The organism is Clostridium sp. UBA7339, assembly GCF_002470865.1.
Lineage (GTDB): Bacteria > Bacillota > Clostridia > Clostridiales > Clostridiaceae > Clostridium_J > Clostridium_J sulfidigenes.
Window position 1 is genome coordinate 321,650 of sequence record NZ_DKPI01000006.1, and the last position, 115,343, is coordinate 436,992.

At 30.7% G+C, this 115,343-nt stretch carries 110 protein-coding genes, 2 pseudogenes, 1 riboswitch and 1 other annotated feature (1 of these 114 cut by a window edge); of the genes and pseudogenes, 6 read left to right on the plus strand and 106 right to left on the minus strand.

Annotation, left to right across the window (positions count from 1 at the left end):
- From infB to B2S02_RS05020, 20 genes are all read right to left on the minus strand, one after another.
- A protein-coding gene (gene infB / locus B2S02_RS04925; protein ID WP_346848369.1) for a translation initiation factor IF-2 crosses the window boundary here: on the minus strand, nt 1-569 show its 5' end (the start). It extends 1,516 nt beyond the left edge of the window; only the first 569 of its 2,085 coding nucleotides appear in the window; it begins with the start codon at nt 567-569; its stop codon lies off the left edge, out of view.
- Between the two features lie 17 nt (nt 570-586).
- Entirely contained in the window at nt 587-901 is a 315-nt protein-coding gene (locus tag B2S02_RS04930; protein WP_346848368.1) for a ribosomal L7Ae/L30e/S12e/Gadd45 family protein, read from the minus strand.
- Nucleotides 891-1,160, minus strand: coding sequence for an RNase P modulator RnpM (gene rnpM, locus B2S02_RS04935; protein ID WP_035132803.1), 270 nt, complete (start codon nt 1,158-1,160; stop codon nt 891-893). Before rnpM ends, B2S02_RS04930 begins: the two co-directional genes overlap by 11 nt.
- Nucleotides 1,161-1,176: 16 nt before the next feature.
- Nucleotides 1,177-2,262: a transcription termination factor NusA gene (gene nusA / locus B2S02_RS04940; RefSeq protein WP_035132801.1), complete on the minus strand. Its 1,086-nt coding sequence runs from the start codon at nt 2,260-2,262 to the stop codon at nt 1,177-1,179.
- Nucleotides 2,263-2,278: 16 nt separating this feature from the next.
- On the minus strand, nt 2,279-2,740 hold the full coding sequence (gene rimP, locus B2S02_RS04945) for a ribosome maturation factor RimP (protein ID WP_150843841.1): 462 nt from the start codon (nt 2,738-2,740) through the stop codon (nt 2,279-2,281).
- A 271-nt stretch (nt 2,741-3,011) separates the two neighbouring features.
- Nucleotides 3,012-3,143: a hypothetical protein gene (locus tag B2S02_RS04950; protein WP_346848367.1), complete on the minus strand. Its 132-nt coding sequence runs from the start codon at nt 3,141-3,143 to the stop codon at nt 3,012-3,014.
- Nucleotides 3,144-3,264: 121 nt separating this feature from the next.
- A complete protein-coding gene (locus tag B2S02_RS04955; RefSeq protein WP_346920382.1) occupies nt 3,265-7,596 on the minus strand; it encodes a PolC-type DNA polymerase III in 4,332 nt (1,443 codons plus the stop codon).
- Between the two features lie 15 nt (nt 7,597-7,611).
- On the minus strand, nt 7,612-8,661 hold the full coding sequence (gene ispG / locus B2S02_RS04960; protein ID WP_346848365.1) for a flavodoxin-dependent (E)-4-hydroxy-3-methylbut-2-enyl-diphosphate synthase: 1,050 nt from the start codon (nt 8,659-8,661) through the stop codon (nt 7,612-7,614).
- Between the two features lie 9 nt (nt 8,662-8,670).
- Entirely contained in the window at nt 8,671-9,672 is a 1,002-nt protein-coding gene (rseP, locus tag B2S02_RS04965) for an RIP metalloprotease RseP (RefSeq protein WP_346848508.1), read from the minus strand.
- A gap of 64 nt (nt 9,673-9,736) precedes the next feature.
- On the minus strand, nt 9,737-10,891 hold the full coding sequence (locus B2S02_RS04970) for a 1-deoxy-D-xylulose-5-phosphate reductoisomerase (protein ID WP_346878625.1): 1,155 nt from the start codon (nt 10,889-10,891) through the stop codon (nt 9,737-9,739).
- Between the two features lie 260 nt (nt 10,892-11,151).
- Complete coding sequence (locus B2S02_RS04975) at nt 11,152-11,946, minus strand: phosphatidate cytidylyltransferase (RefSeq protein WP_346878624.1); 795 nt, start codon at nt 11,944-11,946, stop codon at nt 11,152-11,154.
- A gap of 15 nt (nt 11,947-11,961) precedes the next feature.
- A complete protein-coding gene (locus B2S02_RS04980; RefSeq protein ID WP_414632285.1) occupies nt 11,962-12,720 on the minus strand; it encodes an isoprenyl transferase in 759 nt (252 codons plus the stop codon).
- 90 nt (nt 12,721-12,810) lie between these two features.
- A complete protein-coding gene (frr, locus tag B2S02_RS04985) occupies nt 12,811-13,368 on the minus strand; it encodes a ribosome recycling factor (RefSeq protein ID WP_035132788.1) in 558 nt (185 codons plus the stop codon).
- 17 nt (nt 13,369-13,385) lie between these two features.
- Entirely contained in the window at nt 13,386-14,108 is a 723-nt protein-coding gene (gene pyrH / locus B2S02_RS04990) for a UMP kinase (RefSeq protein WP_035132786.1), read from the minus strand.
- A 192-nt stretch (nt 14,109-14,300) separates the two neighbouring features.
- Nucleotides 14,301-15,221: a translation elongation factor Ts gene (tsf, locus tag B2S02_RS04995; protein ID WP_035132784.1), complete on the minus strand. Its 921-nt coding sequence runs from the start codon at nt 15,219-15,221 to the stop codon at nt 14,301-14,303.
- A gap of 128 nt (nt 15,222-15,349) precedes the next feature.
- Complete coding sequence (gene rpsB / locus B2S02_RS05000) at nt 15,350-16,051, minus strand: 30S ribosomal protein S2 (RefSeq protein ID WP_035132782.1); 702 nt, start codon at nt 16,049-16,051, stop codon at nt 15,350-15,352.
- A gap of 433 nt (nt 16,052-16,484) precedes the next feature.
- Nucleotides 16,485-17,261 carry a GTP-sensing pleiotropic transcriptional regulator CodY gene (codY, locus tag B2S02_RS05005; RefSeq protein WP_346876516.1) on the minus strand — a complete coding sequence of 259 codons (777 nt, stop codon included), beginning with the start codon at nt 17,259-17,261 and terminating at the stop codon, nt 16,485-16,487.
- Nucleotides 17,262-17,493: 232 nt separating this feature from the next.
- Nucleotides 17,494-19,578, minus strand: coding sequence for a type I DNA topoisomerase (topA, locus tag B2S02_RS05010; RefSeq protein WP_346878623.1), 2,085 nt, complete (start codon nt 19,576-19,578; stop codon nt 17,494-17,496).
- Between the two features lie 181 nt (nt 19,579-19,759).
- Complete coding sequence (gene dprA, locus B2S02_RS05015) at nt 19,760-20,839, minus strand: DNA-processing protein DprA (RefSeq protein ID WP_346878622.1); 1,080 nt, start codon at nt 20,837-20,839, stop codon at nt 19,760-19,762.
- A gap of 18 nt (nt 20,840-20,857) precedes the next feature.
- Nucleotides 20,858-22,381, minus strand: coding sequence for a YifB family Mg chelatase-like AAA ATPase (locus B2S02_RS05020; protein ID WP_346876463.1), 1,524 nt, complete (start codon nt 22,379-22,381; stop codon nt 20,858-20,860).
- A gap of 164 nt (nt 22,382-22,545) precedes the next feature.
- Between B2S02_RS05020 and B2S02_RS05025 the strand changes: the two genes are divergently transcribed.
- Nucleotides 22,546-22,908 (plus strand): YraN family protein, encoded by a 363-nt coding sequence (locus B2S02_RS05025; RefSeq protein ID WP_346848358.1) that lies wholly within the window; start codon nt 22,546-22,548, stop codon nt 22,906-22,908.
- Nucleotides 22,909-22,975: 67 nt separating this feature from the next.
- On the opposite strand, the gene B2S02_RS05030 is transcribed toward B2S02_RS05025, so the two are convergent.
- The 19 genes from B2S02_RS05030 to pta all read right to left on the minus strand — a co-directional run bounded on the left by B2S02_RS05030 (nt 22,976) and on the right by pta (nt 40,457).
- The gene (locus B2S02_RS05030; RefSeq protein ID WP_414632764.1) at nt 22,976-23,722 is read right to left on the minus strand and encodes a ribonuclease HII; all 747 of its coding nucleotides are present in this window, start codon (nt 23,720-23,722) and stop codon (nt 22,976-22,978) included.
- Between the two features lie 67 nt (nt 23,723-23,789).
- Nucleotides 23,790-24,653, minus strand: coding sequence for a ribosome biogenesis GTPase YlqF (gene ylqF, locus B2S02_RS05035; RefSeq protein ID WP_035132769.1), 864 nt, complete (start codon nt 24,651-24,653; stop codon nt 23,790-23,792).
- A gap of 122 nt (nt 24,654-24,775) precedes the next feature.
- Nucleotides 24,776-25,120 carry a 50S ribosomal protein L19 gene (rplS, locus tag B2S02_RS05040; RefSeq protein WP_035132767.1) on the minus strand — a complete coding sequence of 115 codons (345 nt, stop codon included), beginning with the start codon at nt 25,118-25,120 and terminating at the stop codon, nt 24,776-24,778.
- A gap of 112 nt (nt 25,121-25,232) precedes the next feature.
- Nucleotides 25,233-25,958, minus strand: a complete 726-nt coding sequence (trmD, locus tag B2S02_RS05045; protein WP_035132765.1) for a tRNA (guanosine(37)-N1)-methyltransferase TrmD — start codon at nt 25,956-25,958, stop codon at nt 25,233-25,235.
- Nucleotides 25,958-26,455: a ribosome maturation factor RimM gene (gene rimM / locus B2S02_RS05050; protein WP_346920383.1), complete on the minus strand. Its 498-nt coding sequence runs from the start codon at nt 26,453-26,455 to the stop codon at nt 25,958-25,960. Before rimM ends, trmD begins: the two co-directional genes overlap by 1 nt.
- Nucleotides 26,456-26,826: 371 nt before the next feature.
- The gene (locus tag B2S02_RS05055; protein ID WP_035132761.1) at nt 26,827-27,054 is read right to left on the minus strand and encodes a KH domain-containing protein; all 228 of its coding nucleotides are present in this window, start codon (nt 27,052-27,054) and stop codon (nt 26,827-26,829) included.
- 29 nt (nt 27,055-27,083) lie between these two features.
- Nucleotides 27,084-27,326, minus strand: a complete 243-nt coding sequence (gene rpsP, locus B2S02_RS05060) for a 30S ribosomal protein S16 (protein ID WP_035132758.1) — start codon at nt 27,324-27,326, stop codon at nt 27,084-27,086.
- Between the two features lie 39 nt (nt 27,327-27,365).
- Entirely contained in the window at nt 27,366-28,727 is a 1,362-nt protein-coding gene (gene ffh / locus B2S02_RS05065; protein ID WP_346876461.1) for a signal recognition particle protein, read from the minus strand.
- An 11-nt stretch (nt 28,728-28,738) separates the two neighbouring features.
- Nucleotides 28,739-29,086, minus strand: a complete 348-nt coding sequence (locus B2S02_RS05070; RefSeq protein ID WP_346848355.1) for a putative DNA-binding protein — start codon at nt 29,084-29,086, stop codon at nt 28,739-28,741.
- 70 nt (nt 29,087-29,156) lie between these two features.
- Nucleotides 29,157-30,068: a signal recognition particle-docking protein FtsY gene (gene ftsY / locus B2S02_RS05075; RefSeq protein WP_346848354.1), complete on the minus strand. Its 912-nt coding sequence runs from the start codon at nt 30,066-30,068 to the stop codon at nt 29,157-29,159.
- Nucleotides 30,069-30,079: 11 nt separating this feature from the next.
- Nucleotides 30,080-33,637: a chromosome segregation protein SMC gene (gene smc / locus B2S02_RS05080; protein ID WP_346920384.1), complete on the minus strand. Its 3,558-nt coding sequence runs from the start codon at nt 33,635-33,637 to the stop codon at nt 30,080-30,082.
- Nucleotides 33,638-33,854: 217 nt separating this feature from the next.
- Nucleotides 33,855-34,940, minus strand: a complete 1,086-nt coding sequence (locus B2S02_RS05085) for an elongator complex protein 3 (RefSeq protein ID WP_346878619.1) — start codon at nt 34,938-34,940, stop codon at nt 33,855-33,857.
- Nucleotides 34,933-35,631: a ribonuclease III gene (gene rnc / locus B2S02_RS05090; protein WP_346848351.1), complete on the minus strand. Its 699-nt coding sequence runs from the start codon at nt 35,629-35,631 to the stop codon at nt 34,933-34,935. Before rnc ends, B2S02_RS05085 begins: the two co-directional genes overlap by 8 nt.
- A 149-nt stretch (nt 35,632-35,780) precedes the next feature.
- Entirely contained in the window at nt 35,781-36,011 is a 231-nt protein-coding gene (gene acpP, locus B2S02_RS05095; protein WP_035132743.1) for an acyl carrier protein, read from the minus strand.
- Nucleotides 36,012-36,150: 139 nt separating this feature from the next.
- Nucleotides 36,151-37,143, minus strand: a complete 993-nt coding sequence (gene plsX / locus B2S02_RS05100; RefSeq protein WP_346848506.1) for a phosphate acyltransferase PlsX — start codon at nt 37,141-37,143, stop codon at nt 36,151-36,153.
- A gap of 100 nt (nt 37,144-37,243) precedes the next feature.
- A complete protein-coding gene (rpmF, locus tag B2S02_RS05105; protein ID WP_035132741.1) occupies nt 37,244-37,426 on the minus strand; it encodes a 50S ribosomal protein L32 in 183 nt (60 codons plus the stop codon).
- Between the two features lie 2 nt (nt 37,427-37,428).
- Complete coding sequence (locus B2S02_RS05110; protein ID WP_346848350.1) at nt 37,429-37,929, minus strand: DUF177 domain-containing protein; 501 nt, start codon at nt 37,927-37,929, stop codon at nt 37,429-37,431.
- Between the two features lie 243 nt (nt 37,930-38,172).
- Complete coding sequence (locus tag B2S02_RS05115) at nt 38,173-39,369, minus strand: acetate/propionate family kinase (RefSeq protein ID WP_150843569.1); 1,197 nt, start codon at nt 39,367-39,369, stop codon at nt 38,173-38,175.
- Between the two features lie 86 nt (nt 39,370-39,455).
- Nucleotides 39,456-40,457 (minus strand): phosphate acetyltransferase, encoded by a 1,002-nt coding sequence (gene pta / locus B2S02_RS05120; RefSeq protein WP_346848349.1) that lies wholly within the window; start codon nt 40,455-40,457, stop codon nt 39,456-39,458.
- A gap of 177 nt (nt 40,458-40,634) precedes the next feature.
- On the opposite strand from pta, the gene B2S02_RS05125 reads away from it, so the two are divergent.
- Together B2S02_RS05125 and ylbJ are read left to right on the plus strand one after the other, a co-directional pair.
- The gene (locus B2S02_RS05125; protein ID WP_346848348.1) at nt 40,635-41,855 is read left to right on the plus strand and encodes a nucleotidyltransferase; all 1,221 of its coding nucleotides are present in this window, start codon (nt 40,635-40,637) and stop codon (nt 41,853-41,855) included.
- A 167-nt stretch (nt 41,856-42,022) separates the two neighbouring features.
- Nucleotides 42,023-43,201, plus strand: coding sequence for a sporulation integral membrane protein YlbJ (gene ylbJ, locus B2S02_RS05130; protein ID WP_346878618.1), 1,179 nt, complete (start codon nt 42,023-42,025; stop codon nt 43,199-43,201).
- On the opposite strand, the gene B2S02_RS05135 is transcribed toward ylbJ, so the two are convergent.
- Genes B2S02_RS05135 through B2S02_RS05160 form a run of 6 tightly spaced genes read right to left on the minus strand, consistent with a single transcriptional unit; the run spans nt 43,198 to nt 48,909 of the window.
- Nucleotides 43,198-43,749, minus strand: coding sequence for an ATP synthase F0 subunit B (locus B2S02_RS05135; RefSeq protein WP_346878617.1), 552 nt, complete (start codon nt 43,747-43,749; stop codon nt 43,198-43,200). The genes ylbJ and B2S02_RS05135 overlap by 4 nt on opposite strands.
- Nucleotides 43,749-44,243 carry a pantetheine-phosphate adenylyltransferase gene (coaD, locus tag B2S02_RS05140; RefSeq protein ID WP_035132727.1) on the minus strand — a complete coding sequence of 165 codons (495 nt, stop codon included), beginning with the start codon at nt 44,241-44,243 and terminating at the stop codon, nt 43,749-43,751. Before coaD ends, B2S02_RS05135 begins: the two co-directional genes overlap by 1 nt.
- Before the next feature lie 3 nt (nt 44,244-44,246).
- Entirely contained in the window at nt 44,247-44,801 is a 555-nt protein-coding gene (gene rsmD, locus B2S02_RS05145) for a 16S rRNA (guanine(966)-N(2))-methyltransferase RsmD (protein WP_035132725.1), read from the minus strand.
- Between the two features lie 17 nt (nt 44,802-44,818).
- A complete protein-coding gene (recG, locus tag B2S02_RS05150; protein ID WP_346848346.1) occupies nt 44,819-46,852 on the minus strand; it encodes an ATP-dependent DNA helicase RecG in 2,034 nt (677 codons plus the stop codon).
- Between the two features lie 46 nt (nt 46,853-46,898).
- Entirely contained in the window at nt 46,899-48,545 is a 1,647-nt protein-coding gene (locus tag B2S02_RS05155) for a DAK2 domain-containing protein (protein ID WP_346848345.1), read from the minus strand.
- A gap of 13 nt (nt 48,546-48,558) precedes the next feature.
- A complete protein-coding gene (locus tag B2S02_RS05160) occupies nt 48,559-48,909 on the minus strand; it encodes an Asp23/Gls24 family envelope stress response protein (protein ID WP_147519512.1) in 351 nt (116 codons plus the stop codon).
- Nucleotides 48,910-49,132: 223 nt separating this feature from the next.
- On the opposite strand from B2S02_RS05160, the gene rpmB reads away from it, so the two are divergent.
- On the plus strand, nt 49,133-49,324 hold the full coding sequence (gene rpmB / locus B2S02_RS05165) for a 50S ribosomal protein L28 (RefSeq protein WP_035132719.1): 192 nt from the start codon (nt 49,133-49,135) through the stop codon (nt 49,322-49,324).
- Nucleotides 49,325-49,480: 156 nt separating this feature from the next.
- On the opposite strand, the gene B2S02_RS05170 is transcribed toward rpmB, so the two are convergent.
- The 29 genes and pseudogenes from B2S02_RS05170 to B2S02_RS05310 form a co-directional block, all read right to left on the minus strand.
- Nucleotides 49,481-49,636, minus strand: a complete 156-nt coding sequence (locus B2S02_RS05170) for a hypothetical protein (protein WP_198028577.1) — start codon at nt 49,634-49,636, stop codon at nt 49,481-49,483.
- Between the two features lie 119 nt (nt 49,637-49,755).
- Entirely contained in the window at nt 49,756-50,391 is a 636-nt protein-coding gene (locus B2S02_RS05175) for a thiamine diphosphokinase (RefSeq protein WP_346878615.1), read from the minus strand.
- A 1-nt stretch (nt 50,392) separates the two neighbouring features.
- Nucleotides 50,393-51,043, minus strand: a complete 651-nt coding sequence (rpe, locus tag B2S02_RS05180; protein ID WP_346848343.1) for a ribulose-phosphate 3-epimerase — start codon at nt 51,041-51,043, stop codon at nt 50,393-50,395.
- Nucleotides 51,040-51,903 (minus strand): ribosome small subunit-dependent GTPase A, encoded by an 864-nt coding sequence (rsgA, locus tag B2S02_RS05185; protein WP_346878614.1) that lies wholly within the window; start codon nt 51,901-51,903, stop codon nt 51,040-51,042. The genes rpe and rsgA overlap by 4 nt, the downstream gene beginning before the upstream one ends.
- Nucleotides 51,904-51,973: 70 nt before the next feature.
- Nucleotides 51,974-53,947 (minus strand): Stk1 family PASTA domain-containing Ser/Thr kinase, encoded by a 1,974-nt coding sequence (gene pknB, locus B2S02_RS05190; RefSeq protein WP_346878962.1) that lies wholly within the window; start codon nt 53,945-53,947, stop codon nt 51,974-51,976.
- A complete protein-coding gene (locus B2S02_RS05195) occupies nt 53,944-54,675 on the minus strand; it encodes a Stp1/IreP family PP2C-type Ser/Thr phosphatase (RefSeq protein WP_207656761.1) in 732 nt (243 codons plus the stop codon). The genes pknB and B2S02_RS05195 overlap by 4 nt, the downstream gene beginning before the upstream one ends.
- 6 nt (nt 54,676-54,681) lie before the next feature.
- Nucleotides 54,682-55,716, minus strand: a complete 1,035-nt coding sequence (gene rlmN / locus B2S02_RS05200) for a 23S rRNA (adenine(2503)-C(2))-methyltransferase RlmN (protein WP_346878613.1) — start codon at nt 55,714-55,716, stop codon at nt 54,682-54,684.
- 8 nt (nt 55,717-55,724) lie between these two features.
- Entirely contained in the window at nt 55,725-57,056 is a 1,332-nt protein-coding gene (rsmB, locus tag B2S02_RS05205; protein ID WP_346920385.1) for a 16S rRNA (cytosine(967)-C(5))-methyltransferase RsmB, read from the minus strand.
- Between the two features lie 45 nt (nt 57,057-57,101).
- The gene (locus tag B2S02_RS05210) at nt 57,102-57,797 is read right to left on the minus strand and encodes a zinc metallopeptidase (RefSeq protein ID WP_346848339.1); all 696 of its coding nucleotides are present in this window, start codon (nt 57,795-57,797) and stop codon (nt 57,102-57,104) included.
- A 32-nt stretch (nt 57,798-57,829) separates the two neighbouring features.
- Nucleotides 57,830-58,774 (minus strand): methionyl-tRNA formyltransferase, encoded by a 945-nt coding sequence (fmt, locus tag B2S02_RS05215; protein WP_346878612.1) that lies wholly within the window; start codon nt 58,772-58,774, stop codon nt 57,830-57,832.
- Between the two features lie 11 nt (nt 58,775-58,785).
- The gene (gene def / locus B2S02_RS05220; RefSeq protein ID WP_346848337.1) at nt 58,786-59,226 is read right to left on the minus strand and encodes a peptide deformylase; all 441 of its coding nucleotides are present in this window, start codon (nt 59,224-59,226) and stop codon (nt 58,786-58,788) included.
- 12 nt (nt 59,227-59,238) lie between these two features.
- Nucleotides 59,239-61,461, minus strand: a complete 2,223-nt coding sequence (priA, locus tag B2S02_RS05225; RefSeq protein ID WP_346848336.1) for a primosomal protein N' — start codon at nt 61,459-61,461, stop codon at nt 59,239-59,241.
- 91 nt (nt 61,462-61,552) lie between these two features.
- Nucleotides 61,553-62,740, minus strand: a complete 1,188-nt coding sequence (coaBC, locus tag B2S02_RS05230) for a bifunctional phosphopantothenoylcysteine decarboxylase/phosphopantothenate--cysteine ligase CoaBC (protein WP_346848335.1) — start codon at nt 62,738-62,740, stop codon at nt 61,553-61,555.
- Nucleotides 62,741-62,801: 61 nt separating this feature from the next.
- Nucleotides 62,802-63,023, minus strand: a pseudogene (gene rpoZ, locus B2S02_RS05235) (DNA-directed RNA polymerase subunit omega); the annotation flags it as partial.
- Nucleotides 63,024-63,028: 5 nt separating this feature from the next.
- Nucleotides 63,029-63,628 (minus strand): guanylate kinase, encoded by a 600-nt coding sequence (gene gmk, locus B2S02_RS05240; protein ID WP_035132704.1) that lies wholly within the window; start codon nt 63,626-63,628, stop codon nt 63,029-63,031.
- A gap of 1 nt (nt 63,629) precedes the next feature.
- On the minus strand, nt 63,630-63,902 hold the full coding sequence (gene remA / locus B2S02_RS05245) for an extracellular matrix/biofilm regulator RemA (RefSeq protein WP_035132703.1): 273 nt from the start codon (nt 63,900-63,902) through the stop codon (nt 63,630-63,632).
- A 16-nt stretch (nt 63,903-63,918) separates the two neighbouring features.
- Nucleotides 63,919-64,797, minus strand: a complete 879-nt coding sequence (locus tag B2S02_RS05250; RefSeq protein WP_346848333.1) for a YicC/YloC family endoribonuclease — start codon at nt 64,795-64,797, stop codon at nt 63,919-63,921.
- Between the two features lie 257 nt (nt 64,798-65,054).
- A complete protein-coding gene (locus B2S02_RS05255; protein ID WP_346848332.1) occupies nt 65,055-66,410 on the minus strand; it encodes an NCS2 family permease in 1,356 nt (451 codons plus the stop codon).
- A gap of 72 nt (nt 66,411-66,482) precedes the next feature.
- Nucleotides 66,483-66,582: riboswitch (purine riboswitch) on the minus strand.
- Between the two features lie 86 nt (nt 66,583-66,668).
- Nucleotides 66,669-67,652 (minus strand): asparaginase, encoded by a 984-nt coding sequence (locus B2S02_RS05260; RefSeq protein WP_035132697.1) that lies wholly within the window; start codon nt 67,650-67,652, stop codon nt 66,669-66,671.
- Between the two features lie 266 nt (nt 67,653-67,918).
- Nucleotides 67,919-69,397, minus strand: coding sequence for a stage IV sporulation protein A (spoIVA, locus tag B2S02_RS05265; RefSeq protein ID WP_346848331.1), 1,479 nt, complete (start codon nt 69,395-69,397; stop codon nt 67,919-67,921).
- A 138-nt stretch (nt 69,398-69,535) separates the two neighbouring features.
- Entirely contained in the window at nt 69,536-70,486 is a 951-nt protein-coding gene (locus B2S02_RS05270; protein ID WP_346878610.1) for a M15 family metallopeptidase, read from the minus strand.
- A 135-nt stretch (nt 70,487-70,621) separates the two neighbouring features.
- The gene (locus tag B2S02_RS05275; RefSeq protein ID WP_346848329.1) at nt 70,622-71,623 is read right to left on the minus strand and encodes an NAD(P)H-dependent glycerol-3-phosphate dehydrogenase; all 1,002 of its coding nucleotides are present in this window, start codon (nt 71,621-71,623) and stop codon (nt 70,622-70,624) included.
- 128 nt (nt 71,624-71,751) lie between these two features.
- Nucleotides 71,752-73,071, minus strand: coding sequence for a ribosome biogenesis GTPase Der (der, locus tag B2S02_RS05280; protein WP_035132691.1), 1,320 nt, complete (start codon nt 73,069-73,071; stop codon nt 71,752-71,754).
- Nucleotide 73,072: 1 nt separating this feature from the next.
- Nucleotides 73,073-74,407, minus strand: coding sequence for a DUF512 domain-containing protein (locus tag B2S02_RS05285; RefSeq protein WP_346920386.1), 1,335 nt, complete (start codon nt 74,405-74,407; stop codon nt 73,073-73,075).
- Nucleotides 74,408-74,605: 198 nt separating this feature from the next.
- The gene (phoU, locus tag B2S02_RS05290; protein ID WP_346848327.1) at nt 74,606-75,259 is read right to left on the minus strand and encodes a phosphate signaling complex protein PhoU; all 654 of its coding nucleotides are present in this window, start codon (nt 75,257-75,259) and stop codon (nt 74,606-74,608) included.
- Between the two features lie 60 nt (nt 75,260-75,319).
- Nucleotides 75,320-76,069 carry a phosphate ABC transporter ATP-binding protein PstB gene (gene pstB / locus B2S02_RS05295; protein WP_346848326.1) on the minus strand — a complete coding sequence of 250 codons (750 nt, stop codon included), beginning with the start codon at nt 76,067-76,069 and terminating at the stop codon, nt 75,320-75,322.
- Nucleotides 76,070-76,098: 29 nt separating this feature from the next.
- The gene (pstA, locus tag B2S02_RS05300) at nt 76,099-76,923 is read right to left on the minus strand and encodes a phosphate ABC transporter permease PstA (protein WP_346848325.1); all 825 of its coding nucleotides are present in this window, start codon (nt 76,921-76,923) and stop codon (nt 76,099-76,101) included.
- 1 nt (nt 76,924) lies between these two features.
- Complete coding sequence (gene pstC / locus B2S02_RS05305) at nt 76,925-77,833, minus strand: phosphate ABC transporter permease subunit PstC (RefSeq protein ID WP_346920387.1); 909 nt, start codon at nt 77,831-77,833, stop codon at nt 76,925-76,927.
- A gap of 85 nt (nt 77,834-77,918) precedes the next feature.
- A complete protein-coding gene (locus tag B2S02_RS05310; RefSeq protein WP_346848323.1) occupies nt 77,919-78,788 on the minus strand; it encodes a phosphate ABC transporter substrate-binding protein in 870 nt (289 codons plus the stop codon).
- Between the two features lie 290 nt (nt 78,789-79,078).
- On the opposite strand from B2S02_RS05310, the pseudogene B2S02_RS05315 reads away from it, so the two are divergent.
- Nucleotides 79,079-80,385, plus strand: a pseudogene (locus tag B2S02_RS05315) (IS3 family transposase).
- A 79-nt stretch (nt 80,386-80,464) separates the two neighbouring features.
- Here B2S02_RS05315 and B2S02_RS05320 read toward each other — a convergent pair.
- The 32 genes from B2S02_RS05320 to B2S02_RS05475 form a co-directional block, all read right to left on the minus strand.
- Complete coding sequence (locus B2S02_RS05320; protein ID WP_051824030.1) at nt 80,465-82,198, minus strand: HAMP domain-containing sensor histidine kinase; 1,734 nt, start codon at nt 82,196-82,198, stop codon at nt 80,465-80,467.
- Entirely contained in the window at nt 82,188-82,898 is a 711-nt protein-coding gene (locus B2S02_RS05325) for a response regulator (RefSeq protein ID WP_278245238.1), read from the minus strand. Before B2S02_RS05325 ends, B2S02_RS05320 begins: the two co-directional genes overlap by 11 nt.
- Entirely contained in the window at nt 82,898-83,632 is a 735-nt protein-coding gene (pgeF, locus tag B2S02_RS05330) for a peptidoglycan editing factor PgeF (protein WP_346848321.1), read from the minus strand. Before pgeF ends, B2S02_RS05325 begins: the two co-directional genes overlap by 1 nt.
- 1 nt (nt 83,633) lies before the next feature.
- On the minus strand, nt 83,634-84,089 hold the full coding sequence (gene nrdR, locus B2S02_RS05335; RefSeq protein WP_035132824.1) for a transcriptional regulator NrdR: 456 nt from the start codon (nt 84,087-84,089) through the stop codon (nt 83,634-83,636).
- A gap of 86 nt (nt 84,090-84,175) precedes the next feature.
- Nucleotides 84,176-84,433, minus strand: coding sequence for a YlmC/YmxH family sporulation protein (locus tag B2S02_RS05340; RefSeq protein WP_346848320.1), 258 nt, complete (start codon nt 84,431-84,433; stop codon nt 84,176-84,178).
- A 91-nt stretch (nt 84,434-84,524) separates the two neighbouring features.
- Nucleotides 84,525-86,087, minus strand: a complete 1,563-nt coding sequence (locus tag B2S02_RS05345; protein ID WP_414632445.1) for a ClC family H(+)/Cl(-) exchange transporter — start codon at nt 86,085-86,087, stop codon at nt 84,525-84,527.
- Between the two features lie 507 nt (nt 86,088-86,594).
- Complete coding sequence (sigG, locus tag B2S02_RS05350; RefSeq protein ID WP_035132671.1) at nt 86,595-87,368, minus strand: RNA polymerase sporulation sigma factor SigG; 774 nt, start codon at nt 87,366-87,368, stop codon at nt 86,595-86,597.
- A gap of 73 nt (nt 87,369-87,441) precedes the next feature.
- Nucleotides 87,442-88,182, minus strand: a complete 741-nt coding sequence (gene sigE, locus B2S02_RS05355) for an RNA polymerase sporulation sigma factor SigE (RefSeq protein ID WP_346848319.1) — start codon at nt 88,180-88,182, stop codon at nt 87,442-87,444.
- Nucleotides 88,183-88,193: 11 nt separating this feature from the next.
- Nucleotides 88,194-88,997 (minus strand): sigma-E processing peptidase SpoIIGA, encoded by an 804-nt coding sequence (spoIIGA, locus tag B2S02_RS05360; protein WP_346878609.1) that lies wholly within the window; start codon nt 88,995-88,997, stop codon nt 88,194-88,196.
- Nucleotides 88,998-89,312: 315 nt separating this feature from the next.
- Nucleotides 89,313-90,425 (minus strand): cell division protein FtsZ, encoded by a 1,113-nt coding sequence (gene ftsZ / locus B2S02_RS05365; protein ID WP_343824218.1) that lies wholly within the window; start codon nt 90,423-90,425, stop codon nt 89,313-89,315.
- Entirely contained in the window at nt 90,422-91,681 is a 1,260-nt protein-coding gene (gene ftsA, locus B2S02_RS05370) for a cell division protein FtsA (protein WP_346848316.1), read from the minus strand. Before ftsA ends, ftsZ begins: the two co-directional genes overlap by 4 nt.
- 306 nt (nt 91,682-91,987) lie before the next feature.
- Nucleotides 91,988-92,986, minus strand: coding sequence for a type IV pilus twitching motility protein PilT (locus tag B2S02_RS05375; protein ID WP_346876448.1), 999 nt, complete (start codon nt 92,984-92,986; stop codon nt 91,988-91,990).
- 276 nt (nt 92,987-93,262) lie between these two features.
- A complete protein-coding gene (gene sigK / locus B2S02_RS05380; RefSeq protein ID WP_035133266.1) occupies nt 93,263-93,964 on the minus strand; it encodes an RNA polymerase sporulation sigma factor SigK in 702 nt (233 codons plus the stop codon).
- A 133-nt stretch (nt 93,965-94,097) separates the two neighbouring features.
- A complete protein-coding gene (locus B2S02_RS05385; protein ID WP_346848314.1) occupies nt 94,098-95,762 on the minus strand; it encodes a penicillin-binding transpeptidase domain-containing protein in 1,665 nt (554 codons plus the stop codon).
- A 90-nt stretch (nt 95,763-95,852) separates the two neighbouring features.
- A complete protein-coding gene (udk, locus tag B2S02_RS05390) occupies nt 95,853-96,479 on the minus strand; it encodes a uridine kinase (protein WP_346848313.1) in 627 nt (208 codons plus the stop codon).
- Nucleotides 96,479-97,705: a U32 family peptidase gene (locus B2S02_RS05395; RefSeq protein WP_346848312.1), complete on the minus strand. Its 1,227-nt coding sequence runs from the start codon at nt 97,703-97,705 to the stop codon at nt 96,479-96,481. Before B2S02_RS05395 ends, udk begins: the two co-directional genes overlap by 1 nt.
- On the minus strand, nt 97,656-98,354 hold the full coding sequence (locus B2S02_RS05400; protein WP_346876446.1) for an O-methyltransferase: 699 nt from the start codon (nt 98,352-98,354) through the stop codon (nt 97,656-97,658). The genes B2S02_RS05395 and B2S02_RS05400 overlap by 50 nt, the downstream gene beginning before the upstream one ends.
- 168 nt (nt 98,355-98,522) lie before the next feature.
- Nucleotides 98,523-99,506 carry an endolytic transglycosylase MltG gene (gene mltG, locus B2S02_RS05405; RefSeq protein WP_346920388.1) on the minus strand — a complete coding sequence of 328 codons (984 nt, stop codon included), beginning with the start codon at nt 99,504-99,506 and terminating at the stop codon, nt 98,523-98,525.
- 24 nt (nt 99,507-99,530) lie between these two features.
- A complete protein-coding gene (gene typA, locus B2S02_RS05410) occupies nt 99,531-101,354 on the minus strand; it encodes a translational GTPase TypA (RefSeq protein WP_346848309.1) in 1,824 nt (607 codons plus the stop codon).
- Between the two features lie 213 nt (nt 101,355-101,567).
- Nucleotides 101,568-103,235, minus strand: a complete 1,668-nt coding sequence (locus B2S02_RS05415; protein ID WP_346848308.1) for a ribonuclease J — start codon at nt 103,233-103,235, stop codon at nt 101,568-101,570.
- Nucleotides 103,236-103,412: 177 nt separating this feature from the next.
- The gene (locus B2S02_RS05420; protein ID WP_346920389.1) at nt 103,413-103,856 is read right to left on the minus strand and encodes a Fur family transcriptional regulator; all 444 of its coding nucleotides are present in this window, start codon (nt 103,854-103,856) and stop codon (nt 103,413-103,415) included.
- 39 nt (nt 103,857-103,895) lie between these two features.
- The gene (locus B2S02_RS05425; protein WP_035133255.1) at nt 103,896-104,159 is read right to left on the minus strand and encodes a DUF1292 domain-containing protein; all 264 of its coding nucleotides are present in this window, start codon (nt 104,157-104,159) and stop codon (nt 103,896-103,898) included.
- 128 nt (nt 104,160-104,287) lie between these two features.
- Nucleotides 104,288-104,701, minus strand: a complete 414-nt coding sequence (gene ruvX / locus B2S02_RS05430; protein WP_346920390.1) for a Holliday junction resolvase RuvX — start codon at nt 104,699-104,701, stop codon at nt 104,288-104,290.
- Between the two features lie 377 nt (nt 104,702-105,078).
- On the minus strand, nt 105,079-105,330 hold the full coding sequence (locus B2S02_RS05435; RefSeq protein ID WP_035133250.1) for an IreB family regulatory phosphoprotein: 252 nt from the start codon (nt 105,328-105,330) through the stop codon (nt 105,079-105,081).
- Nucleotides 105,331-105,392: 62 nt separating this feature from the next.
- Nucleotides 105,393-108,038: an alanine--tRNA ligase gene (gene alaS / locus B2S02_RS05440; protein WP_346920391.1), complete on the minus strand. Its 2,646-nt coding sequence runs from the start codon at nt 108,036-108,038 to the stop codon at nt 105,393-105,395.
- An 83-nt stretch (nt 108,039-108,121) separates the two neighbouring features.
- Nucleotides 108,122-108,291 (minus strand) — a binding site (T-box leader).
- 123 nt (nt 108,292-108,414) lie between these two features.
- Nucleotides 108,415-109,449: an AI-2E family transporter gene (locus B2S02_RS05445; RefSeq protein ID WP_346848305.1), complete on the minus strand. Its 1,035-nt coding sequence runs from the start codon at nt 109,447-109,449 to the stop codon at nt 108,415-108,417.
- Nucleotides 109,436-109,954 (minus strand): PRC-barrel domain-containing protein, encoded by a 519-nt coding sequence (locus tag B2S02_RS05450; protein WP_035133245.1) that lies wholly within the window; start codon nt 109,952-109,954, stop codon nt 109,436-109,438. The genes B2S02_RS05445 and B2S02_RS05450 overlap by 14 nt, the downstream gene beginning before the upstream one ends.
- 104 nt (nt 109,955-110,058) lie before the next feature.
- Nucleotides 110,059-110,463: a Fe-S cluster assembly scaffold protein NifU gene (nifU, locus tag B2S02_RS05455; protein WP_346848304.1), complete on the minus strand. Its 405-nt coding sequence runs from the start codon at nt 110,461-110,463 to the stop codon at nt 110,059-110,061.
- Between the two features lie 140 nt (nt 110,464-110,603).
- Nucleotides 110,604-111,683: a tRNA 2-thiouridine(34) synthase MnmA gene (gene mnmA / locus B2S02_RS05460; protein WP_346876443.1), complete on the minus strand. Its 1,080-nt coding sequence runs from the start codon at nt 111,681-111,683 to the stop codon at nt 110,604-110,606.
- 13 nt (nt 111,684-111,696) lie between these two features.
- Nucleotides 111,697-112,125 carry a Fe-S cluster assembly scaffold protein NifU gene (nifU, locus tag B2S02_RS05465; RefSeq protein WP_035133240.1) on the minus strand — a complete coding sequence of 143 codons (429 nt, stop codon included), beginning with the start codon at nt 112,123-112,125 and terminating at the stop codon, nt 111,697-111,699.
- Between the two features lie 2 nt (nt 112,126-112,127).
- Entirely contained in the window at nt 112,128-113,336 is a 1,209-nt protein-coding gene (nifS, locus tag B2S02_RS05470; protein WP_346876442.1) for a cysteine desulfurase NifS, read from the minus strand.
- Entirely contained in the window at nt 113,329-113,769 is a 441-nt protein-coding gene (locus B2S02_RS05475) for an Rrf2 family transcriptional regulator (protein WP_346876441.1), read from the minus strand. The genes nifS and B2S02_RS05475 overlap by 8 nt, the downstream gene beginning before the upstream one ends.
- Nucleotides 113,770-113,917: 148 nt before the next feature.
- Between B2S02_RS05475 and B2S02_RS05480 the strand changes: the two genes are divergently transcribed.
- Nucleotides 113,918-115,261 (plus strand): aminotransferase class V-fold PLP-dependent enzyme, encoded by a 1,344-nt coding sequence (locus tag B2S02_RS05480; RefSeq protein ID WP_346920392.1) that lies wholly within the window; start codon nt 113,918-113,920, stop codon nt 115,259-115,261.
- The last annotated feature ends 82 nt before the right edge of the window (nt 115,262-115,343 follow it).

Consider the following 115,343-nt stretch of genomic DNA (forward strand, 5'->3'; position numbering starts at 1 on the left):
TTTGCTTCTGATGATTCGTCTTCTATCTCATCAATCTCATCCTCTTGTTCTTTAGCAATGTCACCAACATTTTGCTCTTTTAATACTGCAATAGATCCAAAGCTATCTACAAGCTTTTCAGCTGTGTTAAAGTCAATCTCTTGGTTTACACTTGCCATAACTCCTTGGAATATTAAAGCTCTTATAACTTCTACCACTGGTTTTTTTAGCTTATCAGCTAAGTCTTTTACAACGATAGTTTCTTCCATTTCGATTACTTCATCTGGAGTTTCATCAACCTTTTCTTCGTTTCTCTTATTTCCGCCTTTTCTCATTTTGCTATTTTTTCTTTGCTGCTTACTTATATCTTCATTGATTTTTGATTCATATTCCTCAATGATTTCTTTCTTTTCAGCTGCTTCTTTTTTTTGTTCTTCATATAGCTCTTTTATAAGATCAGCATCCTCTTCATCGATGACACTCATGTGATTCTTAGCTTCCACACCGAACTCTTCCATTAATACACTTATAAGTTCCTTGTTTGTAACTTCTAATTCTTTAGCTAACTCATATATTCTTATTTTCGACAAAACTTTCACCCCCGAATTTACATTCCGTAATTCTCTTTCCATAACTTTATTAAATTTTCACAAATTTTTTTATCTCTTACTGCTAATACATTGATTTCTTCTCTACCTATGGCCATACCCAATTCATTTTTAGGTATATTTCCTATTACAGGCACTCTTCTGTCATCACAGTATTTTTCAAATTTTTTCTTAGTGTTTTCTGAACACTCTAAGGATAAAATACATAGATGAATTTTATTTCTTTTTATCTCTTCTTCACATCCATTATATCCTTCTACTAAGTTTCTAGATTTTTTTGCAATCCCTAGAAAACTTAAAAATTTATTCTGCATTAACTATCTCTTCCTTTAGTTTATCATATATTTCATCATTTATCTTAGTTTCTAGATTTCTTTCTAGTCTTTTAGTCTTTACGGCTTTTTCTAAACATTGAATATTTCTGCAGATATAGGCTCCACGACCAGGTTTTTTACCATGTAAATCTATAGATATCTCATTTTCCTTATTTTTAACAACTCTTATAAGTTCCTTCTTAGGTTTCATTTCCATGCATCCTGTGCACATTCTTTGAGGTATCTTTTTTACCTTCATAAAATATCACCTACCTTTAAAGGTTACTTTCTTCGTTTTGTAAGCTTTCAGCTTGACTCTTACTCTTAATATCTATTTTCCATCCAGTAAGTCTTGCTGCTAATCTAACATTTTGACCTTCCTTACCTATGGCTAATGATAATTGATTATCATCTACTACAACCTTAGCACTCTTTCCATCCTCATCTACATCAACTGATAGAACTTTAGCTGGACTTAGCGCATGAGCAATATACTCTTCTGGTAACTTACTCCACTTTATTATATCAATCTTTTCATTTCTAAGTTCATTTACTATGTTTTGAACTCTAATTCCTTTAGGTCCAACACAAGCTCCCATAGGATCTACCTCTTCATCATTAGACCATACAGCTATTTTAGTTCTTGAGCCTGCTTCTCTCGCTATACTTTTTATTTCTACAATTCCACTGTATATTTCCGGAACTTCTAACTCAAATAATCTTTTTACAAGGCCTGGGTGTGTTCTTGAAACTACAATTTGTGGTCCCTTAGAACTTTTCTTTACTTCTACTATATATAGCTTTAATTTCTCATTAAATATATAAGATTCTCCTGGCATTTGCTCATTTGGGCCTAATACAGCTTCTAGTTTACCTAGATCTATAAATACATTTCCTCTATCTTTTCTTAGAACTATACCTGTTATTATGTCAAATTCCTTAGTTATAAATTCATTATATATAAGAGTTCTTTCAGCTTCCTTAATTCTTTGAATAACAACTTGCTTCGCAGCTTGAGCCGCAACTCTTCCAAAATCTCTTGGAGTAACCTCAATTTCCGCAATATCTTCTAAGTTATATTTGGCACTGATTTCTCTAGCATCCTCTAAGGATATTTCTATTACATCATCATATACTTCTTCTACAACTTCTTTTAATGAGTATACATGAGTTTCTCCTGTATCTCTATTAACCCATACTCTTACATTTTGCTCCTTGGCATGAGACTTTGCAAAATTTTTCTTATATGCTGCTACTAAAGCATCCTCTATAGTAGTAAAAAGCATTTCCTCACTAATTCCTTTTTCAACAACTAGTTGTTTTACAGCATCTATAAATTCTTCCTTAAATCCGGTGCTCATTATATTTATATCCTCCTTATAAAGTTGGGTTTAACGTAACTAAAGAAACCTTTGACATTGGTATTGCAACTTCATTGTCATTGATTTCTAACATTAAATTTTCGCTATCAAACCCCTTCAATATCCCTTCATATTTTTTCTTTCCTTCAAATAATGCTGAAAGTTTTACAGCTACATCATGATTTATATACTTATTAAAATGTTCTTTTGTATATAAGGTTCTAAATATACCTGGAGATGATACTTCTAAATTATATTCTTCTGTTATAGGATCTTCTTTATCTAGCATTTCTCCAACAGCCTTACTTACTTCTACACAGTTATCCAAAGCAACGCCTTTTTCATTATCTATAAAAACTCTTAAAATATTTTGTCCGCCTTCACGTACATATTCTAAGTGATAAAGTTCAAATCCGAGTTTTTCTACTATATTAGTAATTTTACTATGGAGTTTTTCCACAACACCGCTACTGTTCATAATACATTTCCTCCTTTTTATTATATTTACTTTAAATCTTTAGTAATAAACTTAATATTTTTTATTGCTACACAACTTCCATCTTTTTATGAAGTTGAAAGTATTTGGTCAAATAGTCATGGGATAATATTTACATTACCACAGTACCCTTTAAGGTATGAGTTCAACTAGCTTTAGTGAGATGTAAAACCTTAGTTCAAACTAAGGTTCACTTTATAATTAAAACGCAACTTGGGGTTGCGTTTTAATAAATAGAGAGTAGGCATAAATCCTACTCTCCCTCAAAGATTATCATAATAACTAGCTCATTAAGTACAATTATATCATAGCTATTTTCAATATGCAATGATTTTAGCTCCTTTGAGGTATTTATGCCGATGACTACCATCTCTAATACTCCCATTTTATTTGAAATTGGAGTAAAGAGCTGCTACGTCCCTGGATAACGCTTTCTAAGCTTCAAAGAAGCTAAGAACTCTGTTAATGAAATGGCACCTAACTTAAATTATTTAAATAAACAGTTGTTAAAAAAGACTTAATTGATTTGTTTCTGGTAAATCCCCTATGGCTCCGTGATTTGCCAAAGCTTCTACTACAGTCTTTGTAGCTTTACTTCTTATACGAAGATCTTCCTTAGATATAAATTCTCCATGATTTCTAGCTTCTGCTATAGCCTTTGCTGCATTTTCCCCTACTCCAGTAAGTCCACTTAAAGGAATTCTTATATTATCTCCTTCTATTGTAAATTTTACTGCCTCTGATTTATATACATCTACAGGTAGAAATTTTATACCTCTTTTGTACATTTCATAACAAAGTTCTAAGGTGGTAAGAAGACCTTTTTCTTTCGTACCTATATTGTTCCCCAAAGCATTTAATTCATCCATAGTATCTTTCATTGCTTCTTCACCCTTTATAACTAAATCACCATCAAAATCGTCTGCTCTAACAGTAAAATAAGTTGCATAATAAGCCTTTGGGTGATGAACCTTAAAATAAGCTATTCTCATAGCCATCATTACATAGGCAACAGCATGACCTTTAGGAAACATGTATTTAATTTTTTTACAGGACTCTATATACCAATCTGGAACATTATGTTCTCTCATTATGGCTTCAAACTCTTCTGATACACCCTTTCCTTTCCTAACCTTCTCCATGATGGTAAACGCAGTCTTGGGCGGAAGTCCTTTATATATAAGATAAACCATAATATCATCTCTGGTAGATATACAATCTTTAAGGGTAGTATATCCTTCTTTTATATAATATTGAGCATTATTAAGCCATACGTCAGTACCATGAGAAAGACCAGAAATTCTAACTAGGTCAGAAAATGTTTGTGGTTTTGTATCTAATAGCATCTGTCTAACAAATTTAGTTCCAAACTCTGGAACACCATAACATCCAACTTCACAACCCAGTTCTTCGGGAGTTATGCCAAGAGCTTCTGTCCCTGTGAAAAGACTCAAAACCTTTGGGTCTGATAAAGGTACACTTTGAGGACTTATTCCAGTTAAATCTTGAAGCATCCTAAGCATAGTAGGATCGTCATGGCCTAGTATATCAAGTTTTAAAAGCCTACCACTAATAGAGTGATAATCAAAGTGAGTTGTTATTATATCTGATTTTGGATCATCTGCAGGATGTTGTATTGGACAAAAATTAAATATTTCATTGTCACTAGGTACAACCATAATTCCTCCTGGGTGTTGCCCTGAAGTTCTCTTTACCCCAGTACATCCAATAGTTAATCTTTCTATTTCTGCATTAGTAGTATTTATATCTCTTTCATCTAAATACTTTCTAACATATCCATAGGCAGTCTTATCTGCAATAGTTCCTATGGTTCCTGCTTTAAAGGTATGACCTTTTCCAAAAAGAACTTCTGTATATCTATGAATATCACCTTGGTTATCCCCTGAGAAATTTAAGTCTATATCTGGTTCCTTATCTCCCTCAAAACCTAAGAAAGTTTCAAAAGGAATATCGTGACCATCTTTTATATAAGGAGTTCCACATTTTTCGCAGTTTTTATCTGGTAAGTCAACTCCCGAACCTATGGATCCATCTAAAATGAATTCACTATTTTTACAATTAGGACATACATAATGAGGTGGAAGCCCATTAACTTCTGTTATATCTGACATGGTAGCTACAAATGAAGATCCAACAGATCCCCTAGATCCAACTAGATATCCATCACTGATAGACTTTGCCACTAATTTTTGTGCTATAAGATAAAGCACCGCATATCCGTTATTTATAATAGAGTTTAATTCCTTATCAAGTCTTTTCTGAATAACTTCTGGAAGATTATCTCCATATATGGATTTTACTTTATTTAAAGTCATGTTTCTAATATCATCCTCTGCACCCTCTATTTTAGGAGCATAGGTTTCATCTGGAATTGGTTTAACCTCTCCAACTAAGCTTTGTATATACTCAGGGTTTTCCACCACAATTTCCATGGCCTTTTCTTCACCTAAATATGAAAACTCTCTTAACATTTCTGTAGTGGTTTTGAAATATAGTGGAGGTTGATTATCAGCATCATCAAACCCTTTTCCAGCCATTAAAATTCTTCTAAAGACTTCATCTCGCGGTTCTAAAAAGTGTACATCCCCTGTGGCAACTACTTTTTTATTATAGAAATCTCCAAGTTCACATACCCTTCTATTGAGATCCCTAAGTCCTTCTTCATCCTTAACCATGTTCTTCTTTATTAAAAATTCATTATTCCCAATGGGTTGTACTTCTAAATAATCATAAAACTCCACTATATGTTCCATGTCCTCTAGGGACCTTCCTGCTAGAACCCCCTTAAATATCTCTCCAGCCTCACATGCAGAACCAATAATAAGTCCCTCTCTATATTCTTCTATTAGACTCTTAGGAAGCCTTGGTCGTCTTTGATAATAGTCTAAGTTAGAAAAGGATATTAGCTTATATAGATTTTTTAATCCACTCTGGTTTTTGGCTAAAATTATTACATGGTATGTAGGAGCTTTTTTTACATCAAAGGATTTTAAATATTCCTTATTAACTCCATCTAAATTATTAAAACCCTTCTCTCTTAACATATCAAAGGATTTTAAAAGAGTATCTCCAGTAGCCTTAGCATCATCCACAGCTCTATGATGGTTTTCTAAGGATATCTTTAAGTATTCACATATTACATTAAGCTTATGCTTTTTAAGTTGTGGAAATAAAAATCTAGCTAAAGGTAATGTATCTATAATTCCATTTTTAAATTGCAACCCAAGATTTCTGCACTTAGACTTAATAAATCCCGTATCAAACTCCGCATTGTGAGCTACTACTACAGAACTCCCTACAAAGTCTAAAAACCTAGGAAGAACATCTTCTATGGTTTTGCAACCCTTCACCATATCATTACTTATACCTGTAAGCTCTGTTATTTTATATGGAATGCTCATCTCTGGATTTATAAGTTCATTAAAGCTATCAATAACATGTCCATTCTCTATTTTAACAGCTCCTATTTCTATAATGCGATCTTGGTGACTTGAAAATCCTGTAGTTTCAATATCAAATACTACAAAGGAACTATTAAAATCTATTCCTCTACATCCGGTAGCTATACCTACTCCATCATTAACTAAATATCCCTCTATTCCATATATAATTTTTATATTATGTTTCTTCCCTGCATCCATGGCCTCTGGAAAGGCTTGAGCTACTCCATGATCTGTTATGGCAATTGCCTTATGTCCCCATTTAGCAGCTTTAGCAATAAGACTTGAAGGTGTAACCACTGCATCCATGGAGCTCATGGTAGTATGAGCATGAAGCTCTATCCTCTTAACTTCACAACCATCCATTCTTTCACTAGGTTTCAACTTTACAATAGACTTTGCATTAATCACTAAATCTTTAGAAAATCTATCAATTTCTACTTCCCCATAAACCTTGCAACATACCCCTGGTTTTAACTCTTCCAGCAGCTTTTCTACTTCTTCATTACTTCTTGGATATATTTTTATAGTTATAGAGCTAGTGTAGTCAGTAATATATAAAGAAGGATATATTTTTCCACTTTTAGCTTCAAATATATTTACCTTAAATACATCTCCAGCCACAGCTACTCTCCCGGAGCCCATATTTAATTCACACATTTCTGTGGTTTCTTCATTTATATTTCTATTACCATATACCACATTGTCATCTAAAGGCTCTTTGCTCTTTCTATAATTCTCCTTCCAAGGACTAGCTTTTTTATCTCCCTTAGTTTCTTTAGGCTTTTCTTTAGCTTTATCACTAGATCTACTAGAAATCTTAGGACTATTTGCTATAATATCACTTACTATTCTCTTTTCTTCAATTTGCTTTTCTAGAATATAATCTTCTTCAATAGCCGATTCATCATAGTATATTTTTACTTCTACTTTAATGTTGAACATATTATAAATTTCGCTTTGTATTAATCTATCTATATTCTTATGACAGAGCATCTTAGATATAAATTCATTGGATATACCTATATTAATTCTGTCATTTTCTAGCTTTTTAACTGCTTTTAGTAAACTAGTCTTAGCAGAAGGAAAAGATGAGGCAAGAGAGTTAATGACATCTATCCAATACTCCCCCACCACATCTTCTAAAGCAACATGTTCTACATCTCTATACCACAAGATATCTATAGTCCCTAAATCACAAAGTTTATCCTTAATAAGATTACATATATTCTCCTTCATAGGATCATCTAAGGGACTCTTATGTTTTAATACTACCTTAACCATCTCGCTTTGTTTTAGATATTGAACTTTATTTATGATGATATCTTCATAAATAGGCAATCTACTATCATATCCTAGTAGTTCTGACAATGTCATTTAGATTCCTCCTATCTATAAACTTTCAATCTCCTTAATCAATTCATCCAGTAAATCTTCTTCTTTTACTTTTCTTACAATCTCACCTTTTCTAAAGATAAGACCTTCTCCATTACCACCAGCTATTCCTACATCTGCTTCTCTAGCTTCTCCTGGCCCATTAACTACGCATCCCATAATAGCTACTTTTATATTTTTATTTATGTGACTTAATCTTTTTTCGGCTTCTTCTGCTATACTAATAAGATCTATTTGAGTTCTTCCACAGGTTGGGCAAGATACAAATTTTATTCCATCCTCTAACATGCCAAGGGATTTTAATATTTCTCTTCCCACCTTAACTTCTTCAACCACATCTCCTGTAAGGGAAATTCTTAATGTATCTCCTATGCCCTGTGCTAAAAGTGCTCCTACACCTACGCTAGATTTAACAGTACCTCTCCATGTGGTACCTGCCTCTGTAACTCCAATATGCAACGGATAATTAACCTTACTAGAAACTATATTATAGGCCTCTATCATTTGAACTACGTCAGAAGATTTTATAGATATGATTATATCTTCAAAATTTACTGCTTCTAGAATTTTCACATGATTAAGAGCACTTTCTGCTAAAGCCTCACTACACACTCTACCGTATTTATTTAAAACTTCTTTTTCTAGAGATCCAGAGTTAACCCCAATCCTTATTGGTATATTTCTTTCTTTTGCAGCTTTCGCCACCATCTCAACTCTACTTATGTCACCAATATTTCCTGGATTAATTCTAAGTTTAGAAACTCCATTTTCTATAGACTTTAATGCTAATCTATAATCAAAGTGTATATCTGCAACTAAAGGAATGTGAATTTGTTTTGCGATTTCCTTTATAGCTTCTGCAGCCTCCATATCGGGAACTGCACATCTTACTATATCACAACCACTTTCTTCAAGTCTTAAAATTTGCTCTACTGTGGAGGATACATCTCTTGTATCTGTATTAGTCATGGATTGTACTGTAATTCTAGAATCTCCTCCAATGTATATATCTCCAACTTTAACTTTTCTTGTTTCTTTTCTCTTCATAATTTCCTCCTAAAACTGAATAGGATTTATAATATCTTTTAGCAATACCAAAACCATAAGAGACATCAATGCTAAAAATCCATAGTAATTAATTGTTGCAACCTTTTCTTTATTTACTTCCTTACCAGTTATGATCTGGAATAGTAATAGAAATATCCATCCACCGTCTAAGGCAGGGAAGGGAATTACATTAAATATTGCTAGTTGAACACTGAATAAGGCCATAATATTTAATAAGGTAAGAATTCCTTGCTGAGCAGCTCTTCCTGAAATTTTCATAATGCTTATAGGACCTCCTACATCATCAGCAGAAACATTTCCTTTAAACAGTTGACCAAAAAAACCAAAGGTCTGTCTTATGGTGCTTCCCGTTTGATTAAGTCCATATTTTATAGATTCAATAAAGTTAGGCTTTACAACCTTAGAATATATCCCAACTTGAAATCTTTCTTCTCCTTCATTATAGGATGGTACTAAATCAAATTTTATTTTTTGTCCCTCTCTCTCTATTTCCATATTAACGGGCTTTCCTTCTCCTGTAAAAATCTCAGTAAGAAATTCTTCCCAGGTAGTAACCATCTTACCATTGACTTCTGTAATCTTATCTCCAGCTTTTATTCCCACTTCCATGGCTGGTGAATTTTCTATTACTTTATCTACAACGTTAGTAGAATGTCCTTGAATACCTCCTACTAAACTAAAGAATAGTATAGCTATTATAAAATTCATTATAGGACCTGCTGCTACAATAGTTAACTTCTGAAAGGAAGTCTTATTAGAAAAAGCCCTGTCATCCACTACAGTTACATCATCTTCTTCTCCATACATTTTTACATAACCACCAATTGGAAGTGCTTTAATAAGATACTCTGTCTCCTTCCCCTTAATAGAAAATAACTTTGGTCCCATACCTAAGGAAAATTCGAGGACCTTTACACCATTAACTCTAGCCATTATAAAATGTCCAAACTCATGACCTATAATTAATACACTAAATGCAAGTAAAGCCATTAAAAAATACGGTATATTACCTATAATACTTTGCAATATTTTTCTCCCCTTCCACTCTATTCACTTATACATATCTCTTTAAAACATATTCCCTAACCTGCTTATCTATGTCTAAAACTTGCTGTAAATCTGGATTTTTCACATGCGGAAACTTATTCATGGCAGCTTCTATTATTTCTTCAATCTGTAGATACTTAATCCTTGCATCCAGGAATAATTCTACTGCAATTTCATTAGCTCCATTATAAATTGCTGGCATATTACCACCAAGTTTTCCTGCTTTAAATGCTAATTCTAAGCATCTAAAAGTGTTTATATCGGGCTGTTCAAAGGTTAAGCTTGAAACGGTTTTAAAATCTAACTTATCTGCTATAGCTGTCCTTCTATCAGGATAGCTTAAGGCATATTGGATAGGTAACCTCATATCTGTGCTTCCTAATTGAGCAATAATTGAACCATCTTTATACTCTACCATGGAATGTACAATACTTTGTGGATGAACTATAACTTCAATGTCATCATATCCAACTCCAAATAAAAAGTGTGCTTCTATAACTTCTAATCCCTTGTTTACCAAGGTTGATGAATCTATAGAAATCTTTCTTCCCATGTTCCATTTAGGATGTTTTAAAGCCTCTTTAGGGTTAATTTCCTTCAAATCATCTCTAGTTTTACCTCTAAATGGCCCACCTGAAGCAGTAAGTATTATCTTATTTATATCTTTTTTTTCATTACCCTGAATACATTGAAATATAGCTCCATGCTCTGAATCCACTGGAAGAATTTTAACACCATTTTCCTTTGCCTTTGCCATAACTATATCTCCAGCAACTACTAAGGTTTCTTTATTAGCTAATGCTATATTTTTCTTAGCTTCAATAGCCTTAATAGTTGGTTTCAATCCTGCAATTCCTACTACAGAAGTCAAAACCGTATCTATTTCTTTTAAAGTAGCAACTTTTTCTAGCGCTTCTTCTCCACCAAATAGGTTTACTTGTTTATTTTCTCTTTCACAATACTCCTTTATAGCTTCATAACATTTCTCATCTGTTATACCTATATATTTTGGACTAAACTCTTCTATAATATCCACTAATCCTTTAAAGTTTCTATGAGCTGTAACCCCTATTAGGTTTACTTTATTTTCTTTATTTCTTATTATATCTAACGCCTGTGTTCCAATGGAACCAGTAACTCCAAGTATGCTTATGTTTTTCACTGTTAACGCTCCTTTAATTTTATCTAAAAACATTATACCCTATAATATGTAATAATACAAAATACTAATAATTAAATTAATTTTAATACCAATAGCTAAATTAATTTTAAAGAAGCAAAAATTAAAAAGGGATTTCCCAAAACAAACTAATCTTAAGCAAATGTCGAGGATCACTTATCTTTTTCCTGCTCAGTACTTAAAGACTTGTAATTTTTTTGAGAAATCCCTTAAATTAATAATACCTTAATAATTTCTTATAATTACGCTACCAAAATATTAATATAATAATATACCACCACAGATACTAGCAATATACTATCGAACCTATCTAATATACCACCATGTCCAGGAATCAAATTTGAGTAATCCTTAACACCCGCATGTCTTTTTATTGAAGATGCCACCAAGTCTCCACACTGTCCAAAAATTCCACCTAATAGACCAATTATCATATAGTTATATAGTGGGACTACTACTCCAAATTTAGTTATAATATATCCATAAATTGTACATCCTAAAATACTTCCTATAAGTCCGCCTATGGCTCCCTCTATGGTTTTTTTAGGGCTAACCCTTGGATTTAATTTGTGTTTTCCTAGATATCTACCAAAATAATAAGCTAAAGTATCACATCCCCATGAGGATATAAATATAAGCCATATGAAGAAGTTTCCATTTTCCATATTATTAAGTAATAATATAAAACTAAAAAATATGCCTACATAAAAACAAGGTAATATGGTCAATGCTACATCAATGAAGTTTCTATCAGTATCAAATACCGGAACTATCATTAAAAGGAATACTACAAGGATAAATACACCCACAGCAACGTTTAAATTAAATCCATGTCCTAAATAGATATAATAAAGTAAACATAATAAATATCCTACTATAGATATAGGTTTATATCCATCCACTTTGCTTACCTTATAAAATTCATACATTCCACCAAGGGATAATAAAACTACAGAAATCTTTAAAAAATACCCCCCTAAAAATATAAATAGTAATAGAGGAGCTAATATCATTGCCCCTATATATCTTTTATTCATTTGCCTCACCTCTTACTATACTCCACCAAATCTTCTATCTCTCTTTTGAAAATCACTAATTGCTCTTCTCAAATCTTCTTTTGTAAAGTCAGGCCAATTTATATTGGAAAACCAAAATTCAGAATAAGCACTTTGCCATAATAAATAATTACTAAGTCTTAATTCTCCACTGGGCCTTATAATAATATCAGGATCTGGCATACCACTAGTATACAAATGGTCTGATATGATTTTATCATCTATGTTATCTATTTGTAACTTTCCTTCTAATACTTCCTTAGCTATTTCTTTAACCCCTTTTACAATCTCATCTCTTCCTCCATAATTTAAGGCTATGTTAAGAGTTAAACCTGTATTATTTCTAGTTTTATACATTGCATCCTCTACGGCAGCCTTTGATTTCTCAGGAAGTTTACTTATATCTCCTATAGAATTAAGTTTCACATTATTTCTATGTAGCTCCTCAAATTCCTTATTTATAAACTCTACTACTAAGTCCATCAAAGCTCCCACTTCTTCTTTTGTTCTCTTCCAATTTTCTGTTGAAAAAGCATATAAGGTTAAATAGTTAACTCCCAGATTACTAGACTCCTCCACCATCATTTTAATATTTTTCATACCAGCTCTATGCCCCATAGTTCTTGGAAGTTTTCTTTGTTTAGCCCAACGACCATTCCCATCCATAATTATAGCTATATGGGCAGGGATTCGCTCCATATCTAATTGTATTTTTTCTTTAATTGCGTCTTTTTTAAACTTAAATATATCCAAAATATATCTCTCCATTTCAAGTAATCATGATGCTATTATATCACAAATACATAATAATAAAACCTGCAATATTTGCAGGTTTTATCTTACATATTATACTGACATTATTGACTTTTCTTTTTCTTCTATAGCCTTATCAATTAATTTGATAAACTTATCAGTTTCTTTTTGAATCTGATCTTCAGCTTTTTTAGATTCATCTTCACTGATTTCACTATTTTTCTTTAAGTTTTTAATCTTATCATTTGCATCACGTCTTATGGATCTGATAGCAACCTTAGCATCTTCACCACATTTTTTAACTGATTTAACTAAATTTTTTCTAGTCTCTTCAGTTAATTCTGGAACAATTAGTCTAATAACCTGACCATCATTACTAGGATTAATACCTAGATCTGATTTTAAAATTGCTTTTTCTATATCTTTCATGCAACTTTTGTCCCATGGTTGAATAAGAAGAACTCTTGGCTCTGGAGCAGATATGTTCCCTACTTGGTTAAGAGGTACCATTGTTCCATAACTTTCTACTAATATTCTATCAAGCATTGTAGGGTTTGCTCTTCCAGCTTTTAATGTTCCAAGCTCATTTTGTAAGCTTAAAATAGTTTTGTTCATTTTCTCATCAGCATTTTTAATGATATCTTTTACCATAAAATTACCTCCATCAATTATTTACATATATTAGATGATACTAAAGTACCAATATTTTCACCTTTTACCGCTCTTATAATATTATGAGGCTCATCTAAACCAAATACTAGAATAGGTATTTGATTATCCATACATAGGGATGTAGCAGTAGAATCCATAACCTGCAATCCTTTTTCTAATACCTCAATATAAGATAAATTATTAAACTTAACTGCACCCTCATGTTTATGAGGATCTTTATCATATACCCCATCAACTTTTTTAGCAAGCAAAATAACTTCAGCTTCTATTTCTGCTGCTCTTAAAGCTGCTGTAGTGTCTGTGGAGAAATATGGATTTCCTGTTCCTGCTGCAAATATTACAACTCTTCCCTTTTCAAGATGTCTCATTGCTCTTCTTCTAATGTAAGGCTCTGCTATTTCTCTCATTTCAATAGCTGTTTGAACCCTTGTATTAACACCTATAGCTTCCAAGGAGTCTTGTAATGCTAAAGCATTTATACATGTAGCAAGCATACCCATATAGTCCGCGGTAGTTCTATCCATGCCTTCACCACTTCTACCTCTCCATATGTTGCCGCCACCAACAACTGCACCTACTTCAACACCCATTTCAACTAACTTCTTAATTTGTAAAGCAATAGTGTTCGCTGTATCAAAATCAATGCCATACCCCTTCTCTGACGCTAATGCCTCTCCTGAAAGTTTAAGCATGACTCTTTTATATTTCGCAGTTTCCATATATATATTATACCTCCAACTCAATATATTTACACCATATTTTTGTATTTTACCAACCAATAACCAAAATTAACCATAGAAATTACATTAGATACTTCAATATAAATATGACTTTCTCTAGTTATATAGTTATTATAATACATGTAGATTTTAAAAAAAGAGAACCTAGGTTCTCTTTAATATTATCTTGTATTATTTTCCTTGCATTTGTCTTTGAACTTCTTCAGCAAAGTTTTCTTCTTTCTTTTCGATTCCTTCGCCTCTTTCAAATCTTGCAAATTTAACAACTTCCATAGTTGCTCCAAGTTTCTTTCCTTCTTCTTGAAGATACTTGCTTATAGTGTAATCTCCATTTTTAACCCATACTTGATCTACTAAGCAAACTTCTTTGTAGTATTTGCTTATTCTTCCCATAACCATTTTTTCAACTATGTTTTCTGGTTTTCCTTCGTTAAGAGCTTGAACTCTGTAAATTTCTTTTTCTTTTTCTAAAGATTCATTATCTACTTGATCTTTGTTTAAGAATAATGGGTTAGCTGCTGCTACTTGCATTGCTACATCTTTAGCAACTGTTTTTAATACTTCATCTTGTTTTTCACAAGCTAATTGAACTAAAACACCTATTTTCCCATTTCCATGGATATAGCTTTGAATTATTCCATTGTCAACTACAAACTTTTCAAATCTTCTAACAGACATGTTTTCACCTAATTTTGCAATTAGAGCTGTAACAGCGTCTTGAAGAGTTATGCTTTCATCTCCAACATATTTTTCTGCTAATAATCCTTCTACAGTAGTTACATTAGTAGTTGCTGCCATTTTAGCTACATTTGCTGCTAATGCTTTAAAGTCATCGTTTGCTGCAACGAAGTCAGTTTCACAGTTAACTTCTACTACAGAACCTATTTTCATATCTTCTGATATATAAGTAGTAACTATACCTTCAGCTGCTATTCTTCCAGCTTTTTTAGTTGCTGCTGCTAATCCTTTTTCTCTTAAAACTTCTACTGCTTTTTCCATATCTCCATTTGTTTCGCTAAGAGCTTTTTTACAATCCATCATTCCTGATCCAGTTCTTTCTCTTAACTCTTTTACCATTGCTGCTGTTATCATCTTTATTCCTCCTTTAATTTCCTAACAAAAAGGTAAATGAAAGATTTCTCTCTCATCTACCTTTAAAATTTCATATGTTTTACAACCATAGATGAGGCTGTTTGAAATTTACTTAGAAAGTTGCTATATTATTCAGCTACTTCTTCACCTTGTCTTGCTTCAATTATAGCATCAGCTAATCTTTCAGTTATTAATTTAACTGCTCTTATAGCATCATCATTTCCTGGGATTACATAGTCAACATCATCTGGATCACAGTTTGTATCAACTATTGCTATTACAGGAATTCCTAATGTCTTAGCTTCAAGTATAGCATTTTTTTCTTTTCTTGGATCAACTATAAATAAAGCTCCAATATTCTTAGCATCCATGTTTCTAATTCCGCCAAGGTTCTTTTCTAATTTTTCTCTTTCATTTTTAAGTTGAATAACTTCTTTTTTAGGAAGAACATCAAATGTTCCATCTTCTTCCATTTTATCTAAAGCTTCAAGTCTACCTATTCTTGTTTTAATAGTTCTGAAGTTAGTTAACATTCCACCTAACCATCTGTTGTTTACAAAATGCATGCTTGATCTGATAGCTTCTTCTTGGATAGCTTCTTGAGCTTGCTTTTTAGTTCCAACAAATAATATATCTTTTCCTTCTTCTGATACTGATTTTATGAAATCATATGCTTCATCAATTTTCTTAACTGTTTTTTGTAAGTCAATGATATAGATACCATTTCTCTCAGTGAAGATGTATGGAGCCATTTTAGGGTTCCATCTTCTTGTTTGATGTCCAAAATGAACACCTGCTTCTAATAATTGTTTCATTGAAATAACTGCCATTTTAATATACCTCCTGGTTTTTTCCTCCACTACCATCATTTTTATTAAATACTCCTTAAAGCACCTTTTAATAAATTCAGTAGTGTGTGTATTTTCTTACCTTGTGTATTATATCACATAGAAAATCAATGTTCAACAAATTTTTTTCTAAATAACAAGGTTAATTTTAAATTTTTATTATTTAAAATTCTGTTAATACAATAATTATAATTTTTCATAATTAATATATATTAATTCTAGAATTTTAAAAGATAAATCCCTGAAATCCGCATGGATAGAACAAATAGTTAACTATTTAACTAGACAACTATTCATATAGTATCCTAGAAAACTTTTAAAATACATGTGAGTATTGAAAGAATCATCTTTATTAAAAATAAAAATCCTTTATCAGGATTTTTATTTTTAATATTTTTCTACATATTGTATTAAATTATTTAAGCTTATTTAATTCATCTATTAATTTCTCATTTAGAATCTTTATGTGAGTACCCTTCATTCCTAAAGACCTAGATTCTATAACTCCAGCACTTTCAAACTTTCTAAGAGCATTTACTATAACAGATCTAGTTATTCCAACCTTATCTGCTATTTTAGATGCAACTAAAAGTCCCTCACTACCATCAAGTTCGTTAAATATATGTTCTACAGCTTCTAACTCTGAATAAGATAATGTTCCTATTGCTAATTGAACTATAGCTTTTTTTCTTGCTTCTTCTTCTATTTCATCAGTCTTAGCTCTTAACATTTCCATTCCCACAATAGTACCACTATATTCTGCAATAACTAAATCATCTTCAGTAAACTGGTTAGAAAATCTTGATAACAATAAAGTTCCCAATCTTTCTCTATTCCCATTAATAGGAACTATAGTTGATAGCATATCTTTAAAGTCACATTGAACTTCTCCATTAAATACACAAATACCACTGCTTGGCATATTTGCCTTTGTCTCATCTATATTTAGCAGTTTAGCATTATATTGCTCTGGAAATCTTTTATTTTCAACTACTTGTTCTTTAACTTTATCGCATTCAAATCCATAGGAAAGATTATATCCTAAAACTTTCCCCTTTCTACTAATAACATATACATTACAATCTAACACTTCACTTAGAAGTCCACATATATCATCAAAAACTACTGGTTCTGAACCTGACTTTTGTAAAATCTTGTTTAATTTTCTTGTTTTTTCTAATAATGACATCACTATTCCTCCTTCTTCTTTTTTCATTTTTCATAATGCTATTTATCACTGCAACCTTTTAAATAATTCAAAATATTCTTTTCTTTCACAAATTTTAGAATTGTTTCGTTGCCATATACCATCATAACATATAGAATTTATTCTATCAACATGTTTTTTATTAATTTTCGACATATTTAACCTATTTTTAAATTAAATTTTACTTCAAGGTAATTTTTAACTAATATAACCCATTTTATTTATTATCTGTTAACTCCTTATGTTTACATTCTGAGTTAATACATTCTAAATAATCACCTTTTGCTTTGCTATACCTTTTAGCCATTACACTTCCACACTGAGGGCACTTCTTTTCTGTAGGTTCATGCCAACTTACAAAATCGCATTGTGGATAATTTCCACATCCATAAAATATCTTACCTTTTTTGCTTCTCTTTTCTAAAACATTTCCTCCACACTTAGGACACTTTACGTCTAATTCTCTAGCCATGGTCTTTGTATTTTTACACTCTGGATATCCTGGACATGCAAGAAACTCACCAAATCTTCCTTGTTTTATCACCATAAGTCTTCCACATTTATCACATGGTATGTCAGATACCTTATCTTCTATAGTTATCTTAGCTATTTCTTTTTCGGCTATTTCTATAGCTTCCTTTAGTGGTACGAAGAATTCTTCTACTACAGATTTCCAATTAGCATTTCCTTCTTCTATGCTGTCTAGTTTACTTTCCATTTCAGCAGTAAATTCTACATCAACTATTTGTTTAAAATATTCACTAACTATATTATTAACTATGAATCCTAATTCCGTAGGAAATAATACCTTCTTTTCTCTATCTACATATTTCCTGCTTAATAAGGTGGTAATTGTAGGTGCATAAGTACTCGGTCTACCTATTCCATTTTCCTCTAAAGTTTTAACTAAGGATGCCTCTGAAAATCTTGCTGGAGGTTGAGTAAAATGTTGTTTTCCATCTACAGATTTTTCTATTAACTTTTCATCTGTATTTAAAGTTGGTAATTTTGCATTTCCATCCTCATCTTCATTATCAGTGGCATAGATTTTAGTAAACCCATCAAATCTCACCTTAAATCCTGAAGCTTTAAATAAATAATCCCCATTGCTTATTGAAATTGATGTAGTATCAATTATTGCAGACTCCATTTGGCTAGCTACGAATCTATTCCAAATTAAAGTGTAGAGCTTTAATTGATCATTGCTTAAGGTTTCCTTAGCAATTTTTGGAGTAATCTCTACATTAGTGGGTCTTATAGCTTCGTGAGCATCTTGTGCTCCCTTCTTACCTTTGTAAGCTCTTTTAACCTTTGGTGCATATTTATCTCCATAGATATTTTTTATAAATTCAAGAGTAGCTCCCTGAGCCTCCTCTGATACTCTTACTGAGTCTGTTCTCATATAAGTAATAAGACCGATAGTTCCATGTCCTTTAATTTCTATACCCTCATACAACTGTTGTGCTGTTGCCATAGTTTTTTTAGTTGAAAAGTTTATTTTTCTATAGGCATCTTGTTGAAGAGTACTAGTAGTAAATGGTGGTAGTGGATTTTTAGATTTAGCTGTATCTTTTATATCTTTAACCACAAATTCACCTTGCTGTACAACTTTTATAATATTATTAGCTTCTTCTTCTTTATTTATAATAATTTTTTTCCCTTTTTTACTATGCAATTTCACTGTAAAGGTTTTTGTTTCTGCTAATTTAGATACTTTTGCTTCCACAGTCCAATATTCTTCTGGTACAAAAGCTTGAATTTCCTTTTCTCTATCGCATATTATTCTAAGAGCTACAGATTGTACTCTTCCGGCACTTAATCCCCACTTTATTTTTCTCCAAAGTATAGGACTTATCTCATATCCTACTAATCTATCTAATACTCTTCTAGCCTGTTGAGCATCAAATACATTTTCATTTATCTTTCTTGGAGATTTTATGGCATTTTTTACAGCACTTTTTGTGACCTCATTGAACTCTATTCTACATGACTCTTCAGTGTCTATTTTTAATATGTTAGCTAAATGCCAAGATATAGCTTCCCCTTCTCTATCAGGGTCAGTAGCAAGATATATTTTTTCACTTTTTTTAGCTTGCTTCTTAATCTTATCTAAAAGTTCCCCTTTACCTCTAATAGTTATGTATTTGGGTTCATAATTTTTTTCTATATCTACCCCTAACTGACTTTTAGGTAAATCTCTTACATGACCCATAGATGCTTCTACTACATAATTTTTTCCTAAATACTTCTTTATGGTTTTCGCTTTTGCTGGCGACTCAACTATGACTAATTTTTGCCCCATTCTAACCCCTCCATTATAGCTTATAATTTTTTATTTTATTACATATTTATAAGCACCATGCAGATTTCTCATAATCTTTTTATTATATATAAAATTCTACATCCTACTATATTTTAAAATATTATTATCTCATTGCAAGTCATAATATACAAACCTTATTAAATATTTCATAAATTTTTAACTATTTATTAATTCTAACATAAAAGTTTCCACTTAAACATAAAATCTCCTCTTTTACTTGCAACTCAAATAATAACTTATATAATCGATTAATGTCAACATCAACTAATTTAATTATTTTATCAATGTGTATAGGATTATCATCTATAACTTGATATATTCTTTCCTCTAATTTGCTTTTTACAGTAGTTATATTTTTATTATCTATGGAAACTCTAGAAATATTCAATAAATTCAACACATCTTCTATGTCTGTATAAACATAGGCACCATCTTTTATTAATTTATTAGTCCCTTTACTTTCACTGGAGAATATACTCCCTGGCACAACAATTATATTTTTCCCTTGCTCTAAAGCTGCTCCTACAGTAATTAGCGTCCCACTTTTTTCTCCGCCTTCAGTGACAACTAACAATTCACACATACCACTAATAATTCTATTTCTCATTGGAAAATTTCTACTTAAAGGTGGTGTTCCCAATGGGAACTCACTAATTATACAACCACTGTTTTCTAAAATTTCATGGTAAAGTCTATAGTTTTCTTTAGGATATATAACATCAATGCCACTACCTAAAACTGCAATTGTATTAATGTTGTTCTTTATTGCGGCCCTATGAGCTACAGAATCAATACCTTTAGCCATACCACTTACAATATTTATTTCATAAGGACTTAACTGTTCCACCATACTATTAGTTACGTCTATCCCATATCTAGTACACTTTCTAGAACCCACAATAGAAATATTCTTTTTTTCATTAACCATCGAAATATTACCCTTGTAAAATATACCAAAAGGTACATCCTCATACTGCAGTAAACTTATAGGATAATCTATATCATAAATAGTACAAATATGTATATCCTTAATGGATTTGCATTCTTCAACAGCCAACTCTTCAATTTTTATATATGACTTTTGAAACTTTTCTACAATTTTTTTAGGCAATAGTGTCATATTATCATTAATCACCATTTTTCTCAAGGTATCAAAATCATGATATTCATCATAAATGTATTTTTTCATATTATTAGATACTTCCGTAGTAATAATCCATAATTTAAATAAATCGACCATCTATACTCTCCTAATTCCTTATATTATATCTTCCCTTATGTACTTCCTATATTGAAGTGCTTCAATAATATGATTTTCTTCTATGGATTTATTACCATCTAAATCCGCAATAGTTCTAGCTACTTTTAAAATCCTATTATAAACTCTAGTACTAAGTCCGTATTTTTTGTAGGTATACTCAAGAATCCTATTAGAATCCCCATTAAGCTTACAGTACTTTTTTATATGACTAGAAGACATATCGTTATTATATTTTATATGTTCATTCCTAAATCTTTCACTTTGTATCTCCCTTGCTCTTTCTATCCTAAGGGCCATAACCTCTGATTTTTCTTCTTTTTTATCACTATTTATAGTCTCATAGGATATGGAGTTTACTGGAGTGAAAATATCTATTCTCTCTAATAAAGGTCCAGATAATCTAGATAAATATCTTTTCACTTCGCTATCACTACATTTACATAACCTTGTTTCACTTCCATACATCCCACAGTTGCACGGATTCATAGCTGCCACAAGCATAAAATCCGCTGGATAAGTTATTGTTCCATTTACTCTTGAAATTCTTACCCTCTTATTCTCTAAAGGCTGTCTTAGAACTTGAAGAGCCCTTTTATCAAATTCTAATATTTCATCTAGGAATAACACTCCATTGTGAGCTAAAGATACTTCTCCTGCTGAGGGGTTTCTGCCACCACCAATTAAAGCAGTACTAGTAATTGTATGATGAGGATTCCTAAAGGGTCTATTTCCCATTAATCCCTCATCCTTAAGCTCTCCACTAATACTATATATCTTCGTAACCTCTAGAGCTTCGTCATCGGTAAGAGGCGGCATAATAGAAATAACCCTCTCTGCCAGCATAGTTTTTCCCGATCCTGGAGTTCCATACATAAGTACATTATGATTTCCTGCTACAGCAACCTCCAATGCTCTTTTAGCTGCTTGCTGTCCTATGACATCTTCAAAATCTAATGGACAATTATTATTTTTATACTTTTCTCTACTGGTAAATGTATAGGGTTTTACATCCTTATAAGTAAAAAGATGAATTACCTCACTCAAATTCCTAATAGGATATATATTGGCTTCTTCAATACAAGCACATTCATCTTTATTTCCAATAGGTACTATATAGTTCTTTACTCCATGTTTTATACCTTCAATTACAATGGGAAGAGCCCCTTTAATTTTATTTACATTTCCATTTAAGGACAACTCACCCATAAATATAAAATTATCTGGCTCTTCTAAGAAAAGTTGATTAGTTGCTAAAAGAATTCCTACAGCTATAGGTAAATCATAGTGTGAGCCTTCCTTTCGTATATGAGCTGGAGCTAAATTTATAGTTATTCTACTAATTGGAAAATCTAAAGAAGAATTGGTTATAGCTGATCTAACTCTATCCTTAGATTCTTTTACAGCAGTATCCCCTAAACCTACAATATTAAAATTAGGTAACCCATAGGTGATATCTACCTCTACATTAATTAATATACCTTCCACTCCAGAAAAGGCTGCAGTCTTTATTTGAATTGACATAATTTCACCCTCTAAATATAAATTTCCAACTTTAATAGTGTAAGTATTGACCATTGAATTTAGAATAAATCAACTTTGTAAAAATTTTAATTAAATCAAAGTTTAGCTTTGGATTGTATTGTCTAAGATGTAGACAGAGTTCTTTGCATTAAAGGGAGTTTTAAATGAAGATTTTAAATAAAACTATAGGTAATTATGGAGAAAATCTAGCTAGAGAATATATTGAAAAAAAGGGATATATAATATTAGAAGAAAACTTTTTATGTAAGTTAGGGGAAATTGATATTATAGCTAAGGATAATAATTATATTTGCTTTATAGAGGTAAAAACTCGATATAGCAAAAGATACGGTACCCCATTAGAAAGTATCACTAATGCTAAAAAAAGAAAATTGTATAAAACTGCACAATATTATATTTGTTTAAAAAATATACATAAATCTTATTTTAGATTTGATGCCATAGAGGTAACACTGATTTCTTCTGGTGAATCCCCTAATATTACACTGATTAAAAATGCTTTCTAAAAAGTAAATACCTGAATAAAAAAGTAATTAGATAACTTTTTTATTCAGGTATTTTTTATTTTATTAATTATTTGTTAAGTATATTTTTCAGAAAACTTTCTCTATGAATTGGACAGCTACCATGACAAATTATTACATCTATATGTTCTTTAGTACCATATCCTACATTTTTATCAAAGTGATATTGTGTATACTTCTTACTATACTCTTCCATTAAATTATCTCTATATACTTTAGCTATTATAGAGGCACACGCAATGGCAGCACTTTTAGTGTCTCCTTTAATTACAGCTTCATTTCTAATGTTAAATTCTCTTATAGTATATCCATCTGATAATACTATATCAGGAGTAACTTTTAGTTCTCTCACAGCCATCTTGAAAATTTCATTGTTACAAAATCCTATGCCTTCTTTATCTATTTCTCTGTTGGTTTTTAGGGCTATAGAATAACTTATTGCTTCTTTTTTTATTATATCACTTAACTCTTCTCTTACTTCTTTAGTTAACTTCTTGGAATCATTTATTCGTAATATTAAATTTCTTGAATTATTGTCAAGAACTACTGCAGCAGCAACTATAGGCCCTGCTAAGGGACCTCTTCCAACCTCATCTACACCAGCTACAATATCATATCCATAGCTTTTATCAAAATCATATAATTTTTCTACTCTAGCATATTCATTTTTATAATGCTCCACATATTTTCTTAGGGTTTCTCCTAAAGCTCTTACATTTTTCCTATGATCATTGTTTAATACTTGATATATAGCTTCATAATCTGCCTCATGGCTACTTACATCTTTTAATGACATAAACCCACGGACAGAAGATTTTATATCGTTAAATCTCATAGTTTTAATTTCTTTTAAAAAATTTATACTACTCATATTTATTTTCTGTATCAGGTACCTCTAGTGAAATAGGACCTAACTTTCCCCCCCTAAATTCATCTAATAGCATTACAGCTACTCTATTATAATCTATGTTGCCCCCTGAAATTATAGCACCTCTTTTTTTACCTATGTTATCCATATTAGTAAGAGGATTTTCGTCTAATTCTTTAAGCTTATATCTCTCCACTAGCCTTGATCCATGTGTACTTTGAAGTCTTTCTATAAGCTTTAATGCCAATTCCTCAACATCCATTATTTCATCCTTTATAGCTCCAGTAAAGGCTAAATTAAGCCCTACTGTATCGTCTTCAAATTTAGGCCATAAAACCCCTGGAGTATCCATAAGTTCTATACCCATCTTTGTTTTTATCCATTGTTTACTCTTTGTAACACCAGGTCTATCTCCCGTTTTAGCAGCACTGTTTTTTGCCATCCTATTTATAAATGTAGATTTTCCTACATTAGGGATTCCAACAACCATTACTCTGGTAATAATATTTACTACGCCTTTACTTTTAAGTCTATCATGCTTCTCTTTCAAAAGCTCTTCTAGAGTGGGTTTAATTTTGTTAAGCCCTGATCCTGTAAGGCAATTAACAGACAATACTCTAGTTTTATCATCTGATAATTTATTTACCCACTTCTTTGTTACATATTCTTCACTAAGATCGCTTTTATTAAATAATATTATTCTAGGTTTCTCGCTACAGATATCTTCAATGTCTGGATTAGAACTTGAATAAGCTATTCTTGCATCACGAATTTCTATTATTGCATCTACTAACTTTAAATTTTCTTTTATTTCTCTTCTGGTCTTTGCCATATGTCCAGGAAACCAGTTTATACTCATTTATCTCACTCCTAAGAATTTTATAATTAGATATATTAAATTAACTATTTTAGTATTCACCACATTTATAATAAATACTTCTATATATGTAATAAAAAAAGGGACTATCTAGCCCCATTTTCTTACATTCTCTCTTTTACTTTAGCAGCCTTACCTACTCTATCTCTTAAGTAGAATAATTTAGCTCTTCTTACTTTTCCTCTTCTAACTACGTCGATTTTTTCTATAACAGGCGTATTTATTGGGAAAGTTTTTTCAACTCCAACTCCTGATGCAAATCTTCTTACTGTAAAAGTTTCTCTAGCTCCACCATTTTGTCTTTTAAGAACGGTACCTTCAAATATTTGAACTCTTTCTTTGTTACCTTCTTTAATTCTGATGTGAACTTTAACTGTATCTCCTACATTGAACTCAGGTAAGTCAGTTCTTAATTGTTCTGCTTCTATAGCTTTTATTATATCTAACATTGTGCATTCCCTCCTAAAATTTATTATGACGTTCTTACTCACATTGGGTGACAGAGGACCGCCCGTACTAGCACAATCCTCATTTTATCACATAATATTTCAATGTGCAATATTATTTATCCTTTTTATGATGATTCTCCAGCAGCTTTTTATCTTCTTTAGTCAGTTCTACATTTTTATATAAGTCCCTTCTTCTCTCCTTTGTAATCAGTAATGATTTAAGTCTTCGCCACTTTCTTACATTTTCGTGATGCCCAGATATTAATACCTCTGGAACTTCATCTCCTTCAAAGGAAAAAGGTCTTGTATATTGAGGATATTCTAATAATCCTTCATAAAAGGATTCTTCTTCATAACTCTCATTACAGGATAGAACTCCTGGGATCATTCTAGCAATACTATCAACTACAGGTATGCAAGCCATTTCTCCCCCTGTTAAAACAAAATCCCCTAGAGAAATTTCCATATCTATATATTTATATACTCGCTCATCTATACCTTCGTAATGACCACATAAAAATATTAATTCCTCCTCTTTGGCAAGTTCTTTACATAACTCTTGATTTAAAGTCTTACCTCTAGGACCTAAAAATATAACTTTTCCTTTATTATTTTCTCTTAGATGTTTTATGGAGTTCACAATGGGTTCTGGGGTCATCACCATGCCTGCTCCACCCCCATAAGGGTAATCATCAACCTTTTTATGTTTATTAGTAGAGAAGTCTCTTATATTAGTAGTATTTATAGATAATATTCCTTTTTCCATAGCATTTCCTATGATACTATGATTAAATACCTGAAACATCTCTGGAAATAAAGTTAATATATCTATCTTCATTATTCAGACCATACCTTCACTGGTTTTATTACAATTTTATTATTTTCTATATCTACTTCTTCTACAATTGTCTTTAAAGCAGGAACTAGCACGTCTTCTTTTCCTTCTGATTTAATCCAATATACATCATTACTTCCCGTTGCAATAACATCATATACTTTCCCTAATTCTTCTCCATCTGTATCATAAACATAACAATCCATTAAATCTGCAACATAGTAGCTACCCTCTGGTAATTTTATAGCATCTTCTCTTTTTACTTGAAGATATTTATTTCTATACATTTCGGCTTCTTCAATAGAATCAATTCCTTCTATTTTTAATATAGCTCTATCCTTTTGAAGCTTAACTGATGTAATTTTTATTTCTTTATCATCTATGTATACCTTATCTAAGTCTCTAAATCTTTCTAAGCTATCTGTTAGAGAAAGTACCTTAACTTCTCCTCTTACTCCATGGGGCTTAGTTATCTGCCCAACGCTCATCAATTCCCTCATCATATATCTCCTCACTATTTAATTACTTAATATTATTAACACAAAATTTTTTCATAAACTCTGTTTACCCGATGACTATTAGCTCTAATACTCCCTCCTTATTCTTAAGTCGGCAGTTAAGAGCTACTACGTCCCTGGATAACGATTTCTAACCTTCAAAGAAGCTAAGAACTCTGTTTACCCGATAACTATTAGCTCTAATACTTCCACCTTCTTCTCAAGTTGGGAGTTAAGAGAGCTACTACATTCCTGGATAACGAGTTCTAAGTATCGAAAATACTGATACTTAGAACTCTGTTTATTATAATAATTCTTTGTAATTCTTGTCAACTACAATATATAAAAAAATAAGAGCTAGGTATTCCTAACTCTTATATTATTTCTACAACAACTCTTTTATTTTCTTTAATCGCTGCTGCTTTAACAACAGTTCTAATAGACTTAGCTATTCTTCCCTGTTTTCCAATTACTTTCCCCATATCTTCTTCAGCAACCTTTAATTCTAAAATTATAGAATGCTCTCCAGCAATTTCATTTACTTGCACTGAATCAGGGTTATCAACTAATGACCTTGCAATAATTGTAAGTAATTCTTTCATGGATTGCGCCTCCAATCAATTAAACTTTCCTATTTTATTCCCGCATTGTTGAAAAGTCTTTTAACTGTGTCTGTTGGTTGAGCTCCATTTTTTACCCATTTAACTGCTTTCTCTTCATCGATTTTAACAGTTACTGGCTCTGTAGTTGGATTGTAGTATCCAATCTCTTCAACAAATCTTCCATCTCTTGGAGATCTTGAATCAGCAACAACTATTCTGTAGAAAGGAGCTTTTTTAGCACCCATTCTTCTTAATCTTATTTTTACTGCCATTATATTTTCACCTCCTTCAAAGGTTATGTGTATTTGAACTTAGAAAGGTAATTTTCCAAACAAGCCTTTTTTACCAAATTTACCAGCCTTGCCTCCCATGCCCTTCATCTGTTTCATCATTTTTTTCATCATCTCGAAGTCTTTTAAAAGTTTATTTACTGCTTGAATAGTTGAACCTGAACCATCTGCAATTCTCTTCTTTCTAGATGGAGAAGAAGACACTATGCTTGGATTTTTTCTTTCCTTTGTAGTCATGGAATGTATTATTGCTTCCATGCTGCCCATATTTTTCTCACTTTGTGAAAAATCCACACCCTTTAATTCCTTTGCATTAAAGCCTGGAATCATTTCAACCAACTTGCCCATAGGTCCTAAATTTTTCATTTGATTCATAGTCTCTAAAAAGTCCTCAAGATTGAATTCTTGATTCATCATTCTGTTACCGAGTTCTGTAGCTTTCTTCTCATCGATAGCTGATTGAGCTTTCTCAATTAAAGAAAGTACATCTCCCATACCAAGTATTCTTGATGCCATTCTCTCTGGGTGGAAGATTTCCAAATCTGTCATCTTCTCTCCCATACCTACATATTTTATAGGTTTTTCAGTGATTGCCTTAATTGATAGTGCAGCACCACCTCTGGTATCACCATCCAACTTGGTAACGATAACTCCTGTAATATCTAGTGTATTATTAAAGGTTTCAGCTACATTTACTGCATCTTGACCTGTCATAGCATCTACAACTAATAAAATTTCTGATGGATTTATTGAAGCTTTTATATCTTCAAGTTCTCCCATTAGCGCTTCATCTATGTGAAGTCTTCCTGCCGTATCCACGATAACTACATTAGCTCCAATGCTCTTAGCATGTTCAATGGAAGCTTTTGAAATATCTACTGGGCTATTTTTATCTCCCATAGTGAATACAGGTACATCTATTGACTTTCCTACAACTTGTAGTTGTTTTATAGCTGCTGGTCTATAAACGTCACAGGCTACTAGTAATGGCTTTTTATTGCTTTTTCTAAGATTTAGAGCCAGCTTTCCTGCCATGGTTGTTTTACCTGCACCTTGGAGACCAACTAACATTATCATTGTTATTCCATTGTTGACAAATTCTATTTTCTTTTCAGTGGTTCCCATTAACTCAGTTAATTCTTCATTAACTATTTTAACTACTTGCTGACCTGGTGTTAAACTTTCCATAACTTGATCACCAAGACATTTTTCACTGACAGACTTTACAAAGTTTTTAACAACTTTATAATTTACATCCGCTTCTAAAAGAGCAAGTTTTACTTCTCTCATAGCTTCTTTAATATCTTTCTCTGAAAGCTTACCTTTACCCTTTAGCTTTTTTATGGTCTCTTGTAATTTGGAAGATAGTCCTTCAAAAGCCATATGAAAACCTCCTATACATTCTCTTCTATATCTTTAATTATATGGTCTATTTCTTTTTTTATATTTTCTTCAGAAGTAGTACCTTTTAACCCTTTTAATTTGTTAATAATTTCAGTCTTAGAGTTTTCTATAGCTAAGGTTTTTTTCATTAAGTGAAGTTTACTTTCATACTCTTCTAAAAGATTACCACATCTTTTAATTAAGTCATGAATTGCTTGCCTACTAGTATTATTAACTTCTGCTATTTCTGATAGAGATAAGTCATTATTATAATATAAATCCATAATATCTCTTTGTTTATCAGTAAGTAATGAGTTATAAAAATCTAGTAAAATTGATATTTCAACTCTTTTTTCCATATAATCACCCAACTCACAAAACTTATATTAACAAATTAATTTTAAGCTGTCAAGTATTTTTACTTAACAGTTAAAATAAAGCTTCTACAAAATCTCTAGAATTAAATTCTTGAAGATCATCTATACCTTCCCCTACTCCTATATATCTAACTGGAATATTTAAAGTATGTTTTATAGAGATAACTATACCACCCTTAGCTGTACCATCTAGCTTTGTTAGAATTATACCATCTATAGGACATACCTCCATAAATTGTTTTGCTTGAATAACTGCATTTTGTCCAGTAGTAGCATCTAAAACTAGTAAAGTTTCCTTTTTAGCTTCTCCATACTCTCTATCGATAACTCTATTAATCTTTCCAAGTTCATCCATAAGATTTTTCTTATTATGAAGTCTACCTGCAGTATCACAAATTAACACATCAACTTTTCTAGCCTTTGCAGCCTGTACTGCATCGTATATAACAGCTGCTGGATCTGAACCCTCTTGATGTTTTATCAGATCCACATTAGCTCTATTACTCCAAACTTCTAATTGATCTATAGCTGCCGCTCTAAAAGTATCTGCTGCTGCTAATAAAACCTTATAATTATTATTTTTTATTCTAGCAGCCATTTTTCCAATTGATGTAGTTTTTCCTACTCCATTAACACCAATGACTAATCTTACTTCTGGTGTTGATTCAGGTATTATTGAGGTTTCATAGTCTCCTAGCATATCCATAATTATAGATTTCATAGCTGGAAGTATTTCTTCAGTATCATTGATTCTTTCAGAAACAACCTTTTTTCTAAGCCTTTCAATAATTTCTACTGAGGTTTCTACCCCTATATCGCTAGTTATTAATACTTCTTCTAGTTCTTCATATAAATCATCATCTATTGTAACTGCAAGTTTTAATACTTGAGTCACTGCATCATTTATAGTATTTCTAGTTTTGCTAAGCCCTTGTTTTAACTTATCAAAAAATCCTCCAAACATATTAATCCTCCTTATTCCTTATTAAATTCCATGGATACTACCTTAGATACACCCTTTTCTTCCATAGTAACTCCATAAATCATATCACTGGTTTCCATGGTTCCTTTTCTGTGAGTTATTACTATGAATTGTATGTTTTCAGAGAATTTTTTTAAAAATTCTCCATATCTAAGTACATTAGCATCATCTAACGCAGCCTCAATCTCATCTAGTATACAAAATGGAGTTGGCTTCATCTTTAGTATTGCAAATAGTAGTGCAATGGCTGATAAAACCTTCTCTCCTCCTGAAAGTAGATTTATATTTTGAAGTTTTTTTCCTGGTGGCTCTACATCTATTTCAATCTTACAGGTTAGCTCATCATCACCTTGAAGACTTAAATCAGCACTTCCACCCTTAAATAACTCCTTAAAAGTGTCATTGAAGTAAATCCTGAGCTGCTTAAAATTCTCCATAAACACATCTCTCATCTTTTCAGTTATCTTGCCTATGAATTCAATTATTTCTTCCTTAGACTTAACTAAATCTTCCCTCTGTGTGCTCATAAAAGTATACTTTTCATTTACTTCTTTAAATTCTTCTATGGCTCCTAGGTTAACTACTCCAAGAGCAGTTATTCTCTTTTTCAATTCTGCAACTTCATTCTTTAATATAGCTATATCATAACCCTCTAGTTTAAAACTTAATCCTTCTGCAAAGGTAAGATTATACTCTTCATTAAGCTTCTTCAATAGAACTTCTTCTTCTGATTCAATTTTAGCCAAAGAAATCTGATTTTTATGAATTTCTTTTTCTAGTTTATCTAATTGTAAATCAATATCTTCAATTTTTGAAGTTATAACTGGAATTTTATCTTTTATCTTTAACTTTTCTACTTGGGTTTCTTCAAAAAACTGCTCTAACTCCTTAAGTAACTTAATAATTTCCTTAGTATTTTCAGTACTTTTAGATATGTTTATTCTATATTCTTCCTTAGCTAAAGTGGATGTTTCTATATTTTTTAAATTGCTTTCAATTAGCCTTTTCTCAATATCTACTGCCTGGGTCATCCTATCTAATTCTTGAATATTATTACTTATAACTTCTAAAAGCTTTGCTTTATTTATTTTTATAGAGGTTAATTCATCTTTAATGGCATCTATATATAAATTTTTGCCTTTAGTTTTATTGTTATGCTCATCATATTGACCTTCTAATTCAATTACCTTATCTTTAAGCTCAGTTAATTCCTGCTGTGAAAAAGTTAATTTAGCTTTTAAGGCTTTAATTTTCTCCTCTTCCTTACCCAGATTTTCGCTAGCTTTTTGAAGTTCTCTTTTGTTTCTTAGTTCCTCTTCTGTAACCCTTGATATTTCACCCTTAATCTTTGTTATATTAATACTCTCGTAATGTATTTCATCTCTTAAGTTAAGACCTCTATCATCTAGTTCTTTAATCTTAACATTAACTGATGTTATTTCTTCATTTTTAAGAGCAACTACTCCGTGACTTTCTTCTACTTCCTCAGTTAATTTTTCAATTTCTCTCTTTCTACCAATTACGTTAGCATTTTTAGAATAACTTCCTCCCGTTAGTGATCCCCCCGGATTAAAGACTTCTCCATCTAAAGTAACAATTCTATATTTATAGCCACAAACTTTAGATATATGCAGTCCATTATCCATAGTATCACATACAAGAGTTTTGCCCAAAACTTGATCGATTACACCCTTAAATTTATCTTCAAATTCTATAAGTTCACTAGCTATGCCTATATATCCCTTAGTATCCCTTACAGTTTTATCTACCAATAGGTTCTTACCCTTTACTATATTTATAGGCATAAAGGTTGCTCTTCCTATTTTACTACTTTTCAAGTAATTAATAAGATTTTTTGCTATGTGTTCATCCTTGGTGACAATATTAGATATGCTAGCTCCCATAGCAATCTCTATAGCTCTTTCAAATCTCTCTGGAACCTTTATTATATCTCCAAGTACATAGCAATCCTCATTTGCTCTATAATCTTTACTATTCTCTATGTGTTGCATTAGAAGTTTTACAGATCTATTGTATCCTTCATAGGAATTCTCTAAAGTTACCAAAGCATTTAGCCTAGCTTCTTTATTTCCTTGCTCTCTCAATATTTCTTTTAATTTTTTTTCTAAGATCTCTAAGTCATGCTTACACTTAGATAGTTTTTTTCTATTTTCCTTAACTTCCTCTTCATATTTCTCAATACTAATACTAGCCTTATTCTCTTCTTCTATTAAATGATTCTTAGTCTTGTTATTTATTAATATAGAATTTTTAAAAGTTTGAACATCTAATATTAAATTTTCTACATTTCCACTACTAATTTCGATATTATTTTTTAAAATATCTATTTCGCTAGTTTTAGAATTAATATTATTATAATACTTGAATTTTATCTCTTCTAATTCCTTCAATTTATTATTATCACTAGTCACACTATTTAATACATTTGTTAATTCTAATTGTTTTTTTTCTATTTTATTATTTATGTCTAATTCTTCTTCTTTTAAGGCAGCAATACTCTTTCTTTGGTTTTCTATTTTCAAATACGAATCTTCAAGATATTGATTTTTTTGCAGTATTTCACTGTTTAATCTATTTATACTGTCTTCTAAATGTAATATTTTTTCTTCAAAGAGTTTAACTTCTCCAATTACTCCTTGATGTTTATTTTGACTTTCATAATAAATCTTTTTCTTTTCTTCTAAAATATTATTTAAAGCTTCTAGCTCTTCATCATTATTTTCATAAGCTAGTTTTAATTCATATTTTTCTTTCTTCAAGGTTTCTATATCTGTAGTTACAGCATTTATTGTGTTGTTGTATCTATCTATGTTAATTTTAGTTTTTTCCAAAAAATCTATGATTATATTAACTTCCTTTACTTTTATCTCTTTAGAAGCTTCTAAAAATATTTTGGCTTTTTCACAATCTTCTTCTAAGGATGGAAGCCTTTCTTCATAGGTAGAAATAATATCATTTATTCTAATAAGATTTTGCTCCGTGTTATCTAGTTTCTTCTCAGCCTCTTCTTTTCTTGTTTTATATTTTACTATACCTGCGGCCTCTTCTAATAACTTTCTTCTATCCTCTGACTTAGCACTTAAGATTGCATCAATTTTACCTTGTCCTATTAATGAATATCCTTCCTTACCTATACCTGTATCCATAAATAAAGCTTGTACATCTTTTAATCTACACACAGTATTATTTATTAAATACTCACTTTCACCTGATCTATATAATCTTCTTGCAACGGTTACCTGAGAATAGGCTATATCTAAGTCAGAATCGCTATTATCTAAAGTAAGAGAAACTTGAGCAAGCCCTACAGGTTTTCTATATTGAGTACCTGCAAAGATTACATCTTCCATTTTATCTCCTCTAAGATTCCTAATACTTTGTTCACCCAGCACCCACCTTACAGCATCTGAGATATTACTTTTTCCACTTCCATTAGGACCTACAACTACAGTTACACCTTTTTTAAATGTAAGCTCTGTCTTATCTGCAAAGGATTTGAATCCTCTTATTTCGATAGATTTTAAGAACATCTATTCACACTCCTAAGCTCCTAAGATTATAGGTAAAATAAGTACTGCAGCCATAGCAATGCATATACAAGTAGTTATTATTTTTATATACTTTTCTCTTTTCTTCTTAGTCATCCTCATAAAATCCACTCCTAACTTTAATTTAAAGAAGATATCCTATAATCTTACTAGGATACTTTAAAATATATATTTACTTTAGCCTATATAATCAAAAGTTTTATTGATATTTAAGTTTTAAATAATCCTTCTGATTAATTATATCTAACTTTGTACCATTATAAAACCCTATGGAAGACTTTCCTATATTTCTTTCTTGAGTTACAAAAATTTCTTTACTCTTTAATTTTTTTAGAAGCAGATTAAAATATTGCTTTTTATTAGAATAAAGCTTAGATATATCTTTAGGGTTTATATATATTTTGAACTTATCCATTTCTTTATCTTTATAGTAATCATAAATCATATCACAGTAGACACTACTCTCCACCAGCTCTCTAAAAGCAGGATGAAAAGGTCCATCTACCACATCTCCATCAGCACTAATCTCCTCTGTAGGTTGAAGTCCAATTCGGATAACCTTTATATCATTACCCTCCATCATTCCATAGACTATCTTACTTATATCTACAGCTTCCTCTAAAGTATATGGTTTATATAAGCCTTCCCTTAAGAGCTTTTCCATAGGAGTTTCCTTAATAACTAGGGATGGGTATATCCTACAGATATCTGGATTCATAGAAATACTTTTTCTTGTAGTTTCAATATCCTTCTCTCTTGTATCTCCTGGGAGTCCTAGCATAATTTGATGCCCTAAGGTAAATCCATATTCTTTTATTAATTTCGACGCCTTCTCCACATCTTCTGAACTATGCCCTCTTCCTGATTTATGTAAAACTTCTTCATCTAAGGATTGAACTCCTAATTCTATAATATCTACATCAAAACTTTTTAGGTGGTCTAAAATCTCTTGGTCTATATAATCTGGTCTTGTGGACAATCTTATAAATTTAATCTTTCCTATTTTTTTATAGTTTTGAGCTACTGATAATAGGTCTCTTTGGATGCACATATTAATTCCTGTAAAAGTACCACCGAAAAATGATACCTCAATTATAGCATCACTACTATCTATAGTTTCTAAATAGTCCTCTATGGTTTTTTTTACATAAGCACCATCTACATTTCCTGCGCTACCTGCTGACCCTACATCTCCTGTAATACTATCCTGATTACAAAACACACAAGTATGAGGACATCCTATATGAGGCACAAATATAGGTATAATATAATGATTCTTACTCACTAATATCACCCCTCTTAATTAAAACTTCCCTAGCGGCCATTTGTTCAGCTTCTTTCTTACTATACCCTGAGCCACTTCCTTTAGCTTCTCCATTAATCAAAACCTTCACAAAAAATTCTCTTCTATGAGGTGGTCCTTCAAAATTAATAAGAGAATAAGAAATATCTACATCTCCATTCTTTTGTAATATTTCTTGAAGCTTTGTCTTATAGTCTAAAATTATCTCATTTTTAACTGCTTTAATAATAATTGAGTTAAAGTTTTTAAGGACAAATTCCTTAGTTACTAAAAGTCCTTCATCTAAGTATACTGCAGCAATAATAGCTTCTACAGCATCAGCTAAAATTGATACTCTAGTTCTACCACCGGTTAATTCTTCACCTTTACTCATATAAATGTATTTTCCTAGTTCCCACTTCTTAGCTATTTCAAATAAAGAATTTTCACATACAATTAAAGCTCTTACCTTAGTAAGGTATCCTTCTGTTTCATTTATGTGATTAGTAAATAAATATTCAGATATAATTAATTCTAAAACTGTATCTCCTAAAAACTCTAATCGTTCATTGAATGCAGCGTTTCTTTCATTAGCGTAAGAACTATGAGTTATTGCTGTTTGTAATAAAGTTAAATCTTTAAAGTCAATACCTAATTTATTTTTTAATTCTAATGTACTTTTTAATATTTTCATCTTTTTACCTCTTTCGCCAAGGTTTATTCTTCAATTTATCTAAATAACCTACTAACTTAATATTATTATTCAAGTAAATAAACTCAAGTGGATAAATTCAAGAATAAATCTAAAAATAAGGTTCCGCATTTCTACGGAACCTGCTGATATTATTCTTCTACTCGTGCTTTTATGTAGTCAACTACATCTCCAACACTAGTTATTTTTTCTGCATCTTCATCAGGGATTTCCATGTCAAATTCCTCTTCAAGGGCCATAATTAACTCAACTAAGTCCAATGAGTCTGCTCCTAAATCATCAACAAATCCAGAGTCCATAGTTATATCATTTTCATCTATGCTTAGTTGCTCCGCGATTTTTGCTCTTATCTTTTCAAACATTTTATATACCTCCTAAAAATTCAATATAATATCACTATTTAATATAATAGCATATTGGATAATAATCAACTGTTTATTTTCAAATACTATATTATAATATACTAAACCTACAAAATTTTATTCACTTATTTTAATTTTTTTATTTTTCTTCTTTAAAAGCATCTTTAACTTTATCTAATACTTTTGTATCATAATAGGTTTTAGAAAGTTTAATTGCATTTTTTAAAGCCTTGGCATCGGAGCTTCCATGAGCTTTTATGCAAATACCATCAACCCCTAAAAATGCAGCTCCACCGTATTCTTTATAGTCATAGTGCTTTTTAAATCTCTTAAATACAGGCTTTAATAATAGTCCACCTATTTTTGTTGTTGCGGAACTCATTATTTCATTTTTAAGCTCACTTAGAATGGTTTCTGCAACACCTTCATACATCTTTAATACGGTATTCCCTACAAAACCATCACATACAAGGACATTTACCTCTCCTTTAGGAATTTCTCTCGGCTCTACATTTCCTATAAAATTTAAATTCTCTTGTTTTAAAAGTTGATAAGCTTCCTTGGTTAATTCATTTCCCTTTTCTTCCTCTGATCCTATATTTATAAGACCTACAGTAGGATTTTCAACAGATAATACACTTTCAAAGTATACCTTACCCATTTGAGCAAACTGAGTTAAATAATGGGGTTTACAATCTGCATTAGCTCCTACATCTATTATCATAAATGGACCATTTTTACCTGGCATAACTGGTGCTAGTGCTGGTCTGCTTATCCCTTTAATCCTCTTTACAATAAGAGTACAGCCCGCTAAGAAGGCTCCTGTACTTCCAGCAGATACAATGGCATCTGCTTCCTTATTCTTAACTAATTCTAAAGCTTTAACAAGAGATGAATCCTTCTTAGTCTTTAGAGCTTTTACTGGTGCTTCATTAGTTGAAATAATTTCAGTAGTATTTAAAATAGTTATTCTTCCTTTGGTATATTCATATTTTTCTAATTCTTTTTTTATAAGATCTTCTTGACCTGTAATTATTATATCTATATCATATTCTTTTTGTGCAAGAACACAACCTTCTACTATAGCTTCAGGTGAATTATCTCCACCCATTCCATCAACTACAACCTTCATAGTAACTCCTTTCATGATTTTAAAATATTTAAATACATTATATATTTTTTTCATTTAAATTTCCACATAAAAATAAAAAGAAAGTCTATCGACTTTCTTCTTATTCCTCAGTTGAAACAACTTCTCTATTCTTGTAGTAACCACAGTTCTTACAAACTCTGTGAGCAAGCTTCATTTCGTGGCATTGAGGACACTCTACTATTCCTGGTAAACCAAGTTTAAAAGTTTGAGCTCTTCTTGAATCTCTTCTTGCTTTTGAAAATTTTCTAGCTGGATTTCCCATTATTACACCTCCTTATGGTTAGAAAACATTTGTGATAGCTTTTCAAGTCTAGGGTCTACATAAAAATCAGTACAAGAACATTGTCCTAAATTTAAATCTTTCCCACAAGTCTGGCATAAGCCTTTGCAATCCTCTTTACATAACCTTTTAACAGGTAATTCAAGGAGAATACTGTTTTCAATAATTTCATAAATATCTATATTCTCAGTATTGGTTGAGATAATCTCACAATCATCAGTGTTTGATATTTCTTCTTCTATGTGCACCTTAACTTCATAAGAAAAAGCTTTTGCACATCTAGAACAATTTAATAATACTTCAGTATCTACGTCACCAATAAGTTCTATAACTTCCTTTTTGCGACGCAAAAACCCATTAAACTTAATAGGCTTGGAGTATTTTACCATTTCACTACCATCGTAAAACTTATCTTTCTCAATTTCGATATCTATATTCTTTCTCTCATAGTTCTTATCATTTAAATCTTTAAAGTTTATAATCATAACAACACTCTGAAAAAACATAATATACCTGTTTTTCCTCATATAACTAAGACTAGTTATATATAATGCAAAATGCATAGCTTGAGTAAAGCTCCAACTTCCCTCCTTAAGTTAATTAAATATATCATTCAAACACAAGTTATTATATAAATTATACCGATAAAAGTCAAGGTAATTTACACATGTATATTTTTTCCTTAAGATAAAAAGCTAATTTTTTACTCAAGCACATAAATATTTTTACTATTTTGAAGTAAGTTCTTTAGTATCTCTTGCTATTACTAACTCTTCATTTGTAGGAATAACAAATACTTTTACTTTAGCTCCATCTTTGCTTACTTCTGTAGATTTTCCTCTAACATTATTCTTAGCATCATCTATTTCAATACCTAAGAATTCTAAGCCTTTGCAAATTTCTGCTCTAGTTTCTATAGCATTTTCTCCAAGTCCTGCTGTAAATACAACTGCATCTACTCCGCCCATTGCTGCAGCATAAGCACCAATCATTTCTCTTACTCTGTAGTTATATACATTTAAAGCAAGAATAGCTCTTTCATTTCCTTCTTTAGCAGCATCTTCTATGTCTCTAAAGTCACTACTTACTCCTGATAATCCAAGAACTCCTGATTGTTTGTTCATTAAATTATCAACTTCTTTAGCTGTCATTTTTCCTTCATTCATTAAGAATGTAACTATAGCAGGGTCAATGTTTCCACATCTAGTTCCCATTGCTATTCCTTCAAGTGGAGTGAATCCCATACTTGTATCTACACAATGGCCATCTTTTATAGCAGCTAAGCTAGCTCCGTTTCCAAGATGACAAGTGATGATTTTAACATCTTTTATGTCTTTGCCCATTAATTTAGCACATTCTGCTGATACATATTTATGTGATGTTCCGTGGAAACCATATTTTCTTATTCCATACTTAGTGTATAGCTCATATGGTAGTGGGTACATATAAGCAGTTTTTGGCATTGTTTGATGGAATGCTGTATCGAATACTGCAACCATTGGAGTGTTTGGCATTAAGCTCTTGCAAGCATTAATTCCAATTATGTTTGCTGGATTATGAAGTGGTGCAAGTTTTACACACTCTTCTAAACTTTCCATAACTGCATCATCAATTACTACAGATTCTGAATATTTTTCTCCACCATGAACAACTCTGTGTCCTACTGCTGATATTTCATCCATTGAAGAAATAACTCCATGGTTACCATCTACTAATGCATCTAAAACTAATTTTATTGCATCTTTATGGTCAGCCATTGGTTGCTCTATTATATATTTATCTCTTCCTGGAACCTTTTGAGTTAAAATTGAACCTTCAATTCCTATTCTTTCAACTAATCCTTGTGCTAAGCTCTCTTCTGTTTCCATGTTTATTAATTGGTACTTTAATGAAGAACTTCCACAGTTTATTACTAATACTTTCATTCTCATTTCCTCCTGACGCATTTGTAATATATTAATATATCATTATATTAGATTACAATATATTTTAAATTAAATCAATATAATATTTATTTGCTATTTTGCGCTTGCACTGCTGTAATTGCTACAACATTTACTATATCATCTACACTACATCCTCTTGAAAGGTCGTTTATTGGTTTTGCAAACCCTTGACATACTGGACCTATAGCTTCAGCTCCTGCAAATCTTTGAACTAATTTATATCCAATATTTCCTGCTTGTAAATCTGGGAATATTAAAACATTAGAATTTCCTGCTACTGTACTATTTGGTGCTTTAAGACTTGCTACTTTATCAACTATAGCTGCATCTAATTGTAATTCTCCATCTATTGCAAGATCTGGTCTAGCTTCTTTTGCCATTCTTGTAGCTTCAACAACCTTATTTACATTTTCATGTTTAGCACTTCCCATAGTTGAGAAAGATAACATTGCAACCTTTGGATCTATTCCACATAGAGTCTTTGCATTTTCTGCTGTACTTATAGCTATTGATGCAAGCTCTTCTGATGTTGGATTAGGATTAACTGCACAATCTCCAAATAATAGAGTACCATTATCTCCATATGAAGAATTTTCAAGTTCCATAACGAAGAAACTTGAAACAACTTTTATTCCTGGAGCTGTTTTTATAATTTGAAGTCCTGGACGTAATAAATCTCCTGTGCTATGTACTGCTCCTGAAACTAATCCATGGGCATCTTCTAGTTTAACCATCATTGTTCCATAATAAACTGGGTCTTTAACTGTTTGTAATGCTTTTTCCTCTGTAACACCCTTATTTTTTCTAAGTTCATAAAATGCTTTTGCATACTCTGCAGTCTTAGGTGATACTTCAGGATCTACAATTTCAATTCCCTCAATATTTACCCCGAAATTCTTAGCATTTTCCTTAATCTTATCCTGGCTACCTACTAATATAACTTTAGCTATTTTATTTTTATGGATAATTTCTGAAGCCTTTAAATTTCTTTCTTCTTCACCTTCTGGAAGTACTATTGTCTTCATCTCTTGTTGTGCTAATTTCCATACCTTTTGTGTAAAACTCATTTTTTCTTACCCCTTTCAGTAAAAATATTCTAAATATCCCTTATTACTATACCCCTTTTCATATATATTTTTCAACCTCTATATTGAATTTTTTTGACTTAATTTAATAATTAGGCTATGATAATTAACATTTTTTTGATATAATCTATGGTTATATGAGTACAGGAGGTAATTTTAATGAAAATATCAGGAATTATTGTGGAATATAATCCTCTTCACAATGGACACCTTTTTCATATAAATAAAACTAAAGAATTGACTAATAGTGATTTAATTATTGCAGTAATGAGTGGAAACTTTAATCAAAGAGGTATTCCTTCTATAGTAGATAAATGGAAAAAAACATCAATGGCTTTAAATAATGGGGTAGATATTGTTTTAGAACTCCCTGCAATATACAGCCTATCTTCTGCGGAATTCTTTTCTTATGGTTCCGTAAGTCTTCTTAATAGTCTAGGGATAGTAGATTCAATTTGCTTTGGAAGTGAAGCAGGTGATATAGACTTTCTTAAAGAAGTATCTGATCTACTAGTAGAAGAACCTCCTTTATTCAAGTCCTTATTGAAAGAAGATTTAGATAGAGGATTACCTTTTCCAAAGGCTCGTTCTTCAGCTTTAATTCATTATTTAAATAAGAAAAATTACTATAATGAAAAAGACTTAGCTGATTATCTAAATTCTTCTAATAATATTTTAGGTGTTGAATACCTTAAGAGCATAAAAAAACTTCATAGTAATATTGTACCCTATACCATAAAAAGGGAAGGTGGAAATTACAATAGTACCAATTTAAATAATATCTTCTCAAGTGCTACTGCTATTAGAAAATCCTTGAAATCAAATACTTCAATGGAAGAATTAATATCTCATGTTCCTCCTAGTGTTTACGAGGATATGATAGAACTTAAAAATAAAAATTATAATTTTCCCTTTGATTACATGATGTATCCATATATAAAGTATAAGGCTATAACTAGCAAAAATAACTTTTTCGAATCAATTCCGGATGCTTCTGAAGGTCTCCATAATAAGATATTAGCTACCATAAAAGACGCTAAAGATTATGAACATTGTATTGAAATGATAAAAAGTAAACGATATACCTATACTAGAATCAGTAGAATACTATGTCAGTATTTTCTAGGCTTTTATGAATACAATACCTTAGAAATGCGTAAAGAGCCTTGTCCATATGCTCGTATTTTGGGCTTCACTAAACATGGAGCTATGGCATTAAAATCAATGAAGAACAATTCTTCTATACCAATATATTCAAAACTACCAAAGTATATAAACCCTACCTTAAAATTAGATTTACAATGCACTAGTGGCTATAGCATTCTAAATCCTTCCATAAGTGCTATGGAAGATTATCTACAAAGCCCGATTATATTATAAACATAATTCTTCAAGGAACCATACCAAAATAACCTAAATCATTAGATTAATTTTTAGTGAATTGTTTTGGAAGTACCTTGAAGATTTTATTTTACCTATATTTTGTTATCATATATTCCCAAGATAAAAAATATATTTAAGTATATCAATTTAAAAGGATTATTTAAATGAAGGCATTATTTTTTATTGTAATTGCGTTTATTATATTTTTAATATATTTATTATTTAGAACTTCATCAAAAAACCTTCTGCTTACAACAATATTTTCTCTCTTAATTATTTATATCATACTAAATCCTAAAGATTGCATAGCCTTTACTATAAATGGAGCTAAACTGTTTTTTTACTCAGTATTTCCATCACTATTCCCCTTCTTGGTCATAGTTAACTTAATTTTTTCTTTTGGGGGTATAGAAATTTATTCAAAGTTTTTAGGTAAGATACTATGTACCCCTTTAAGACTACCAAAGGAGTGTAGTGTAGTTATTTTAGCTAGTTTGTTTTGTGGATATCCTCTTGGGTCCAGATATGCTTGTGAACTATATGAAAGGAAGGTTATTGATAAATCAACTTTTGAAAGACTTTTAAATATAGCCACCAATGGAAGCCCTCTGTTTATTATAGGTACTGTTGGTACTGCAATGCTCCATAGTGCATTTTTAGGTTATATCATTCTTATTTCTAATGCTTTATCTTGTATTGTTATGGGGTTAATATTACCTACTAAAAAGACTAATAAATATACTATATATAGCAATTCTTCTGTTGCTGCTACACAGATAAAAGAAAATCCTAACTTCGGGGTAGCCATGAAAAATGCCCTTGAAGATGCTACCAAAACCTGCTTATCAATAGGTAGTTTTGTAGTTATTTTTTCTGTAATTATAAACATAATAAAAAGCAGTGGAATATATCACACTGCCCTTATTTCTTTATGTAGTTCTGGTATTATTAATTACAATCTACTTGATGGAGTCTTCCTTGGATTTATAGAAATTACAAATGGATGTAACATTGTAGCTACAAGCCCCTTAACCCTAAATATTAAAATTCTTATATGTAGCTTTTTAATAGGTTTTAGTGGGTTATCTATAACCTTCCAAGTATACTCATTTGTTTACAAATATAAGGTATCAATGAAAAAATATATATTTCTAAAAGTTGTTCAGGGAATAATATGCACCTTGATAACAATGTTATTTTTAAAGCTACCATTTTCTCTAGTTAATCAGGAAACTTTTTTCATAAACAACACTATGCTATCATCTAAACCAGGGTTTTTGGTCCTACTAATATTTATATTTTCTATCCCTGTAATATTTAAAAAGTTACGAGATTGTTTTTAGTCATTTCCTAATTCTTTAATATTTTCTCTTACCTTAGATGTAGTGGAAGAAATTTCTTTATATAATTTTACAAGCATTTCTTCCATTTCATTTTGTATAACTTTTAAAGACTCCTCTCCTATAATGTCTATATCCTTTTGTAAATTGCTTAAAGTGCTGTCTGCATAATTCATAACTCCAAATTTTAAATCCTTAGCTTGCTTATTAGCTTCACCTTTAATTTTTTTAGCTTCCTCATTAGCACTTTCTAATATTTCTTCTGCTTCTTTTTTAGCAGCTACTAACACATCACAGTTTTCATATTCTTGTTGTGCTCTTTTTCTACTATCCTGAATAATACGTTCTCCTTCACTTCTTGCTTCGTCTAAAATTATTTCTTTACGATTCATTAAATTTTTAGCTTCTTCAAATTCATCTGGTAGCAATTTTCTCATTTCATTAAGAGTTCTTAAGACTTCTTTTTTATTAATAGATACTTTACCTACTAAATTCTTTGGTGACATGTCAATAGTTTGTTGTAGATAATCTAATAGTTCTAATACCTTCACTATAATTCCCCCTCAAAACTTTTAGCTCTCTCTCTAATTTCATTTTCTAACTCTTTTGGAATTAATCCATCCAAGTGTCCCTTAAATAAAGCCACTTGCTTTATAGCTGATGAGCTAAGATAAGAGTACTTAGAGTTGGTCATCATAAACATAGTTTCTTTTGTTTTATCAAGCTTTTTATTCATTAGTGCCATTTGAAACTCATAATCAAAGTCTGACATAGATCTAAGTCCCTTAACCATTACATCACTGTCTTCTGCTTCCATAAAATCCACTAAAAGACCTGTAAAACTTTTTACTTTTACATTTGGTAAAGCTTTAACCACTCTCTCAATTTGATCAATTCTTTCTTCAATGCTAAACCATCCACTTTTGTTAGGATTTAGTAATACAGCTACTGTAACCTGATCAAATACGTATGAACATCTTTTTATAATATCTAAGTGACCATTTGTTATTGGGTCAAAACTGCCTGGATAAACTGCTTTAATCATTTTTTACTCCTTAAATTCATAGAAACATACAGTGGTGTTTCCGTATTTTCTTTGGTCTATTAAAACAATGTCTTCATAACCTTCACAAATTTCTTCACCTGAATCTATTTTCGTTACAATCAAGCCATCTCTTTGTAGTAAATTATGTTTTTTAATAAGTTCTAGAGCTGGTGGAATCATATCTTTTGCATAAGGTGGGTCTATAAATATTAAATCAAATACCTTTCCTATTCTCCCAAACTCCTCTAAGTATTTGTATGAATCACCTTTATAAGATGTACAGAAATCTTCAAATTTTAAATTTTTAATATTTTCTTTTAAATATTTATAAGTTACGTCTCCCATGTCTATTAAATGACACTCTTTAGCTCCTCTACTTGCAGCCTCTAGACCTAGGCTTCCTGTACCAGAAAATTGATCTAAAACTATACTGCCTCTTACTTTATTTTGTATTATGCTGAAAATTGATTCTTTAACTCTATCTAGAGTAGGTCTAGTGCCCATCCCCTCTGGTGATAGTAACTTTCTTCCTTTAGCTTTTCCTGCAATTACTCTCATTTTTATCTCCTTTGACCTTAGTTAAAGCAAATATAACTAGTGCTTTTCTCTAAGTTAATCATTATTTCTTTAAGTATTCTTTTGTTTTCTTCATCCTTGTTATTAATAAATTTCTTAGCTTCCTGATTTGCTATTTTAAATAGTTGAAAATCCTCTGATAAATCACTAAGAATTAATCCATTTTCACCAGATTGTCTAAGTCCAAACATTTCTCCACTTCCTCTTAATTTTAAATCTTGTTCCGCTATATAAAAACCATCATTACTATTTTTCATTATGTCCATTCTCTTTTTAGTTGTTTCACTTTTTATATTAGCTACAAGAACACAATAAGATTTATGAGATCCTCTTCCAACTCTTCCCCTTAACTGATGCAATTGAGATAATCCAAACCTCTCTGCATTTTCTATAATCATAACCGTTGCATTAGGTACATTTACACCTACTTCAATAACTGTAGTGGATATTAACACCTTAATGTTTCCTTCTTTAAATTCACTCATAATTAAATTTTTGTCTTTATTACTCATTTTACCATGGAGAATGGCGATTTCCATACTTTTAAAGTAAGTTTTTTTTAGTTCTTCATATAATGCTGTTACAGAACTTAATTTCATATCTTCATTTTCTTCAACCAATGGACAAACTACATAAATCTGTCTTCCTTTTTTTATCTCCTCTAAAGCAAAGTTATATATTCTCCCCTTTTCCTGAGTAGATAAATAATAGGTATCAATGGGTTTTCGCCCTGGTGGTAAAGTATCTATTATCGATACTTCTAAATCTCCATAAAGATATAAACATAAAGTCCTTGGAATAGGTGTAGCACTCATTACAAGTACATCAATATCTTCACGCTTATTTCCAAATCTAGTTCTTTGACCAACACCAAATCTATGCTGTTCATCAGTTATTATAAGTCCTAAGTTTTTAAACTGGACATTATCTTCTATCAAAGCATGAGTACCTATTATTAAGTCTATCTCACCCTTTAATAACTTTTCTTTTATAAGGTTTTTATTTTTTTCTGTGGTACTACCTGTTAGTAACTCTATGGTAATATTAAAATCCTTAAAGACTTTTTCTGCCTCGTAGTAATGCTGTTTTGCCAATATTTCTGTAGGCGCCATCATGGCACCTTGATATCCATTCATAATAACATTAAAAAGGGCAATAAAAGCAACTATAGTCTTACCACTACCTACATCTCCTTGAACTAATCTATTCATAGGACTAGGTTTCTTTTGATCTCTTAATATTTCTCTAACAGTTCTAGTTTGTGCATCTGTTAACTGAAAAGGCAACTTATCCTTTAAAGCTTTCAGATCCTTCGATATGGAAAAGGAGATTCCCTTAGAATTAATACTTCTATTTTTTAAGGCCATAAGCTTTAAAGAGTATGTAAATAACTCTTGAAACTTTAATCTTTTTCTTGCCTCTTCTAATAACTTTAAACTTTTAGGATTATGTATATTTCTTATAGCACTATCCAAAGACATAAAATCATGTTCATCCAAAATTGACTTTGGTAAATTTTCTTTTATTTTTACTGTGTTTAAAGTTTCTGTAACAATTTTATTTAAAAAAGTATTAGAAATATCGTCCCTTAAGGGATATCTTGCCATAATATCTGTACTCTCTGTAGTAGTATTCCTCATTATGGTTCCATTCTTAATTATAAAATCTCTACCTTGTTTCTCTATAATGCCACTTATAACATATCTACTGCCAATTCTAAAACTACTTTTCACATAGGGCTGATTAAACCATATTCCCTTAACTAATCTTCCCTTATGAATAAATCTAATGGTTGTAAGTATTTTGCCTGTTTTTGTCCTTATGTCAGGTAAAATTCTCTCCACTCCAACCTCTAAAATTATCTTCCCCTTAGAATCCACTTCATCTAAATCTTCAACAATAAAGATACTCTCATAATCCCTTGGAAAGTATAACAACAAATCTAAAATACTATATATTCCACATTTACTCAATTTCTCAGCCATTTTAGGCCCTACACCTTTAATTGCTGTAACACTACTATAAATATTCACCTTATCAACTCCATATGGCTAACATAGAAAAAAAGCCCTAAGGCTTTTATTCTACTGATGTAATAAAATAGTATAATGGTTGCTCACCATTAAAACATTGAACATCCATGTCTGGATATGCTTCTTCTAATTCTGATACCAACTGGTTAACCTTATCCTCTTCACAGTCTTCACCATAGAATATAGTAATAAGCTCGCTATCTTCATTTACCATGTTTTCTATAAGCTTTTTACATACAGCATATACATCCTGACCTATTTCATTTATTTTTCCTTCTAATAATCCTAGAATATCTCCCTCTTTAATATGTCTACCATTGTCTTCAGTATCCTTAACCGCATAGGTTACAGAACCAGAAGTAACTGTTTCTATAGTTTCATTCATAGCTGCTTCATTTTCTTCTGAAGAGCCATCTGGATTAAACATAGTTATAGCTGTAATTCCTTGAGGGATAGTTTTTGTAGGAATTACTATAACCTTTTTGTCTTCTATTAAATCTACAGCTTGTGTAGCTGCCATTATTATATTTTTATTATTTGGAAGAACAAATACTACCTCAGCATTAATTTTATTGATGCTATTAACTATATCCTCTGTGCTAGGATTCATAGTCTGACCACCTTCAATAACCTGATCTACGCCAAGATCTTTAAATATTGAAGAAATTCCATTACCTCTAGCTACAGTTACGAAACCATAAGCTTTAGGATCCTCTTTTACTTCTTCCACTACTGCATCATTGCTACTTTCATCTATTCCTAATAAAGATCTGTGTTGTTCTCTCATATTTTCAATTTTAATTTTTGAAAGATCTCCAAAGGTTACTGCTTTAGATAAAACTGCTCCTGGATCATTAGTATGAACATGAACCTTAGTTATATCCTCTAATCCTACAAGAACTAATGAATCACCTTGAGATTCAAGGAAATCTTTAAATTTGGGTATATCTTTTACTTCATTAAGTATGATAAACTCTGTGCAGTATCCAAATTTAATATCTTCAGGAGCCATGTTTAGCTCTGGAATATCATAATTATTTTCTGATTCACCTTCTAAATCATTAATTAAAGAAACTTCACTTTTATTTTTTAGAACTTCTAACATACCTCTTAATATTATTAATAATCCCATTCCACCAGCATCTACTACCTTAGCTTGTTTTAACTGTGGTAACATTTCTGGAGTCTTATCAAGCATCTTTTTACTTTCTTCACATACTTCTTCAAATAATTCAACTATGTTTTCAGCTTCACTGCAGATAGCAGCTTCTCCTGCCGCTCTAATTATAGTTAAAATCGTTCCTTCTGTTGGTCTCATAACTGCTTTATAAGCAAAATTTGAGCCTTCTACAAAAGAATTCTTAACTTCCTCTATAGTTGCCTCCTCTGCATTTTCAAGACCCTTTGCCATACCTCTTAGAATCTGAGAAAGAATAACTCCAGAATTTCCTCTAGCTCCCATTAAAGCACCCTTAGCTAACCTCTTAGATACTTCTCCTATACCCTTATTCTCTAAACCTTCTATTTCTCTAGCTGCAGCCTTAAAGGTTAAAGACATATTTGTTCCTGTATCTCCATCAGGTACTGGGAATACATTCAAGGAGTTTACATATTCTTTCTGCTTCTCTAATGCATTTGAAGCACTTTTTATCATATTTGAAAAATCACGTCCATTAATCTGTGTATATGCCACTTTATGTTCCCCCTTAAACTCTAATGCCTTGAATATTAACAGTAACTTGAGAAACCTTAACACCTGTAAGATTTTCTAAATTGTATCTAACTGTTTGTATTATATTATTAGCGATTACTGCAATTTTAGTTCCATATTCAACAATTATATATAGTTCTATAGCTATAGCATTCTCTTTTTGAGTTATTTTAACTCCTTTTGCTAGGTTTTCAGCTTTTAATAATTCCCATAAACCATCCTTAGCATTCTTTAAAGCCATGCCAACAACTCCATAGCATTCCATGGTTGATACACCTGCTATATTAGCTATTACATCTTCAGAATAGTATATATTTCCTATTTCAGTTGTTATATTAGCTTTCATAATCAATTCCTCCTTAATTATACCTTATAAACATTTTATATTAACTTAAGATTTAATTCAACTAATATAATTATATATATCATTGAATTTTATTATAACAATATGTATAATAAAATGGTATGTGTTTATTTTTCTTAATACTTGCAACAATCATAGTAATTATGTTAAAATAACTTGTGTTTGATTTATAGCAGTATGTTGAAATTTTGAGGAGGTGTAATATATGTCAAGAAGATGTGAAATATGCGATAAAGGTGTAGTTTCAGGAGTACAATTCTCTCACTCTCACCGTCAATCAAAAAGAAAATGGGCTCCAAACTTAAAAAAAGTTAAAGCTATAGTTAACGGTTCACCTAAGACAGTACACGTTTGTACTAGATGCTTACGTTCTGGTAAGGTTCAACGTGCCGTTTAATTGGTAAAAAAAATGCAACTACCTTTATAGTTGCATTTTTTTATGTGCAAAATTAATAACTATGTTTTTTTCTTACAAAAATTTTAACTATTTTAGATAAAAACTTAGGTAGTTTAATTACTCTTATAGTCACCCTTTAACCTCCTTAACCAATTGTTAGCAAAACTTATTCATTATAAACCATCCAGCACATATAATGGCACAACCTATGGCTACCATCCACCCCCAAAATGGAATTAGCATAGCTAATACTATCCCTGCTCCTACAGAACTAACAATAAGTCCCAACCTTTTAGTTGTCCTACTCCTCATACTTACTTCCCCCATAAGCCTTTTTAGTATCATTATATGTATTGACGTAAAAAGTGGTACATAAATAAAAAAATTACAATCATCAATTGTAATAATGACTGTAATCCTATATTTTAAATTTATATTTTATGAATTCTCACTACTATAAGACATCCTTTAGAAAAAGTTATGCTAACTTTTTCCTCCTCAAACTCATTAGATACAGTGAGATTGTTTCCTTGTGCTAGTTCAAAATTCTTTAATTTATATTTGACTCCCTCTATAGTTAAATCATGGGTATCTTCTAAATAACTAAATAGAGAAAATATATCCCCTTTTTTCCCAAAGATATTTGTAGGTTTATCTATAAGATAGATTTCATTATACTCATCTATTATACGACAATCTATTGATTTTTTTAAACCTTCATTGAGAATACATAAATTTGCATAGAAATGATCAATTCTCTTCCCCGTACATCCTAAAAAAATTATTTCTGTAGCTCCTAACTCCACTGCCTTATTAAAAGCTATATGACTATCTGTATAATCCTTCTCCTTTGGAAATCTAATGGTTTTAGAGCTATTACTTATTTCTATATACGTTTTTTCATCAATAGAGTCAAAATCCCCTAACAAATAATTTGGATGTATTTCATGATTTAAAAGAACGTTAGCGCCTCCATCAGCTGCTATAATTATAGACTTTTCATTTATATATTTATCTAAAATCTTTTTACTTGGAGGATCTCCTCCTCCAACTATAACTACTTGCATACTAAAACCCACTTTTTATATTACTTATATTTTTTTCTATTTCATTATTTTTGAATACTGCTGAACCCGCTACTATAGAATTAGCTCCACATTTTATAACTTTACTAACATTGGTTGCATCTATGCCACCATCTACTTGTATATATAATTCTTTATTATATTTATCCTTTAACTCTTTAACCTGTGATATTTTATCTACTGAATACTCTATATATTTTTGACCTCCAAATCCCGGATTAACTGACATGATAAGTACCATATCTAAATCTGGAATTAAGTTTTCTATCATAGAAACAGGAGTACCAGGATTTAATGCTACTCCAGCTTTAACTCCTAAGCTTTTAATATATTTTATAGTTCTGTCTATATGTCTATCAGCTTCATAATGAACTGTTATCATATCAGCTCCTGCATCTACAAAATCCTTTACGTATCTAGCTGGATCTTCAATCATTAAATGTACATCGAAAACTAAGGTTGTAAGATTTCTTATGGGTTTTATAACAGGCACTCCAAAGGATATGTTAGGTACAAACATACCGTCCATAACATCTATATGGACCCAATCCGCTCCATATTTTTCTATTTCTTTAACCTGTTCTCCTAACCTTGAAAAGTCTGCTGACAATATAGATGGTGATAATTTTATCATTTTCTATTCCCCCTACTAATAATTTCTTCTAATGTTTTTATGTAGAATTCATATCTACTTTTATTTATTTGTCCAGATTCTACCTTTTGTTTTACTATACAACCTGGTTCTTTATAATGAACACAGTTATTAAACTTACATCCATCTTTAAACTCTTCAAATTCTGGAAATAGATGTTGTAGTTCTTCTTTATCTATGAAATCTAATTCCAAGGAAGAAAATCCTGGTGTGTCAACTAAAAATCCATCTTCTATCCTTATAAGTTCACTATGCCTAGTTGTATGTTTTCCTCTTTTTAGTTTATCACTAATATCACCAATTTTCATAGCATCTCTACCTAAAACTTTATTCAGTATAGTAGATTTACCAACTCCAGAAGGCCCACAAAATACAGTAATATTCCCCTTTATCTTTTCCTTTAACTGTTCTATGCCAACACCATGTTTTCCTTGTACATACATTATTTCATATCCAGCTTCATTTAACATATTACCTATTTCCTTGCTATAATCACTTTCAATGTCCATTTTATTAAAGCAAATAATAGGTACTACATGATTATACTCACATAAAACTAGAAATTTATATAATAAGCTTAAATTCAAATCTGGATTCTTACTAGTAACTACTACAAAGGCTTGAGTTACATTAGCAACGGCAGGTCTTATAAGTTGGTTTTTTCTCTTTAATATTTCCGTTATAACACCCTTCCCATTTTCTTCTTCTATGATTACCTCATCACCAATCATAGGAGTTTCACCCTTATGCCTAAATTTTCCTCTAGCCTTACACTCTATAACTTTTTCTTCAACATCTACATAGTATAATCCACCAATTCCTTTAACTATTAAACCTTGCATATATTCCTCCTAAATTTTAACTAATCCTTAGGCAAGTTTAAAACTTACCTAAGGATTATTAACTCATTGGTTAAGGTTCTTTATCTTCGTCATCATCGCCGCCTATATTAGGGGCTTTTATTTGAGCTATAAGATTTATAGTACTTCCTTTATCTAACTTATTACCTTCAGGTACATCTTGACTTATTATAAGACCTTTTCTATCTCCAGTAACAGTTATTCTAACTCCAAGTGAGTTAGCTGTTGCTTGTGCATCTTCAATGGTTCTTCCAATAAAATTAGGTACTTGAACCTTGCCTTCATTTGGATCCTTATATTGATAATAATTAACACTTATTTTTTCATTTTCTTGTACTGAAGTGAGAGCAGGTTCACTTTGGTTGAATATCTTTCCATCTCTACTTTTATCATCAGTTATTACTGCAGTAGTAGGTCCAAGTTTTAGATTTACTACGGCTAATACTTGCTCTGCTTCTTTTAGTGTTAATCCAATGAGATCTGGTACTTGTGTCTTCTTAATCTTAGAACCTTTACTTATAACTATATCTACTGTATCACCTTTTTTAACCTTAGTCTTTGCTACTGGATTGGTACTTATTACTGCACCTGCTTCTATTTCTTCAGAATAGTCTTCTGTTATCTTTCCCACCTTAAGTCCTTGAGTAACTATATGGTCTTGGGCAACACTTTTACCCAGTTTCACAACATCTGGTACCTCAATCTCTCCTGGTCCTGTACTAATCCTTACTCTAACTTCACTTTCTTTTTTTACTGCAGTACCTTCTGATGGAAATACTGCAATTATAGTTCCAGCTGGCTTATCACTAGCTTCCTCTCCTAAGACTACATAAGTTAATCCTAACTTTTCTACAGCATCTTTAGCTTCATCTGCTGTAAGTCCAATTATCTTTGGAACCTTTAATTCGTCTTTTTTAACATTGGTGTTACCTTTATTATATATACTAGTACCTACAAATACACCTAAGAGAATAGTTAATAAAAGAGCCCCTCCAACTATTAATACCTTTTTCCAAGTGCTAGTTTTTCTTTTTTCGCCATCATAATCTTCATAATCCTCGTCTTCTTCCTCTTCTTCCTCATCATCCATATCCTTATTGGTTAATTTCTTTCCAAGGTTGCTGGCATACATAGTATTTTGAATTTGGGTTGCATCCATTACTGTAGTATAATCATTATCCATATTTGATGGTGTTACTATATACTTATTATTATTCTCTATTCTCATTAAATCTATTAACATATCTGTTACATTATTATATCTTTTTATAACTTCCTTCTGGGTAGCCTTAATTACCAAATTATTTAGACTATCTGGTACTTCAGGAACTAAAACCTTAGGAGGCACAATAGTATCTTGTATATGTTTAAGTGCAACCGCTACAGCACTTTCTCCATCAAATGGAACTCTTCCTGTTAGCATTTCATATATCACAATTCCAAAAGAATAGATATCTGTTCTATTATCAACTATCTTTCCTTTGGCTTGCTCAGGAGAGAAGTAATGTGCAGAACCAATAACTTTATTAGTATGAGTTATTGTATCAGATGAAGTAGCTTTCGCTATTCCAAAATCTGTAACCTTAATTACACCTTCTTCATTTATTAATATATTGTGAGGTTTTATATCTCTATGGATAATTTTATTTTTATGAGCGCATTCTAAAGCTTTCGCAATTTGTATTGAAATCTTTAAAGTTGAGTCCATAGAAAGAGGTGCATTTTCTCTTATGTATTCTTTTAAAGTTTTTCCATTCACTAATTCCATTACAATATAATTAATATTTTCTTCTGAACCCACATCATAAATATTAACTATATTACTATGGGAAAAGGTTGCTGTAGCTAAAGCTTCTCTTCTAAATTTCTCCATAAATTCACTATTATTAGAGTACTCTGGCTTTAGTATTTTTATTGCTACAAATCTATTTAAAATTCTACATTTAGCCTTATATACTACTGCCATACCCCCTTCGCCAATCTTTTCTATGAGTTCATATCTATTTCCTAACATAGTTCCTATCATCTGCACTCCCACTCTCCTTTAAAAATGATGATAGAAATATTATCTCTTCCACCATTTTTCTTACTCATGTTTATTAGTTCCATACATTGATTGCCATTATAACCTTGTAAAACTCTAAAAATATCCTCCTCACTTACTTCATTAGTAAGTCCATCACTACAAAGAAGAATTTTAGAAACCCCTCTTATATCTAAACTGTAGTAATCTGCCGTCACTACTGGATTAGTTCCTAAAGCTCTTGTTATAACATTTTTATTAGGATGATTCTTAGCTTCCTCATTAGTTATTGTTCCATTATCTAATAGTTCTTGTACCAATGAATGATCTTTTGTAACCTTAACAAGCTGTCCATCCTTTAAAATATATCCTCTACTATCTCCTATGTTTACCATAGTTAAGTTATTTCCTCTCACAAAAGCTCCCACAAGAGTAGTTCCCATTCCATTACAACTTTCGTTTAACAAGCTTTCTCTATATATTTTTCTATTAGCACTTAGGATTGCCTCATTTAAAATTTCCTCTTCTGACCTATCCTTTTTATGATTAATTACATATTCAATAATGGTATCTATAGCAATCTTACTAGCAACTTCACCAGCATTATGCCCTCCCATACCATCGGCTATTACAAAAATACCGAAATCTTCTTCTTCATAGTAACCAACGGAATCTTCATTAAAAGTTCTTTTATTTCCAACATCCGTTTCTATTCCTAACAATCTCCCCATTAAAAACTACAACTCCCTTTTTTCTATATAACTTTTTCTCAGCTGACCACAAGCAGCATTTATGTCTAAACCCATTTCTTTTCTAACAGTAGTTTCAATCCCATGTTTCATTAAAATATCTCTAAAGCACTTAACTTGCTCCTCATTTGATTTTTTTAAATCATTTTCATCTATTTCATTTATTGGAATTAAATTTACATGACATAACATACCTCTTATTAATTTTACTAATTGCTCAGCTTGCTCTTTAGAGTCGTTTACCCCCTTTACTAATGCATATTCAAAGGTAATTCTTCGACCTGTTTTATCAATATAATATTTACAGCTATCAATAAGCTCAGCTATAGAATACACCTTAGCAATAGGCATAGTTTTCACACGCAACTCATCATTAGGAGCATGTAATGAAATTGCTAGTGTTATCTGTAAATCTAAATTTGCTAAGATCTTTATCTTAGGCACAATTCCACATGTAGAAAGAGTTATATGACGTTGTCCTATATTAAGTCCATACTGAGAATTTACATCCCTAATAAATTTTACAACATTACCATAGTTATCTAACGGTTCTCCACTTCCCATAAGTACAATATTTGAGATTCTCTCCCCAAGTTGTTTTTGTGAAACCATAATCTGACCTAACATTTCTCCACTACTTAAACTTCTAACAGCTCCTCCAATGGTTGAAGCACAAAACTTACAACCCATATTACATCCTACCTGAGTTGATATGCATATAGAATTTCCATGATTATACTGCATAACCACTCCTTCAACTATATTACCATCATGTAAAAGAAATAAATGCTTGCGAGTATCACTATTTTTAGAACTATATGTTTCTACTATTCTAGGTATTCCTATAAAAAAATTTTTTTCTAATTTTTTCAAAGTATCTTTAGATATGTTAGTCATATCTTTGAAGTCCCAAACTTCATTATAAATCCAAGAGAATACTTGTTTAGCTCTAAATTCTTTTTCACCATTTTCTTTCATCCATGATTTAAGTTCTTCTATATCTAAATCTAATATATTTTTCATTTCTACTCCTATTTATTTCTACGAATTTTTGCTATAAAAAATCCATCCATATATTCATTAGGCAACACTGTTACAGAACCCGTTTCGTCATAGACCAGATTTTCCACCTGTCCAAAGTTTAAAGGTTCTACACTAAAATCTTTAAAATTACTTAAAAACCAATTTATATTTCCTTGATTTTCTACTTTATTTATAGTACAAGTTGAATATAAAATTATTCCATCTGGTTTTACATATTTAGCTGCATTCTTCATTATTTCACGTTGAACTGTTATTAAAGATTTTAATTCTTTCTCTTTTTTTGTATATTTAATTTCTGGTTTTTTTCTTATTATTCCTAGGCCAGAGCAAGGTACATCTATAAGCACTCTATCTCCCACCGCAATTAATTCTTTGCATTCTTTAGTAGCATCTAATATATCTAATTCAATGTTTGTTAGTCCTAATCTTTCACTATTACTTCTTATAAGTTCTAGCTTATGATCATAAATATCAAAAGCCTTAACTATACCTGTATTATCCATTATTTCAGCTATATGAGTAGTTTTTCCTCCTGGAGCACTACATAAATCTAATATAGTCATATGCTCTTTTAAATCCATACTAGGTGCTACTAGCATAGCACTTTCATCTTGAACTGTGATAGCACCTTTCTTAAACAGTGGATTTTCCTCTACACTCTTCCCTCTTACGATTCTTATGGCTTCAGGACATATAGATCCCTCTTCTACGTTGTAAGCATTTTTTTCCAACTCATGAAAAACCTGTTCAAAATCTCCCTTTGTGGAGTTTACTCTAACTGTAACAGCAGGTCTTTTATTAAGCCCATCTAGTATCTTTTCTCCAACTACCTCTCCATATTGCTCAATAAATAATTTTACCATCCATTGAGGAAAAGAATATGAAAATGCTAATCTTTCATTAATATTTTCTTTATTATAATAATCTTTATTCTTATTTCTTAAATAACTTCTTAATACACCATTTACTAATTTGGAAGCTCCCACAGACACATTAGCTTTAGCTAAATTAACGCCCTCATTTACTGCTGCAAACTCAGGTATTTTATCTAAATATCTAAGCTGATATATACAAACCCTTAATAAATTTAAAATATATTTATCTGTTTTGTCAAATTTTTTTTCTAAAAAAGTCTTAAGTATTTTATCAATTGCATACCTATATTTTATAGTACCATAAACAAGTTCTGTAGCTAATGCTTTATCTTTATCTCCAAGATTACATTGACTAAGGTTGTTGTTTAAAACAATATTGGAATAAGCCTTATTTTCAAAGACTTGCATTACTGTATTTATTGCTACTTCTCTAGCACCTATCATTCATATCATCCTATCTACGATTTCTAGTGTTTATCCATTTTCCTACTAATCATTTCTATTTCTTATAGCAATGAGTCTTAAAAGCTGTGCAATAGCTGTAACTGCTGCTGCTACATAGGTTAATGCTGCTGCAGTCAAAACATTTTTAGCTCCCTTTACTTCATCTTCATAAAGTATATTCCTTGCACTTAATATGGCTACAGCTCTACTGGATGCATTAAACTCTACAGGCAGTGTAACTATCTGAAAAAGAACTGCTGCTGAGAATAATATAATACCAAAGTTAACTAATGGAGTAAAAGACATTACAATTCCAATAAAGAATAATATCCATGAAGCTTGGGAGCCTATATTAGCAATTGGTACTAAAGCTGTTCTTATTTTAATTGGTGCATATCCTTCTTTATGTTGAATAGCATGACCTATCTCATGGGCAGCTACACCTATAGCTGCCAGTGATGTACCGTTGTATACATCTGTTGATAATTTTACCACCTTTTTACTAGGGTCATAGTGATCTGTAAGGTGACCCCCTGTAACTAATACTGGAATATCAAAAAGTCCGTAGGCATCTAATATCATTCTAGCTACTTGACTTCCAGTATATCCATTTCTACTATATACTTGTGAATACTTTGTATAACTACTTTTTATTTTCATCTGCGCCCATATTGAAATGATAAGAGCTGGTATAAGAATAATCATCGTTCTGTCAAAAAAACTTCCATAATAATATCCCATATATATTTCTCCTTATTTTATTTAATTAATTTTTACTCTTCTTTTGAACTTTTTAATAATATATTATCTTCAATAGAATTTCCTTTTATATATTCTTCTACTCTTAAAGGCTTTTTATTAGGAAATTGAACCTTAGTTATTAATATATTATTATCTTCAGTTGAAACCAACATTCCTTCTTTATCAACTTTTAAAATAGTCCCTGGAGTTTTAGAAGACTTCTCGTTAGTAAGTCTAGTTTCAATTACCTTCATAGGCTCATCTTTATAATAAGTATAAGCTATTGGAAAAGAGTAAAGTCCTCTTACAAAATTATGTATGTCTTTAGAACTTTGATTCCAATTAATCTTTGCCATCTCTTTATTCAGCATACTGGCATAACAACTTTCACTTTCTCCTTGCTTTATTGGAGTTATCCTGTTATTATAAAGGCCTTCTATAGTTTCAATTAAAAGCTCAGCCCCACTGTTCATAAGTTTATCATGGAGCTCTGCAGTAGTCATATTTTCTGTAATCTCTACTTTGTTCTTTAACAACATATCTCCTGTATCTAAACCAATATCCATTAGCATGGTGGTATTTCCGCTTTCCTTTTCTCCCTTCATAATAGCATAATGAATTGGTGCTGCACCTCTATATTTAGGAAGTAATGAACCATGAAGGTTTATACATCCATATTTAGGTATATCTAAGACTTCCTTAGATAGAATTTGACCAAAGGCTACAACTATTATGAAATCTAAATTCATATTTTTTAATTCTTCTATTAAACTTTTTTCATTTTTTAATTTTTCTGGTTGATATACTTTTATATCATGGTTAAGTGCTACCTGTTTTACTGGTGACATTGCCACAGATTTTCCTCTTCCTTTAGGTCTATCTGGCTGAGTAAGTACTGCCTTAACTCCATATTTTTCAATAATTGCTTCTAAGGATGGCACTGCAAAATCTGGTGTACCTATAAATACTATATTCATCTTCATACCTCCTATTTCACTGTCTTATCAGTATATAATATTCCATTTAAATGATCTATTTCATGACAAAGAGCCCTTGCTAGAAGATCCTCCCCCTGAATTTCAATAGAATTTCCATCTCTGTCTTCAGCTTTAACTTTTACATATTTGGGTCTTATAACATTTCCTTGTTTACCTGGTACACTTAGACATCCTTCTACATCTTTAACTTCACCATTAGCCTCAACAATCTCTGGATTAATAAGTATTATTGGTCCATCACCAATATCTATAACCACCACTCGCTTTAAAATACCTACTTGTGGTGCTGCAAGACCTACTCCATTAGCTTCATACATAGTATCTAGCATATCATCAATTAATATTTGTGTTCTTTCATCAATATTTTTAACTACCTTACTAATCTTCCTTAAAATTGGGTCTTCATTAATTCTTATATTTCTTAATGCCATAATCATTCTCCCTTACAGTAAATTATTTGGATTTATATCAATACCAATTCTTATATTTTTATAATTAATCTGTTCATAGACTAAATTTTTTATATCCATAGCATAATTATCATCAAAATCACCTTTAATTATAATTTGCCATCTATACAAACTTTTTATTTTAGAAACCCCACAAGGACATGGTCCTAATAACTCAATTTTATCACTTCCATAGTTTTTTATCCTTACTTTATCTGCTAAACTTTGTATACTTTTTATTAAATGTTCCTCATTTTCACTACTTAAATTTATACACAGAATCTTAGAAAAAGGTGGATACTCCCTTAGCTTTCTAATAATTATTTCTTCTTCATAAAAACTTTTATAATCATTTGCAGCAGCATAAACTATACTATAATTATCTGGATTATAAGTCTGAAGTATTACCTTTCCAGCCTTATTCCCTCTACCTGCTCTCCCAGCTACTTGAGTTACTAATTGAAAAGTCTTTTCTGCAGCTCTATAGTCCGGTAGATTTAAAGACAAATCTGCAGCAATTATTCCTACTAGAGTTACTTCTTTAAAATCCAAGCCCTTAGCAATCATTTGAGTACCTATTAACACATTATGCCTTTTTGCAGAAAAGTCTTTATATATTTTTTCATAAGAATCTTTTCCCCTTGTAGTATCAAAATCCATTCTAAGAGGTTTACTATCTAAAAAGGTCTTTCTAACACTATGTTCTAATTGCTCTGTGCCTACTCCAAAATATTTCACATATTTACTTTTACATTTTGGACAAGTTTTTAATGCTCTTTGCTTTGCTCCACAATAGTGACAAGTTAAATTGTTATCATTATGATAGGTAAGAGAAATATCACAATTATCACACTTAAATACGTAACCACACTCTCTGCAAGATACAAAAGTAGAATATCCTCTTCTATTTAAAAACATTATGGCTTGCTCTTTTTTTTCTAAGCATGCTGTCATTTCTTCATAAAGTCTTCTACTAAACATAGACTTATTTCCTTCTTTTAGCTCTTCTCTCATATCCACTATCTCTATAGTTGGAAGATTAGCTCCATCGGCTCTGTGATTTAAAGTAATTATATCATATTCACCTTCTGTAGCCTTATAATAAGTCTCAATGGAGGGTGTAGCAGATCCTAACACCACTTTACATCCTTCAATTTCAGCTTTTAAACTAGCTATATCTCTTGCATGATATTTGGGGTCACTATCTGATTTATAGCTAGTTTCATGTTCCTCATCTATAACAATAAGACCTAAATTAGAAAAAGGAAGAAAAATTGCAGATCTAGCACCTATGGCTACTTTAACATTTCCTGTTTTTACTCTCATCCATTCATCAAATCTCTCACCTATAGATAACCTACTATGAAATATAGCAATATCTCTTCCAAACCGTCCTTTAAACCTTTCAACCATTTGAGGAGTTAAGGCAATTTCCGGAATTAATATTATAGAATCTTTATTTTTTTTAATCATCTCTTTTACTAGGTTCATATATATCTCAGTTTTTCCACTACCAGTTATACCATGAATAAGAAATTTATTACTACTACTTTGGGATAATATAGTATCAACACATCTTTGTTGAATTGAATTTAATATTTTTTCCTCATATTTTTTATATACATTTTCATTATACCTATTAACTATAGTTTTTTTAACATCTAAGAATCCATTCTTAATTAATGTATTAATCCTAGACAAAGAAAATTTAAACTCACCAGTAAGTTCTGTCTTATTATAAATTCCATTATGTTCTCCTATAAAACTCACAATATTTATATATTCTTCTTTACTATATTTTTCTGTTAATGGTCTACCAATAATTACACTATTTTTAGTTTTAAAGGTTGTTCCTTTAGTTATTCCACTGGGAATCATAACTTTTATACATTCTAAATAAGTACATAAATACTTCCTTCTCATTATTTCTATAAGACGTATATTATCCTCCGTAAGAAATTCCATACTGTCATCTATATCAACAATTTCTTTCAATTTAGTATTATCATCTATATCATAAAATATATCAACTATAAATCCATATATTTTCTTATTTCCATTTCCAAAGGGAACTGTAACCATTCTGCCTTTTTTTACTTTACCATATAAGCTTTCAGGCACCTTATATGTAAATATTTTATCTACTTTTACAGCTTCATTATTTACGATAATTCCTAAATACACTTTTAGCCCCCTTCTAGAGGTGTCTACCTCCATTCTAAATTAGCTATTAACCATATCTTCTTTTTTAAACCCATTAGATATATTATATAAATAAATAATAAAAAAAGCGACTTAGTCGCTCTTTTTATTTATTGTTTAAAATCATATTAAAAAGCTCATGTCCAACTAATCTTTTACTCATATTATCAAGAGATATTTCTTTCCCATCTCTATTTATAACAGTAACCCTATTAGTATCACTTCCAAAGCCTGCATTACTTTCAGTTATATTATTAGCTACAATATAATCAAGATTTTTCTTTTTTAGCTTTATGTGAGCATTTTCTATTACATCGTTACTCTCAGCTGCAAATCCAACTAAGATTTGGTGTTTTTTCAGGGTTCCTAGTTCCTTTAGAATATCGTTATCTCTTTCTAGTTCTATATTTAAATTACCTGGTCCCTTTTTTATCTTCTTATCTGAATAAGTCTTAGGTTTATAATCGCTTACTGCTGCAGATTTAACCACAATATCACTAGTATCAAATTCTGCTTTAACTGCCTTTAACATTTCTTCATTGGTTTCTACTTTTATGATTTTAACTCCTAATGGTGCTTTTATACTGGTAGGACCACTGACAAGAACCACTTCTGCTCCCCTGTCTCTAGCCTCTTCAGCAATTGCATATCCCATCTTACCAGTAGATCTGTTAGTTAAAAACCTTACTGGATCTATATTAGCTCTAGTAGGTCCTGCTGTTACTAGCACTTTTTTACCTACTAGGTCCTTTGGTTCATGAAGATGTGATAAAACCACTTCTGCAATTTCTTCTGTGTCAGCAAGTTTTCCATTTCCTACATCTCCGCAAGCTAATCGCCCACTACTAGGATTTATAAACTCATACCCATAACTTTTCAATTTTTTAATATTTTCTTTAACTATGGGATTGTTATACATATTAGTATTCATAGCTGGTGCAAAGATTACCTTTGCATTAGTAGCCATAATAGTAGTTGATAACATATCATCAGCAATGCCATTTGCTACTTTACCTATAATATTTGCTGTAGCTGGAACTACTACTAGTATATCCGCTTTTTTAGCTAAAGATATATGCTGAATTTCAAAAACCTTAGGTTCATCAAACATATTCTTTATTACTGCATTTTGACTTAATGATTGAAAACTTAATGGAGTAACAAACTCACAAGCTGACTTTGTCATAATAACGTCCACATTTATATCTTTCTTTTTCAATCTGCTTATAACATCTAGAGCCTTATAGACTGCAACTCCACCTGTTACTCCAATAACTACATTTTTCTTACTCATCTAAATTTGAGCCTTCTTCCGCTTCTTCATTTACTAGTTCAACTTCTTGAACCTTAGTAAACTTATCATCTGCCTCTCTAATTTCTATAATCCCTTGTTTAACTTCATTAATAGCAATAGTTAATGGCTTTGCACCTACGCCTTGTACTTTTGGCTCTTCACCGTCAATTATTTTTCTTGCTCTTCTTGAAGTAGATACTACTAATGAATATCTGTTATCCACTTTTTCTAATAATTCCACAATAGATGGATTAATCATTGAATTGCTCTTTGAATTACTCATATCTTTTAGAACCTCCCTAATAGCTCATCTTTAATTTTAAATACTCTACATTTTTCAGCGACTATTATACTTTCAATTTTTTTAACTGCATCTTCAACCTTATCATTTACAACGGCATAGTCATATTTAGATGCAAAGCTTATTTCATCATAAGCACATTCCATTCTAGTCTTTAATGACTCTGGAGTTTCGCTTCCTCTATTTGTTATTCTATTCCTAAGTTCTTCCATAGATGGAGGCATAATAAATATAAATATTCCTTTAGGATATGAAGATTTAATTTTTAATGCACCTTGTATATCTATTTCTAATATTACATCCTTACCTTCTTCTAACATCTTTAAAACCTCAGATTTAGGTGTCCCATAAAAGTTACCATAAACCTCTGCATATTCCAGAAAATCTTCTTTATCAATCCTATTTAAAAACTCATCTCTCTCTATAAAGAAATAATTTACTCCTTCTACTTCACCTTCCCTTGGCTTACGCGTAGTGCAAGATGTAGAAATCCATATTGGACTTTTTTCAATTAGTGCCTTACATACAGTCCCTTTGCCTGCTCCTGATGGTCCAGATATAACTAATAATTGTCCTTTACTTCCCATATTAATCCTCTACCTCATCTATAGCATCATCACCTTTAGATGACAATCTATGTGCTACTGTTTCAGGCTGAACAGCAGATAGTATTACATGGTCACTATCAGTTATTATAACTGCTCTAGTTCTTCTACCATAGGTAGCATCTATTAGCATACCCCTATCTCTAGCTTCTTGAATTATTCTTTTTATAGGCGCTGATTCTGGACTAACAATAGCTACTAATCTATTTGCTGAAACAATATTTCCAAATCCAATATTTATAAGTTTTATACCCATGCCCTACCTCCTAAATTTATTCTATGTTTTGAACCTGTTCTCTAATCTTTTCTATATCACTTTTTATATCAAGTGCTATATTAGTTAATTCCAAATCGTTAACTTTAGATGCAATTGTATTTGCTTCTCTGTTCATTTCTTGAACAATGAAGTCTAGCTTTCTACCTATTGGCTCTCCTAGTTTAAAAGTTTTGATGACTTGCGCAACATGGCTTTTAAGTCTAACAATTTCTTCATCAACACAGGATTTATCAGCTTGAAGAACTACTTCCATAGCAATGCGATTTTCATCAATACTTTTTTCTGCTAAAATTTCTTCTACTTTCTTTAGAAGTCTTGCTCTATACTCTTCTGTAACTTCTGGCACCCTTCTATTAATTATATCAACATTACTTGAAATACATTCACATCTCTTTGTAATATCTATCAAAAGTTTTTCACCTTCTTGTTGCCTCATGGACACAAGATTGTGTACTGCCTCTTCTACTGCTGGTAATAATATCTTCCATGTTTTTTCTAAATCTTCTTCCTTTTGTTCTAATTTTAAAACTTCTGGAAAACGTGCTAAGGTTGTAGCAGAAATATCATCCCTTAAATCATACTTATCCCTTAAATTATGTAATGCCTCCACATAATTTTCAGCTAAACTCTCATTTACCACTACAGACATATCCTCGTTAGCTCCTTGATTTTGAGTAATAAATATATCTACCTTTCCCCTTTTAATCTTGTCATTTACATATTTTCTTATACCATCTTCTAAAGATATTAAAGTTCTTGGCATTCTAGCATTAAGCTCAAAGTATCTGTGATTTACTGTCTTTATTTCCACAATAAAACTAGATGCTTCGCTCTCTGATGTACCTCTTCCAAATCCAGTCATGCTTTTTATCATATACAACGCACCCTTCTAGACCTTCTTAAATTCTTTATTTATTATACATAATGTATGTGGCTTATTTCAACCCATAAACAAAAGAATTTTAAAGAAAAATGAAATATTCTTTAGAAAACCTTAGAAAAACCATTATAATTTAAAATATTCACTCTATAAATAAGGGACATAAGCTTGTATTTTAAGCTTATGTCCCTTATTTATAAATTAGTTCAATAACATCACTGATATTAATAAATATACATTTAAAACTTTATTTAACCAAAGATTATTTTTAATAAGAATATTATTGCTAGAATATATACAACGAAAGATACTTGTTTTCTATCCTTAGCTTCCCTAGTTGTAATATTAGCTATTAGGTTTAATATAGCATAAGATAACATTCCTATCATTAATCCATCTCCAATACTATATGTCATAGGCATTAATGCTATAGTAAGGAACGCTGGTACACCTTCAGTGAAATCAGAAAAATCTATATTTTTAACTGATTCTATCATGAAGAACCCTACAATAATTAAAGCTGGTGCTGTTGCACAACCTGGTATAGCAACAAATAATGGTGATAAGAACATAGCAAGTAAGAATAATATTCCTGTAACTACTGCTGAAAGACCTGTTCTAGCTCCTGATGCAACTCCAGCAGAACTCTCTACATAAGTTGTAACTGTAGATGTTCCTACAAGAGCTCCAAAAGTTGTTCCAATTGCATCTACTAGTAATGCCTTCCCTGCATTTTTAACTTTACCATCTTTATCTATCATTCCAATCTTTGATGCTACTCCAACTAAAGTTCCAGCTGTATCAAAGAAGTCTATAAATAAGAATACAAACACAACTGAAATAAATTCTGATATAGTTCCCGCATTAGTGAATACTGAGAAATCTAATTTACCTGCAATAGGTGCTATAGATTCAAACTTTAAAATACCTTTTGGTAAATATATTCCTGCAGCTGTAGCAGCTTCTGGTGATAAAGCAGCATATATCCATGCAGCTATAGCACTAGCAGCCATTCCCCAAAGTATTGCACCTTTTACATTTTTTTTAGATAAAATTACTATAACCATTACACCTAATATTGTAATTAACGCTGTTGGACTTACTAAGCTACCCATGGTTACCTTTGTAGCTTCACTTCCAACTACTATTCCAGCATTACCAAAACCTATAAATGCTATAAATAGTCCAATACCTGCAGTAACTGCATATTTTAAGTTAGTTGGTATACAATTTACAATAGCTTCCCTAACCTTTGTTAATGATAATAAAATAAATATAATTCCTTCTACAAATACTGCTGTTAACGCTATTTGCCAAGATATCCCCATTTCCATTACTACTGTATATGCAAAGAATGCATTAAGTCCCATACCTGAAGCTAATCCTAATGGTAGATTGGCATAGATTCCCATTAAAATAGTAGTAACACCAGCTGCTAGGCAAGTTGCTGTAACAACTGCTCCTGGATTCATTCCAACACCAGGATCTCCTAATATGTTAGCATTAACGGCTATTATATACGCCATAGTTAAGAAAGTTATTAATCCACCAACAACTTCCCTCTTTACATCGGTACCATTTTCTTTTAACTTAAAAAATTTTTCCATAATACTTGTCCTCCTATTAATATGTATTATTGCAAAAAAATAGTCACTGGATAAGAATCCCAGTGACAGTTTTTTTAACATAGGAATTCTCATAGTCGGATTTTATCGGTATCCGGTAGAAACATCTAATCCATCGCATTAGACCTATATGAAAATTAGTGATTATTTCTTTTTCCAAGATTATAATATCAACTTTATATACCTATGTCAATGATTTTTACGTATATTAATTTTATTTTTATTTATAATGTTCGTATATTAATAATGTCCTTTTTCAAACACTTCTCTTATTTCGTCTAAATTCCTTGTTTTTCCCAAGGCTAAAATCATTTTTATTCTAGCCTTTTGCCCTGGCATGCTATCCCCAAATATAACACCCATATTTCTTAATTGTTTTCCTCCGCCTTCATAACCATAACTATCTAGAACTCTCCCCTTATAACACCTGGAAACTATAACTACTGCCACACCTTTATTTATAGCCTTTTCTACAGAATTAGCCATTAACGGTGGAATATTGCCTCTCCCCATAGCTTCAATTACTAATCCCTTAGCACCTTGACTAACACAATAATCTATAAGTGTTCCATCCATTCCTGCACAGGATTTAATAAGCTGAACATTATTTTCTATTACATCAGTATTTATATATTCCTTTGTAGTGCTTCCTCTATAAAACCTTACTTCATTACTGTCAACAATACCTATTGGCCCAAATTCTGGACTTTGAAACGTATTAAGGTGCATAGAGTGAGACTTTGTAACCTCACTAGCACAATTTAGTTCATTATTTAAACATACAATTACTCCACGATTTCTTGACTCTTTAGATGTAGCAGTACAAATTGATGCTGCTAAGTTAGCAGGTCCATCGTATCCTAGCTCAGAACTATTTCTCATGGAACCCGTAACTACTACTGGCTTTTCACTATTTATAGTTAGCTGTAAAAAATAAGCTGTTTCCTCAAGAGTATCTGTTCCATGGGTAACTACTACTCCATCTACATCTTCTCTTTCTAAAAACTTCTTAACATAATTTGATAATTCCATCATTATATCTGGGGTCATATGAGGGCTTGGAAGGCTAGAAAATGTATATGATTCTACTTCTGCATAGGATTCAATACCTGTTACCATAGACATTATTTCTTCACCTGTTAAATTAGGCACCGCTGCTTTTATTTTTTCATCTACCTTCATAGATATAGTTCCACCATTAAATATTACTACAACTTTACTCATACTTTATGTACCTCCAAAATCTTTATTATTTACAATCCAAAATAAAAGTTCAATTACACTTAACTTGTTTATAATCAATTTTAATTATATCTCTTTATCAAGGGCATTGTAAATGTACCTTATCCATTATAATCATTCCAATGAAATCTTTTACATAATTAAATATATTACAATGTTTAGAATTATACAATAAAAAATATAGTTTTGAAATTAATATTAATTTCAAAACTATATTTTTGAATTTAAAGAAAATGTCTTAACATTCATTAGATAATTATGCAGATAAGTCCACCATTTCCCTCATTAATAATTTTCTGAAGGGTTTTTTGAAGTTTAATTTGCACATCTTCAGGCATTTTGTAAAGTTTATTTTGAAGTCCTTCTTTAACTAATTCTTCTAAAGACTTTCCAAACATGTTACTTTGCCAAATTTGTGAAGGATCATTTTCAAATTGCTCTAAAATTGATTTGTAGAACTCTTCACTTTGTTTTTCACTACCCATTATTGGTTGAATTTCAGTTTCAATATCAGCTTTAATTAAATGTAATGATGGAGCTGAGGCTTTTAGTTTTACTCCATATTGATTACCCTTCTTAACAATTTCAGGCTCTTCTAGTTTCATTTCAGTAAGCTGTGGTGCAACTAATCCATAACCTGTCTCATTAACTTCTTTTAATGCCTCCTCAACCTTATCATATTCTATTTTAGCCTTGTAGAAACTCTCCATAATATTTAATAAATCATTTTCATTTTTTATATTAGTATTACAAATCTCTCCAAGAATCTTATAAAATAATTCATGTTTTGGATTAATATCCACGCAGGAAGTACCTTCTCCCATGTTCATTTCTTTAACTTTTATGTCTGATAAGAATTCAATTCCTTTAAAGGCATCAAGACATCTCTTAACATCTCTAACTTTATAGATATCTTTACACATGGCTTTTAGAATAGTCATTATGTTTACCTTTAACCAATGAGATGAATTTAAACTCTCCATCCACTGAGGCATATCAATATTTATTTCTTTTACCGGGAACTCTCTTAGAACTGTATCAAATATTTCTGTAATCTCATTATTTCCTATATTCATTACATCCATAACTTTTACAGGAACATCATACTTTTCTTCTAGTTCCCTTCCTAGTCCTTTACTCTCTTCTGAATTTGGATTTACAGTGTTTAGAACTATTATAAATGGCTTATTTATCTCTTTAAGCTCCTTTATAACTCTCTCCTCAGCATCTACATAATCCTCCCTATCTAAGCCTGTGATACTTCCGTCTGTAGTTACAACTATACCTATTGTAGAGTGATCTGTTATTACCTTCTTAGTTCCTATTTCTGCCGCTTGCTCGAATGGAATTTCATAATCATGCCATGGAGTAGAAACCATTTTAGGTGCATCAGCCTCTGTATAGCCTAATGCATTCTTTACTATATATCCAACACAGTCAACCATTCTAACTTTAAATTTCACTCCGTCCTCAAACTGAATTTCTACAGCCTCATTAGGAACAAATTTAGGTTCTGTAGTGTGAATAGATTTTCCTGATCCACTCTGTGGCAATTCATCTTTTGCTCTGTCCTTCTTATGAGGATTTTCTATGTTAGGTATAACCATTAGTTCCATGAACTTTTTAATAAAAGTAGATTTACCTGTTCTAACTGGTCCAACTACCCCCACATATATATCCCCTTGAGTTCTTTCTGCTATATCTTTATATATATCAAAATTTTCCAAGGCTACCCTCCCGCAACTACATATTAACATTATATATATATTGATATAGAATTAATATTATGCATTAATAAAATAAAAAAGTTCCCCTTTTTATTTTCAAAGGAAAACTTTTAATACTTGATAAGTTTTTAAATTAAATTATTCACTTTTAGCATAACTAAGTAATTCTTCTAATGTTAAGTCCTTATTGTGACAAAGTTTACTAATTGTTTTATTTCCAACATATCTATAATGCCATGGCTCATATTTATAACCTGTTATATCTTCTTTAGTCTTAGTATACCTTAAAATAAAGCCATACTTATAAGCATTTTCTAGAACCCAAGCACCTTCTTTGGTATTCTCAAAGGATTGATTTAAATCAAAGGCCATATCTCTGCTAGTAATATCAATAGCTAATCCAAGTTGATGTTCACTTTCACCAGGTTTTGCTACATATTCACTATGTTCACTGTCTTTATTTTGAATATCCTCATTGTAGATATATGTCTGAGAATCATATCCTCTAAATCCATTACTTAAAAATAAATTAATACCTTCTTCTTGAGCATCATAAAACATCTGCTCTAAATCTTCAATCATAGTTCCACTAACTAGGTTTTTTTCATTACTTCTTTCAGATACTAAGTTGATATTCGGAATAACTAAATTACCTGGCATATACTCCTTAGAAAGTAAATTTTCTTTGTTTACCAATGTATATAATCCTGTCGTATCACTATTAATAATATTTTTTATTTCATTTATCTCATCCTTTGTTAAGGTAGCGCTAACTGTAGAGTCATTTAAATCAGGTACTTCTTCTAAATCGTTATATTCATGTTCATTAATACTATTGCCCCTAGAAGGTGTTGTTTTCCCTTGGCTATATTTAGAAGTTTTATTCTCATAATCATTGTTGAATATATTAGCTGTATTAAGGACTTTTGAATCTTCCTTTAACACAAGTCCGATCATTATACCCACTAAAAATAACAACCCAATAATTATTGTAGTTCCATTATTAAAACCTGATTTCTTTTTATAGAAAATATCTTTTCTTTTATAAAATGCATTTTTTTTCTTTGTATAATTTTTATTATTCAACATACGTTTTTGTTAGCCTCCTACCTTTATCTTCAATTTTTCATTGAAAATAAAATTAATTCTCATCTATCTAACCTTATATCATTATATCAAATATTAAGATATTATCAAAATAAAATATTTTAATTAAATAAATGTTTACAATTCATTGTTTTCATCCTTATATTTTCTTCCCATTAATTTTGTAACACATTCTTTAGCATTCTTACCTTTAAAAAGAACTTCATACAATGCAGTAGTTATCGGCATATCTACATCAGTTTTAGATTTTAATTCATGAAAGGCTTTAACAGCCTCAATTCCTTCTACAACCATACCTATCTCTTTTACGGCTTCTTCCATTGTCTTTCCACTTCCAATTAATATTCCTGCTCTTCTGTTTCTACTATGCATACTAGTGCAAGTAACTATTAAATCACCCATTCCTGTAAGCCCATAGAATGTCTCAGCTTTTCCTGAGAGCTTAGTTCCAACCCTTATTATTTCACTCATACCTCGAGTCATTAGAGCTGCTTTAGTATTATCTCCATATCCAATGCCATCTGAAATCCCAGCAGCAAGGGCAATGATATTTTTAAAAGCTCCCCCTATTTCCACTCCAATAAGATCATTATTTGTATAAACTCTAAATGTATTATTGCTAAATACATCCTGGATTTTTTTTGCAGCTTTCATATCCTTTGATGATACCGTTACTGTAGTAGGTATATTCATTGCTACTTCTTCTGCGTGACTAGGACCTGATAGCACTACTACAGGATGACCTTTTATTTCATCTTCAATTATTTCTGACATTCTTTTTAATGTATGATTTTCTATGCCCTTAGCCACAGTTACAATTATTTCATCACCTTTAAGAAAAGGCTCTACTTTTTTTGAAATCTCTCTAATAGCCTTTGAAGGTACTGCAAGAACTATTATATTACTATTTTCTATAGTTTCTTCAAGATCACCATAGGCAGTAACTTTTTCTGGTATGGCAATTCCCTTAAGATACTTTGCATTTTCTCTTTTTATATTAATATCATTAACTGTGCTTTCACTATGGCACCATACAGAACATTCTGCCCCTTTCTTAGAAAGTAATACAGCTAAAGCTGTACCGAAACTTCCTCCTCCTATAAAAGAAATCTTATTCACCTTATCCCTACTTTCTTAAATTATATAAAACAATGAGAATAAATATTATATTATTTATTCTCATTGTCTCTATTAATTTCTTCTTATTTACTAAAAATCCATTTGTAATAAAGGATATAAAACTTTTATTAATCTTCTTTTCTCTTCCTAAATATAGTTTTTATTCCAGTACCTTTAAAATCAAAACTTTCCCTTAACTTATTCTCTAAATATCTCTCATAAGAGAAGTGTAGTAAAGCTGGATCATTTACAAAAAATATAAATGTAGGTGGTTTTATATCCACTTGGGTTACATAATAAATTTTTAGTCTTCTTAATGCAACTACTGGAGGTTCATTCATAAGTACAGCTTTACTTACCACATCATTTAATACCCCTGTAGCTATCCTCTTGGTATAATTATTGTAGCACTCTTTAGCTACATTTAAAACTTTGTTTACCCTTTGACCTGTTAATGCAGATATAAATAGATAATTAGCATATGGCATAAAAGATAATCCTCTACCGATTCTAGCTTTATAGTCATTCATAGTCTTGTCATCTTTTTCAATTAAATCCCATTTGTTAACTATTACAACTATTGCCTTATTAAGTTCATGGGCATATCCTATAATCTTTTCATCTTGATCACTTAACTCTTCTGTAGCATCAAGAATCAATATACATACATCAGCTCTCTCTATGGCTGTAAGAGTTCTTATAACGCTATATCTTTCTATCTCTTCTTTAATTTTACTTTTTCTTCTTAATCCTGCAGTATCTATTAATATAAATTTACCCTCATCAGTTTCTAATTTACTATCAATAGCATCTCTTGTGGTGCCTGGAATATTACTTACTATATTTCTATTTTCACCTAGTAACTTATTTATAAGTGAAGATTTTCCAACATTAGGCTTACCCACCATGGCAATTTTTATGTATTCTTCATCTTCTTCGCTACTTCCCAACTCATCAAAATGAGCTACAACTTCATCAAGCATATCTCCAAGACCTAATGCTTGAGTCGCTGAAATAGTTACTGGATTACCTATACCTAAGTTATAAAATTCATAAGCATTATCTTCTAATTCTCTTCTATCAATTTTATTTACTACTAATGTTATTGGTTTTCCTGATTTTCTAAGCATTTGTGCCACTTCATAATCTGATGGATGAAGACCGGCTTTACCATCTACTATAAATACAATTACATCTGCTGTTTCAATAGCAATATTTGCTTGCCTTCTCATTTGAACCATTATAATGTCTTCATTTTCTGGCTCAATTCCACCAGTATCAATAATTGTAAAGTTATGTCTTAGCCATTCAGCCTCTGCATAAATTCTATCTCTTGTAACTCCTGGTGTATCTTCTACTATAGCTATTCTCTTTCCTGCTAATTTATTAAAAAGTGTAGACTTACCTACATTTGGTCTTCCAACAATAGCAACTACTGGTTTTCCCATATTAATCCTCCCTTAAATGTTCATTTATTATAGTTATTAAATCATCTCCTGTGAAATCACAAATAATAACTTTTCTATTTAATTCTCTAGACAAATCTTCCACAGTATAATCATCTAACAGTATGGCTTCATCTGAATTAGAAAGTTCATATCCTTTTCTAAGGACGTTATCGGGTATTATTATATAGTCTCCAACTTCTCTTTCTTTAAGTGTGTTTATTATGTCTACTCCTGTTAAAAGCCCTGTTACTGTTATAGTCTCTCCAAAAAACTTATTTGGTATCTCCTCTACGGTAATATTTATATTATTATTTAAACTTTGAATTTTATCTTTTATATGTACTATTTCAGGATAAACTAAAGCCCCTGTTACAAAGGTAAAAGATCCCACTCCATCTTTCTTTAAATCTGGAAGTGTAGTATCTATGGTATCCTTTAATAGAGTTACCATTCCTACACCATCTTCAATTTGCTCAAATCCTTGGTAATGCTCAGAGTCTGGTAATTGCTCACCTGATACTATATAAAATTCGTCTGACAATCTAACAAAGGGTGTTCCACTTTCTTCATAATACTTTTTTTGTAGCTCTTTAACTAAATTGATTTGTTTTAAAGAAGTTTCTTGTGTAAATAAATTTAGCTTTTTTAATCCTTCTCTATGCTTAGTTATCCCTAAGGGTACTACTGCTACACTATTAACATTAGGATAAAGTCTATATAAATCTTCTATAGAGTTAACTAATTCTTCTCCATCATTAATTCCTGGGCAGCAAACAATTTGAGTGTTCATCTTTATTCCTGCTGCTGATAACCTCTTAAGTATATCATATATTTTACCCGCAAATCTATTGTTGAGCATTCTAACTCTAAGTTCTGGATTTGTAGTATGTACAGATACATTTATAGGACTTATCTTGTATTTTATTATTCTTTCTATATCCTCTTCTTTCATATTAGTTAAAGTTAAAAAATTTCCTTGTAAAAAGGATAGTCTAGAATCATCATCCTTAAAATATAAAGTTTCTCTCATTCCTTTCGGTAATTGATCTATAAAGCAAAAAATACAATCATTATGACATGTCATAGGTTTATCAATAATTCCTTCTCTAAATACTATCCCTAAATCTTCATCATAATCCTTCTCAATTTCAATTTCCCAAATCTCTCCATCTTTCTTCTCCACTTCTAAAAGAAGTACTTCATCAGTAATAAGAAATTTATAATCTATTATATCTTTAACATCATTTTCATTTATCCTTAAAAGTCTATCTCCAACCTCGATATCTACTTCTTCTGCAATAGAATTTGGAATAACCTTACTTATTTCATTTTTCATATTTGTATCTCCTTCATTCCTATAGCATGATTATACCACTATTATGTTATATTATCTTAATTATATTCCCTAGTCAATGCACCTCATTAAGATTACCTCAAAGCTTTCTATTTTTCAATAAAAATATAATTTAATTTCTGAGTAAAATAAAAAAGCTGACTACACATAGCCAACTTGTAATTTGAAGGTGGATTTAAATTAATTTAATTTTAGTTTTTCTCCGCTCTCTAAATATATAGTCCATTCACAAATATTGGTAGCATGGTCTGCCATGCGTTCCAAAAACTTGCATATAAATAAAAATTGACTAGCTTGATTTATAGTAGTTTGATCATTTCTCATTATTACAAGTAATTCATCAAATATACTCTTAAATAATCTATCTACCTGATCATCCATTTTACTTACTTCATGAGCTCTATTTATATCTGTAGTTATATATACCTCTAAAGAGTCTTTAATCATTTTTTCTACAATTTTAGCCATATTAGGTATATCTATAAGTTCCTTAATATAAGTTTCTCCTATAAGTTTTTTTGAAATCTTAGCTATGTCTACAGCATGGTCTCCCATTCTCTCTAAATCAGTTATGATCTTTGTAGTGATAAATATCCTTCTTAAATCACTGGCTAAGGGCTGCTCTGTAGCCATTAGTTTTATGCACTTATCCTCTATATCTTCTTCAAAGTCATCTATTACATCATCCTTTTGAATTACTTTTTCTGCTAAGATTTCATCCTGTTTTTTTAATGCATCAATGCTATCTTCTATTTGTTTGGCTACAGCCTCACCCATGGCCATTAAATCTTCATGAAGTTGTTGTAATTTAAGATCAAAACTATTTCTTGTCATCTTCTTCACCTACACTTTATAAATTTTAATTATTGATAACTACCTAATTTCATTCTATTATTAACCAAATCTTCCTGTGATATAATCTTCTGTTCTCTTATCCTTTGGCATATGAAACATCTCTTCTGTCTTTCCATACTCCACAATTTCTCCATTTAAGAAGAATGCTGTTTTATCTGATATACGTCCTGCTTGTTGCATATTATGAGTTACTATGACTATAGTGTATTTTTCTTTAAGCACGTCCATAAGTTCCTCTATCTTAGAAGTTGATATTGGATCCAATGCAGAAGTAGGTTCATCCATTAGTATGACCTCAGGTTCAACAGCTATGGTCCTGGCAATACAAAGTCTTTGTTGTTGACCTCCCGATAATCCTATAGCACTTTTTTTAAGCCTATCCTTTACCTCTTTCCAAAGAGCTGCTCCTTGAAGAGATTTCTCTACAATTTCATCTAACTTCTTTTTATCCTTTATTCCATGAATTCTAGGTCCATAGGCAATATTATCATAGATAGACATTGGAAATGGATTTGGTTTTTGAAATACCATTCCTATTCTTTTTCTTAATTCTATTTCATTTAGCTCTTTGTAGATATTGTTATCTTCAAAAAAAACTTGCCCTTCTATTTTTACATCATCAATTAAATCATTCATTCTATTTAAAGTTCTAAGAAAAGTAGACTTTCCACACCCCGATGGACCTATTAAAGCTGTAACACTATTCTTATCTATTTCTATATTTATATTTTTAAGAGCATGATTTGTTCCATAGTGTAAATTAAGATCTTTTACAGATATTATTGACATTATATTTCCTCCTAGTTACATTCTAATGATTAAAATTTTTCTTTATTTATTGTTTTGGTGATTCCCTTAGCTATCAAGCTTAAAGCTAAAATTATAAATATTAGTATAACTCCAATTGCAGATGCTAGCTCTATATTTCCAGCTTCCTTAGTAACTAGATAAGCATGTACAGTAAGAGTCCTACCACTAGACATAAGGTTTTGTGGCATTGCAGCTACTGTACCAGCGGTTAAAAGAATTGCTGCTGATTCGCCTATAATTCTTCCAATAGATAATATTACTCCTGATAAAATTCCTGGCATTGAACTAGGAACTACTATTTTGTATAAAACTTCAAACTTAGTTGAACCTAAAGCTACTGCACCTTCTTTATAACTTTGAGGAACTGTCTTTAAAGCTTCTTCTGTGGTTCTTATAATTACAGGTAATACAATAATAGCTAATGTTAAAGAACCTGATACAATTGAAAATTGCAATTTAAGAGTAGATACAAAGAATACTGTTCCAAATAGTCCATATATTATAGATGGTATACCTGCAAGACTTTCTGTTGCAAACCTAATTAATTTAACTCCTCTTCCTTGCTTTGCATACTCTTGTAAATATATAGCTCCACAAATCCCTATCGGAATTGATATTAATAAAGATAATATTACCGTTAACAATGTAGTAACAATCATCGGAAATATACCACCACCATTTGTGGGAGAATAATCTCCAAAAATAAAGTTAAAATCTACAAGTCCAAAACCTTTTTTAAATATATATCCTACTATAATAGCAATAATTAGAGCTGTAATAGCTGCAGATAACCATAAAATAGTTTTTAATATATTGTCTTTTATTTTTCTCATATTAATTACCTGCCTTTTCTGATATTTTAGCTATTACAAAATTTAACAATAGAATGAAAGAAAACAAAACTACTCCTGTTGCAAAAAGCATTTCTTGATGTGTTCCAAAGGCATATCCCATTTCCAATGCTATATTAGTAGTGAGAGGTCTTACACTATCTGTTATATTATTTGGTATTATGGGGCTATTCCCAGCAACTAAGATAACTGCCATGGTTTCTCCTATTGCTCTTCCCATCCCTAGTACTATAGCTGTTAAAACTCCAGACTTAGCTGCTGGTAAAATTACTTTAAATATAGTTTCAATTTTAGATGCACCTAAAGCTAAAGATGCCTCTTTATATTGCTTTGGTACTGATCTTATAGCTGTTTCTGCCACTGAAATAATAGTTGGTAGCATCATTACTGAAAGAACTATTATAATTGCAAGTAAACTTTGTCCTTTAGGAAGGGATAATTTACTTTGAATAGCTGGTACTATTATTCCAAGTGCAAAGACTCCAAATAATACAGAAGGAATTCCTGCTAATAATTCCACTCCCTGAGACATTATCTTTGCTACTGATTTAGGTGCTATTTCAACAATAAAAATAGCTGTTAATATTCCTATGGGTACCCCTATACCAAGAGAGCCTAGGGTTCCATATATAGAAGCAATTATCATAGGAAGAATTCCATACTTTTCTGAACTAGGTATCCACTCTGTTCCTAGTAAAAATTCTCCAAAGGAATATCCTTTAGATATAAACGGTGTCAAACCCTTATAAAATACAAAACCTATTATTAAAATTAAACTTATTACCGCTATTAAAGCACATACTTTAAAAACATTCTCTGATATATCATCAATTATATATTTTATCCCCTTAAGTTTGTGGGGTTTTTCCGTCTTAACTGATTTCACTGACATATATTTGACCTCCAATTTTAATTCAATAGACCTTTAAGATAATTTTTCTCTCAAAGGTCTATACCCATTGTGGCGCATAAATTATCTATTTTACTTTTATTCCACCAGCTTCTTCAACAATACCTTGACCTTTTTCACTTAAAATGTAGTCAATAAATTGTTTTCCATCCTTTGTTAATTTATCTTCTTTATATACTACTAAGAAAGGTCTTGATAATTTATACTCTTTGCTTAATACTTTTTCAGGTGTTGCTTCACTTCCCTCTATTTTTAAATCCTTAATTGAATCATCTAATTGTTCAAAAGAAATATATCCTATTGCATTTTTATTTGTTGAAACTGTAGTTTTAACACTTCCATTACCTTCTGCTATAGTTGCATTTTTCTCCAATTCTTCTGAAGTATATCCTACAATTTCTTGGAACGCATCTCTAGTTCCTGAACCATCTTCCCTTGAAACTACCACTATTGGGGCATCAACTCCTCCAACTTCCTTCCAGTTAGTTATAGCTCCTGTATATATGTCCTTAATTTGTTTCATAGTTAAGTTTTCTGCTTTATTTGATGGATGGACTACTAAGGCTATTCCATCATAAGCAATTACTGTTTCAGCAAGTTCTGATTTTTCTTCATCTTTTAACTCACGTGAAGCCATACCTATTTCACTAATACCTTCTACAGCATTTTTTATTCCTGCTGAAGATCCTATTTGTTGAACCTCTACAGTAACATTTGGATTTTCATCTTTGTAACTCTCTGCTTCCTTTTCCATTAATGGCCCTACAGAAGTTGAACCTGATATTTTAATAGTTATTGCTTTTGCTTTATTATCACTAGTATTATTACCGCTATTATTTGAATTGGAAGTATCCTTTCCGCCACAACCTACTAATAATCCCATGGTCATTGTTGCAACTATTCCTGCTATTAATAATTTTATTGACTTCTTTTTCATTTAAATTCCCCTCCAATTTGTTTTTTTATTTATCTTACAATATTGATTATATCCTTTCTTAGTTAAGCTATTATTATCCATATATTAAAAAAACTTTACTTAGGTTAATAATACTTAACATAAACAAAGCTCTTAACTTCATAAGAAAAAGACTAGAGAATTTTAAAATGTACCCTATAGGATAGACACTAAAAAAGTCTATCCCGTAGGGTACTTTTATGTATAATGAAATAAAGAGGAGTTTACATTAGGAGAAATATAATGAGCAAAAATTATTTACTGAATGTCAAATAGAGATTTTATCTAAAAATAAATATGTTAAAAAGGTTAGTATCAAAGGAATTACATACTCGGATGAGTTTAAAAGAATATTTATTAGTGAAAATGAACGCGGAAAGTTTCCAAGACAAATATTCGAAGAATATGGCTTTGATATAGAAATTATTGGAGAAAGTCGTATTCGATCATCAGGTAAAAGATGGCGTGCGGCTTTTCGAAAGAATGGAATTGCACAGCTGCAATATACAAGGAAATTCAATAGTGGAAGGACTAGTGAATGTAATTTATCCATTGAAGAAAAATATGAAAAATTACAGGCTAAAATTAAATTATTAGAAGCAGAAAATGAACTTTTAAAAAAGTTAGAGATGTTAGAAAGGGGTGTGAAAACCCAAAAATAAAGTTGCTGACGCAAGAAAAATATCTCATCATAAAGTCAGTTATTTATAAATATAAACTTAAAAATATGGTTAGTTATTTATGTAAAATATCAAATGTTTCTCGTTCTGGATATTATAATTACTTTTCTATGAAAGCGCATACTAATCGTATAGCACGCGAAGAGTGTGATTTGGAGAGTTATAACAATGTATTATTAGCATTTAAATTTAAGAATCGTGAAAAGGGTGCTAAACAAATTAAAATGACTTTAGAAAATCAGTTTAATATGCAATATAATCTAAAGCGTATTAGAAGAATCATGGATAAATATGATATCATATGCCCACATAGAAAAGCTAACCCATATAGAAGAATGATGAAAGCCACCAAAGAACATTCAGTCCTACCAAACTTACTAAATAGAGAATTTAAGCAAGAAGTCCCTGGAAAGGTATTACTTACTGATATAACATATCTATTTTATAAAAATGGTCAAAGGGCTTATTTGTCAACCGTTTTAGATGGTTCCACCAATGAATTATTAACCTATAATATATCTAAAAGTCTAAAAATAGATATTGTGACTGAAACTATTGAAAAATTGGTTTCATCAAATAACTATTTAATATCTTCAGATTCATTTATTCATTCAGATCAAGGAGCACATTACACTAGTCCCATATTTCAGAAATTGCTTAAAAAGTATAATATAGGACAATCTATGTCTAGACGAGGTAACTGCTGGGATAATGCTCCGCAGGAGTCATTCTTTGGACATCTTAAGGACGAAACAAATATTTAAAATTGTAATACATTTGCTGAACTCTTGGAAAAAATTGATGAATATATGGATTACTACAATAATTATAGAGGTCAATGGAATTTAAAAAAGATGACTCCTGTAAAATACAGAAATCATCTTCTTAGTACCGCCTAGTCTTTTTTTAAACTGTCCTTGACAAAGGGTACATTTTATTTTCTCTCTAGTCTTTTATGAATATCTTATCTTAATTATTCTATTTTTCTATATGATATGGAATTGTAATAATAAATTTTGTACCAACGCCTAAAGTACTTTCTACATCTATACTACCATTAAAACCAATAATTATATGTTTAACTATAGCAAGACCTAATCCTGTTCCACCCTTTGCCCTAGATCTAGCTTTATCTACCCTATAAAATCTTTCGAAAAGTCTTGGTATATATTCTTTTGCAATTCCCATACCACTATCTTCTACAATAACTTTAAAGTAGGTATCATAAATTATCTTTGTTATTACTACTGTATCAAAGGCTTCACTATATTTTATTGCATTATCTACTAGATTTATAAGCATTTGTTTAAATTTATCCTTATCTCCTAGAATATTAGGTATCTCATCTCCAACTATACTTACATGCACCTGCTTTTGTTCACCAGTATTCTTCATTAAATAAAAAACATCCTCTATAGCTTTATTTACATTAAATACTTCTTTCTTAAATTCTTGTTTATGCTCAATTTGTGATAACAATAATATATCTGATATAAGTGTTGTAAGTCTTTCTGCTTCTTCATTTATTATAGTTAAAAATTTTTTCTTAGTCTCATCATCATCAACCTCTTTTAAAGTCTCAGCAAAACCTCTTATAGATGTAAGCGGAGTTTTAAGTTCATGGGATACATTAGCCACAAATTCAGTTCTCATATTTTCTAGCTTTTTCAAGTCAGAAATATCTTGTATTACTGCTACTGCTCCAATATGCTGATGATTATGAACTATAATATCTGCGGTTCTAACCCTAAGAAATTTTATAGTAGGAGCACTTAACTTAAACTCTTTAATATCTCTATCTCTCATAGAAAATATAAATTTTAAATTCACTTCTTTACATATATTTTCAACTGGATTGCCTACTACATCTTCTTTAATATTAAAAATTTTCTTTGCATAGTTGTTTATCATTATTATATTGTGACTATTATCTATAGCAATTACGCCACTTTCCATACTTTGAAGAATTGCTGAAAGTCTATTTTGCTTTTCACTTACCTCATGTAAGCTACTTTCAAGTCTATCAGCCATATGATTAAAGTTCAAAGCTAACTTACCAAGCTCATCATTGGTGGTAATTTTAATTCTTCTACTTAAATTTCCATTAGTGATCATAGAAGTAATAACATCTAAATCTCTAATTGGTTTAACAATTATATAGGATAACTTATTGGCAATCCAAAGAGATATAAAAATCATTATAATTATAGCACTACCATACCATACTATATATGTATCATTTAATTTATGTGTTGCTTTTACAGGGGTTGAAACTCTAACCACTATACCATCTTCTATAGCTACAGCATAGTAAATAACATACGTTTCTTCCCTATCACTATATCTAGTAACAGTACCTTCCCCTTTAGATTTAGCCATGATAACTTCATCTTTATTATTATAATTTATTAATTTTTCCACATTTCCTAAAGAATCAAATTGGGCAGTGCCATTGCTATTTATAATAGTAATTCTAATATTCAAATTTTTCATTTTATCTACTACATTAGAAAAACTCGCCTGGTCAATGTTGTGTAACTGTTCACTTACTAAATAAGCATAAACATTTAATTGTTCTTTAGCACTCTCTTCACTTTCATAGGTAACTATTGTATAAAATACTGTAGTTAGAAATCCTAATACAAAAACTAATGCTGCAAAAACACTTAGCATTAGTCTTTTTTTCATAGTTCTTCGTGAATTATCTTTCATAACTGTCCCCAGAATTAAATTTATATCCTATACCTCTAATAGTTTGAATATAAATTGGATTTTTGTCATTATCTTCTATTTTCTGTCTTAAATGTCTCACATGGACATCTACAGTTCTAGTTTCTCCTACATATTCGTAGCCCCATATCTTATCTAAAAGAAAATCTCTTGTCATAACTTTTCCTTTGTTTTTTATCAGTATTTCTAAAAGTTCAAACTCTTTTAATGTAAGCTCTATTTTTTCTTTTCCTTTATATACTTCATGTTTTTGATAATCTATATTTATATCTCCAAACTTAAAGCTATTGTCTTCTTGTTTAAAACTCGTTCTTCTTAATATAGCTTTAGCTCTAGCTACTAGTTCCCTCACCGAAAAAGGTTTTGTTATATAATCATCTGCTCCTAACTCTAAGCCCAAAATCTTGTCTAACTCCTCACCTTTTGCTGTAATCATAATTATTGGTGTAGACTCTATAGATGATTTTTTTCTAATAGACTTACATACTTCTAACCCATCCATCCCCGGTAACATGAGGTCTAAAAATATTAGATCTGGTTTTTCATCTTCAGCTATTTTTAATGCATCAATTCCATTATCAGCAGTTATAACCTTAAACCCATTCTTAGTTAAATTAAATTTAATTAGTTCCTGAATATGTGCCTCATCATCAACTACTAATATTGTTTTTTCCATAAATATCACTCCTTAAACTCATGGATAAATACAAAGGAAAATAACCTACCATGAGATTCTTCTTCTTTTCTATATGAATATAACTTTTTATCCTTGCTACAGTATGTACATAAATTTAAACATACTATATCATTATTTTTGATACCTTCATTCATTAACTGTATCTCTACACACTTTTGTAAATCTAAATTTCTACCATAATTAATCTGTTGATTTTTAAATAAATCACAATCCTTGAAATTATCTATAAGCTCCTGGCTTACTTCATAGCAACAGCTTTTATTATGAGGTCCTATAAAAGCTTTAATATAGCTATGATTACACCCATAATTTTCTTTCATAACTTTAATTCCTTTAGAAACTATATTATTCAAAGTTCCTTTCCAACCACTATGAAGAGCTGCTATTACTTTATTTTTAGTATCTACTAAAATTATTGGTACACAATCCGCTGTAAATACTCCAATAGCAACCTGTTTTTCTTTTGTTACAATACCATCTCCATCATAGTTTACTATATCCATATTTTCTTCATAAGAAAATACTTTAGTTCCATGAACTTGATTTAAATATACAACCTCATTTACTTTAAACCACTTTTTTAAATTATTTAAACTAGACTTTCCTTCATTAAATGCTTTATTAAAGTTTAAATTATTTTTTGCTGTAGAAAATCCAATGGTTATATCATCTAAATCATAGGTTAGAAATTCATTATTTTCTATGTTATAAGATCTCATATTACTTATCACCACTTAAACCCTTTATCTCTTCTATAAAGCTATTAATATCATCAAACTTTCTATATACAGATGCAAATCTTATATAAGCAACTTCATCCATATACCTTAATTTCTCCAATATTAATTCTCCTATTTCCTCAGATCTTATTTCACTAGTCATGGTATTATTAAGTCTTTTTTCAATAGAATTTACTAAGTTTTCTATCTCTAATCTCGATACAGGTCTTTTCTCACAGGCTCTGATAACACCACTTATGATTTTATCCCTATTAAATAACTCTCTAGTTAAATTTCTTTTTATAACAAATATTTGTATATCCTCTATTTTTTCATAGGTAGTATATCTTTTATTGCAATTAAGACATTCTCTTCTACGTCTAATTGCACCATCATCTTCTGTTGCTCTAGAATCTACAACCTTACTTTCTTCTCCATTGCAATAAGGACACTTCACTATAATCACATCCTCTAAGTTTTTTCTGTTTATACTACGATTATACACAAAGTATTCACTATTTGTATATAATTAATTATTTTCTCCTAATTATTTTCAACAATACCCTCTCCATCTACTAAAATAACATCTACTCCAATTTTTTTAATTCTCTCCCAAGGCAATTCTATATCTTCATTTTTTGAAAACCATCCTGATTTTTGTGTTGGAAGTATTATTGCTTCTAATTTATATTCTTCACAATTAACTTTAAAATCTTTTATATAGCCAAGTTTAGTACCTGTGTTAATATCTATTATCTCCATAGTTTTTAAACTATTTATTGCAAACATTGAAGTTTCCATAAAAAAACTCCCTCCTTAAATTTTATATCATTTAATCTATATTCTCTTTAAAATAATATAGAACATAAAAAAAGAGCCTAGGCTCTATTTTTTATACTAAAGTAAGTTTATTTATTTCTTCTATTATAAAACATCGTCTATCTACATTTACTAAAACAACTATATAATCTCCACCTATTAATTTTACATTACCTGTTGGTATTATTTCTTTTTCTCCTCTTTTTATAGAGACAAGAAGACAGCCCTTCGGCCAATCAACCTCACTTATAAATTTCCCTTCACCTATACTTCCCATTTCAATGCAAAATTCTAATATGGTCTTTTTACTGTCACTTTCCTCTTTAGTTAATCCAACCCTTTTTAGCAATCTTTCTAATAGCACCTCATAAATTGGTTCATTTTTTAACAACTCTGAAGTAATGTATGAAATTATAACTACTACTGATAAAGACAACAAATGATTAAAAGAACCTGTCATTTCCATTATAAGAACAATTCCCGTTATAGGAGCTTTGACTACAGATGCAAAATATCCTGCCATACCTAAAGCTATAAAGTTAATAATATATGAGCTATTTATTCCAAAAACATCTATTGAAAAACTTCCAACTATAGCTCCTATAATTGCTCCTAATAATAACATTGGTAAGAATATCCCACCTGGTACCCCAGATCCAAAACAAATTAAAAGTAATAAAAATTTAATTATGTATATTATTATTAAAAATAAGATTGATTTTTCTTCTAAAGATAAATGTAATATCAGCTCATGACCTCCACCTAATAACATAGGTACTGTCAATCCAATAATTGCTGTTAGTACAAAGGGGATCATTATTTTTACTTCTTCAGGTATATTTTTAAATTTAGAATATAAATCTTGAAATAAATATATTCCCTTTGAAAATATAACTCCCATTATTCCTGTTAAAATACCTAATATAATTAAAATCCAATAATAATTTAATGGTAATGCATCCATTGCACCCACAGTTAAAGCTGGCTCAATGCCTAAAAATCTTTTTGTCACAAAATCTGCAGTTATAGCCGCCGGCATAACCGTCAATAATACTAATGGAGAAAAATTTCTATGAATTTCTTCTAATGCAAAGATTATTCCAGATAAAGGTGAATTAAATGCAGCAGACAAACCTGCCGACGCTCCAGCTGTTATTAAAAATTCCTTTTTAACTGGCATATTTTTATAACTTTTTTCTCCAACTCCTTCACCTATTGAAGCTCCAATTTGAACTGAAGGACCTTCTCTACCAACAGAAAGCCCAGCTGACAAAGCTAAAAATCCTCCAATAAACTTGTATATTAATATTCTAGACCAATTCATTTTTAATTTATTTATAACTCGTCCTTTTACTTGAGGAATACCGCTACCTGAAATCATGCCTTCATGTTTAACCATGATTCCTACTATTATTCCAATAGTTGCTAAAATTCCAATAACTAAAATCGCTTTTAATAAATCCTTATTTCCCCATGAATAAAAATTATTAAAAAGTAGCGAGAATTTATTTATTAGTATCCTATTAAGTACTATTACTACTCCTGTTACTAAACCTACAATAATTCCTTGAAAAACTAATCTATACTTCATATTTTTTCTCTGGATCATTATTTCCTTTATCCTTTCGCCTTCCACTATTCCATCACCTCAATTTCAAATATATACTTAACTTCATCCAATATTTCAGAATTACTAAAATCTGCTCAAATAACTTATCCTATAATAATCTATTTCGTTAATAAATTACAAACATACTATTTTTATTCATCAGCATGATAAATTCAAAAAAATTTAATACATAAGTTAAATAATATCTCCCCTAAAAATATTTTAACAGAACAGCTATCTTTTAATCAAATTTTACTCAATTTGAAATTTTCATAATTTTAAGCTTACCTATTCAATATATTGTATAAGATATAAATGTTTATTTTCATACAAAGGCTCATATCAAATTATCCACATATTCTAAATCTATAATAATCTATAAAGCAAAAAGGAGCCTAGGCTCCTTTTTGTAGAGTTATAATTTTTTAATTTTAACCTCATTGCAATGAATTTTAATACAATATGATTTCATTACATAAACTATTGCAACTAGTTTTAATTCTAAAATAAGCTACCTACCTGTAAATAAGCATATTACACATGTTTCCTCATATGTTTAAGTGCTGTCTTTTCCAATCTCGAAACCTGAGCTTGAGATATTCCAATTTCATCAGCAACCTCCATTTGGGTTCTTCCTTGAAAAAATCTTAAGTTTAAGATTAGTTTTTCCCTATCTGTAAGCTTTTTCATACCTTCTTTTATTGATATATTTTCAAGCCATCCATCATCTAAATTCTTACTATCACTAATTTGATCCATAACAAATATGGCATCTCCACCATCATGGTAAATAGGTTCAAATAATGAAATGGGGTCTTGAATTGCATCTAGTGCAAATACTATCTCCTCTTTAGGCATTTCTAGTTCTTTTGCAATTTGAGAGATAGTTGGCTCTTTATTATCTTTGTTAACAAGCTTATCTCTCACTTGTAATGCCTTATAAGCAATATCTCTTAAAGATCTACTTACTCTAATAGAGTTATTATCCCGAAGGTATCTTCTAATTTCTCCAATTATCATCGGTACTGCATAAGTGGAAAATCTAACATTCTGACTTAAATCAAAATTGTCAATAGCCTTCATTAGACCTATGCAACCTACTTGAAATAAGTCATCTACATTTTCCCCTCTGTTATTAAATCTTTGAATTACACTTAATACTAACCTTAGATTTCCTTTTATAAAATCCTCTCTACAGCCCTTATCACCTTGCTTTATCTTGATTAGTAGTTCCCTCATTTCCTTCTCTTTTAATACAGGTAGTTTCGAAGTATTCACTCCACAAATTTCTACTTTATTAATCATCATAAGGTCTCATTCCCTTCAGAATAATTACATTAAAATTATTTCCTGATGTAGCTTTTTTATACTAAAGACAACCTTATAACATTTTATTAATTTCTTTTTTAAGTCTCTTAATTATTCTTTTTTCCAATCTAGAAATGTAGGATTGAGATATACCAAGCATATCCGCAACTTCCTTCTGGGTTTTTTCTGTAATTCCATTTAGTCCAAATCTCAACTCTATTATTTCTTTTTCCCTACTATTTAATTTATCCATAGCAATTCCAAGAAGTTGTTTATCTACTTCTTCTTCTATATAGTTATATACTACATTACTATCAGTTCCTAATATATCTGATAATAACAGTTCATTTCCATCCCAATCAATATTTAATGGCTCATAAAAAGATATTTCTGTTTTTATCTTATTATTTCTTCTTAGATACATAAGTATTTCATTTTCTATACATCTAGAAGAATAGGTTGCTAATTTAATCTTCTTTTCTGGTGCAAAAGTGTTTACGGCTTTTATAAGTCCTATAGTACCTACTGATATTAAATCCTCTACATTTACTCCTGTATTTTCAAATTTTCTTGCTATATAAACTACCAATCTTAAGTTACGTTCAATTAATATGGATCTTATGCTTTCATCTCCCATTTCTAGGTTTTCTACCAATACTTCCTCTTCTTCTTTAGTCAATGGTGGTGGTAATGCATCATTTCCCCCTATGTAGTAAATTGATTTTGCAAAGCCTTTAAACTTACTTAAAAATCTACTTAGTATGCTTTGCAACCCATTTCTCACTTCTAAAAATTTTTTTGATATTTTATTCATAAAAATTCCTCCTATTCTATAATCCCCCTTGGTAAAAGTCCATTATAATCACTATGTTTACTAAGCTTATTATCACAAAATGCCAATATCAAACTTTCCTCTTTTATATTTCCGTTAATGTTTATCTTCACACTATCTGGTCTAATTCCAATAAGTTTTCCATTACATCCACTTACCACAGAATAAGGAATGTTATATATGCTATGGTTCTTTAAATTTAAATCTTTGAAAAACTTCCTTTCTACAATTATTACAGGCAAATTTGTTGCCGGCTCTCTAAGTTCATTACCTGTATCTAAAAAGGCTTTTATTATAGTCTTCACATTATCGATACATATTTCAGTAGTATATACATAATTAATTAATGAGCGTCTATCTTTTACATATACAGTCAACTTATAAATTAACATATAAATAATCATTAAAGACAATATAAGATTTTTATAGGAAAAATTATATATCATAGCACTTGATGATAAAGATGGATTATCCTTTATGGCTATATAAAAAGACATTCCTGCAAGAAGCACAGAATACAATATAAATATTCCCGTAGCTTTTAATACTTCACCCATACTTTTATCTTTAATAGATATCATCATCATCAGTAGAGCTACTACTATTTTAAAGGGCGTAGATGTAAAAAACTGTAGCTTAGGAATAAGTATAGCAAAAACATATGAAGCACCAATAGCTGAACTTAGCATTAACCTACTCATTAAAACCTTCTTTTTTATAGTTTGCATAGTTATTGTTAATAAAAATAAATTCACTAAAAAATTTTCTAACAAAAGCATATCTAAGTACACTACCATTTTATTTACCCCCTTAAAGATTATTATATAGGTTACTTACGGTAAAATTTGTAAAATTGTATGGTAAAATTTCATATTATTACTAGAAAATTATGTCATTTTACGATTTTTTTTTTAAATTAAGTATCTGTTAAAAAATAAACTGTGTAATTTAAACAAAAGTCCCTGAAATAATAAAGGGCTGAAATAGAATACCTTTCATTCTAAATCAGCCTTTACATGGAATTTTTAAAATTTAAATAAGAAGAGACTATTGCAAAATGATTAAAAATCATTTTGCAATAGTCTCTTAATAAAATATATAATAATCTTATATTATCTCATGCTTTTTCTTAGCCATGTAGGAACTGTAAAATCTTCACTTTCCTCTTTAGAAGGTGTAGTAGCTTCACTTGATTGAGTTGCTGCTACCTCTGATTTAGGACTCTGACTTTTAATAGAGTCAAAGCTTACTCCACTTTCCATTTTAGCTTTTTCACAATCAAATCCAGTAGCAATAACTGTTATTCTTATCTCATCATTTAAGCTCTCATCAATTACAGCACCAAATATAATATTTGCATCTGGATCAGCTTCTTCCTGTACTATTTGTGCAGCTTCATTAATTTCTAACAAAGACAAATCAGATCCCCCAGTAACATTTAAAAGTACTCCAGTTGCTCCTATAATTGAAGTTTCTAAAAGTGGGCTTGCTATTGCTTCTCTTGCAGCATCTTGCGCTCTATTATCGCCAGTTCCAACACCTACTCCCATATGAGCAAGTCCTTTATTAACCATAATAGTGCTTATATCTGCAAAGTCCAAGTTAATTAATCCTGGTATAGTTATTAAGTCAGAAATACCTTGTACACCTTGTTTTAAAACATCATCTGCTTTTCTAAAAGATTCTACAAGAGTAGTTTTTTTATCCACAAGAGATAATAATCTTTCATTTGGAATTGTTACTAATGTATCAACTGATTCCTTTAAAGCCTTAATTCCAGCTTCTGCATGAATCATTCTTTTTCTTCCTTCAAAAGGGAACGGTTTAGTTACAACACCTACAGTTAAAATCCCCATAGATTTAGCTATTTCTGCTACTACTGGTGCAGCTCCTGTACCAGTTCCTCCACCCATTCCACAAGTAACAAATACCATATCTGCACCTTTTAATGCTTCAATTATTTCTTCCTTACTTTCTTCTGCTGCTTTTCTTCCTATTTCGGGATTTGCACCTGCACCTAAGCCTCTAGTAAGCTTGTCTCCTAATTGGATTTTAAACTCAGCCTTAGATAAAACTAATGCTTGTTTATCTGTATTAATACCTATGAATTCAACATTTTTAAGTCCTTCTTCAATCATTCTATTTACAGCGTTGTTTCCACCGCCACCACAACCTACAACTTTAATTTTACATAAATCATCATTTTGAACATCGAAATCAATCACTTTATTACCTCCTCATTAGAAAAACTCTTTAGAATTCCTTTTAGTCTTGCTATAAACTTATTTTCTTTACTTCTATTATTGCTACTACTCAACTTTTCATTACAACTTTCACAGGAACTTTTTTCTTTATTAAATATTTCTTCTTTACTTAAAACATCTCTTATGATTCCTGTAGCTGTTGAATATATTGGGTTTGCTGCTCCAACATAATTTGGAACACCTATTCTAACTGGCTTTCCTAATATTTCTGAAGCTATAGTCGTAATATCTCTAAATAAAGATATTCCACCTCCAACAATTACGAAACTGCCAATTTGATCACTTAATTGCTCTTTTTCAATGCGCTTATTTATTATTTCAAGTAGTTCTTTAACTCTTTCACCTATTATATCTACTAACATTTCATAATTAATTTCCACTATACTATTTCCACTAGTATTAATCTTTATTTTATGACTTTCAGTTGAATTATCGTTCAATAAAGTATTACATTTAAATTTTAATCTCTCACTATCTTGTAATGATAACTTTAGGCAAATAGAAATATCATTTGTAATATTATTACCACCTAAGGGTACTGAAAAGTAATCTAAGAATCTATTATTCTTAAAAACTGTAACTTCCATATTAGAACTTCCAATATCGATAATTGCTACACCTTTGGCAAGTTCAAGATCTTCAATTATATCCTTGCTTATACCTATAGCATTAACTACCCATCCCTTTATCTCGATTCCAGTTTCTTTTAAACATTTTTTATATCCATCAACATATTTTTTACCTAGTATAAATGCGTTGCCTTCTGATTCTAGTACCTTCCCTTTCATTCCTAATGGATTAGTAATATTCTTCATAGAATCAACTATGTATTCTTCAATATCAACTTGGACAATTTCTTGCTCCTTGCCAACACAAAACTTTGCAACTTCTCCCACATTTAATATATCTTCTTTGCTAATCTCTTTCATTTCTGGGAAAGACAAAACACCTTTAGTCTTTACGATTTCACATAAAGAAATTGGTACAGATAAGTATGCTTCTTCTAATGGTGAATTTACAATTTCCTTTAAACGCTCTACTACATTGCGTAAAATATAAGAAATATCCTCTTCATCCAACATTACATTATCCTTAACTCCCTCATAATCTGAAGTAGTAATTCCCATAACTTGTATTTTGTTTTCTTGGTCTAATCTCCCAACTACTCCACATACCTTTGAAGAACTTATATCTATTCCAACAATGTAATTATTCATATAACATATTCCTCCCACATTCTACTCCCTAAGAAGTTTACAGTGTACAAAGGTATATTCAACATGAAAAATGAAATTCCTTCAAAATAGCAGAATATTTTTAGAATATATTTATATAATGCCTAGTCTCTATAATACCTTACTACCATATACAGGTAAATAACGAAATTATCTCAATATATTATAAATACGCCATTTAATCATTTATATTCTATCTATAGTATAAAACTTAATTAAAAAAAACACAATAGTTAAATTCCCTATACCATTGATATTATAGGTTTTCTAAGAAGCAAAGAACTCTGTTTACAGTTCTTCTTTATCAATATATCTTATAATTTTACTTATAGCCATTTCCATAGTCTGCATACCATATTTTGACGAAGTTTCCATAGTTGATGGTATTTGATGTATTTTCCCTTCTCTAATTAAATTTTGAACTGCTGGGGTATTAACCATTACCTCAAGAGCTGCAACTCTTCCACTACCATCCACCTTCTTAAATAATCTTTGACATACTATACCTTTTAACACCGTAGAAAGCTGATTTCTTATCCTTAATTGCTGTTCTGACGGAAAATAATTTATGATCCTATCAATTGTTTTGTAGGCACTTATGGTGTGTAATGTAGAAATTACTAGATGTCCTGTTTCTGCTGCCAGAAGTACTGCTGACATAGTTTCTAAATCTCTTATTTCTCCAACTAAAATTACATCTGGATCTTCTCTAAGTATGGCTCTTAGCCCACTATCATAGCTTTCCGTATCCCTTCCTATTTCCCGTTGATTAATTAGAGACTTCTTATGATTATGTAAATACTCTATAGGATCCTCCAAAGTCACAATATGAGTTTTTTTATTTGAATTTATCTCATTTATCATAGCTGCCATAGTAGTACTCTTACCACTTCCAGTTGGCCCAGTTATAAGAATTAAACCATCCTTTTTATTTGTAAATTCCTTTATAATTGTAGGCATATTTAAATCTTCTAGAGTTGGAACTTTTACTGGTATTACTCTAATTGCAATAGTATCAAAACTTCTTTCTTTATATACATTAACCCTATACCTGCCTACATCCGGTAGAGTATATAGTATATCTCTCTCCCCTATTTCATTATATATAAAGTAATCTTCTCCAAGGATTTCCTTACTATATTTCTTAACTATTTCTTCAGATAAAACTTCTTCTATTATATTTGATAATTCTCCATTTCTTCGTAGAATAGGAGGTGCTCCTACAGACAGATGCAAATCTGAACCTTGATTTTCAACCACATATTTTAAAAGTTCCTTTAGTTCCATTTTTTATCTCCTTACATATAATAAAATACATTTCCACCTACATTGCTATATTTATAATTATCTACTTTACATTAAGTTTACTATAATTTTAATTAGTATATCAATTTATATAATCGTATTAAATATATTTATATTTATATAATTCTTTAACATTAGTTAAAGTTTTCTAAAAAATATGATATGTATTGATTCATAAAGATATATGAATCAATACATATCAATACCTTTTATAATATAAATATAATTATATAGTAAATAATTAATTAATATATATTATTAGCCTTCTCCAAAATTTAACTCTTTAAGTAGTTTCTTTAATGCTCTTTTTTCTATTCTAGATACATAGGATCTTGAAATACCTAATATTGAAGCTATCTCTCTTTGTGTTTTTGGTTTCCCATCTATTAACCCGTACCTCATTTCTATTATTCTTCTCTCTCTTTCTTGAAGACATGTTTGCAGTATACAATATAATTTTTTCACTTGTATCTTATTTTCCACTACCTCCAAAATGGAATCTTTATCACTACTTAATATGTCCATAAGGGATATTTCATTTCCTTCTTTGTCTAGACCTATGGGATCTTGCAAGTATACTTCACTTCTAATTTTCTTATTGTTTCTAATAAGCATAAGAATCTCATTTTCTATACATCTTGCAGCATAAGTCGCTAACCTAGTTCCCTTATCCATATCAAATGAATCTATTGCCTTAATTAATCCTACTGTTCCAATTGATATTAAATCATCCACTTCTTTCCCAGGAAATGAATATTTTTTTACTATGTGTGCTACCAATCTTAGATTTCTCTCAACTAAGACACCCTTTGCTTCAGGATCTCCATCTTTTAATCTCTGTAAATATTCTTTTTCTTCTACTTCTGTAAGTGGCTGTGGAAAAGAGTTATTTCCTGAAACATATCCTGTAAGTAAGGCATATTCGCTAATTACATTCAATAACCAACTCAAGCAAAACATTTATGCTCCCCCTAATAGTGCTTATTATTATAATATGTTTACTTTAGGGGAAAAGTGACTATATGGTAATATTTATTTCAAAGAAAAATTTTAAATTTTAGGAATATTATATTATACAATGTAAAATCTAACTTTAGTTTAGTTTCATAATATTACTATGAGTTAAACTTTCTACTATATCCTTAAATACAGAACATGCAATTTGACTACTACCACTTTTTTCTTCTACCTGTGGTAAATATATAACCATTGAATAATACTTGTTATCATATTTGAAAAACCCTGCGAACCAGCCATCAGAACACTTTTTATCTCCATTCAAATATTCAGTAGTACCAGTTTTGCCGCCGATTTCTATATTATCTATTTTAGCATTGCTTCCTGTACCAAGCTCATCATTTACTACACCTATCATACCTTCTTTAATTATATTAGCAGTACTTTCACTGAAGACCTCTATAGATTCACTTTCATACTTCTTTAAAATTTTTCCTTCTTCACTTATTATTTTATTTATAATTTTAGGTTTAATATATTTACCACCATTAACTACTGTATTAGGAATGGATAATGCTGCTAGCGGTGTAGTTCTCACCGTTTGTCCTATAGATGTATTAGTAATGATATCTAAGTTATTTTCTACCTTATATCCTTCTATCGTTCCACTTTTCTCATCTTGAAGATTTAGCGTCTTATTAAATAACCCTAATCTATTAGATAATTCATATATTCTATCCATTCCAACCTTCCATCCAATTTGAGCAAAAGTATCATTAGATGATGCTATGTATGCTTGCTCCATATTATATGAACCTAGCTTTTCAATACTTTTGGGGAAAATTTTCTTTAAATAGAACTTTTCATCTCTTCCTATTAATTGATTTTCTAAAGCTGCTTCATATAGTATAGTTTTAAAGGTAGAACCAAGTAAAAAACCATTTCCACTAGGTATTCCAATATTTACATTAGATAAACTATCATTTTTCTGCGCCATTGATAATATATCCCCAGTGGTGCTTTCCATTAGTACTGCTCCAATTTGACCGTACTCTTCATAATTTTTACTTTTTAAAATCTCTTCTACTTTTTTTTGAATATTATAATCTAGGGTTGTAGCTACATTATTATTACCTTTTATATCACTAAATACTTTTTTAATAATATTACCACTAACATCCTTTTCAAGCTTTAATTGCTCTTTTTTATTATCCTTAATATATTCATATATTTCTCTTTCTAGTGTTCCCTCATCTTTCAGCTTTGAATTGTCAGAATATTTTACTCCACTAGCTAGTATATTCTTTATATTCCAATCATTATACTTTTTATATTCAGTATATTCGTATACATACATCCCTCTTACATCTTCTATATTTTTTAACTTTTCATAACACTCTTTATCAATTTCATATTGTTTATTTCCATTTTCAATTTCATATTGTAATAAGGAAATATCATAATCTCTATTAAAACTTCGCAGTATATAGGATACATTTTTCATTGAAATAAAAGCTGCTTCCTCATTTAATGTATAAAAAGTTAATGGATCTATCACTATATAATATTTTAATGTACTTTCAAAAATATTATTGTCATTTCGATCAAGCAACTTAAAGTTAATATTATTTATATCCTCTTCATAGTAATATTGTTCATTAGCAGATACTGAAAGTGTAGGCCCCTCCATTAATTGAACATAGATAAACCTAATAATTAATCCTATAAACATTAATATCATAATGGATAATAGGTAATAATTTCTCTTAGTTACCTGTCCTTTATTACTTTTTTGAAACAATAAAAACACCTCCCTTAGTATAATCTTTGACTAAAGAAAGGTGTTTAATACCAAATTTTTGAAATTTGATTATACTGACCTATGTAATAATTACTCTTGTCTTGCTAATATCTGGTGGATATTTCCTTTAATAACTTCTATAGCTACTTTATTATGTCCACCTTCTGGGATAATAATATCTGCATACTTCTTAGTATTCTCTGTAAATTGTTCATGCATCTGCTTAACTACAGTTAAATATTGAGTTATTACTGAATCTACAGTTCTTCCTCTTTCATTAAGATCTCTTACTAGTCTTCTTATGAATCTTACATCTGCATCAGTATCTACATATATTTTTATATCTAACATATCTCTAAGAGATTCATCCTCAAGAACAAGTATTCCTTCTACTATTACTATTTCTCTTGGTTCTACCATTATAGTTTCTTTTTTTCTATTATGTACCTCAAAATCATACTGAGGCTTCTCAATAGCTTTACCATCAATTAAAGATTTTAAATGATTTACTAATAAGGCTGTATCGAAGGCATATGGATGATCATAGTTTGTCTTTACTCTGTCCTCCATAGTTAAATGGCTTTGGTCCTTATAATAACAATCCTGTTCTATCATAGCTATGCAATTTCCATCAAAACTTTTGCATATTTCCTTTGCTATGGTACTTTTCCCTGAACCAGTTCCACCTGTTATTCCTATTATAACTGGACGTTTCATTAAACTTCCTCCTTAGCCTTTATTATAATATCATTTTCTTCTAATTCTTCATTAACTTTAGCCGTATATATCATTTTTGCACTAGGTGCTGACTCAATTTTATTTCCTTTTTCATCATGAAGGTCTCTAAGAACAACTTGCTTATTTTCTCCTATTGGTCTTAAAACCTCTACTTGAGCTCCTTCAACTACTTTATTTCTATGCTCAATTGTAACTATTCCTGTTCCTTTATTATAATCCTTAACTATACCTATAATGTCATAATTTCTTACATAGGCTGAACTATCTTGAACTTGTTTATTTTCTTCATTGAAATAGAATCCAGTATAGTATTGCCTATGACTAGGTTTATTTAAGTCTTCTAACCATCTTGGATTAAACTTATAGTCTTCTGGAGACTTCATATATTCATCTATAGCTTCTCTATAAGCTTTAACAACACTTGCCACATAGTAAGTGCTCTTCATTCTACCCTCTATTTTAAATGACAGTGCTCCAGTTTCCATAAGTTCTGGAATATGCTCAATCATACATAAATCCTTAGAATTCATTATATATGTTCCCTTATCATCTTCCATGATAGGATAATATTCTCCTTCACGTTTTTCCTCTACTAGATGATATTTATATCTACATGGTTGCGCACAAGACCCTCTATTAGAATCTCTCCCTACCATATAGTTAGATATAAGACATCTTCCTGAATATGCCATACACATAGAACCATGAACAAATATCTCTAAATCCATAGTTTCAGGTATTTTCTCTTGTACCTTTCTTATTTCTTCAAGGGATAATTCTCTAGCTAAAACAACTCTTTTTACCCCCATCTTATGCCAAAACTCACAAGTCTTCCAGTTAACAGTATTTGCTTGAGTACTTAAATGCAACTCCATATTTGGTACAGTTTCTCTAGCCATCAAAATTATACCAGGATCTGATACTATAATTGCATCTACTCCTGCTTCATATAATTCCTTCAGATAATCTTCTAAACCATCTAAGTCATCATTATGTGGAAATACATTTAAAGTTACATATACTTTTTTACCTTTTGAATGAGCAAATTCTATACCTTCTAATAATTCTTCATTGCTAAAATTATCTGCAAAAGCTCTAAGATTTAACTTGCTACCACCTAGATATACTGCATCTGCTCCAAAATTTAATGCTGCTTTAAGCTTCTCCAAGTTCCCTGCTGGAGCTAATAGTTCCGGTGTTTTCATTTTCATTCCTCCTAACTGTCAGTGCTATACCATCTCCCATTGGTATTACTGTTGTAAGTAAATTTTCATCCTTTGAGATTGTTTCCATATACTTCTTCATTCTTTTTACTATAGTAATTTTTCTTCTTATCATCAAGTCTTTACATGCAACCATACCTCTAAATAATACATTATCTGATATAATTATTCCATCCTTTGATAACATTCTTATGCAATGAGGTAAAAATTCACTATAATGACCTTTACCTGCATCCATAAAAATCAGATCATACTCATCATCTAATCCTTCAAGAACTTCCAAACAATCACCTTGTATTATTGATATCTTTTCATCTAAACCTGCTTTTTTTATATTTTCAGTTGCTATGGTTACCATTTTTTCATCTCTTTCAATGGTAGTTATAGTAACATTATTTTCCGATGCTAAGGACATTAAAATGGAGGAGTATCCTATTGCTGTGCCAAGCTCAAGTATCTTTTTAGGTTTTTTTAAATTAATCATAAACTCTATTAATCTAGCAGTTTCCTTTTGAACTATAGGCACTGCATTTTCTTCTGCAAAATTTTCTAACTCTTTTAACATCCCTTTAGAATCTCCTATGAGACCTCTTAAGTAATTTTCCATATAATCATATGTAATACCGCTCATTTCTTCCTCCATATAATCCTATATAATTTAATCATTATTTATATACTCTATTTAAAATCTCTTATACATATCATATACATTTACTATTAAGAATATAATAATTTTATAATACAAAGTTATAAGCTCAAAATTATTGAGCTTACAACTTTTTATTCTAAATTTAATATCTTAGTATCCTAATTCTTTTAACTTATTCATAAAGTCTACATCATTATCAGTAAAATAATGATGTGTTTTATCTTTTTCTAAAACGTAAAATAAATAATTAGTACTTTCAGGCTTAGCTGCTGCTAAAATTGATGATATTCCTGGACTAGATATAGGCCCCAATGGCAATCCATGATTTTTATAAGTATTATAAGGTGAGTCTACCTCTAAATGTTTATTTAAAACAGTATCTACATGCTCACCTAAAGCATAAATAACTGTAGCATCAATCTGTAGCTTCATCTCCTTTTTCAACCTATTGTATATAACTGAGGAAACTAATGGTCTCTCTTCATCTACTCTAGTTTCATTTTCAATAAGAGAAGCTATAGTTATTATATCGTAAATATTAGTTCCTTCAGGAATAATGCTATTAATTTTAGAATTAAAATCATTATTCATAGTAGCTATAACTTCATTAGGTTTAACTCCTTGATTAAAGAAATATGTATCAGGAAATAAAAATCCTTCTAAATCATATCTCCTTCCTTCCTTTGATGGAATATAATCAGGAGCTGCATATTCTTTTATAGCTTTTAAGAACTCATCCTTAGTAAATAATCCCTTTTCCTCAAATAATATAGCCATTTTTTCTATATCATATCCTTCTGGAATAGTTACAGATATAGAGCCTTCATTATTTTTATTCTCTAAAACAGCAATTATCTCCTCAAAGCTTAAATTACCTGATAACTTAAATGTTCCTGGTACAAGTTCTGCTGAAGTATTATGCAACTTCATATAAATCTTGATTAATGTTTTACTTTTTACAAAACCTTGATTATCTAACCTATCTAATACGTTGTAAAGCGAATCCCCTTCATTTACAACTACGGTGACTTCTTCACCTTTTAATGGAGACTTTGTCGAATAATTGTAATAAAAACCACTGACTGTTAATATTACTATTAATACTATTACAATTATACTTACAATTTTCTTCATATTACACCCCCATGAACGGAAATATTATTTCTTTAATGCTGCTCTCTTTCTTAGGGTTGGATCTAGTATTTTCTTTCTTAATCTTATAGTTTTTGGAGTAACCTCTACAAGCTCATCAGAAGCTATAAATTCTATACATTGCTCTAATGACATATTAGGTACTGGTATTAATTTAAGTGCATCATCTGATCCTGAAGATCTTGTATTTGAAAGATGTTTCTTCTTACATACATTAACTTCTATATCTTCATTTCTTGAACATTCTCCACAAACCATTCCTTGATATACTGGAACTCCTGGTCCTATAAATAATCTTCCTCTTTCTTGTGCATTGAATAATCCATATCCAATAGACTCTCCAGATTCAAACACAACTAGAGATCCTCTGTTTCTCTCTACTATATCACCTTTGTATTTTTCATAACCAACTAAAACGTGGTTCATTATTCCATTTCCTCTAGTTTCAGTCATAAACTCATTTCTTAATCCAATTATTCCTCTTGATGGAACTTTAAATTCAAGTCTAGTATATCCATTAACAGCACTAGTCATGTTAACCATCTCTGCTTTTCTTGGACCCATTTTTTCCATAACAACTCCCATATACTCTTCTGGTACGTCCATTGTTAAGTTTTCCATAGGTTCTAAAAGTTCTCCATTTTCATGTTTGTATATAACAGATGGCTTAGATACTTGGAATTCATATCCTTCTCTTCTCATAGTTTCAATAAGAATTGAAAGATGAAGTTCTCCTCTTCCACTAACTTTAAATGAGTCTGCTGAATCAGTTTCTTCAACTTTTAAACTTACATTAGTTTCAAGTTCTTTCATAAGTCTATCCCTTAAGTGTCTAGATGTAACAAAATCTCCATCTTGACCTGCGAAAGGTGAGTTATTAACTATAAAGTTCATACTAAGCGTTGGCTCATCAATATCAACAAATGGCAATGCTTCTGGGTTTGTAGCATCTGCTATTGTTTCTCCAATATTTATACCAGGAATTCCTGATATAGCTATAATATCACCAAGTTTAGCTTCTTCTACCTCAACTCTTTTTAATCCATCGTAAGTATAAACATTTGATACTTTTACATTTTTCTTTGATCCGTCCTTTGACATTTGAGCTACGGTTTGATTCTTTTTAATAGTTCCTCTTTCAATCTTACCTATTCCAATTTTACCAACATATTCGTTGTAATCTATTGATGTTACTAGCATTTGTAGTGGCTCGTCTATGTAACCTTTTGGTGGATGCACAGTTTCAATAATTGCTTCAAATAATGGAACCATATCTACAGGTTCATCTTCAAGTTCTGATACTGCAACTCCATCTCTAGCAGATGCATATATTATTTTAAAATCTAATTGCTCATCTGTAGCACCTAATTCTACAAATAAGTCAAAGATCTCATCTATAACTGCCTCTGGTCTTGCATCTTTTCTATCAATTTTATTGATAACAACCATTGGATCTAATCCAAGCTCAAGGGCCTTTTTTAGAACGAATTTAGTTTGTGGCATAGCTCCTTCATAAGCATCTACTACAAGTAAAACACTATCTACCATTTTAAGTACACGCTCAACTTCTCCACCAAAATCAGCATGGCCTGGAGTATCTATAATGTTTATTTTTACTCCATTATACATTACTGCAGTATTTTTTGAAAGAATAGTTATTCCTCTTTCTCTCTCTAAATCATTTGAGTCCATAACTCTCTCTTGCATTACTTCATTTTCTCTAAATACTTTACTCTGCTTTAAAAGCGCATCCACTAAAGTTGTCTTACCATGGTCAACGTGAGCTATTATAGCGATGTTTCTTATATCTTCTCTTGTATATAAATTCATATTTTTCCTCCAAAATTTTATTTTAATAATAAACCACAAAATAAAATTGGATACTTAAGTATCCAATTTAAATTAACTATTTCAATTCTAATATTATGTGGATAAAAAGTCAATGTTATTAAAACATTATTAAATCCCAATACAGAATAGATTTATCATTAATTACTATTTGTGTAATCTTAACTTATAACAATTAATGAAAAATGAAGTTTTTTAAACTTCCATAATTATAGGTAAAATCATTGGTCTTCTCTTAGTCTTTTCATAAAGGTACTCTCTAAGAGCTTCTCTAATTGTTGCTTTTATAGTAGGCCATTCCGTAATGTGTTTTTCTTCACAATGTGCAAGGGCCTCTTTAACAACCTCTCTAGCCTTATCCATTAAATCCTCAGATTCTCTAACATAGACAAAGCCTCTTGAAATTATATCTGGACCTGCAATAACACTTCCAGTATCTTTACCCATGGTAACTACAACAGTTAGGATACCATCTTGTGATAGATGTTTTCTATCCCTTAGAACAATATTTCCTACATCTCCAACTCCAAGTCCATCTACAAAAACTTGCCCTGAAGCTACTGTACCTGCTTTTCTTATAGATGTTCTACTTACTTCAATAAGATCTCCATTTTCTCCTATATACACATTTTTCTCCGACAAACCTAACTTAACAGCTAGTTCACCATGTTGTTTTAAATGTCTATATTCACCATGAACTGGTATGAAGAATCTCGGTTTTACTAAAGAATGCATAAGTTTTAACTCTTCCTGGCATGCATGACCTGATACGTGAACTTCTGCTAGTGATTCATATACTACTTCTGCCCCTTGTTTAAACAATTGATTTATAACCTTAGAAACTAATTTCTCATTTCCTGGTATAGGCGATGCGGATAATATTACTAGATCTCCCTTTTGTATATTTACCTTCTTATGCTCAGAAGCTGCCATTCTTGAAAGAGCTGCCATAGGTTCTCCTTGACTTCCAGTAGTTATCATAACTATTTCATCATCACGATATTTCCCCATAGAATCTATACTTATTAATGCATCTTCTTCTATAGTAATATATCCAAGTTCTATAGCAACTGCGATTATATTTTCCATACTTCTACCAGAAAGTGCAACTTTTCTATTATACTTTCTAGCTGCTGTTATTATCTGTTGAACCCTATGAATATTAGAAGCAAAAGTTGCAACAATAACTCTTCCCTTAGCACCATGGAAAATCTTTTCGAAACTTTCTCCAACTATGCTTTCAGACATAGTGTATCCTGGTCTCTCTACATTAGTACTGTCTGCTAAGAGTACAGTTACTCCTTTTTTCCCTAGCTCTGCAAATCTAGTTAAATCTGTAACCTTGCCATCTATAGGTGTAAAGTCAATCTTAAAATCTCCAGTATGAAGTACTACACCTAATGGTGTGTGTATAGCTATAGCTACCGAATCTGCTATACTGTGATTTGTTTTAATAAATTCTACAGATACACTAGTAAGCTTTATGATATCCTTTGGCTTAACTTCTCTTAAGTCAACCACTCCTAATAATGCATGCTCTCTTAATTTACTTTCCACAATTCCCAGTGTAAGTTTAGTCCCATAAACAGGAACATTAATTTGCTTTAATACATATGGTAAAGCACCAATATGATCTTCATGAGCATGGGTTAAAAATATTCCAGTTACTCTATCAATATTCTTAACTAGATAAGTAACATCTGGTATAACTACGTCAATTCCCAACATCTCATCATCTGGAAATTTCAATCCGCAATCGATAACAACTATATCATTCTTATATTCTATAGCAGTTAGATTTTTACCTATCTCATTTAATCCCCCTAAAGGAATTATTTTAATCTTCTCTTTTTCTTTTTTCAAAACCTACCCTCCTTTTCTACATAATTTTCTTTATGCTCTGCCTAACTTTATTAATATAAAAGATTAGGTTTTTGAGCATCTTAATCTAATCTGTACATATATACATTTAATTTCTAATAGAAATTTTAATATCATATAGTATAGATTTATATAACATCTCTACTAATAATAAAGTTATTATTGTAAAGAACAATTATCACAAATTCCATAAAACTTTAAACTATGATTTTTTATTTTAAAGTTATACTTTTTTTCTATTCCCTGCTCTAACTCCTCTAAAAGATCTCCTTCAACCTCAATGACTTTACCACAATTTTGACAAATCAAATGATGATGTTGATGACTTTCATCTTCATCACAAAGTTCGTATCTACTGCATCCATCATCTAAATCAAGTTTATATAGCATTCCCATTTCTTCTAATAACTGAACAGTTCTATACACAGTTGCAAGTCCGATTTCCGGACAATTAACCTTTACTAAATCATATATTTCTTCTGTGGTTAAGTGGCTACCTTCATTTTTAATAATCTCATCAAGTATAGACCTTCTTTGAGGTGTCAATTTATAGCCCTTTTCTTTTAGAATAAGTTTTAAATTTTCAATTTTCTCATTAGACATAAATTAACACTACTCCTTTCACCACTAGGTGAAGTATATTTATTCTATAACACCTTCATCATATAGAGTTTCAAAAGCATCATTAACCATGTTAAACTCTTCTTCATCCTCTACTGTTGCAAAGTATTCTTCTCCATCTTCATCCTTAAGAACCTTTAATGCAATAGCATCCTCATTTTCATCATCAATAGGCGCTACTATAAAATACTCTGTATCTTCTATTTCTAACTTGGTTATAACTTCAAACTCAACGTCATTACCTTCTTCGTCAGTCAATGTTATATTTTCTAAAAAATTTTCCATAAAAATTTCCTCCTTCTACATATTGGTAGTATTTTTCTATATAGAAATTATCTATATTACAATTCTATTCTGTAAGCTATAAGTGCCTATTTAAGTTTATACTATATATTATCTTATTCATGATAATATTATTTACTAAGACTATCTAAGTACCCCTGTAAAATATAAGTAGCAGCTATCTTATCAACCAAGCCTTTTCTTTTTTTTCTTGACATATCAGCTTCTAACATAGCCATATGTGCTGCCCTAGTAGTAAGTCTTTCATCCCAAAATTTAATTTCTATGTTTACGTGCTCCCTTAACGCTTCACAAAATCTTTGTACCTTTTCTGCTTGCTCACCTATAGTACCATTCATATTCTTAGGTAATCCTGAAATTATAGTTTCAACATTATATTCGTTGCATATTTTTATAATTTCTTCTATATCTACCTCTTCCTTTTTACGTCTTATGGTGGTAATTCCTTGAGCTGTGAAGCCTAGTGGGTCACTTATAGCTACTCCAATAGTTCTATCACCCACATCTAATCCAAGTACTCTCATGCTCTTCTCCTAACTGTATATTACAAATATAGGAGCTCCATTATGATAAACAGAGTTCTTTGCTTCAGAGGGAGTTTTTACTCCCCCTGAAGGTTAGAAATCGTTATCCAGGGTCGTAGCCGCTCTTTACTCCCACTTTGAAGAAGATGGGAGTATTAGAGCGGGTAGTCATAGGATAAACCTCTTCTTTATCCTTATATGGGTGCTCCTTATTCTGATCATTACAAATTAATAATTATATGCTATTATAATTAACACTAATGGATAAAATCAATTTATTATTCCAACACTATATACATCTTTAATGGACTGTATTACACTTTTACCTATTACATATTATGTGTAATTTTAAAATAAAAATGCCTTAAAAGGCATTTTTATTTTATATCTAGATAAGATTTTAAAACTTCTTCTAATATCTCGTCTCTCTCTAGTTTACTTACTAATGCTCTTGCGCCATTATAGTTGGTTATATAAGTTGGGTCGCCAGATATAAGATAGCCTACTAACTGGTTAACTGGATTATAGCCCTTCTCAATTAGAGCATCATATACATCAGTTAGTATAACTTTTGTCATATCTTTCTTATCTTTCATTACATCAAACTGAACTGTATGTTGTTTATCCATTATATCACCTTCTCAACCTTACTTTATTTTCTATTATACCATCATTGGATGCAAAAAGTATACTATTTTACTAAAGTTTCTACTATTTGACTTACCTTTGAAATTGCTTCATCTAGTTTTTCTGGTTTCTTTCCACCTGCTTGTGCCATGTCAGGTCTTCCACCACCACCACCGCCAGTGATGATAGCTACCTCTTTAATAATCTTTCCAGCATGAGCACCCTTTGCAACTGCTTCCTTACTAGCCATTACAACAAATTGAACCTTTCCAGCAACTCTACTCCCAAGAACTACAACTGCATCTGAAACCTTATTTCTAAGTTTATCACATAGATTTCTAAGTGCATCTCCTTCAATATCATCTAGCGCAGCTGCAATTACATTGATTCCTTTAATATTTTCAGCTTTATTAATTATTTCATCTTCAATACCACTAGCTAATTTTTCCTTTAATCCTTGTATTTCTTTTTCTTTTTCTTTTAAAGTAGTAAGTAATCCATTTAACTTATTTAATAAATCTTTTTCTCCACACTTTAAAGTTGCCGATATTTCTTTTAATAACTCCTCTTTTTCATTTACATAGCTTTCAGATTTAATACCTGTAACAGCTTCAATTCTTCTGATTCCTGCTGCTACTCCACTCTCATTTAGAATCTTAAACAGCCCTATTTCGCCAGAATTCTTAACATGAATTCCACCGCATAGTTCCTTGCTATATTCACCTACAGATACAACTCTAACATCCTCTTTATATTTATCATCGAATAAAGCCACAGCTCCCTTTTCTTTAGCTTCATCTATAGTCATAATCTCCGTGTTTACATCATAAGCCTTAAGAATTTCACTGTTTAAACTTTCTTCTACTTCTTTAAGTTGTTCTGAAGTCATAGCTGAGAAATGGGTAAAGTCAAATCTTAATCTATCCCCATCTACATAAGATCCAGCTTGATTTACATGGTCTCCTAAGACTTCTTTTAAAGCTTCATGAAGCATATGAGTAGCAGTATGATTTTTGCATATATTACTTCTCACAGTGGAATCTACTAACAGTTCAACAATTTCATCTATCTTAAGTTCTCCTTTAATAGCTTCTACAAAGTGAAGTATATGACCTCTGGTACTTTTTTTACAATCAAAAACTTTTCCTTGGAATTTATCCGTGTGTATAGTTCCAATGTCTCCTACTTGCCCCCCCATTTCTGCATAAAATGGAGTTTTTTCAGTAACAACTACAAATCTTTCCCCTTCTCCTACTTTGCTTACAAACTCATTATCTTTTATCATAGATAAAACTTTACCTTTACTACTTATAGTTCCATAGCCTAAAAACTCAGTAGTTATTTCCATTGGAATATTGTTTAAAGCACCTTCATCATTTCCCATGTAGTTTGATGTACCTCTTGCAGCTCTTGCTGTATTCCTTTGATTTTCCATTTCTTTATGGAAAGCATCAAAATCAATTTTCATTCCCTTTTCAACTAAAATTTCTTCGGTAAGTTCAACTGGGAATCCAAAAGTATCATAAAGTTTAAATGCTTTTTCTCCACTTAATACATTTATCTTTTCAGTATTCATTTCATCGATATAGGATTTTAATATATCCATACCTTGGTCTATGGTTTCTGCAAATCTTTCTTCTTCTAAGCTAATGACTTTCTTAATATAGTCTTTTTTCTCTTCTAATTCTTTATAAGCTCCCTTTGAACTATCAATAACTACGTTACAAAGTTCATTTAGAAATGTACCTGTGATTCCTAAAATTCTTCCATGTCTTGCAGCTCTTCTAAGAAGTCTTCTTAATACATATCCTCTACCTTCGTTAGATGGTAATATTCCATCTCCAATCATAAAGGTAATACTTCTTACATGGTCAGTTATTATTCTTATAGACACATCTAAATCTTTATTTTCGCCATAGGTTTTTTCAGCTTTTTTACAAGCTGCACTTAAAACATCCTTAATTGTATCTACTTCAAAGATATTATCTACACCTTGCATTATAGTAGATATTCTCTCAAGTCCCATTCCTGTATCTATATTAGGATTTGCTAATCTCTCATATCCACCCTTACCATCTCCGTCAAACTGTGTGAAAACTAAATTCCAAAATTCAATTACTCTATCTTCATCACCAGCTTTAATAAATTCTTCAGTAGTTTCTATTTGCGGAAGATCTGATTTTCTATCATAGTGAATTTCTGTACATGGACCACATGGACCAGCACCATGTTCCCAGAAGTTATCTTCTTTACCTAATCTAAAGATCCTACTTGACTCTATATCAGTTTTCTTAGTCCAAATATCAAAAGCCTCATCATCTTCAAGATATATAGTTACATATAGTTTATCCTTAGATATTTTTAAAACCTCTGTTATATACTCCCAAGCCCATACTATAATTTCTTCTTTAAAATAATCTCCAAAAGAAAAATTTCCTAACATCTCAAAAAAAGTACCATGCCTTGAGGTTTTTCCTACATTCTCAATATCACCAGTTCTTATACACTTTTGACAAGTTGTTACTCTTTTACTTGGTGGCGTCTGAATACCAGTAAAATATGGCTTTAATGGAGCCATCCCCGCATTTATTAGTAAAAGACTCTTATCATTCTTAGGTACTAAAGAAAAGCTATTAAGTCTTAAATGCTCTTTACTTTCAAAGAACTTTAAAAAGCTTTCTCTTATTTCATTTAAACCCATATTATTCATGTTACATTCCTCCTAATTATTTCTAATAACAATGACTTTTATTCAATTTTTCTAAAATAAAATAAAAAAAACTTCCATCCCTGAAAAGGGACGAAAGTTTTCCGCGTTACCACCCTAATTATACTAGATTAACTAGTATCTCTTAATTAATTATAGCTCCAAGACAGCTTCAATATGTTTCACTGAAAGTTTTCACCTACCACTTTCTCTCTGAAAGTTTCCCATATCTACTAATTCTTATCATAACTTCATATTCAATTGGAACTCGACTCACTACGTTCGCTGAGTAAGTGATTCACACCAAATTATAGATTCTGGTTCTCTACTTATATGATAAATTATATTTAGCATTTCAGCAATTGTCAATAATTCTAAACTAAAATAAATAATAATCTATTTCTCCTACAACTATTTTAATCATTACCCATACTGGAATTACAATAATCATCCCTAAAATTCCACCTATACTTCCACCTATTATAAGTAGTAATAATATGGTTACTGGATGAGAATCTACAGTTTCACCTAAAATTTTAGGGCATATAATATCTCCTTCTAGCTGTTGAATTACAAACAACCAAAATATAACAATAACAGCTTTCTTAGTAGATGTTAAAAGTGCTATTAAAATTATTGGAATAGCTCCTATAACCGGACCAAAATATGGTATTATATTAAACACTGCATTTACTAAAGATAATATTAAAGCATATTTTATACCACTTACCTTTAGTGCTATAAAGGTCAATATACCAATTATTCCACACAATTCAAACTGAGTTATTATATATCTTTCCATTACCTTATCCATGTGATTTAAAGCTCTTCTAATGGCATATTTATTGCTAAAAGGCATATACTTCATGATTCCTTTTGAAATACTATCTCCGTCGCTTAAAAAGAAATACACTAAAGTTGGTATTATAAATAGCAATAACAAATTTTCAGCTATAGATACAATTTTTGATAAAAAATTCGATATAATTACCATAAGAGCGTCTTTGAATCTTTCATAGGAATTATATAATACTTCCTTAACGAAAGGACTATCAGTAACATATTTAATATCTCCAGTAATTCTTTCATAATAACCTTTCATCTCACCTATTACTTCAGCAAAATTGGAGCTTTCATTATATATCCATGGAACTAAAATAGAAAATATTATAACTACAAATAATATAATAGATAGAATTACTATTAAAGCACTTAACTTTCTATTAAGTCCTCTTTCCATAAAGAACTTATGAAAAGGTCTAATACTATATGAAATTATAAAGGATATTATCACTACTCCTAAAACCTCAGTAAAAATAGGAAACTTCCACAATAAAAATATTATTATACCTATAATTAATAGAGCTATTGCTAACCTACCTAAGTTACTCCAATTCCAATCAATCTTTTTCATAATATACATCCTTATTAGTAGCTTTTTTCTTTCCTACATTAGGCATACATTCCAAAGCTATATTAGTGTTTTCAGCTGTATATAATATATAATCGTCTCCTAGTATCAAGTATGGTTTTAATAAAATACTTCTACTTTTAAACATGCTGAATATATTATAATCTTTTACTGCAAGTCCTTTTATTTTAAAGTCATCATCACCGAATATAACCTCACTTACTAAACCTAATATATTAGAACATTTATCTATAACATGCATATTCAGAATACTTGAAAATTCTAAGTACTTATCCTTAACTATATTGTTAATTACTAGCTGAGACTTATAATATACTATATTCTCTTTTAGTACGTTAAACTCCTTACCCAATAATCTATATGGGCTAATTTTAAATCCTATCACTTCCCCCTTATTAAAATCAACTAATAAATCCTTTATATATCCTATCTTTTTTCCTTGGATATTCATTACATCCATATAGATGTAATCTCTACTTTTAGCCATAAAATAAACTCCCTTCATAGGAAATGATATTTCTATCCTTGCCTATTTAAAGAGAGTTTATACTAATATTAATGTGGACTAAGTTATATAACCAAAAACATCATCTATTCATTGTTATACTTATCCTTCCACTTTTCAAGTCCATGAGATTCTCTATAGTTATTAATAGCCTTGTGTATAGTTTGTTCTGCAAGTACGGAGCAATGAATTTTAGAAGATGGTAATCCATCTAAAGCTTCTATAACAGATTCATTAGTAAGATTCCAGGCTTCTTCTAGAGTCTTTCCAATAATAAGTTCTGTGGCAATACTGGATGATGCAATAGCAGATCCACAACCAAAGGTCATAAATTTAGCATTTTTAATCACATTATCTTCTATAATTAAATATATCTTCATTACATCTCCACACCTTACATCTCCACATTCACCTATGCCATCAGCATCAGGTAAAGTACCTACATTTCTTGGTGAATAAAAATGTTCTAGAACTTTATCACTGTAATCCATAAAAATCCCTCCTAGAATGACTTCAAGGATTGTCTTAAAGATTGCTAAACTTATATCAATAAATCTAGCTGATTCTCTTTAAGACAACCCTAAAATATCATTCAATCTTTTTATTGTACTTTAAAATTATATTTAATTTACTATTTTATAACTCTTTCAATAATTCCTCCACCAACAACAAGGTCCCCTTGATAACAAACTACAGACTGACCCTTAGTTATAGCCCGTTGAGGGGTTTCAAAGTCTAACTTAATATGATTTCCATCTAATTGAGTTAGTTTTGCAAGAGCCGGTTTAGCTGAATATCTTACCTTAGCCTCAACCATAATCTCTCCTTCTATTTTATCCATAGGAATTAAATTTATGTTTTTAGCAATAAGCGTAGTATTAAAGATTTCTGATTCTTCGCCTAAAACTACTTCATTTCTTTCTGGGATTATGTTAGTTACAAATACAGGTTTTCCAAGAGCAATTCCAAGACCTTTTCTCTGACCTATAGTATAATATACTATGCCCTTATGCTTACCTAAAATTTTTCCAGTACTATCTACAAAATTTCCTGGTACAACTTCTCTTCCACTAAATCTAGAAAGATAATTACCATGATTGTTATCAGGTATAAAGCAAATTTCTTGAGAATCTTTCTTTCTAAATACTTCCAAACCTATTTTTTCAGCGATAGCCCTGATTTCTGTTTTAGAATAAGCTCCACAAGGCATCAAAGTATGTGCCAATTGATCTTGTGTTAGCGTATATAGCGCGTAGGTTTGGTCTTTTCTATCATCTTCTGAACGCTTTAATCTATATCTTCCATCTTTGAAATCTATAGTAGCATAATGCCCAGTAGCAATATAATCAGCGCCTAGCCCTTGAACTTTTCTTAAAAATTCTTCAAACTTAATTTTTCTATTACATTCTATACAAGGATTTGGGGTTCTCCCACTAAAATACTCCTCTATAAAATTGTCTACTACATGCTCTTTAAAAGGAGCTTTAAAATTCATAACATAGAAGGGTATATCTAAAACATCTGCTACTCGTCTTGCATCATTAACTGCTGAAAGAGAACAACAACCACCTTCATTTTCTGCATATTCAGGATTATCTGGAGATAACTTCATCATTATTCCAGTGACATCATATCCTTGTTCTTTTAAAAGATATGCTGCTACAGAACTGTCAACGCCTCCACTCATCCCTATTACAACTTTTTTCTTCATCTAAGTATCACACCTATTCTCCATGAACTTGATCATGTATATCATCATGTTCTTCGTAATCCCAAGGCTGTAATCCTTGTTTCTCTCTGTAATCATTTATAGCTTTATGAATAGCTTCTTCTGCAAGAACTGAGCAATGCATTTTAACTGGTGGAAGTCCATCTAAAGCTTCTGCTACAGCTACATTTGTAAGTGTCCATGCTTCATCTAAGGTTTTTCCTTTTATTAACTCTGTAGCCATACTAGAAGATGCTATGGCAGATCCACATCCAAAAGTCTTAAACTTACAATCTACGATTTTCTCATCTTCAACTTTTAAATAAACCCTCATTATATCTCCACATTTAGCATTTCCAACTTCTCCAATACCGCTAGCATTTTCTATTTCTCCAACGTTTCTTGGGTTTGTAAAATGATCCATTACTTTTTCACTATATATCATAATTATTTGTCCTCCTTGTTAAAAAAGCTTTTAATTTTTCCATTTAAGAAACTGTCATATAATGGTGACATATCTCTAAGCCTTTGCACTATTGCAGGTACAGTTTCTATTACGTAATCTACTTCTTCTTCAGTTGTTTTAGCACCCATTGTAAGTCTTAACGAACCATGGGCAACTTCATGAGGAAGTCCTATAGACAATAATACGTGAGATGGATCTAAAGATCCAGATGTGCAAGCACTTCCACTTGATGCACATATTCCTTTAGCATCAAGCATTAAAAGTACTGACTCTCCTTCTATAAATTCAAAACTAATATTTACGTTCCCTGGCAGTCTTTTATCTCCTACTGAACCATTAAGTTTAGAATATGGGATCTCTAGTAATCCCTTTATAAGCTTATCTCTTAAATAAGTTAATCTTTCTTTTTCTTCAGTTAAATTTTCCATAGCTAGCTCTATAGCCTTTCCTAATCCAACTATTCCAGCTACGTTCTCTGTTCCAGCTCTTCTATTTCTTTCTTGAGCTCCACCATGAACCAAGTTGTGAATTTTTATACCTTTTCTTAGGTATAAAACTCCAACACCTTTAGGACCATAAATTTTATGTCCTGATAGCGATAGTGCATCTATATCCATATTTTTAACATCCATCTCTATATGACCTATAGCTTGAACTGCATCTGTATGGAAGAAAACTTTTCTTTCTTTACATATAGCGCCTATTTCTTTAATAGGTTGTACAGTTCCAATTTCATTGTTAGCAGTCATTATAGTCACTAATATAGTGCTTGACTTTATAGCATTTTTTAGTTCTTCTAATCTAATAAGCCCTTCTTCATCCACATCCAAATAAGTTACTTCAAATCCTTGTTTTTCAAGATATTCACAAGTGTGAAGTACAGCGTGATGCTCTATTTTAGTAGTTATAATATGATTTCCTTTATTTTTGTTGGCAAGTGCTATTCCCTTAATCGCCCAGTTATCTGCTTCTGATCCACCACCAGTGAAATATATTTCTGCTGGATCCGCATTAATAGCTTTTGCTATTCTATTTCTTGCTTTATCTATAGCTTTTTTAGTTTCCCTTGAAATCGAATATATAGATGATGGGTTACCATAAAACTCCGTAAAGTAAGGTATCATATCCTCTAATACTTCTGGTTTTGTGTATGTTGTTGCCGCATAATCCATATAAACTGTTTTATTCATTTAGGTTCACTCCTTTAATTTTCAATATGTTAAAATAATCGTCTACAATATCCTGTAAAGTTATTGCCATTGTTACAGAATCAATACTATCCTTAATTTTTTTCCATACTATTCTGGTTGCACAACAATCAATATTATTGCATCCATCACTATCTAAGCAGGTTGAAATTTCGATAGGTCCTTCTAGCACCTCTAATACTTGGTATACTGTAATTTCTTTTGGATCCTTGGCTAGAATGTATCCTCCATTGGCTCCTCTTATACTCTTTATTAGCTCTGCTTTTCTTAACACAGAAAATAACTGTTCAAGATAATATTCCGAAATATTTTGTCTACTTGAAATACTCTTAATAGATATAGGGCTTTTTCCGTAGTTAATAGCTAGGTCAACCATAGCTTTAACCCCGTATCTTCCCTTAGTTGATAACTTCATAAAAATCATTCCTTAATGTTGAGTACTTTACTATGGTTTAATAATATCAAATCAGAGTATTTATGTCAACTATTCTTTTAATATCTGCACCAATAAAATATATCTTTAATATTATATAATAACAACTATTTAATTAAGGAGGTAAAAAATGAGTAACTTTAGGGATAATCCATATCGAGAATTAGTTTATGGAGTAGATATTAAAGTACCATTGATAGATAAATCATATTGCATAGGTATCAATTTCGATAATGCAGCTACAACGCCTCCATTAAAATCTGTAATTGATGAAGTAATAAACTTTTCTCCTTATTACTCCTCAATACATCGAGGAGATGGATATAAATCTCAATTATCCACCTATATGTATGAAACTTCAAGGGAAATTGTGAAATTTTTCATTAATGATTATAGTGATATGATGGATGTTATATATGTAAAAAACTGTACTGAAGCTATAAATAAGCTAGCTGGTATATTAGCTAGTCAAGATAAGGAGTCAATTATTCTATCCACTTCTATGGAGCATCATTCTAATGATTTACCATGGAGAAAAAATTTTGAAGTGAAATATGTAGAAGTAGATGATGAAGGTTATTTAGATATGGATGATTTTAAGTCTAAACTAGAACTATATAATGGAAGAATTTCTTTAGTTGCAATAACCGGAGCTTCAAATGTTACTGGCATTAAAAATCCTATATATACCATAGCAAATTTAGCTCATAGTTATGGGGCTAAAATTTTAGTAGACGGAGCTCAACTGATTCCTCACAGTAAATTTTCTATAGGCCTTCAACTCCCTTTAGGACCTATTGACTTTGTTGCTTTTTCAGCACATAAGATGTATGCACCCTTTGGTTGTGGTGTATTAATTGGACCTAAAGATTTTTTTAATGAGTATGAACCTGACCATACCGGTGGAGGAACCATTAAATTCGTATCTCATGATAAAGTAATATGGACTGCTTCCCCTGATAAGGAAGAAGCTGGATCACCAAACCTTATTGGTTCAATAACTTTAGGTGCTGCTATAAATGAGCTTTCAAAAATTGGAATGTCTAATATTGATGAATATGAAAAATATTTAACTGTATATACTACAAAACATCTTCAATCTATACATTCAGTAAAAATATATAGCAATTATTCCGATTTTCAAAATAAAGTTAGTATTATTCCATTTAATATAGAAGGAATACACCATACTATAGTGGCCAAAATACTATCCTATGAATTTGGCATTGCTGTAAGAAGTGGATGTTTCTGCGCTCATCCATATCTACAAAGGCTTTTAAAAATTCCTAAATCAATGATAGAAGAAATGACTCTTGCATCTAAGGATATTCAGCCTGGTATGGTTAGAATTAGTTTTGGTATTTACAATACAATAGATGAAATTGATAAATTCTTATATGCCATAAAGAAAATTGTAGATAATAAGGGGTATTACACAAAAAAATATACCTCAATGAGAGGTAGCTTAATATAATTTATTAATGTTTTTGAAAATCAAAGACTCCTCAAACCAGCATGAATAAAACAACTATTTAAATAGTTTTATATTTACCTAG

Excerpts from the sequence above, each read along its gene's own strand:
- B2S02_RS04930 (WP_346848368.1), bottom strand. The coding sequence starts at position 901 with ATGCAGAATAAATTTTTAAGTTTTCTAGGGATTGCAAAAAAATCTAGA.
- rnpM (WP_035132803.1), bottom strand. The coding sequence starts at position 1,160 with ATGAAGGTAAAAAAGATACCTCAAAGAATGTGCACAGGATGCATGGAA.
- nusA (WP_035132801.1), bottom strand. The coding sequence starts at position 2,262 with ATGAGCACCGGATTTAAGGAAGAATTTATAGATGCTGTAAAACAACTA.
- rimP (WP_150843841.1), bottom strand. The coding sequence starts at position 2,740 with ATGAACAGTAGCGGTGTTGTGGAAAAACTCCATAGTAAAATTACTAAT.
- B2S02_RS04950 (WP_346848367.1), bottom strand. The coding sequence starts at position 3,143 with ATGGGAGTATTAGAGATGGTAGTCATCGGCATAAATACCTCAAAGGAG.
- B2S02_RS04955 (WP_346920382.1), bottom strand. The coding sequence starts at position 7,596 with ATGACATTGTCAGAACTACTAGGATATGATAGTAGATTGCCTATTTAT.
- ispG (WP_346848365.1), bottom strand. The coding sequence starts at position 8,661 with ATGAAGAGAAAAGAAACAAGAAAAGTTAAAGTTGGAGATATATACATT.
- rseP (WP_346848508.1), bottom strand. The coding sequence starts at position 9,672 with ATGGCTTTACTTGCATTTAGTGTATTAATTATAGGTCATGAGTTTGGA.
- B2S02_RS04975 (WP_346878624.1), bottom strand. The coding sequence starts at position 11,946 with ATGAATAAAAGATATATAGGGGCAATGATATTAGCTCCTCTATTACTA.
- frr (WP_035132788.1), bottom strand. The coding sequence starts at position 13,368 with ATGGTAAAAGATATCATTAAAAATGCTGATGAGAAAATGAACAAAACT.
- pyrH (WP_035132786.1), bottom strand. The coding sequence starts at position 14,108 with ATGGAAACTGCGAAATATAAAAGAGTCATGCTTAAACTTTCAGGAGAG.
- tsf (WP_035132784.1), bottom strand. The coding sequence starts at position 15,221 with ATGATAACAGCAGCAATGGTAAAAGAGTTAAGAGAAAGAACTGGATCA.
- rpsB (WP_035132782.1), bottom strand. The coding sequence starts at position 16,051 with ATGGCAGTTATTTCAATGAAACAATTATTAGAAGCAGGTGTTCATTTT.
- topA (WP_346878623.1), bottom strand. The coding sequence starts at position 19,578 with ATGGGGCAAAAATTAGTCATAGTTGAGTCGCCAGCAAAAGCGAAAACC.
- dprA (WP_346878622.1), bottom strand. The coding sequence starts at position 20,839 with ATGGTCGATTTATTTAAATTATGGATTATTACTACGGAAGTATCTAAT.
- B2S02_RS05020 (WP_346876463.1), bottom strand. The coding sequence starts at position 22,381 with ATGTCAATTCAAATAAAGACTGCAGCCTTTTCTGGAGTGGAAGGTATA.
- B2S02_RS05025 (WP_346848358.1), top strand. The coding sequence starts at position 22,546 with ATGAAGATTTTAAATAAAACTATAGGTAATTATGGAGAAAATCTAGCT.
- B2S02_RS05030 (WP_414632764.1), bottom strand. The coding sequence starts at position 23,722 with ATGTCATTAAAAGATGTAAGTAGCCATGAGGCAGATTATGAAGCTATA.
- ylqF (WP_035132769.1), bottom strand. The coding sequence starts at position 24,653 with ATGAGTATAAACTGGTTTCCTGGACATATGGCAAAGACCAGAAGAGAA.
- rplS (WP_035132767.1), bottom strand. The coding sequence starts at position 25,120 with ATGTTAGATATAATAAAAGCTATAGAAGCAGAACAATTAAGAACTGAC.
- trmD (WP_035132765.1), bottom strand. The coding sequence starts at position 25,958 with ATGAAGATAGATATATTAACTTTATTTCCAGAGATGTTTCAGGTATTT.
- rimM (WP_346920383.1), bottom strand. The coding sequence starts at position 26,455 with ATGAGGGAATTGATGAGCGTTGGGCAGATAACTAAGCCCCATGGAGTA.
- B2S02_RS05055 (WP_035132761.1), bottom strand. The coding sequence starts at position 27,054 with ATGAAAGAATTACTTACAATTATTGCAAGGTCATTAGTTGATAACCCT.
- rpsP (WP_035132758.1), bottom strand. The coding sequence starts at position 27,326 with ATGGCAGTAAAAATAAGATTAAGAAGAATGGGTGCTAAAAAAGCTCCT.
- ffh (WP_346876461.1), bottom strand. The coding sequence starts at position 28,727 with ATGGCTTTTGAAGGACTATCTTCCAAATTACAAGAGACCATAAAAAAG.
- B2S02_RS05070 (WP_346848355.1), bottom strand. The coding sequence starts at position 29,086 with ATGGAAAAAAGAGTTGAAATATCAATTTTACTAGATTTTTATAACTCA.
- ftsY (WP_346848354.1), bottom strand. The coding sequence starts at position 30,068 with ATGTTTGGAGGATTTTTTGATAAGTTAAAACAAGGGCTTAGCAAAACT.
- smc (WP_346920384.1), bottom strand. The coding sequence starts at position 33,637 with ATGTTCTTAAAATCTATCGAAATAAGAGGATTCAAATCCTTTGCAGAT.
- rnc (WP_346848351.1), bottom strand. The coding sequence starts at position 35,631 with ATGAAAATATTAAAAAGTACATTAGAATTAAAAAATAAATTAGGTATT.
- acpP (WP_035132743.1), bottom strand. The coding sequence starts at position 36,011 with ATGTTTGAAAAGATAAGAGCAAAAATCGCGGAGCAACTAAGCATAGAT.
- plsX (WP_346848506.1), bottom strand. The coding sequence starts at position 37,143 with ATGAAGGTTGTAGTTGATGGAATGGGTGGAGATAATTCACCTGAAGCT.
- rpmF (WP_035132741.1), bottom strand. The coding sequence starts at position 37,426 with ATGGGAAATCCAGCTAGAAAATTTTCAAAAGCAAGAAGAGATTCAAGA.
- B2S02_RS05110 (WP_346848350.1), bottom strand. The coding sequence starts at position 37,929 with ATGATTATAAACTTTAAAGATTTAAATGATAAGAACTATGAGAGAAAG.
- B2S02_RS05115 (WP_150843569.1), bottom strand. The coding sequence starts at position 39,369 with ATGAAAGTATTAGTAATAAACTGTGGAAGTTCTTCATTAAAGTACCAA.
- pta (WP_346848349.1), bottom strand. The coding sequence starts at position 40,457 with ATGAGTTTTACACAAAAGGTATGGAAATTAGCACAACAAGAGATGAAG.
- B2S02_RS05125 (WP_346848348.1), top strand. The coding sequence starts at position 40,635 with ATGAAAATATCAGGAATTATTGTGGAATATAATCCTCTTCACAATGGA.
- ylbJ (WP_346878618.1), top strand. The coding sequence starts at position 42,023 with ATGAAGGCATTATTTTTTATTGTAATTGCGTTTATTATATTTTTAATA.
- coaD (WP_035132727.1), bottom strand. The coding sequence starts at position 44,243 with ATGATTAAAGCAGTTTATCCAGGCAGTTTTGACCCAATAACAAATGGT.
- rsmD (WP_035132725.1), bottom strand. The coding sequence starts at position 44,801 with ATGAGAGTAATTGCAGGAAAAGCTAAAGGAAGAAAGTTACTATCACCA.
- B2S02_RS05160 (WP_147519512.1), bottom strand. The coding sequence starts at position 48,909 with ATGAAAGCTAATATAACAACTGAAATAGGAAATATATACTATTCTGAA.
- rpmB (WP_035132719.1), top strand. The coding sequence starts at position 49,133 with ATGTCAAGAAGATGTGAAATATGCGATAAAGGTGTAGTTTCAGGAGTA.
- B2S02_RS05170 (WP_198028577.1), bottom strand. The coding sequence starts at position 49,636 with ATGAGGAGTAGGACAACTAAAAGGTTGGGACTTATTGTTAGTTCTGTA.
- B2S02_RS05175 (WP_346878615.1), bottom strand. The coding sequence starts at position 50,391 with ATGCAAGTAGTTATAGTTGGAGGAGGAGATCCTCCAAGTAAAAAGATT.
- rpe (WP_346848343.1), bottom strand. The coding sequence starts at position 51,043 with ATGATAAAATTATCACCATCTATATTGTCAGCAGACTTTTCAAGGTTA.
- rsgA (WP_346878614.1), bottom strand. The coding sequence starts at position 51,903 with ATGCAAGGTTTAATAGTTAAAGGAATTGGTGGATTATACTATGTAGAT.
- pknB (WP_346878962.1), bottom strand. The coding sequence starts at position 53,947 with ATGATAGGAACTATGTTAGGAAATAGATATGAACTCATAGAAAAGATT.
- B2S02_RS05195 (WP_207656761.1), bottom strand. The coding sequence starts at position 54,675 with ATGGGGAGATTGTTAGGAATAGAAACGGATGTTGGAAATAAAAGAACT.
- rlmN (WP_346878613.1), bottom strand. The coding sequence starts at position 55,716 with ATGAAAAATATATTAGATTTAGATATAGAAGAACTTAAATCATGGATG.
- rsmB (WP_346920385.1), bottom strand. The coding sequence starts at position 57,056 with ATGATAGGTGCTAGAGAAGTAGCAATAAATACAGTAATGCAAGTCTTT.
- B2S02_RS05210 (WP_346848339.1), bottom strand. The coding sequence starts at position 57,797 with ATGGGATATTATTATGGAAGTTTTTTTGACAGAACGATGATTATTCTT.
- fmt (WP_346878612.1), bottom strand. The coding sequence starts at position 58,774 with ATGAATATAGTATTTATAGGTACACCAGATTTTGCAGTGCCATCCTTA.
- def (WP_346848337.1), bottom strand. The coding sequence starts at position 59,226 with ATGGCATTAAGAAATATAAGAATTAATGAAGACCCAATTTTAAGGAAG.
- priA (WP_346848336.1), bottom strand. The coding sequence starts at position 61,461 with ATGGAGGTAGACACCTCTAGAAGGGGGCTAAAAGTGTATTTAGGAATT.
- coaBC (WP_346848335.1), bottom strand. The coding sequence starts at position 62,740 with ATGAGTAAGAAAAATGTAGTTATTGGAGTAACAGGTGGAGTTGCAGTC.
- gmk (WP_035132704.1), bottom strand. The coding sequence starts at position 63,628 with ATGGGAAGTAAAGGACAATTATTAGTTATATCTGGACCATCAGGAGCA.
- remA (WP_035132703.1), bottom strand. The coding sequence starts at position 63,902 with ATGGGTATAAAACTTATAAATATTGGATTTGGAAATATTGTTTCAGCA.
- B2S02_RS05250 (WP_346848333.1), bottom strand. The coding sequence starts at position 64,797 with ATGATAAAAAGCATGACTGGATTTGGAAGAGGTACATCAGAGAGCGAA.
- B2S02_RS05255 (WP_346848332.1), bottom strand. The coding sequence starts at position 66,410 with ATGGAAAAATTTTTTAAGTTAAAAGAAAATGGTACCGATGTAAAGAGG.
- B2S02_RS05260 (WP_035132697.1), bottom strand. The coding sequence starts at position 67,652 with ATGAGTAAAGTTGTAGTAATATTTAATGGTGGAACTATATCTATGAAG.
- B2S02_RS05270 (WP_346878610.1), bottom strand. The coding sequence starts at position 70,486 with ATGTTGAATAATAAAAATTATACAAAGAAAAAAAATGCATTTTATAAA.
- der (WP_035132691.1), bottom strand. The coding sequence starts at position 73,071 with ATGGGAAAACCAGTAGTTGCTATTGTTGGAAGACCAAATGTAGGTAAG.
- B2S02_RS05285 (WP_346920386.1), bottom strand. The coding sequence starts at position 74,407 with ATGAAAAATGAAATAAGTAAGGTTATTCCAAATTCTATTGCAGAAGAA.
- phoU (WP_346848327.1), bottom strand. The coding sequence starts at position 75,259 with ATGACAAGAAATAGTTTTGATCTTAAATTACAACAACTTCATGAAGAT.
- pstB (WP_346848326.1), bottom strand. The coding sequence starts at position 76,069 with ATGTCAATAATATCTGTAAAAGATCTTAATTTACACTATGGAACAAAT.
- pstA (WP_346848325.1), bottom strand. The coding sequence starts at position 76,923 with ATGAGAAAAATAAAAGACAATATATTAAAAACTATTTTATGGTTATCT.
- pstC (WP_346920387.1), bottom strand. The coding sequence starts at position 77,833 with ATGTCAGTGAAATCAGTTAAGACGGAAAAACCCCACAAACTTAAGGGG.
- B2S02_RS05310 (WP_346848323.1), bottom strand. The coding sequence starts at position 78,788 with ATGAAAAAGAAGTCAATAAAATTATTAATAGCAGGAATAGTTGCAACA.
- B2S02_RS05320 (WP_051824030.1), bottom strand. The coding sequence starts at position 82,198 with ATGAAAGATAATTCACGAAGAACTATGAAAAAAAGACTAATGCTAAGT.
- pgeF (WP_346848321.1), bottom strand. The coding sequence starts at position 83,632 with ATGAGATCTTATAACATAGAAAATAATGAATTTCTAACCTATGATTTA.
- B2S02_RS05340 (WP_346848320.1), bottom strand. The coding sequence starts at position 84,433 with ATGGAAACTTCAATGTTTGCAATAAATAGTTTAAAAACTATGGAGATA.
- sigG (WP_035132671.1), bottom strand. The coding sequence starts at position 87,368 with ATGATGATTAATAAAGTAGAAATTTGTGGAGTGAATACTTCGAAACTA.
- sigE (WP_346848319.1), bottom strand. The coding sequence starts at position 88,182 with ATGAATAAAATATCAAAAAAATTTTTAGAAGTGAGAAATGGGTTGCAA.
- spoIIGA (WP_346878609.1), bottom strand. The coding sequence starts at position 88,997 with ATGGTAGTGTACTTAGATATGCTTTTGTTAGAAAATTTTTTAGTGAAT.
- ftsA (WP_346848316.1), bottom strand. The coding sequence starts at position 91,681 with ATGAATAATTACATTGTTGGAATAGATATAAGTTCTTCAAAGGTATGT.
- B2S02_RS05375 (WP_346876448.1), bottom strand. The coding sequence starts at position 92,986 with ATGGAACTAAAGGAACTTTTAAAATATGTGGTTGAAAATCAAGGTTCA.
- sigK (WP_035133266.1), bottom strand. The coding sequence starts at position 93,964 with ATGTTTTGCTTGAGTTGGTTATTGAATGTAATTAGCGAATATGCCTTA.
- udk (WP_346848313.1), bottom strand. The coding sequence starts at position 96,479 with ATGAAACGTCCAGTTATAATAGGAATAACAGGTGGAACTGGTTCAGGG.
- B2S02_RS05395 (WP_346848312.1), bottom strand. The coding sequence starts at position 97,705 with ATGAAAACACCGGAACTATTAGCTCCAGCAGGGAACTTGGAGAAGCTT.
- B2S02_RS05400 (WP_346876446.1), bottom strand. The coding sequence starts at position 98,354 with ATGAGCGGTATTACATATGATTATATGGAAAATTACTTAAGAGGTCTC.
- mltG (WP_346920388.1), bottom strand. The coding sequence starts at position 99,506 with ATGAAGAAAATTGTAAGTATAATTGTAATAGTATTAATAGTAATATTA.
- typA (WP_346848309.1), bottom strand. The coding sequence starts at position 101,354 with ATGAATTTATATACAAGAGAAGATATAAGAAACATCGCTATAATAGCT.
- B2S02_RS05420 (WP_346920389.1), bottom strand. The coding sequence starts at position 103,856 with ATGTCTAATGAGAAAATTGAAAATTTAAAACTTATTCTAAAAGAAAAG.
- B2S02_RS05425 (WP_035133255.1), bottom strand. The coding sequence starts at position 104,159 with ATGGAAAATTTTTTAGAAAATATAACATTGACTGACGAAGAAGGTAAT.
- ruvX (WP_346920390.1), bottom strand. The coding sequence starts at position 104,701 with ATGAGAGTACTTGGATTAGATGTGGGTGATAGAACTATTGGAGTAGCT.
- B2S02_RS05435 (WP_035133250.1), bottom strand. The coding sequence starts at position 105,330 with ATGGATAAACAACATACAGTTCAGTTTGATGTAATGAAAGATAAGAAA.
- alaS (WP_346920391.1), bottom strand. The coding sequence starts at position 108,038 with ATGAATAATATGGGTTTAAATGAAATAAGAGAAAGCTTTTTAAAGTTC.
- B2S02_RS05445 (WP_346848305.1), bottom strand. The coding sequence starts at position 109,449 with ATGAAAAAGATTGATTGGAATTGGAGTAACTTAGGTAGGTTAGCAATA.
- B2S02_RS05450 (WP_035133245.1), bottom strand. The coding sequence starts at position 109,954 with ATGGCTAAAAGTAGAGATTACATCTATATGGATGTAATGAATATCCAA.
- nifU (WP_346848304.1), bottom strand. The coding sequence starts at position 110,463 with ATGGATTACAGTGATAAAGTTCTAGAACATTTTTATTCACCAAGAAAT.
- mnmA (WP_346876443.1), bottom strand. The coding sequence starts at position 111,683 with ATGAAGAAAAAAGTTGTAATAGGGATGAGTGGAGGCGTTGACAGTTCT.
- nifU (WP_035133240.1), bottom strand. The coding sequence starts at position 112,125 with ATGATATATAGTGAAAAAGTAATGGATCATTTTACAAACCCAAGAAAC.
- nifS (WP_346876442.1), bottom strand. The coding sequence starts at position 113,336 with ATGAATAAAACAGTTTATATGGATTATGCGGCAACAACATACACAAAA.
- B2S02_RS05475 (WP_346876441.1), bottom strand. The coding sequence starts at position 113,769 with ATGAAGTTATCAACTAAGGGAAGATACGGGGTTAAAGCTATGGTTGAC.
- B2S02_RS05480 (WP_346920392.1), top strand. The coding sequence starts at position 113,918 with ATGAGTAACTTTAGGGATAATCCATATCGAGAATTAGTTTATGGAGTA.